Source organism: Comamonas faecalis (assembly GCF_039538025.1).
Lineage (GTDB): Bacteria > Pseudomonadota > Gammaproteobacteria > Burkholderiales > Burkholderiaceae_C > Comamonas_C > Comamonas_C faecalis.
The window spans coordinates 112,181-225,124 of the sequence record NZ_BAABBP010000001.1 but is presented as its reverse complement, the minus strand read 5'-3'; the positions used below and the strand labels follow the sequence as shown (position 1 = coordinate 225,124).

The window sequence follows — 112,944 nt, the reverse complement described above, 5'->3', positions numbered from 1 at the left end:
CCGCTACTTGCCCAGACCACGCCGGCAGCGCCTGCGCCTGCGCAGGCTGCCACCGTCCCCGCCGCCGCTGCCGACGAGGCGCAGCAAGGCCGGCGCAACCAGCGCATCGAACGCATCGTCGTCGAGGACGCGGGCAGCCGCATCGACGAGTTGCGCGTGGGCGGGCAGACCGAGCAAATCACCGTCCAGCCCAAGCAGCAAGGCATGCCCGCCTACGAGGTGCGCAGCCAGGAAGGCGCACGCGCACGCCCGGCCAACCAGAGCGCACCTGGCACCATGACGGCGCCGCGCGTGTGGAACCTGGGCCATTTCTGACACCTGCCAGGGCCGCCCGCGTGCGTGGGCGGCCCTGTTTTTCCTGCGACCGACCGTCCCGCAGCCGAGCACCTGATGGCCGTCTACACCGAAGTCTCCCCCGCCGCAGCCCGCGCGCTGCTCAAGCGCCTGCGCCTGGGCGCGCTGCTCGAACTGCGCGGCATCCAGGGCGGCATCGAGAACACCAACTACTTCGTCACCTGCGAGGGCGGCGAGTTCGTGCTCACGCTGTTCGAGCGGCTCACCGCCGAGCAGTTGCCGTTCTACCTGCACCTGATGAAGCACCTGGCGCATGCCGGCATCCCGGTGCCCGACCCGCAGGCCGACCCGCAGGGCGAGATCCTGCACCAGGTCGCCGGCAAGCCCGCGTCGCTGGCCACGCGCCTGGCGGGCAGCAGCCAGCTGGCGCCCGCGCCGGCGCACTGCGCGGCCGTCGGCCAGATGCTGGCGCGCATGCACCTGGCGGCGCGCAATTTCGAGCGCGTACAGCCCAACCTGCGCGCCCTGCCGTGGTGGAACGAGACCGCGCCCACCGTGCTGCCCCACCTGCCGCCGGCGCAGGCCGCGCTGCTGCGCGCAGAACTCGCCTACCAGAACCACGTTGCCGCTGGCAGCGCCTACGGCGCGCTGCCGCGCGGGCCGGTGCACGCCGACCTGTTTCGCGACAACGTGCTGTTCACCGGCGAGCAGCTGACCGGCATCTTCGACTTCTACTTCGCCGGCGTGGACACCTGGCTGTTCGACCTGGCAGTCACGCTCAACGACTGGTGCGTGCACCTGCCCACCGGCGCGCACGACGAGGAGCGTGCCCAGGCACTGCTCGCCGCCTACGAAGCCGTGCGCCCCTTGAGCGCCGCCGAGCGCGAACTGCTGCCTACGATGGCTCGCGCCGGCGCGCTGCGCTTCTGGCTCTCGCGGCTGTGGGACTGGCATCTGCCGCGCCAGGCCAGCCTGCTCACGCCCCACGACCCCACGCACTTCGAGCGCGTGCTGCGCCAGCGCATCGACCACCCGCTCACGTCGGCTCTGCTGGCGTGACGACACCGCCGACCCGGTCAAGGGCATCGCCCGCGGCAGGAAAGCCGTCGGTTACATTCACAGCCAGGCATTCCTGCCTGTCAGCCGCTCCCTTTTCCAACGCATGAAACTGCGCATCGTCCCCGCCAGCACCGGCCCCCAATGGGTACGCCAGGGCATTACCGTCTTCTGGCGCCAGCCCATGGCACTGGCCGCCCTGTTCTTCGCCTCGATGGCCGCCATGTCGCTGGCCGCCGCCATTCCGCTGGTCGGCCCGGTAGTGGCGCTGGCTCTGCTGCCCTCGGCCACGCTGGCCATGATGGTGGCCGCCGCCCAGGCCGAGCAGGGGCGCACGCCGCTGCCCACGGTGCTGCTGGTGGCGTTTCGCACCGGCCGCCAGCGGCTGGACGCCATGCTGGTGCTCGGTGGCCTGTACGCAGCCGGGTTCCTGGGCATCATGGGCCTGTCGGCGCTGGTCGACGGCGGCCAGTTCGCCCGCGTCTACCTGGGCGACATTCCCCTGACGCCGGAGCTGGCGCAGTCCGGCGCCTTCATGGTCGCGATGTGGCTGGCCATCGTGCTGTACCTGCCGCTGTCCATGCTGTTCTGGCACGCGCCCGGCCTGGTGCACTGGCACGGCGTGCCGCCGGTCAAGGCGCTGTTCTTCAGCGCCGTCGCCTGTGTGCGCAACCTAGGGGCGTTCTTTCTATACGGCCTGGCGTGGATGGGCGTCTTCCTCATCGCCAGCCTGCTGCTGAGCCTGGTCGTCACCGTGCTGGCGCTGGCCGGCCTGGGCGCGAGCATCGGCGTGGGGCTGATGGTGGCGCTGGCCATGACGCTGGCCACCATGTTCTTCACCTCCATCGTCTTCACCTTCCGCGACTGCTTCGAGGCGCCCGAGCCGGCCACGCCCCCCGCGGCGCGGGACGGCGGCGCAGCGCCACAGCCTTGAGCGCCACGCCCTAACCGCCGCCCGGCGGCCGGCCCTGCTTGCGCGCTTCATGCCAGCGCCTGAAGCGGCGCAGGTTGTCGCCCCACCAGCGCAGCATGCCGTAGGACAGCTGCACCTTCTCCTGGCCCACCGGCAGGTCGGGCCTGGCGACGATCCAGGCTGACTTGGCGTAAGCCAGGTGCTGCGCCGGGTAGACGCTGCGGTGGCCAATCATCAGAAACGCCGCGACGCACGCGCCCGACACGTACCAGATCGAGCCCGCGCCAAACAGCTCCACGCCCATCAGCACCGCGGCAATCGGCGTGTTGGACGCCGCCGCGACGACCGCCACCAGCCCGACGGCCGCGCCCTGCGCGGGCTCCAGTCCCAGCAGCGGCGCACAGGCGCTGCCGGTGACCGCGCCGATGACGAACTGCGGCGTGACGATGCCGCCATAGAAGCCGCTGCCCAGCGTCACCGCCACCAGCAGCGCCTTCCAGAGAAAGCCCAGCGCCGGCATGCTCTCGCCCTGCAGCGCGCGATCCATCATCGGCAGCGACAGGCCCAGATAGTCGGTCGGCACCCACACCAGCAGCAGCACCAGCAGCACGCCGCCTATCACCGGCAGCAGCGGCGGCCACAGCGCCAGGCGCTGCTGCAGATGCGTGAAGACCGCGCGCACGCCGTTGCGCAGCTCGACGAAGCACAGCGCCGCCAGGCCGCACAGCACACCGACGAGCACGGTCTTGAGAAACAGCACCTGGGTGAAACGCGCATCGAAGCTGATCTCAAACTCGGGATAAGGCACGCCCCACCAGCGGCTGACGACGAAGGCGGTGACGCCGGCGACGATGCCTGGAAACAGAAAGTCGTGGCGAATCCGCCCGATCGCCAGCATCTCGACGCCGTAGATCGCGCCGGCAATCGGCGTGCCGAACACGCTGGCAAAACCGGCGCTGACGCCGCAGGCCACCAGGCGCTTGCGCAACTCGCCGTTGAGCCTGAGTGCCTGGCCCACGCCCGCGGCAATGCCGGCGCCGACGTGCGAGCAAGGCCCCTCCTTGCCGGCCGAGCCACCGCAGCCGAGCGTGACCAGCGCCGCCACCGGCTTGACCCACAGCGTCTTGAACGGCATGCGCCCGGCCTGCTCGTTGACTGCGGCGATCGGCTCGTCCTTCAGGTTGCTGGCGCCGATGCGGTAGCCGTAGTGCAGCAGCAGGCCGTTGGCCAGCCCGCCCAGCGGCAGCACCAGTGCCAGCAGCCACAGCGGCGCGCCGTACAGCCGCCCCTCGCTCAGAAACAACAGACCCAGAAACAGGCTGCACGCGGTGCCCACCAGCGCCCCGACGGCCGTAGCCAGCACCAGCCACTGGACGATGGTGGCCAGCATGACCAATGGCTCGGTCGGATGGAAACGCAGTTTGCGCAAAAAAACTCCTGCTGATTTGGCCCACGCGCGCAGCGGTTCAATCGACCACCGTCAACTTGGCCACCGCCAGCGCCAGCCACTTGGTGCCGTGGCGCGGAAAGTGCACCTGGGCGCGCGCGTCGTCGCCGCTGCCCTCGATGGCCAGCACCTTGCCCTCGCCGAACTTGGTGTGAAACACCGCCAGCCCCACGCGCAGGCCGTGCGCCGGCTGCGCCTTTTGCGGCGGCACCGGGGGAGAGGCAAACACCTCGCCCTTGGAGCCAAAGCGGCTGGGCGCCGCGTCGCTCCAGGCCGAAAACCCACCGCCCGCACCGCCACGCGCCTGGGCAGCTCCGGCGCGCTGCGGCGTCAGCCACTTGAGCGCCTCCTGCGGCAACTCGTCCAGGAAACGGCTGCGCACGTTGTAGCGCGTCTGCCCGTGCAGCATGCGCGTCTGCGCGTGGCTCAGGTACAGGCGCTGGCGCGCGCGGGTGATCGCCACGTACATCAGGCGGCGCTCTTCCTCCAGCCCCGCCTGGTCGCTCATCGCGTTGTCGTGCGGAAACAGGCCTTCCTCCAGGCCGCCGATGAACACCGCGTCGAACTCCAGCCCCTTGCTGGCGTGCACCGTCATCAGCTGCACCGCGTCCTGGCCGGCCTGGGCCTGGTTGTCGCCCGCCTCCAGCGCCGCGTGCGTCAAGAATGCCACCAGCGGCGACAGCGTCTCGCCCGTGTCCTGGTCGATAAAGCCGCCCGCGGCCGGCTGGCTCGGATCCAGCCCCTGGCTGACCGGGCTTTGCGTCAGCCCGCTGCCCCGCTGCTCGTCGAGCGGCAGCGCCACCGCGTCGCGGCCAAAGCCTTCCTGCACGACAAAGCTCTCGGCGGCGTTGACCAGCTCGTGCAGGTTCTCGATACGATCCTCGCCCTCCTTGTCGCTGCGGTAATGCTCGACCAGGCCGCTGGCGTCCAGCATCCGCTCGATGATGGCGCGCAGGCTCTGGCCCTGCGTCTGCTCGCGCAGCACCTCGATCAGCGCGACGAAGCCGCCCAGCTTGGCGCCGGCCGCGCCCTTGATCTGCGCCGCCGCATCGTGCAGCGAGCAGCCCGCGCTGCGCGCTGCATCCTGCAGCTGCTCCAGCGTGCGCGCGCCAATGCCGCGTGGCGGAAAGTTCACCACGCGCACAAAACTGGTGTCGTCGTGCACGTTCTCCAGCAGGCGCAGATAGGCCAGCGCGTGCTTGATCTCGGCGCGCTCGAAAAAGCGCAGCCCGCCATAGACACGGTAGGACACGCCGGCATTGAACAGCGCCGACTCGATCACCCGGCTTTGCGCGTTGCTGCGGTACAGCACCGCGATCTGCTGGCGCGCCATGCCGGCGCTGGTGAGCGCGCGGATCTCGTCGACCATCCACTGCGCCTCGGCAAAGTCGCTGGCCGCCTCGAAGATGCGCACCGGCTCGCCCGGCCCCTGCGCGGTGCGCAGGTTCTTGCCCAGACGGCGCGCGTTGTGCGCAATCAAGGCGTTGGCGCAGTCCAGTATGTTGCTGTAGGAGCGGTAGTTTTCTTCCAGCTTGATCGTCTGGCGCACGTCGAACTCGCGCACGAAGTCCTGCATATTGCCCACGCGCGCGCCGCGAAAGGCGTAAATGCTCTGGTCGTCGTCGCCCACGGCCATCACGCTGCCCATGGTGCGCAGCTGCCCATTTTGCTCGTCGCCGGCCAGCTGCTTGAGCCAGCGGTACTGCAGCCGGTTGGTGTCCTGAAACTCGTCGACCAGGATGTGCGCAAAGCGCCGCTGGTAATGCATGCGGATCGGGTCGTTGTCGCGCAGCAGCTCGAAGCTGCGCAGCATCAGCTCGCCAAAGTCAGCCACGCCCTCGCGCTGGCACTGCTCCTCGTACAGCTGGTAGATCTCGGCCTGGCGGCGCATGGCCGGGTTGTGCTGCGGCACGTCGCGCGGGCGCATGCCCTCCTCCTTGCAGCTGCCGATGAACTGCTGCAGCTGCTTGGGCGGAAAGCGCTGATCGTCCACCTGGTGCTGCTTGCACAGGCGCTTGATGGCCGACAGCTGGTCCTGCTGGTCCAGGATCTGGAAGGCCTGCGGCAGCCCCGCCAGCTTATGGTGCGCCCGCAGCATGCGGTTGCACAGCCCATGAAACGTCCCAATCCACATGCCGCGCACATTGATCGGCAGCATGCCCGACAGGCGGGTGAGCATCTCGCGTGCGGCCTTGTTGGTAAACGTCACGGCCAGAATGCCGCCGGGCGTGGCCCGCCCGGTCTGCAGCAGCCAGGCAATGCGCGTGGTCAGCACCCGTGTCTTGCCCGAGCCGGCACCCGCCAGAATCAACGCATGGCCCTCAGGCAGGGTCACGGCGGCGCGTTGTTCGGGGTTCAGGCCTGCCAGCAGCGGCTCGTGGGTGCCGGCGCCCAATTCATCAGAAAACATGGCCCGCATTGTAGAAAGGGCCAGGCACCGGCGCCGCCAGCCGGGTTCACGTGGCGGGTTGATGCACGACTGCCATACAATCAACCACCGGGCCCAAGTTTCTTGTCGCCCGGTTTTTTTGCGCCCGCGTGGCGCGAAACCGGAGCCAAGCCAAGCGCCCAGCGCCGGCGAAATCCCTCGCCGGTGCACGCCACCGATGGAGCTTGGAACCATGGAAATCTTCGACTACGACAACATCCTGCTGCTGCCACGCAAATGCCGCGTGCAAAGCCGCTCGCAGTGCGACGCCAGCGTGCAGCTGGGCGGGCGGCGCTTCAAGCTGCCGGTCGTGCCAGCCAACATGAAGACCGTCGTCGACGAGAAAATCTGCATCTGGCTGGCCCAGAACGACTACTTCTACGTAATGCACCGCTTCGACCTGGACAACGTCCAGTTCGTGCAGGGCATGCACGCCCAGGGCTGCTTCGCCTCGATCTCGCTGGGCATCAAGCCGGCCGACTACGCCACCGTCGACCGCCTCAAGGCCGAAGGCCTGGCGCCCGAATACATCACCATCGACATCGCCCACGGCCACTCCGACAGCGTGCGCGACATGATCGCCTACCTCAAGCAGCACCTGCCCGACTCCTTCGTGATCGCCGGCAACGTCGCCACGCCCGAGGCGGTGATCGACCTGGAGAACTGGGGCGCCGACGCGACCAAGGTGGGCGTGGGCCCGGGCAAAGTCTGCATCACCAAGCTCAAGACCGGCTTTGGCACCGGCGGCTGGCAGCTGTCGGCGCTCAAGTGGTGCGCACGCGTGGCAACCAAGCCCATCATCGCCGACGGCGGCATCAGAAGCCACGGCGACATCGCCAAGAGCGTGCGCTTTGGCGCGACCATGGTCATGATCGGCTCACTGTTCGCCGGCCACGAGGAATCGCCCGGCCAGACGGTGGAAGTCGACGGCAAGCTGTTCAAGGAGTACTACGGCTCGGCCAGCGACTTCAACAAGGGCGAATACCGCCACGTCGAAGGCAAGCGCATCCTGGAGCCCATCAAGGGCAAGCTGGCCGAAACACTCATCGAAATGGAGCAAGACGTGCAAAGCTCGATCAGCTACTCCGGCGGCACCCAGCTGATGGACATCCGCAAGGTGAACTACGTCATCCTGGGCGGCACCAACGCGGCCGAGCACCTGCTGATGTAAGGCAAGCTGGTTTTTTGCATCAATTTCCCGGACGTCCCGAAAAATTGATGCATAATCCAGGGCTTCGCGGCAATCTCCGCGACGGGCTCTTAGCTCAGTTGGTAGAGCAGCGGACTCTTAATCCGTTGGTCGAAGGTTCGAATCCTTCAGGGCCCACCAAGCTGCACAAAAAAAGCGCACTATCAAAACGATAGTGCGCTTTTTTATCTTCACATTCAGGCAACCCAAAAGAGCGTATTCACGATCTATTCATGGTGCCTGCTGCCCCGCAAAAGCAGTCTCCTCAAAGCAGCGCGCCGTGACGATTCCCCGTCATACCGGCGAAAGCCGGTATCCAGCCCTCGCTGCGAAGATGCGTCGTCGCAGGATTGCGGCTTTCACCGGAATGACGGGGCACGCGGAAAGTCTTGCAAATAGCCAAAACGGTTTTGAGATCGTAAACACGCTCTGAAGCCTTGACCTGCTGTGCCGCCAGACGCGCCCGTGGGTGCACGCCATCTCAATCAAATCCTCGTTCGTAAGCCTGACCTTTTTCTACGCCTTCGACCAGGACTCGCCGAATGGCTTGCCCCTTTGAGCAATGACATAGTGCGTATTCGTCAAGCCTGCTTCAGGCGTACCACGGCACGCGCGCCGGCGCGCACCCTGGTGCATGGTGACCTTCACCATTGGCGCCATACCCGCGGTGGCTGCCATGTCGATCATGGGTGTCCAGTGGAAACAGGTTTACCTTGCCACGCATCAGGCCGGAGACACGCGGCTGCGTGACGTCGAACAACTCGGCAGCTTGCGCCTGGGTCGGGCTCTGCGCGCGGATGGCCTCGGCAAGATGCATCATCAACTCAGATCGCGCGCGCATGCTGGCCGCCTCCTCCGGAGGTGTTTTCGATGGCATTCCACACGCTGGCGAATCGCTGAGTGGTCATGGTGCAATCTCCTCCATAAAGGCTTTGCATTGGACTCGGGCCAGGGCCTGTTAACGCTATTTTTGACGGATGCGTTGTGATCAAAAGGGCCACTCGCCAAGGCGCCAGCCGCAGCCAAGGTGCCACCCTTGGCAAGGCTGGCAACGCCGGTGATGGCTCTTTTGATCGCAACCCGAAGGGAACATACTCAGAACGGCGCCACTCTTCGTTGCGCTCCTTGTCCAGACACCCGGTCTAGCTGCGTCGCACGTCTCGATTGACGCCGTTCTGAGTATGTTCGCACCGCCAAAAATAGCGTTACAGGCCCTAGGTCAATATCGCGTTTAACCGTCTGCCGGGTTTTCTTTTGGAAGCAGTACAACACGTAGATGGCAGCGGACGGCTTGACGACATACACCACGCGGAACGCCCCGGCTGCGTCCCATATGCGCAGTTCCACAATCCCTGCTCCAATCGTTGCCATAGGCTCTTGGCATCGTCCGGCTGCAGGCCGCGCTGCACTCGGTCAAGCCGCACCGCGCGCCGTTTGCCCGGCTCGGCCTGAATGCCAAACCGCCCGCCTGTCGCGCACCGAACAACCCGGCACTCAACTGCGCCCATAGGCATCGCTGTAGCGCACGATATCGTCCTCGCCCAGGTAGCTGCCGGATTGCACCTCGATGATCTCCAGCGGCAGCTTGCCCGGGTTCTCCAGCCGGTGGCGCGTGCCCAGGGGTATGTAGACCGACTCGTTCTCGGTCACCAGCAGGTTGTCGTCGCCGCGCACCACCTGCGCCGTGCCGCGCACCACGACCCAGTGCTCCGCGCGGTGATGGTGCATCTGCAGCGACAGCGACGCGCCGGGCTTGACGCAGATGCGCTTGACCTGGAAGCGCTCGCCCACGTCCACGCCCTCGTACCAGCCCCAGGGGCGCTGCACCCGGGTATGGAACACATGCTCGCTGCGCCCGGCCTGCTTGAGCGCATCGACCACCTGCTTGACGTCCTGCGCGCGATTGCGGTCGACGACCAGCACCGCGTCCGCCGTCTCGACGATGACCAGGTCGCGCACGCCGATGGCCGCCACCATGCGCGACTCGGCGCGCACCAGGCTGGTGTCCACGTCCTGCAACCACACGTCGCCACGCACCACGTTGGCACGCGCGTCCTTTGCGCCCACCGACCACAGCGCCGACCAGGCGCCAATGTCGTTCCAGCCAATGTCGGCCGGCAGCACGGCGGCGCGGTCGGTGCGCTCCATCACCGCATAGTCGATCGAGTCGGACGGGCAGGCGGCAAACGCGGCCTCGTCCAGGCGGCAGAAATCCAGGTCGGCACGCTCGCCGGCCAGCGCCGCCTCGCACGCCTGCACGATGTCCGGGCGAAAGCGGCGCATTTCCTGCAGCCACCGCTGGCAGGAGCACAGAAACATGCCGCTGTTCCAGAAATACCCGCCCTGCTCCAGCATCGCGGCAGCGGCCTCGGCGCCGGGCTTTTCGACAAAGCGGGCAATGCGCCGCGCTGGCGTGCCGCCCAACGCCTCACCCTGCTGGATATAGCCATAGCCCGTCTCGGGCTGGTGGGGCACCACGCCAAAAGTCACCAGATAGCCCTGGCGCACCACCCCAAGCCCCTGCGCCACCAGGCTGCGAAACGCCGCTACGTCGGCAATCAAATGGTCTGCGGGCAGCAGCAGCATCACGGCGTCGGCGTCCTGCGCCGTCAGGCGCAGCGCGGCAATCGTGGCCGCGGGCGCGGTGTTGCGCCCCACGGGTTCGAGCACGATGGCCTCGGGCTGCACCTGCAACTGGCGCAACTGCTCGGCAATCAAGAAGCGGTGCTCCTGATTGCACACCACCAGCGGCGCGCCAAAGCCCTCCTGTCCGGCAAAACGCTGCACCGTCTCCTGCAGCAGCGACAGCTCGGACGCCAGCGGCAGCAACTGCTTGGGCACAGCCGCGCGCGACAAAGGCCACAGGCGGGTGCCACTGCCCCCGGAGAGAATGACGGGATGAATCATGGTCTGAAACAATTTGAAATGTAAAAAAGGGCCACCAAGGCCAGCAGCCTTGCGTGTGCACCCACAGGCCGCTCATGCGCTGAATGGTATAACGAGCGAAAACGGATCATCGTGTTGTGAATACGACAAAGTACGATGTTGGTTGTTGCTTTTGTTGCAAATTTATACATACAGCCGTCACTGGGCTTATGCTTGTCATCCTCACACTCACAGTTACTTGCAATTCCGACAAAATGAAAGCACAAAGATTTCTGCCGCTTTCGACATGTTGGGGATGGCCCACCGAGGTCTTGTACGGAACGACGGACAACATGGAAGCCCCGCTTCACCTGCGCACACCACGGCAAGACCGGCTGCAGAAACCAGCAAGACGTCCCGGAAGCCCAACACGCTTTTCACCGTCCGCAAACACAACAATGAAACAAGAAACGCAACGCAGCTGGGCGCTGGCGACATTGCAAGGCGCCCCATGGATTGCGCCCGCCCCCAGGGAGAGAAACAACTATGTCTCTGTTGTCGCATTTGACGATCGATGAACTCACGCCGCTGCTGCAGTCGGTGCAGCGCTCGCTGACCGTGCACAGCCACTATGAGCTGTTCCATTGGCTGCAAGAGGACGTACAAAGCTTTTTGCCGCACGACGTGATGATTGCCGTGTGGGGAGATTTCACCCAGGGCGAGGTCTGCCACGACGTCGTCTCCTCACTCAAGGGCGTGCGCACCGACACGTTTGACGACAAACGCGTGCAGCCGCTGGCCAGCATGCTGTTTGCCCAGTGGGTCGGCTGCGGGCACACGCCGTTTTGCATCGACCGCAGCGACAACGTCGGCCTGGACGCGCTGGACGATGAAACCACCGCCCACGCGCTGGGCAAGATGCAGACCGGACTGGTGCACGGCTTCAAGGATCAGCGCGGCCGCCATGACTGCCTTTACCTGCTGCTGGGCCCGGACAAGCTGGGAACGGCCAAGGCGCGCGACGCACTGCGCTTTCTGCTGCCCTACATCGACACCGCGTTTCGCCAGGTCGCCCACTTGCCCGAGCAGTATTACGACCGCTCCCGTGCAGGCGGTGGTGCCGTGCTTGACGACACCTTCGACACTACGGTCCCGCTGTGCGGGCTGAGCGAGCGCGAGATGGAAATCATGGAATGGGTGCGCCTGGGCAAGACCAATCTGGAGATTGGCTCCATCCTGGAAATCAGCGCCTTTACCGTCAAAAACCACATGCAGCGCATCTTCAAGAAGCTGGACGTGCTCAACCGCGCCCAGGCGGTTGCCAAGGTAGAGCTGCACCGCCACCAGATCGCGCGCTGACGCAGCGCACCCTCCTGATACAGCATGAAAAAGGCCGGTCGAAACCGGCCTCTTTGCGCATCAAACCACAACCATCAGGCTGCCAGGGCCAGCTCCGGCTTGGCGGCGCGCTTGCGGCGTGCCAGGCCGCCGACGCCCAGGGCCGACAGGAACATCAGCGCGGCGCCGGGTAGCGGCACTTCGCTGATCTGAACCACCGTCACCAAGTCTTGCGCTTTACCGTTGGTCAGGTGCACCACGTCCCACTTGCGCGCCACGTCGCCGTCGTTCAACTCATCGAGCCATTTCTGCGCCAGCGTGTAGGCCTTGTTCGAATCCGTATTGTTCTTCGGGTCGCTGTCATACGAAGTCTTCGCCTGGAAGTTGCCGTCGCTGAGCTTCAGGTTGGCGTCACCGCCGACGATTTCCCAGATGGCCAACTGCATGGCGGCCGAGGTAATGCTGTTCTTGACCTGGTCGTAGTACTTGTCGAACAGGCGGGTGATCGACTTAGTCCAGCTCTGGCCCGTGGTGGCAATGTTGTAGACGATGCCCTCGCTCACCGACTGGGTCACCTCGACGCACCAGGCCAGCACGGTCTGGCCGGATTTGAAGATGCCACCAGCATCGGGAGTCTGCACGGACATGTTGAACATGCCCGTGTCGGCACGCACGAAGTTCGTACCCGCACCCGGATCGGTGTCGACCCGGGTCTGAATTACCTTGTAATTCAGGCCGTGGTAGCCCAGCTTGACGGTATCAGCCGAGGCGGAGGATGCCGCGAACGACAAGGCCACGGCGCCGAGGGTGAGCGACAGGGTCTTGCAGGAATATTGCATGGTGAATGCCTTCTGAAAAAGAAAACGAAAATCGACTATTTGTTGGTTGATGTTACGATATGTTCCATCCGCATCACAATGATCCGAATGGACTAACACTGCACCGCATGCATTCAAAAAGGCATTAACTACCTAATGCATCAACCACATCAACCGGGCCGCCGCAGGATAAGGTCAAACCCAGATGGCTATTGGCTGCGCCCGTTGGTTTTGCAAATGTTTTCAATCCACGCCCAAAATCAAAAACCGGCCGATGCCAATAGCACCGGCCGGTTTTTCATGTGCGACCCGTCGTCCCGTGCCGCAGCGCTTCAGCCAATCAAGCCAGCGCCTTTGCCGGCTGGGCTGCAGCGCGCTTGCGGCGTGCCAGGCCGCCAACGCCCAGGGCCGACAGGAACATCAGCGCGGCACCGGGCAGCGGCACTTCGCTGATCGCGATGTAGGGGGTGACGCCCACCAGGTCTTGCGCGCCGGCGCTGGTCAGGTGCACCACTTCCCACTTGCGCTCCACCTCGCCACCGTTGTACAGGTCGTTGAGCCAGGCTTGCGCTTGATTGATGGCCTTGTAGGAATTGCTGTTTGTCCATGCATCCCAACCGCCGTTGGGCGTTTGTGCCTGGAAGTTGCCGGCGCCGAGATTCAGCTTCGTGTCGCCGCCAACGATTTCCCAGATGGCCAGTTGCATGGCAGCCGAGGTGACGCTGTTGGTGATCTTGTCCAGGTATTTGTCGAACAGGCGGGTCAGCGCGCTCGTCCAGCTCTGAGTGGCGGTTTCGATGGTGTAAAGGGTGCTGCTCTTCACGCTTTGCGTGACTTCAACGCACCATGCCAGGATGGATTGGCCCTGCGTGAACGTGGTGCTGTCGCCGCCTTTCTGCACGGTCATCTTGAACTGGCCGACGTCGGTGGTCTTGAAGTTGGTTCCTGCGCCGGGTTTTACGTCGATCTTTTCACTGACGAACGGCTTGTGGTTGGCGCCGTCGTAGCGCAGTTGGACGGTGTCTGCCGACGCGGACGTTGCAGCGAAGGACAAGGCCACGGCGCCGAGGGTGAGCGTCAGGGTCTTGCTGAAATATTTCATGATGGATGCTTTCAAGAAGGAAAAAAGAAATCGAACAACTGTGTGTGGATGTTACGTAAAAATGGGCAAATGTAACAATGGGCCGATCGGACTAAAAATAGTCTTTTGCCAACGCTTATGCCTCCAGATCCACATGTTCGCCCTGTCTCTTTCCCTCTCAAAGCACGAATGTGCAACCTCTGCACGGAACGCGTCCGCGATCTTGCCGCGGCTCGCTTTGTGCCCAAAGACCGGAACTCCCCTCCTCCATCATTGCGGCGAAGGCCGCAATCCAGCGGCGACGCTTTCTTCACAACGCGGCGCCCATGGAAAAGCCGGCCGGTGTTTGCACACCGGCCGGCTTTGAGGTTCCGCCCACGCAGCTAACGCGTCAGCGATTGGTCAAGTCAAGCTACTGGTCAGGCTGCCAGCGCCTCGGCAGGCTGGGCCGCTGCGCTCTTGCGGCGTGCCAGGCCGCCAATACCCAGGGCCGACAGGAACATCAGCGCTGCGCCGGGCAGCGGGACTTCGCTGATGGTGATCAAGTCTTGTGTACCTGGTGCACCTTCATGGGTCAAGGAAACCACACGGTATTTACCGGTAGCGCCAAGGTCTGAGTCGTTCTTCAAATCAGTCAACCACGCATCGGCTTGGGTTTTAGCCGCATTGACGCCGGTGCCAGTCGAAGAAACGTGAAAGCCAACGCCGTCTACGTTGCTGACATTCCAATTATTACCAGGCGTCACCAACTCCCAAATAGCGTATTGCATCGCGGCGGACATCACGTTAGTACCGGCAGCCACAACATCGTTATAAAACGCGTTGAACAGTCGTGTAACGTCAGCCGCCCACGCCTGCGTTGCATAACTCACGTCGTACGTCACCGTACTACTGGTATTCAGGAATTCTGTCAGTTCAACGCACCAAGCAATGATGGAAGATCCACTCAAAATACCCGGAGATGGAACTGGATTGTCGATTGCCATATTGAAAGCACCGGCGTTGGTATTGATTGAATACGGCGATTGATTATGGTCATGGATTGTGCTCGCTACCGAACCCCACTGTGCACTGTTGTATTTCACATCCACCGTATCTGCCGACGCCGTGGTTGCGGCACAAGCCAGAGCAACAGCTCCAAGCGATACCGTCAGCGATTTGTACGAAATGTTCATGATTGCTGCCCTCCAGGTTATGCCGATACGGCAAAGTTGAATTTCACGGAATTCAATGTACGAGGGGGGAGCGCTTGTAACAATAAGTCCATTGGACTAGGCCGGCCGCTACAGCGGCGCCAGCGCCCGGTTTCCCAGGGTGTTCCTGGGGGTTCCAATGGGCTAATGGGCTAATGACGGGTTCGAGGCAGCCACGAACTGCGCATCGTTCTTGCCTGAGCCTGCCGCGCGCGGGGCAGGCCCGGAGGGTGCTTCACTCCAGCGGCAGGTCGACTTCGAGCACGCCGAAGTTGCGGCGGTCTGCCAGCACTTCAAGCACCAGCGGCGAGTCGATGGTGGCCATGTCGGCGCCAAAGCCGTAGACCAGCGCCATGTCACACAGGATGTTGACCGAGCGCGGTATGCCGCCGGTAGCCTGGGCGATCAGGGTGAGCGCCTCGTCGGTGAACAGCGGCTCTTCGCGCCCGGCCACGTGCAGGCGGTGGCGCACGTATTTGGCCACTTCTTCGGGCGTGAGCGGGGGCAGAAAAAAGTCGACGCCCACGCGCTGGGCGAACTGGCGCAACTCGGGCTGCTGCAGCTTGGCGCGCAGCTCGGGCTGGCCGACCAGGATGACCTGCAGCAGCTGATCCTTGTCGGCGTTGATGTTGGAGAGCATGCGCAGCGACTCCAGCGCGCCGCTGCTCAGGTTTTGCGCCTCGTCGACGATGAGCACCACGCGCCGCCCGGCGGCGAATTCCTGGATCAGGAAGCGTTGGAAGGCGTCGTAGCGCGCCACGGGCGTCATGCCGTCGTAGGGCAGGCCAAAGGCCAGCAGCACCCATTCCTGCAGGTCGGCGATGTCCTGGTGGGTGTTGGACACCAGCCCGACGGTAAGCCCTTGCCCCAGGGTGTTGAGCAGGTGGCGCACCAGCGTGGTTTTGCCGCAGCCGACCTCGCCGCAGATGACGGTGAAGCCGACGCGGTTTTCCACGCCGTACTGCAGCATGGTGAAGGCCAGCGAGTGGCGCTTGCCGAAGTACAGAAAGTCGGGGTCGGGCTGGATGGTGAAGGGTTTTTCACGCAGTCCGTAGAACGCTTCGTACATGCTTGCTTACAGCCCTTCCAAGGCCTTGCGGGCGTCGTCCAGCCAGGGGGCGGGGCTGTCGCTCTTGGCAGCCAGATCCAGCGCCTGCTGCAGCGTCTTGCGGGCTCCGGGTTTGTTGTTCTGCGCCAGTTGGTTCATGCCCAGGTGGTAGTGTGCGTTGGCCGACTGCGGCATGGCGGCGACGGCGTCGCGCAGCGGCGCGTGGGCTTCTTCGAAGCGGCCCACACGGTAGCTGGCCCAGCCCAGCGTGTCCAGAAACTGGGGCACGCTGCTGCCGCGCAGGCGCCGCGCCAGTTCGTAGGCGCGGTCGTAGCGGGCCTGGTCGGCACCGGGCGCGTCGCTCAGCAGGCTGGCCAGGTTGTTGGCGATCAGGTCGGCGTTGGGGCGCTCTTTGAGCAGTTGCTCGTACAGCGCGATGGCGTCTTCATTCTTGTCCATCTGCTGCAGCAGGCCGGCGCGCATGGTGCGCAGCTCGAACTGGCCGGGCAGTTGTTGCAGCGCCTGCTCGATGACCTGGTCGGCCTGCTCGGGCTGCTTGTTGCCGTCCATCAGGCTGGCCAGGCCCAGGTAGGCGCCGGTGTTCTTGGGGTCGCGAGCGATGACGTCCTCAAAACCCTTACGCGCGGCTGCCGCGTCGCCCGTCTGCTGCGCCAGCTGGGCCTGCATCAGGCGCAGCGGCAGTGCGTCGGGCGCGGCCGCCACGGCCGACTGCATGAAGGCGCGCGCCTGCGGGGCCATGCCGGCGCGCTGGTAGGTGCCCAGCAGGCTGGCGACGGACTGCAGGTCGGCGGGCGCCAGCTCATGCGCCTTTTTGTAGGCGGTAATGGCGGCGTCCCAGTTGCCGTGGGCGGCGGCCAGCGCGCCGGTGAGCTGCAGCGTGGCCAGCTCCTGGCCCGGCAGGCGCGCCACGGCCTGCACCACCTGCGCTGCACCTTCCAGGTTGCCCAGGTTCAGGTAGGTTTGCGCCAGCATCTGGTAGGCGGGCAGGTATTGGGGGGATGCCTGCAGCACTTCGCGCAGCACGCCCTCGACCAGGCGCTCCTTGCCGCTGCTGGCCAGAAACTGGGCGTAGGGCATGGCAATGATGGGCGCGTATTTGCTGTTTTGCGCGGCGCGGGCGTATTGCTCCTGCGCCAGTTCGGGCGCGCCCTGCAGCTCGTAGGTGCGGGCCAGCAGCGCGGCGGCCTGGGCCGATGCGGGGGTGTCGCGCAAGACGGTGCGCAGGTCGCCCACTGCGTCGTCCAGGCGGCGCTCGTCCATCGCAATGCTGGCACGCAGCACCAGCGCCTGCTCGTTGCGCGCGTCCTTGGCCAGGATGTCGGAGAGCTGGCGCGCGGCGCTGGCCTTGTCGCCCTGCGCCAGCGCGTCGGTGGCCAGCGCGGCGCGCGCCGACAGGCCGGCCGCCTCGTCGCCAGCCTGGTCGGCCACCTCGCTCCACAGCGCGCGGGCGGCGTCCAGCTGGCCCTCCTGTTTGCGCAGGCTGGCCAACGCAAGCTTCAGCTCCAGCTGTTTGGGTTGGGCGACGATGAGCTGCTGCAGTTCGTCGGCAGCGGCCTGCGGGCCTTTGGTGCCGCCGATGAAGCGCACCACGTCCAGCTTGGCCTGCAGGTCGTCCGGGTGCTCTTTGGCGGCGGCGCGGTACTGCTCCTCGGCCTGCGCCGGCTTGCCGTGTGCCATGTAGAACTGCGCCAGCAGGTGGCGCATCTCCTTGCTGCCGGGGTTGAAGCCCAATAGTTTCTGGTAGGTGGCCTCGGCGTCGTCCAGGCGGCCGGCCTTCTCCAGCGTGCGCGCCTTGATGAGCTGCAGCGCCAGGTCGCGCTCGTTGGTCTTGAGCGCCTCGTCCAGCCGCGCCAGCCCGCCGTCGATGTCGCCGTCGGCAATGCGCGCCGTGGCCAGCACGACGAGCGCGTCGGTCTGGTCAGCGCGCTGCTCCAGCGCCTGCTTGGCCAGCTCGACCGCCTGCGCGCGGTCGCCCTGCTGGAACACGATGGCCGCGCGCAGCGCAATCACGTCTGCGTCGGTCGGGGCCAGCGCCATGGCGGCGTCGCTGTACTCCTTGGCCGCCTCGGCGCGGCCGGCGGCCAGCAGCAGCTTGCCCAGCTTGATGTGCGCCTGCAGGTGCTGGGAGTCGAGCTCGATCACGCGGCGCAGCAGCGCGTTGGTCTGATCCCAGTTGCTGTTGTGCTCGGCAATCAACGCCAAGCCGTACATGGCGGGCACGTTGTTGGGGTTGATCTGCAGCGCGTTCTTGAACTCCAGGCTGGCCTTGACGTAGTCTGCCGACTGCATGTAGCCCTGGCCCTTTTTGTAGAACGAGGCCACTTTGTCCTCGGGCGAGGAACAAGCCGCCAGCCCCAGGCTGACCGCCACCAGAGCGGCCACGCCCAGGCGGCGCTGCCAGCCCCTGGCCGCCGCCCTGCCCGCCGCCCCACCCGTCGCCTTGGCGCCCACGCTTGTGCGTTGCTGATCCATGGTGCTTCCCTTTCTTTCTCTATCTATCCGTCTGTCTGGCTATCTATGTCTTAGAGCGTGTTCACGATCTTTCCGCAGCTCGCTGTCCACACAAAGGCAGGAATTTCCTTGCTCCATCATTGCAGCAAAAGCCGCAATGACGGGGAAAAGGATCTTCCGTCTTTGGATAGTAAGTCAGCCGCGGCAAGAGCGTGAGCACGTTCTATTGCGGCACGAACGGCCCCAGCATCGGCACCGCCAGGCGCATGAAGGCGGTCAGGCGCTCGTCGCCGGCGCTTTGGGGCTCGTTCTGGCGCAGTGGCGTAACCACGCGCACCAGCGCGCCGTCGGTGCGGTTGCGCACAATCGCGTCTTGCAGCAAATACCACTTCATCAGGTATTCATTGGCAATGTGGCGCCCGCGCTGCTCGAACCAGTAATACACCAGCTGGCGCTGCCCGTCCTTGTCGATCAGTACGCGCACCACGTCCAGCGGCGTGCCGTCGTTGAGCCGCACCGCCGTGGTGGACAACCCCGAAATCACCCAGCCCCCGCCCGGAATGCACACCTGCGGCGAGTGCGGCGACACGCCCTTGCGCTGCGAGCCGTAGTACGCCACGTAGAAGTTGAGCAAATCGCCCTGGTCGTCGCGGTAGTCGGCCAGCACGTAGTCGTCAAAGCCCAGCGCCTGCTCCACCTCGATGGACAGCGACGACTCCACCGCCCGCCAGTTGCCCAGCGCCAGCGGAAAGGTGCGCAGGCTGGTGCGAATGGGCTTGACCTCCTCGCGCCCGCCCACCGTCAGCGCCGTGGCCCAGCCCAGGGCCAGCACCACCACGGCCGTCAGCAGCGGGCGCGACATGCGCACCGTGAAGCCCTTGCCGCTGGGCTGCACCACCGAGGGCATCGGAAACTGCTGCACCTCAAACATGCTGCGCCTGTGCGTGAAGCGCTCGATCAGCCACACCTCACCCATCAGAATGAGCTGGCAGACGATGAAGATCACCCAGCCCTCGAAGTAGTGCAAAAACCCGTCGGCCATGCCGCTGCCCCAGCGGTTGACCAGCACGCCCACCATGGCAATGCGGGCACTGTTGGTGAGCACCGTGATCGGAATGGTCGACAGAAACACCAGCGCGCGCCAGACGAACTTCGCCGGGTAGGTGTAGGCCATCAAAAAACCCAGGCTGAGCAGCGGGTACAGGTAGCGCAGGCCGCTGCAGGCCTCGACCACCTGCAGCTTGTACGCACCCAGGTCGATGACGTTGCCCTCCAGGTACACCGAATAACCCAGGAAACGCAAAATGCCCACGCCTATGCCCGAAGACGCCAGCTGCAGCCGCCACGACAGCTGCGAGTCGATGAAATACGGCAGCGGAATGGCGAACAGCAGAAACGCAATGGGCAACAGCGTGACACGCAGCAGCGACACCCCGCCGTAGCACAGGATCAGCCCCACCAGCGCCAGCAGAAACGCCAGCTGAATGGCCAGAAAAATCGCAGTGACCTCGCCCAGCACCAGCATGAGCGCCGCAATAACCAGCGCCACCACGCCCCAGCCCGACGGCTGGCCCCGGCTTTGCACCAGCACCTTGCGCCGGTGCCACAGCAAAAACAGCGTGATCAGCGGCAGGAAAAAGCCGTGGCTGTACTCCTCTTGCTTGTACCAGCGCCCCACCAGTTCGATAAGGCCGCCGGCAAACGCGACGAAAGCCAGCAAAACGCCCAGAACAAGCAACTGTTCGTTACGAGCAAAACGAGGGGATGGGCTTTGCGTCACAAATGCTTCCAAAAGTGTTATCCGAGAATCGGGGGATGCTAGCAGCTTGCTTTGGTGACTCGATTGGTTACAAGTTCACCACGCTAGTCCGATCAGCTCATTCGTGACTCAGGTGCGACAAGATGCCAAACCAAGCCCGGTGCCGCTTGGCTCCTTCCCCCTTTGGGGGAAGGTTGGGATGGGGGCCAGCACGCCATGATGACAACGGTTGAAACAACCTACGGCGCCGGTCCCCACCCTGGCTCTCCCCCAAAGGAGGAAGGAACAAACGCCCTCGGCCCGCCCTACTGCTTGCCAATCAACCCCTTGACTCCCTGCTTGAGCCCGCGCACCCCGCCCTGGATGCTGCGCAGCGCCGACTCCATCGGCATGGCCACGTTGCCCTTCATCCACTCGTCCGGGCGCGCCTTGAAGATGGTGGAATGCCGCTGGCCATCCCAACCCGCTGGCGGCTCCGTGGTGTAGTAGTACACGGCAAACGACTTGCGCATCTCGCCCGGCGGGCACTGCACCGGCGTCACGCCATGCCAGCTGTGCCGGCCCGTGGCAAACCCTGCCATGCGGTTGAACCGCGGTGCAATATAGCCACAGCGGTTCTTCACCTCCTTGTCCCACAAGTCCAGGTAGCCGCCGTACTCTTCCTTCCAGTTCTTGTTGAAGTAGAAGAGCAGGTTCACGCGGCGGTGCCACTGCTTGTCCTCAATCAGATTGAAGTCGATGTGCACGTCCAGATGTCCACCGGCATTGGTCTCGTGAATACCGCCGCCGTTCAGATCGGGATCGGCCAGCAGGTTGTCAATCTCGAACAACCTGCCAACCAGCGCCACCATCTCGGACGACGCAAGCAGGTCGTGCAACTCACGAATCGGCGCGGGAAACTTGCGAAAGTCGGTAATCTGGATTTTTTTCTTCTCGTTCACCGTCGCAAACTCGCGGCCCACCTGCTGCGCCTCGGTGTACGACGGGAAGGCGTGCCAGATTTCCTCAGCAAACGCAGGATCAAGGATATCGTCCACGCACAAATGTGAAAATGGCTCGCGCTGCACCACGTCGGGGGACAATTTAGCCAGTTGAATGCGGTTATTCATATTGATTCATCCTTGGTAAAGACAATTCCTCGGTACGGTAACACTCTACCGTGCAGCAACAGGTATAGGCACGGCTGCCGCCGCTGCTACACAACCCCACACAACCATCATCCAGTTCCTTTCCTGCGCGCGACCGCCTGCCCCACCAAGCGCAACAACGCCCAGCCATCGCTCCAATAACGCTTGAAAAGCTGTGGCTCCTGGCGGATGCGCCACAGCCACTCCAGCCCCAGGCGCTGCCAGGCCAGCGGCGCGCGCTGCACCGTGCCGGCGACGAAGTTGACGACGGCGCCCAAATGGCTGACCACCGGTATGGTGAGGCGGCCGCGGTTATGCATGATCCACGCTTGGCCTTTCTTGGCTCCCAGCGCCACCACCAAAAAGTCGGCGCCGCTGGCGTTGATGGCATCAATCACCGCCGAGTCCGACATCTCCTCTACCGATCCAAAACCCGGACTTTGCGCGCCCACGCCCAGCATGTGCCCACGCCCCTGCGCATGTTCAGCATTGAGCACATCGCACGCCTTTTGCGCCACGCCGGGCGGCCCGCCAAAAAAATACACCTTGATGGGGCGGCCCAGCACAGCCCGCCCCGCTCCACAGCGCAGTTCGTCAAACAAGGTGGAGCCGGCCACGCGCTCGGGCAGCGGCGTGCCCTGCAGGCGGGCCAGCCACAGCACCGGCATGCCGTCGGCCACGCTCAGGTCGCTCGCATGCACAGACTCGGCAAATGCCGCATCGGCCTGCGCCGCCACCAGAAAGTTGAGATTGGGTGTGGAGAGAAACAGCCGCTGCCCATCGCGGACGGCCCTGCTCAACGCAGCCGCCGCGGCAGCGGTATCCACCACGTCAAAAGGCAATCCAGCTACGGTCACGCAGCGTCTTGCGTGCGGCGCTTCAAAGAGGGGGGAAGGGATGAATGTCAATCGATTTGCCATCATTGCGTCAAAAGATCTATATAAGCCCGGTAGCTGTAACTGCGGTTTTTCTTCTGCCCTGTGACTTCCAGCACGATACCCAGCCGCTCCAGCACCTGCACCGCCGCATTGGCGGTCGGAAACGTAGTGTGCAACTGCTGGCGCGCACGCTCCACGGTCAAGCGCGGCAACATCGGCAGCAACTCGAATGGACTCTTGCCAGCCCCTCCCCATCGAACAAGAAAGCAATAACAAACCACGTCGGATTTTTGTCAAAACTGCGCGCGCCGAGTTGGTCTCGGCCAGGGCAAAGCATCGTCAGGTCATCGCCGGCTCGGGCGCGCCCACCAGCGCCTGGGCCGGGATGCCCAGGGAGAGCAGGCGCCGGATCATCGGCATGGTCAGCGGGCGCTTGCCGCCAAGCACGTCATACACCCGGTTGCGCGGCCCGATGTAGGGCACCATGTCGGCCACCGTGAGGCCCGTTTGCTCCATGTAAAACTTGATCGCTTCGATGGGGTCTGGCGCGTTGATGGGCCAGCGCCGTGCTTCGTAGGCTTGCACCAACGTGCCCAGCACCTCCAACGCCTCGCCTTCAGGCGTATCTGGCGCCGGATCCAGGTCAATCAGTTTGGATACGCGCGCCAGCATGGCACGGTAGTCTGCTTCACTGCGAATGGCATGAACTTGCATATCTGCGTCACTCCTTGGATTGATCGACGGTGGCGGCATCCACCCGATCGTATTGGGCATGCGTACCGACGAACTTGATGAATGCCCATTGCATGCGATAGGCAAAGGCCACGATCAGCCGGTAGTCGTTGCCCTTGATGTTGAACAGGGGGCCAAATTGTCACCAAATTGAACACCAGCCCGATGCCCCAGTGCCTGTTACGCCGTACCCCACTGGGAGCTTTCAGATCATTTTTTTGATACCCCCAGCAAAGCTACCGACAACACCGGACGTTGCGCAATCAGCACGTGCAAAAGCACAGGCCCCAGCAATCCCCCCGCCGCGCTGACTGCAAATACAACAAACAGGTTTTCAACCCCCATCGCCACGGCCGTAATGCGCGCCGCAGCCAAGCCCATGGCATGCCATAGATATATGGTGTACGAATAATGCCCAAGTCGATGAAAAAAATTTATTTTTGGGAAAAATATCAATAAAGCAATGCAGGTCATGACGCCTGCCACAGTCCCCAAAAGGCTGTTTCTCTCTATGGGCGACCAGTACCCCCATACCCCAAGTGCATGGGCCACCCAAAGCAGCACCGCCGCCACTACAAACAAACCCGCCCACCTCTCACGCTGAAAAACGATTTTTGACTCGTGGATCCATATTCCCGCAATGAAAAAAGGCAAAAGATAAACCGCTTGCCCGACACTGAAAGGCCCATGCACGGGGACAAAGGCCGAAACAATAGCGGCCGCGATGACCCACAGCGCAATCCCCATCACCCCCGGCAGCAAAAAAACATCGACGAACGACACGATGACAAAAACAATCAGCAATGCCTGTAAAAACCAAAAATGCTCATACGACCCAAAAAAAGCCCCGCTCCAATCTGGTGTTATCCCATACACCCAATTACGCAACACCAACGTCAACCCCGTCAATCCGATCAACGGAATTCCCAATCGTTTCAATTTCTTTCCAGCAAAGGCGAAAAATTCAGCCGCGGAAACCCTTCGCATGCCATACAAATAACCAGACAAAATGGTAAATACTGGCATACGTATCAGCTCCATAGAATCCATCCATAGATGCCACCATGAATCCATGGGCAAATGCAAACCCCGCGTGGGACTATTGCCCACCACATGATAAAAAACCAATAGCAGAATGGCCAGCCCACGAACACTGTCAAAATTCGGGGGAGGTGGCGTTTGAATTTGCCAGTGCGGTTTCATTGGATTCCCTCAAACCCGACCAAACTTTAATTTGATCTGGCCGCATGCACATTTTCCTTGATCACCCCCCATTTACTTCCGATCCGTCCGCACCCACTCTTTTTGCCTCTTGAACAGATAGCCCACATACAGCGGCAGCTTGCCCAGTACGTACAGCGGCACAAAAAGCAGGTCACGCGCCGACACCACGGCGCGGCCCCAGCCCCACCATGCCATGCTCACCGCCATGGTGAACAAGCCCAGGCAGGCCAGCGCTGCCCACAGCGGCCCCCAGCCCAGGCCGAGCAGCGCCGCCAGCGCGCACAGTGCCAGCACGGCGCATTGCAGCAGCGCCAGCAACGCCAGCGGCGGCACGGCCAGATCCAGCGCCAGCGCCAGCAGGCGGGCGTCGCGGCGGCGCAGCGCCTGCGCGAACAGCCGCGGCGCCTGCGCGGCGATCATGCCCAGGTGGCCGTGCTCCCAGCGCGTGCGCTGGCTCTGCACCGCCTGCGCGCCCGTGGGAAAGACGCTGGTCACCAGCACGGCGGGGCAGAACTGCGGCGGCGTGCCCGCCAGCGCCAGCTCTATGCCCAGCTGCATGTCCTCCACCAACTCGCCGCTGGCCAGCTGCATTTGCTGCGCCATGGCCCACGGAAAGGCCATGCCCGTGCCCATCAGCTGGCAAGGCGCGCCCACTGACCGCCAGCCCAGCGGGCGCACCCAGTTCTTCAGGCGCCAGGCAAAGGCAGCAACGCGGGTCTTGAGGCCGGTTTCGGCCGGAGCGTCCATCAAGTACAGCGCCTGCACCGGGGCATTCGCGTGCAAAGCCTTTTGTGCCAAGGCGTGCAGGCCGCCCCCCGAGAGCACGCAATCCGCATCCACGATGATCAGCACCTCGGGCATCGGGCCGGTTTGCGCCGCCAGATGCCGCACCCCATGGTCTAGCGCATAGCCCTTGCCGCGCCGCGTCGCATCCTGGCGCTCCACCACGGTGGCTCCCGCTTCGCGCGCCAGTTTGGCCGTCGCATCGGTGCAGTTGTCCGCCACGACCAGCAAGGTGTCGCCTTCGGCCAGCTGCAGGCGCAGCTGGCGCACCGTCGCGCCAATCCCTTGCGCCTCGTTGTGCGCCGGCACCAGCACGGCGCAGCGCGGTGCACCGCCCTCCTCTCGCGCCTGCGCCGTCGGAAGGCCGGCGCCGCGCCACGGCCAGGCCAGCAACACTTGCAGCCACAACACCACGACAGGCAGCGCCGCCAGGGCCAGCAACGCCCACAGCAGGCCGGCCATCACCGCGCGCCCTCCAGCGGCTGGGCGCGAAACAGCGCCAGCAGCTTGCCCGCCTCGGTATCCACATCGTGGCGCTGCAGCACCCGCTCACGCCCGGCGGCGCCCATCGCGTCGAGCTGCGCCGCCGGCGCGGCCAGGCACTCGGCCATTGCATCGGCCAGCGCCTGCACGTCGCCCGCCGGGAACAGCCAGCCCGTGCGCCCCGGCTGCACCAGCTCGGGAATACCGGCCACATAGGTGCTGAGCACCGGACGGCGCAGCGCCATGGCCTCCATGATCACCACCGGCAGCCCCTCGGCAAAGCTGGGCAGCACCAGTGCGCGGGCATCGAGCAACTCATCGCGCACCTGGTCTGACGCAATCCAGCCGGTAATGCGCACCTGCGCCTGCAGGCCGTGGCGCGCCATCTCGGCCTCCACCTGCGGGCGCATTTCGCCGTCGCCCGCCAGCACCAGCTCGCACCCCACGCCGCGTTGTTTCAGCAGCGCCAGCGCCTGCACCAGCAACAACTGGCCTTTTTGCTCGCACAACCTGCCGACGCACACCAGGCGCGGCGCCTGCGGCACGGGCTGCGCAGGCACGCTGTGAAACGCCTGATCCAGCCCGCAATGCACCACCTGCACCTTGCCCCATTGATCGACCGGCAGCCAACGATAGAGCTGGCTGCGCCCATACGAGCTAATGGCCACGACGAAGCGCGCCGCCTGCATCTTTGCGGCCAGGTGCAGCGCCTGGGGCTTGTCGAACTCCTCCGGCCCATGCACGGTAAAGCTGTAACCCGGCCCGCCCAGCGCATGCGCCAGCATCACCACCTCGGTGGAGTTGCTGCCAAAGTGCGCATGCACATGCTGCGCGCCGCAATCGCGCAGCCACAGCAGCAGCTGGCAGGCCTCGGCCAGGTACACCAGGTGCAGCGGCCAGGGCCGGTCTGCCCCGCGCGACAGCCGCAACGCCTGCACCAGCGCGCGCAGCCAGGCCAGCGGCTGCGCGGCAAACACCCGCGCCATCGGTGCCAACAACCCGGCCAGTCCGCGCTGCAGCACAAAGCGCGTGCGGCTGCGCTCCTGCTCATCGAGCGGATCGGCCACCGCATCGGCCCAGCCGCGCAGGGCAAACCGGTGTACCCGCGCGCCCTGCGCCTCTAACGCGAGGATTTCACGGCGGATGAAGCTGTGGCTGACCTTGGGGTACTGGTTGATGAAGTACGCCAACACGGCGGGCCCTGCGGAGGGCGCCAAAGAGGCAGGAGAAACGTCAGATGGCATGAAACTCAGCAAAGGACAGATTGATCGATAAAGGCGTCGAGATAGTCAGCCCAGTGGCGCTGCACGCGCAGTGCGGCAATGCGCGGCTCCACACGCCCGGCGGGCAGGCCGCTCAGGCGAACCCAGCAGAGCGGGTGGCGCGTTGCCAGCGCCGTGAAGTCGTCGCTTGCGGGGCTGACGTCGGATACGTTGATGGCCGTCAGCATGGTCAGCACGATGAGAGCGGGCGGCCCAGCGCCGCCTCCAGCCGCGCACAACAGCGGCTGGCCAACACCGCGAATTGCTGCGCCGGAAACTCGCCCAGATGGCGCGCGTAATACCCCAGCGCCGCCAGCAGGTGCAGTTGCGCGCCCTGCTGCGCATCACCCAGCGCCCGCGCGTGCCAGTCCAGCTCGCGCGCCAGGCGGCGGCGGGACAAGCCCAGCGAATCAGCGGCGCGAATCAGGTCATACACACCGTAGCCGCGCACCACGCTGCCGCCCCAGTCAATGATGGCCAGGCGCCCGTCCGGGCGGTGCATCACGTTGCCTGTCCACAAATCGCCATGCATGGGCATGTGGCGCGCCTGCACCTGCCCCGCTTGCAGCCGCTCCATCTGCTGCTGCGCCGCATGCCGAAGGGCGTCGGGCAGCAGCGCCATGGCGCTGAGCGCCGCCAGCGATGCAAGAAACTCCTGCTGCGTTGCGGCATCGGGCGCCTGCGCCAGCGCCGTCAGCTCACGCAGCCACTGCAGCAGGTCACCCCGCACCCGCCAAGACGCCACACGCCGCGCAATACGTCCCTGTGCCAGCGGCTTGCAGCGCGGCACGATCAGAAACGAGCGCCCCTGCGCCCGGCCATGGCCCTGCACGTCGAGCACAACGCGCCCCGCCGGCGCGCCAAGACAGGCCCGCATGTCGGCCATCTTCTGCACCTCGATAGCGCTCGCGTCCGGAAACTGCGCGGCCGAGACAAGCAGCACCAGCGCCTGCCCGAGCAGATAAGCCGTCTGCCCATCGGCCACGGAGCGGTTGTGGCTCAGCAGCGTCAGCGGCAGGTCGCCGAGCGATTGCGGCACGGCGGCCTGCGGCGCGGCGTCGCGCAAAGCCCGCACGGCTTGCTCGCGCAGCGTTTCTTCCCAATCGGGCGTGTTAACAAGGTTCATGAATCAACGGTTGTAAGAACGTGTTCTAAGAGTGGTCTGACACATCTCGGATGCCTTCTTTTGCTCCCTCCCCCTCTGGGGGAGGGTTGGGGTGGGGGCCGCGCACCTATGCAAGCAGGTTGCCGGCACATTAGTACAGCGACCTGGAAATATCGAAACATGAAAGCGCGTCTTCGCACCCATGGCGGCGTTGCAAATCCTCACGATAGCTACGGCTATCGCTGCGGTTTACGCCTTGCCCTGGGCGTGAATCCATCGCTTTCATTGTGTTCCTCTATTTCTAGGTTGCTGTACTAGCCCCCATCCCCGCCTTCCCCCAGAGGGGGAAGGAGTCTGAGACAGCTTGCCAATCAAGGTCACAAAAGGCAGGAAGTGGATTTCATCTCCGCTCATTTGTATTCAATCAATTCTCGCCTGCGCCCGCGCAACTGCCCTGCATAAAACTGCAGCGCCCCCCAGGCCTCGGCCCATTTACCCGCCACCAGAAAAAAGGCGCGCGGCACGTCGCGCAGCTTGCGCGCCAGGCGCAGCACTTGCAGCGGATAAACCAGCAGCAGCGCCAGCCCCCAGGGCCCCAACACGGCGGCGCCAACCAATGCCGCCAGCGGCAATGCAGCACCCCACAAAAGCGCGCGCCGCGTCTCGGCCACCCAGTGGTGCTCGGGCGCTTGACCGTGCAGCCACGCCCCTTGTGCAAAGGCAAAGCCACCGCGCACGGTACGCCGCCACCACTGGCGCCAATGCAGCATGGCCGCGTCGTGCAGCGCCATGTCGGCGCCCAGCCGGTGCACCTTCCACCCGGCAGCGCGCAGACGCACGCACAGCTCGGGCTCTTCGCCGGCAATGAGGTCTTCGCGAAACCCTCCCACCGCCTGCAACGGCGCCAGGCGCATCATGGCAATGCCGCCGCAGGCCTTGGCGTCGCCCACCGGCGTGTTCCATTCGATGTCGCACAAACGGTTGAATACCGAGCGCTCGGGATGGCGCTCGCGCAAGCGGCCGGCGACGACGGCATGGCCGGAGTGATCGCGCAAAAACGCCTGCGCCGCATTCAGCCAGCCGGGCAGCAGCTCGCAGTCACCATCGACGAACTGCACCCACTGCACCGCCGGGTCGTGCCCGCGCAGCGCCTCAAGCCCCGCATTGCGCGCCCGCGCCGCCGTGAAAGGCTGGGCCATGTCCAGTGCCACCACCCGCGCGCCCAAGCTGCGCGCCAGCGCCACCGAACCGTCGGTCGAGCCCGAGTCCACATACACCACCGTGCGCCCGGCGCTCGCAGCCTGACAGCCGCCCAGCGCCGACTGTAGGCACACGCGCAGACGCTCGCCCTCATTACGGCCAATGACGACCAGGCCAAGAGATCCCTTCACCTCATCCGCCATTAATTCAATTCTCTACTTTCAACGAAATGACGATCAAAGCGATTAGTAAAAAACAAAATTAGCCTTTCACTTGATCCAAAGCAGCCTCTATTGATTCTGGAGAGATATAAAAATCATCAAACGCACGTGACTTCAACTCACCCCCAAAATCTAAATCCATCACAACCTCTTTGGTTATCTGGCCACGGCACCCTGCCCACGCACCACCTAGCGCCGCCATATACTTTCTATATGGATTAACAACAAAGCCAGCGGGGAACAATTCAATTAAATTAGCTTTGATTCCATCTGGCCGCCGACAAGAAAACGCCAGCCACCCCAAAGCCGCACCATGAATAGCCACAATATTTCGCGCATTTTTCATCGCTGACCATTGTTCGGCAATAGACAGGTCTTCAAAAAACAACTCGACATACCCTCTTTCACGCATTAAAGATGAAACATCGTCAGAATTTTTAATTTTTCTTGTGGATTTTCTTGGTATATATATATTCTCCGGCATATTTCCAACAACGCCGCAAAATTTCAAATTCTCAATATACTCCAATATATTAAAAAACTCCCCGCCAGAAAAAACCACAATATTTCCAGCAACTTTTCGATCCGTCCTTACAACCTCGTACCCGAAATTATTAAAAATATTTTCAGCCAATGAATTTTTTTCTGCATTCAATATCACCTTTATATCGCCAGCATCAATCCCAATGGTTTTCTTAAAAAAACCAAGTCTAGTCAAATGATGATGAATCAAATGCGCAATATTTTTATTAAATTTCCATCTAGCATCGTAAATATATTGCTCCCCGAGATCAAAAGTCGAACCATGGCGATATACTTCCACCATCTCCCGAATTTTGGCTCTTCTTCCAGAAATATTATGGATCGAATTCGAAACAGTAACTCCATGCTGTACAATCGCCCGAGCCTCATAGCCAGGGATAGCAAAGGGCGGCTGAAATATTTTCTCAACAAACGGCTCGTACAAATTACTGATCTTAGAAAGATTAGAATACAGCCAAGCAGGCTGGACATTTATATCAGGCAGAATTTTATAAATCACGATTCAACCAAAATCAATAAATATTCGATTCCAGCCCAACAGCCATCTTCGCCATATTTTTTATCTTATCCGTCACAACAACTCGGTCGGCAAACATATAGCTACCAAATTTACTCAACGCATTCAACCTTCGCTCCAACAACATCAATGACAACGGCCCGATAATTTTTTTAGCACTATTCTTCAATCCGGTGGAATGCGTAAAATCGAAAAAAGTCGTGCGATATGGCAAATCCACGGGCTTGTAATTCAAATTAACTGATTCACAATAATCAAACCACTTGAAATCGAATATACCTCGACGAGCAACAGGTAGCCACGGAACCCCGAAAGCATCAGAAACAATAGCGCCATGCAATGCTTCTGAGATCACCTTCTTTGACGCTCTAATATCATTAATTATTTTATGCCTATCATCTGTAATATTAATTAAATTCACTCCAATACGATCGCAAATTTTCATTAAATGTGGCCACACAAATGAGTTAACTGCGCTTTTATGCGGTATAAAAGATGTTTCATGAATTTTCGCAACGCCACCTTGAAACATATCAGCAAGCAACAAGGCGCCATCCGAGATAAAAGACACATCTCTATCTGATAGCTGTTTTATTAAATTCGCTGTCCTAGGCCCCCGAACCCAGACAAATTTAAATGTTTTGTCAACATTCGGAACATCACCATGACCGAATCCGGTTCCCAAAAAATATTTATCAACACCCACGGGGAGCCTGTGATTCAACAATGAACCTATACCAAACAGATATGCATCTTTATGAATATTATTGATATTCTTAATATAATTCGGCCACACTAGGTCATTCAAACAATCACCAAAATTATCCGTTTCCCATTGCGAAATAATCATAAGTACTCCTAATTTTTGATCCCTCTTTGATAAGCCATCGAATTATAAAACGCCAGCAGGAACACCCACAGCTACCGCACCGGCTGGCACATCCACCATCACCACGGCGTTGGCGCCGATCACCGCATCTGCCCCCACCGTGATGCCCCCCAGCAGCTTGGCGCCCGCGCCTACGTCGACACGGTCTCCCAGCACCGGCGCTCGCCCATCGCCGCGCGTGCCCAGCGTAACTTGCTGAAAAATCAGGCAATTAACACCCACGTGGGCCGCCGGATGAATGACCACACCATTGGGGTGTGGCAGCAGCAAGCCGCCGCCAATGTGTGAGTTCAATGGAATGTCCGCACCGCTGACCGCGCTCCAAAAACGATGCCGCAGTACAGCCAGACGCCGCAAGACCTGCCGCGACCACCAACTGCCAGATACCGTATGCCGCTGATAATCGCGCAAGCTGGCCAGCAAGCGCTTGCCAGGATTCCATTCGCCTGCGCGCAAGGCTTCGCGCGACCAGTCGGGCGCGATCGCGCCGAGGGCTTGGTTCATTGTTTTATCCACGCAACCGCCACCGCTACGCCTTGACGGTGCGCTCAAGGTGGTGGGCCAGCCTCAGCGCAAGCTGAATCAGCGGCATGGTCGGGTTGCCGCCACCGCCGGTGGCAAACACGCTGCTGCCAGCCATGAACAAATTGTCCACACCAAACACCTTGCAATTGCCGTCCACCACGCCGTCGGCACTGCTGGCCGCCATGCGCGTGCCGCCCATGTGGTGGGCATGCGGGCTGACCGGCATAAAGACGTCGTCGCGCAGGATGTAGTCGTGCAGTTTGACAAAACCCAGCCCTGAATCGGCAAACGCCTTGGCTGCCTCCATGGCAATCACTTTGATGGTTTTGACGTCACGCTCGGACAGCTGCCAATTGAGCTTGACGCGCCGCAGGCCAAAAGAATCCACTTCATTGGAGAGTTCGATTCTGTTGACATTGCGCTCGGGGAATTGCTCCAGCAACGTCGTAATAAAACCTTCACCAGGGCAATTGATTTTGGTGATGAAATCAATTTTGTCCGCCAGCGCCAGGTCGCAGGTCAGCCCTTTGAGAAAAGTTTTGATTTTGGCCGTTCTTCCATAAGATCTTATTTGCCGGACGATTCCAAACGTCACGTTCCCGCGCCCCACGCCTGCATCCGAAACAAATTTTGGCGACGTGAAGCCGCCAAGATTTTCTTGATCGTCAGACGTCTCTTTCAAAAAGAACTGCCCCATTTCAACGTTGAGATGCTCCATGAAGCCAACGCCGGCCATCTTCTTGAGATGCTCCAAACCCATCAACGATGGGCTATTGAGCAGCATGCGTGAATTTTCAATTCCGCCCAACGCCAAAACATAGTATTTTGCCTTGACGCGACTGGTTTTTTTATCGTACCCGGCAACATCAAGGCCAGTGATGGCGCCACGACCGTCGTACTCAACATTGATCAGATTGCAATGGAGAAACAGTTGGATGTTCTTGGATTCTTCCAATTGTTTTTTGTATTTTTCCGCAAACCGCGTCGGGGGGCTCAGTGCATCTTTTTCCGCCTCGAAATACCCGTTTTCCACCGGTATGCTGCGCGTGGCAAAACCTTGCGCCGGAAGATCCAGGATGCGCATTGCTTCAGGCAAATATGCGTTGAAATCGTCGAACGAGATAGGCCACCCTGGCAGGCTGCCAACGGCCACATGCTCAAAATCCTCACGCACAAAAGGCCGGCATCGCCCAGACCAGTGGTTGGACGTTCCTCCAAAATAACGCAGCCGCGTCGTCGCTGCGTACAAATCGCGCCCGACCGATTCAATTTTGTAAACATCTTGCGATTGCTGTTCATACTCTAGCCCGCCAGCCTCCAGCAAGCCGATTTTCAAGCCCGCCTCAGCCAGCTTGAGTGCCACCGTTATTCCAGCGGGGCCGGCGCCAACGACACATACATCGAAGGCCGGCAGGTCGGTAGTTTGTGAGAAATCGGAAATCATCGTCGCGTCACTTGAAGTAAGCGGATGGCAACACCCATCCGTCAACAACCAAAAAATCGTCGCCTGCTTTCACGTAATTTGAATCCATCGAATGCCTGCTCTCTTTAAACGACACCGCACCTATGACAACAGGTAGTGCGCCCGCCAACCAGCCGATAAAAGAGCGGCGTTGAATCGTCGGTTTCTGTTGATCAGCTTGCATTGCGTTTCCTTGATAAAAATTTTCAAAACTATGATCTCGCCTGTACAAAGGCCCATGACATGCGCTTACCTTGTTGACACCCTACCCCAGCGCGTCAACCCGCACATACGACGCAGCGCCGCACCGCGCTCAAACTGCGCCCGTGCTATTTCCCAGCCTCGGCGCTTGAGTAGATCCTTGGTCGCCGTGATTGCATCAGCCAAATGCGTCAGTGCCAAATGCTGCCAAAGCCCAACCAAACCATGGTGTTTGCGCACATAGAGCAATTCACTTTCCACCTGCAGCTCAGAAATTTGCCTACCCGATTGGGTGATTTTCGCCACGGTCTTGGCGCTCTCCCCGCCCAGGTGCACGGCTGAAGTTGCACCTGTGTAGAGCACCTTCCAGCCTGCGGCCTGTATGCGCTTGCACAAGTCCACTTCCTCAAAGTAAAGAAAATAACGTGGATCAAACAAGCCAATCTGGTCGATCACCTTCTTGCGGATCAACAAAAAACAGCCTGGAACCCAATCGCACTCGCGCTCTCCCTGGTGATCCCAGCTGTAATCGTCAACCATCTGCACTCCGAAAAACCAGCGCGACAGGCCTGTGCGCTGCAGAAACATATTCCACGGCGTGGGAAAGTAACGGCAGCTGGGCTGCAACTGCCCGTCCTCGGTCGTCAGCCGCACGCCGACGGCCCCCACGTTCGGCCGGCGCTGCAGGCAGTCAATGGCAACCTGGAGTGCAGTGGGAGCCACAAAAGCATCGGTGTTGAGCAGCAAGGCATATTCGCCCGTCAAGTGCTCGACCATCTGGTTGTTGGCACGGCCAAAACCAACGTTTTTTTCGTTGACCTGCACAAAGGCGTTTGGGTGATCGCGGCGCAGCACTTGCACCGAATCGTCACGCGAAGCGTTGTCAACCACCCAATAGCGCAACGGCATGTCTTGCGCCGCTGCATCGCAGGCATCAAACATGCGCTGCAGCAAATGGGCCGTGTTGTAGTTGACGACGATGACATCAAGCATGCGACGCCTCCGCTGCAACATTGATATGAGGGGCCGAGTCGTCACCCGTTGGCGCTTCCTCAAACGCCAGGCCATCGCGCAAACGGTAAATCTTGTTGCAACGCGCCAATGTCGACACTCGGTGGGCAATCATCAAAATAATCAATTGGGGGTTGAGCCGGTAAATGGCATCCATCACCTTGGTTTCGGTCTCACCGTCAAGCGCGCTGGTCGCCTCATCGAGCACCAGCACGTCCGCTTTTTTGTATAGCGCGCGTGCAATGCCAATGCGCTGGCGCTGGCCGCCCGACAACTGCACGCCGCGCTCGCCCACGCGAGTTTGCACGCCTTGCGGCTGTTGCCTGATGAAGTCGCCCAGCTGCGCCGCCTCCAGCGCCTGCGCCAGCCGCTCCTGGTCGATGGCGCCCATGCGCTCGCCCAGGGCGACGTTTTCGGCAATGGATTTGTCGCACAAAAAAATGGCCTGCGGCACGTGCGCAATGCGCCGGTGCCATTCAGGCAGATTGGTCTCGGTCAAGGGCTCGCCATTGACCACCGTGGCGCCACTGGTGGGCGTGAGCAGGCCCATGCAGATGTCAACCAACGTGCTTTTCCCCCCTCCCGTTACGCCGACGAAGCCCACACGCTCGCCGGCACGGATGGACAGATTCACGCCGCGCAGCACCTCCTTGAGCCCTGGCCCATAGGCAAAGCGCACGTCGCGCAACGCAATGCCGAGCAGCGGCCGTTCGTCAACCGTTGCCGGCGCCCGCCGTGTATTAGAAGGCGGCACGGGCATATTGATGAGTTGCAGCGTTTCTTGCACTGCGATTGACGTGCCGCGGAAGCTGGCATAGCCGTTGTAGATGGTTTGCACGTGCGGCAGCAGGCGCTGCCCGCCCAGGGCCAGTGCGCCAAGCACGGGCAAGGCATCGGCCATGCCGCCCGGCCCGCGCACCATCCAGTTGGCCAGCGCAATGACCAAAATGATGGCCAGGCTTTCGATCAGGTATTTAGGCGCCGTGGCCAGCGTAAGGTTGGCGGCGCGCGCGCGCAGCGCCGCGCGATCGGCCCAGGAGAACTGGGCCACGTACACGTCCTGGTTGTGCTCCAGCGCAATGTCGCGAATGGCGCCCACGCCCTCTTGCAGGTATTGCAGGCGCAGCGTGCTCTTTTCGGCAATCGTGCGGCTATGGGCCTGCAGCCGGCTTTTGGCCCACAGGCTGATGACCACGTACAGCCCGCCAATCAACCCGCCCGCCACCAGCGCTACGTGCACGTCAATCCAGAGCATGGCGGCCAAAATGGAGGTAGCCATCATTGCCGCCACCGCCAGCAGCATCAGCGGTGCCAGCGCGCCCATTGTCAAATGCCCCACTTTTTCAATGGCGGAAAGCGTCTGGCTGCTGTTGCGGGCCAGATGGTAGGCATAGGGCTGGCGCAGCACTTTGTCAAAAACCAGCGCGCTCAGGTCGGCGCCAATGGCAAAAATCAACCGGTTGCTGCTCCAGGTCAGCACCAGGCGCAGCACGGCGGCCGCAATGGCCACCACGGCAAACAGCGCCGACGCCGCCAGCAGGCGCGTGCCGCCCAGAACGGCGGCAATGCCGTCAAGCAAATTGGCCAACCAGGGCGCCTTGTCGACGAATTCGGGGCTTGCCAGCAGCCCCAGAAAGGGCACGATTGCGCCCAAGGTAAACACCTCGGCCAATGCACCCGCAAGCATCAGCACCACGACCAGCGCCAACGACCACCTTCGCGCACGGCTTAATTGGCGCCAGACTGTAGAAATCAAATAAATCATGGGCGGGTAATATTCTCGAACCAAAGAAATGCACGGAGTGCGGAACAGGTGGCGCAAAGCCAATCAAATACATGGCCATCAGCCATCGACAAAACAATCAGCCACCGATCGGTAGAATTTTTTTTGCGCGCGCGCCAGCACTTCGTGTGAATACTTTTCACGCACTGTCGTCAAGGCATTCGCCGAAAGTTGCACACTCAGCTCAGGCGACGCCAGTATTTTTCTGGCGCAAGCCAGCAAACCATCCACATCTTCGCTGTCGAACAACAAACCGTTGTGGCCGTCATCAATCATCTCGGGTATTCCACCAACCTGGCTGGCTACCGTTGGCACCCCTTGGGCCAACGCCTCGGCGACGGTATAGGGAAACATTTCAATCCTGGACGACACCACGCATACGGCAGCCTGCTTGCGCAATTGGGTAATTTCTTCTGGACTCTTGCGCCCCATGAATTCGATCGGACTGGGCCGCTGGTATTTTTCTTCGCACCATGCGACGAACGCTTGCCTGTCCAGCACACGCCCATCCTCCACAGCAATTTTTTTATCATCCGGCCCAACAAAAACCGCTCTTAACCCGTCAACCTTTTCAGCCAGCTTAAACATGGCTTCAATAAAGATATCAGCGCCTTTAACCTTATCGAAACGACCAACAAAAAGTACCAATGAAGTCGCCTCGGGCAACTTCCAATGGTCTTCCGGGAAGCATTCGGGAAACGGGTTGGCGATCACTATTTTTCGGGGAAGTTCTTTTTTATAAAATTCCTCTACCGCCCGAAGAACAAATTCTGAAGGAGCCGAAACGGCGTCTGCAGCGTAGATGGCCTCTCCTTCTGCGCGCACCCTCTCCTGGTAGTTCAAGTCGTGAGGAAACCCTTGCGCATCCCCCACCAAAAACCACGGCCCGTGCAGCCGGACGACGACAGGAACTGCTCCCGCATAACGCTGAACGCGCTTACTTTGCCCGAAAACCTCCTCCATTTCAATCAGGCAAGGCGATTGGCGCGACGCCTTTTGAACAAACTTTCCAAATTTCCACGCCATCATGGCTTCGTATTTTGGCCGCCCAAAAATTCTCACCAACAATCTGCGTGCCATGGAGTTTTGATTCAGGTAATACGCATGTGCACCGGCTGCCGCGCAATCTTCTTGCGTGCTGGCCTTGGCAACCAGCCTGACTCTAAAGCTACCGTCGTCAGAAAGAAGACAAATCAAATTTTTAGCGTAAGTACATACCCCATTGGGAGTTTTATCTAGAGGCACGCTCGGGATAAACATGAAAATATCAATACCCTTCGACACCATGACCAACTCCGACCCAAAACATAATTAATGGAAAGAATACGCTTCCCACATTAAAAGAGCTTACGGTAAATATAGAAATAGCAATGCAAAGCATGAAGCAAAAATAAGCCCTGGCAATTTTTTGCCTTTGCAGATCCTTGCTTCGAGCCGCTTTACGATAAATTGATATTGGCCAAACAATCAACGCATAAACAAAAAACCCTAAAGCGATAACGCCGTAAGCCAAGGCGATCTGCAGATAGGTATTAACAATATCAACAATGCCTTCGCCCTGAATGAGCGTCTTAAATGCAGCCGCATCTCTGAAATCCAGTCTTCCAAAAAATGGGTATTTCATGATTTCAGATATACCCACCTCAAGCAAATGCTGGCGGTAATCGACATTCCCGGAGTCCCGCAATGACAAGCCGTCCATCACGGAACCCAAAACGCCGCTCACCGAAAGCAGCATTGCAAATGCCGCCAACCCTATGACGAGATAAATCAAACCCTTCGATCCGCGATCCATTGCAAAATACAATGCCAGGACGCCCAACCCGATCAACCACGGTCCGCGAGAAAAAGTCAATACAATCGTCAAGAAAAACAAAAAAAATGCCGCCTTTTTATACAATGACGACCGAGTGCCATACGAAAGATAGCTATAAAGAATTACAGCACCAAAACTGGCAATTGCAAGATGAATTGCACCGAGCGTCGTTGAAGCCCGAAGAAAGCCACCTCTATATTTATACCCCGTAATCCCTCTTTCGTTCAGCGCCAACGCGCTATCCAGAGATTGATAGACATTCCAATGTTTAAGCGAAGCGAACACAGCCGCTCCGGCCAAAATTAACATAATAAAAACATAGCCAATAAAAATCAAACGCACACTCGCCGCATTTTTTGAAATTTTCTTGGCAATAAAATAAGGAACACAAATTAAATTAAAATAAATAAATACGTAACGCAATCCATCTGTAAAAGAAGATTTCCGAAGCAACAATATACCAACAATTGCAAAAAACAAAAAAACAGCCCAATCCACTTTTTCAGTGAATTTAAAAATTCTTCCCTGCCTCTCTGCCAAGACAAATGCCACCCCTAAAATCAATGGCCACGACGACTGAAAAAGCTGCTGCAACCCCAAGAATCCAGGTATTGTTTTACTAAGAGAGGGCAACCCAAGAAGTAAAACCAGATACAATCCACCTTGCGCCTCAATAGGTATTTTTTTCCTCAAAAAATAAATCAATGAAAATGACAACAATGCAAAAATATAATAATTAGAAGTCAAAAACGCGCAGGATGTCAGCACAACCCACGCAACAAAATACTGACGCCCTACCTTGGCAACATATCCCGCACCATAATTAGCGATCTCAATTTTTTTGGCAGCGCCCACCCAAAGCACATAGCACATGCACCCAATTGCCAACAGGACGATATACGCTTTTATATGATTTGGCATTTTATAAACAATCTTGATTTACTAATTTTCCCGCATCAAATTTAAAAACCACGTACTGCATTCAGCGCCATTTCATAACACTGACAACTCATGTGTTACAAAGCACATTTTTTCGGTTAAAAATTTGTTTATATTCCGTCAGGAACCGTCGTCGACGACAAGCGTCTAGCGCCATGCTCCTCCATGGAGTGCACACCGGCAGGGTGTCCGACCAAGGATGCGGCGGGCCATTGTAAGAGCGGCGTCCGGCGTGACAGACGCAACACAGCCGACGCAATGAGTCACAAATGCAGCAAATCGCAGCAAATGCGGTACTTTTTAGCCAAAGGAATAGATATGCGCTTTCTTTCATCAGCACTTAGCGCGCTGGGATTGACGTTGGTTTGCACTCTGGCAAGCGCTGCGGCCGCACCAGCGTGGCAGGTTCAGGTGAATGAGTCTCGTGGCTTGCCCACGGTCAGCGCTGGCGGTCAGCCGGGGTTTACCTCGAATTGGGCGTTTTGGGGCAAGCAGTGGAAGTGGGCGAGTGCGCACGCAAAGATGACAGGCGGCGGCGCACAGGGCTACCAAGTGGTGGGCGAGGTGAGTGACCTGGGAGTGCGCTGGAGCGGCAGTGCAAAGCGCACCGACACGCATACGCTGACCTACGATTTGCGCATGCTGGCCGACCGCGCGCAATCCGACGTGGTGGGCGGCGGCGCTACATTCAAGTTCGACCTGAAAACCTTCGGCGATGTCATGGGCAAGCCCACGCTGCTGCCAGACAACACGGGCTGGCAGTGGGGGCAGGCTGGGGGCGCACAGGTCACCATGCGGTTTTCACCAGCGCTGCCCGCCATCTTTTTCGAGCGCGACAACCCGGCCGAGGTGCGTGCGTATTTTTTCGACAAAACCATTGAGGCGGGGGAGCAGCGCTATACCGTAACGCTGAGCTGGTCGGGCGACGTGCAATGGCAGGCGCCGCCCGGCGAGCGCCTGAATGGCCCGCCCGCCAGCACCTGGCCCAAGGACACCATCGACGCGCGCACCACACCGCACAACCTGCTGGGTGGCAGCCTCAAAAATGAGGGCTTTGCCAGCCTGCGCGCCAACGCCAGCCCCGCCGCACGCTACTGGGGCACCAACGTCACGGCATACGCGTTGTTCAAAACGCCGCGTGAAGTGGTGCAGCAGCAGGCCAAGCGCATGGCGCAGCTGGGCTACAACCTGGTGCGTCTGCACCACCATGATTCGCCCTGGGTGAACCCCAACATCTTTGGCGACCGCAAGACAGTGACCGATACGGGCTCCCTCGACGCCGAGGCGCTCGACAAGCTCGACTGGTGGATCAAATGCCTGAAAGACGAAGGCATTGCCGTGTGGCTGGATTTGCATGTGGGCCGCCCCTTTTTCCCTGATGACGGCATCTACGGCTTTGACGAATTGGCGAATGGCAAAGGGCAGGGCCGGCTCAAGGGTTTCAACTACGTCAACATCACGATGCAGCAGGCCATGCGCCGCTTCAACGAGCAGTATGTGAGCCACCGCAATGCATACACGGGCGTGGCGTACAAGGACGAGCCAGCCATCGTGGCGATGCTGATCACCAATGAAAACGACGTGACGCACCACTTTGGCAATTCCATGCTGCCCAATAAAAAGGTACCGCTGCACAACAAGCTGTACATGAATGCCGCGCGCACATTCGCCCAAACAACGGGATTGCCAGAAAAGCAGACCTGGATCAGCTGGAAGCCCGGCCCCGGCAAGCTTTTTCTCAACGACCTGGAGCACCGCTTTGACGTGGACATGATCGCCCAGCTGCGCGAGCTAGGCGTCAAGCAGCCGCTGGCGACGACCAATACCTGGGGTAACAACCCATTGTTCTCACTACCGGCGCTGACCACGGGTGACTTGATCGACGCTCACGCTTACGGCGCTGCGAATCAGTTGGAGAAAGACCCGGCCTGGTCTGCCAATCTGGGGCATTGGTTGGCCGCGGCCCAGGTGGTGGGCATGCCGTTGACGGTAAGTGAGTGGAACGCTGAACCATTTCCGTCCTACGACCGACATACGCTGCCCTTGATGATTGCGGCGATGGCGTCGCACCAGGGTTGGCGCGCGTTGATGCATTACGCATACAGCCAGCAGAGTCCGCGCGATCAGGGTAGCCCTTCCAACTGGCACTCGTACAACGACCCGTCGCTGCTGCCCATGCTCAGCGCGGCGGCGCTGATGTACCGCCGCGGCGACGTGCGCGAGGCAACGACCACCTACGTCTACGACCCCGGTGCCGAGGCCTTTTTTGGCCAGGCGACATCGGCGGGAAACTCCCCCGCGCTGCGCACGGCGGCCGAGCAAGGCAAGCTGCTCATCGCCATGCCGGCCACGCCGCAACTGCCCTGGCTCAAGCGGCGTGAGCCACCTGCGGGTGCCATCATCATCAAAGACCCCACGCGGTCGCTACTGCCCGAAGGCGCGCAAGAGGCGACGAGCGACACGGGCGAGCTGACGCACAACTGGGCCAAGGGCACTTACACCATCAACACCGCCCGCACCCAGGCCGCCATGGGCTGGATTGGCGTCAGCACGGTGGCATTGCCCGCGCTGCGGCTGGACTTGCAGACACGCAACGCGGCAGTGGCGCTGCAAAGCCTGGATGACGCGGTGCTGGGCAACTCTAAGGATCTGATGATTTCCATTGGCACGCGGTCACAGCCCCAGCCAAACAGCCGCAAAGCGCCCTTCATCGTCGAGCCGCTGACCGGTCACATTGAAGTCAAGGCGCCTGCTGGCCTGAAGCTGTACCGCAATGGACCGTTCAACCAGTGGATTGAACACCCGGTGGGTTACCAGAGCGGCCGCTATCAGATTGAGCTGGATGGATCGCTGCCCATCCAGTGGCTGGCCTTGCGCCAAGGCAAGCCGGGGTAAGGCTGCGCCATCGCTTCGAGGACGTAGCTTCTACAGTTCTTCTTCGATTCGTAGGAGGCCAGCCCCCTGGCCGATACGACGATTGCGGCGGGGAGCACCGATCTAAACCACCGTCTGCCTGTGCACGCCATCGCGGCGAGGGCGCCGCTCCCACAAAAACCGGCCGGGCTGCTGGCGGTTCGTAGGAGGCCAGCCCCCTGGCCGATGCCGATGCTGCCGCGGCTCTCAGTAATACCCGCGCCGCACTGCCGCCTCGGCCTTGTTGAGCACTACGCCCAGCAGCCGGTCGGCGGGGATGTGGCGCATGCTTTCTTCGATCTCGGACTTGGTGCTGTTACCGTTACCGATGACCATCAACACGGCGTCGATGCGCGGCAGCACGGACATGACGTCGTCGCCGGCCATCATGGGCGGCAGGTCGAAGATGACGGTGCGGTCGTCGTAGCGGTCGCGCAGATCCTCGATCAGCACGCCGACGCTTTGCGACGACAACACCTCGGCCGCCTTGGGCACGGGGCGGTTGGTGGGCACGACGACCAGGCGCGGCAGGCCGGGATTCACCATGGCTTCATGCAGTTGCGCCTGGCCTGCCAGCACTTCGTTGAGCGACGGGTTGCGGCTCAGCCCCAGGTAGCTGGCAACGCGCGGGCGGCGCAGGTCGAAGTCGACCAGCATGGCGGTGCGCTGCGAGTGGTGGGCAATGCTCATCGCCAGGTTGATCGAGACGACGGTCTTGCCCGATTCGAGCGTGGGCGAGGTGATGGCCAGCGTGCGCCAGCCTTTTTCGTCCATTTTTTGCAGCACCTGGGTGCGCAGCACGTCAAACGCCCAGTTGTGCTGGCTGGCCTTGTTGTAGGCGACGATGCGGTGCTCTTCCAGGTGCGCCGGATCCAGCGGCACGACTTCGGTGTGCACGTAGCTCACGTCCATGGCCTGGACGTGAGGGCGCGGCGGCGGCGGCGCAGTGTGGGGGGTGCCGCGCGCTGCGGGCTCTGCGAAGGGTGCAGAGGCAGGCGCCTGGGCGCGGGCTTTGTCGATGGCTTGTTTGATGCGTTCCATGGAGCGACCCGGGTATTCAGGACAGGCGCAGCAGCAGCTTGAACACCAGGGTGTCCAAGGGCATGAAGAAGAAGTGAATGGCCAGCAGGGCCGCGACCAGCGCCACGACGGCGCCGATGATCAGGCGCTTCCAGTGGCGGCGCTGGCGCTGGTTTTCCTCGGCGATGGTGATGTAGGGGATGAGCACCAGGGGGCGTTTGCCGGTGATGGCGGTGACGGCCTCGGCGCCGCGCACGGTGCCGTGCAGCATTTCCAGCAACATGGTCAGGCCGCCCGCGGCGACGCCGGCGAGCACCAGGCCCAGGGCAATCATTTTCTTGCGGTTGGGCTTGATGGGGCGATCGGGTGCCAGCGGAGGCTCCAGCAGCGAGAAGCGCTCGGCGCGCTGCTCGTCTTCCAGGTTCTCGGACAGTTGGGCGCTCATCTGCTTGGCGCGGATTTCCTCGTACTTGCGCTGTGCGCCTTCGCGGTCGCGCAGCAGCGCGGCCAGGCCGCGCTCGACCTGGGGCGCCTTGACGAGTTGCGCCTCGGCGTCGGCCAGGCGGGCCCGCAACTCGCCTTGCTGGGCGCGCATCAGTTGCATGCGCGACTGGGCCGACACGCGGCGCGCCTCGATCTTGGAGACGACCATTTGCGCAGCGGCCACGGTGGGTGACGCCGACAGCGGCGAGCCGTCTGCCAGCACGCTGGGGCGGGGCAGTTTGGCGGTCTCGGCAATCGATTTTTCCAGCGCTTCGATGCGGCGCTTGGTGGCACGCACGTCGGGGTGGCTGTCGGTGTAGGTGTTGGCCATGCGCGCCAGCTCCGAGCGGGCCTTTTGCAGTTCGGCCTCGTCGGCGTTCAGGCCGGCAATGGGCGATCCCGAGGCGTTGGCCGCGGCGTTGGCCACGGCGGCCTTGGCACCGGCCAGCTCGATGTCCAGACTGCGCACCTCTTCCTCGGCCGAGCGGTATTCGCGCTCGGCGTCGCGCATTTCGGTCTCCATGCGCTGGATGGCGTTCATGCTCAGCGCGATGTTCTCGGGCAGCACCGTGTTGTTCTGCTGCTTGTAGGTGGCGATCTGGCCCTCCAACTGGTCAAGCTGGGTCTTCAGGCGGTTGGCCTCCTGCGTCAGGAACTCGGTGGTCTGCGTGGCGCGCTCGGTGCGCACCTTGACGTTCTCGTTCAAAAACAGCGTGACCAGTTCATTGGCCACGCGCTGGGCGATCTGCGGCTGGCGATCCTCGAACGACACCTTGAACGCGATGGTGGCCGAGCCTTTGCCCTGGCGCACGTTGGCGTTGATCAGTTGCACGGTGATGAGCTGGCGCATCTCGTCGACCTGCTCGGACGGCGTGAACGTGATGCTGCGATCCTTGAACAGGTCGTATTTGCTGATGATGCGCAGCAGGTTGTCACGCGTCATCACACGTTGCTTGATGACCTCGATGCGCTCGTCGGCATAGCTGGTCACGCTGGCCTGCACCAGATCGGTAGGGATCTGCTGCGACTCGATCATGATGGTGCCGGTGGACTGGTAGACCGGCGGCATCAGCATGGCCACGGCAATCGCCACCGCTGCCACACCGATGAAGGTGACGGCGATCAGGAGCGCGCGGCGCTTGAGGATGGAGAGATAGTCACGCAGCGTGAGCTGGTAGTCTTCGTCTTGGGACATGCGTTGACGGCAGGAAGTGAGATCCGGTGTGTCGGATGGCGCGGCGGCGCACAGGGACGTCGCCGCAAAATCTAAGGCGTCCCGGCGCTGCCGGGAACCTGTGAGTATGCCCGCAGTGCCAGGCCGGTTTTGCCTAACGGTGCTGGCGAGGCTGTGAACAAATCATTCATGCGTGCACTGGGCGGCTGCGGCACTGGTTTTCTCCCCTTTGCTCCGCATGGCACGCGAGTGACGCCGCACGGTACAGACGACACAAAGCGGATGTTCATCAGAGTGTGTTCACGATCTGTGTTTGACCATTCTTCCCGGTCATACCGGCGAAAGCCGGTATCCAGCCCTCGTCGTGAAGGAAGCGTCGCCGCTGGATTCCGGCTTTCGCCGGAATGACGGAGAAAGGGAGTTCCCGCTTTGGATGGAAAGAGTGACGCCGCACGGTACAGACGACATAAAGCGGATGTTCATCAGAGTGTGCACGATCTGTGTTTGAGCATTCTTCCCCGTCATACCGGCGAAAGCCGGTATCCAGCCCTCGCCGTGAAGGAAGCGTCGCCGCTGGATTCCGGCTTTCGCCGGAATGACGGAGAAAGGGAGTTCCCGCCTTTGCCTTTGGATAGAAAGCGAGCCGCGGCAAGATCGTGAACACGTTTTCAGAAATCGGGATGGGTGTACGTGAGGTACACGTAGGCACTGCTGCCGCTGGCTTCGTTGGAAGACCAGGCAAGCCCCTCGTTCTTGCGGTTCACCTGCCTGTGGCTGAGCTGCAACGTGGCACGCCATAGCGGGCTGAGCTCGCGGCTGAGGCTCATGCCCACGCCACGGGTGGTGTTGCGCTGCGTGCTCATGGTGCGGGTGTAGTAGGTGTTCATGCCGATGCGGGTGAGCTCGTCCCAGGCGTAGTCGGCGTTCAGGCGCAGCTGCTGGCTTTGCGAGAACGTGCCGCGCAGGCTGTCGGTGACCGGCTGGCGAGACCAGGCGCCGGTGACGTTCCAGCGCTGGCCGCTATAGCCCAGCTGCACCTGGCCCTTGAAGGCTCTGTCGCTGATCGGGCCGGTGTACTTGCTCATGCCGGCGCTGACGTTCCAGTGCCAAACCTCGTCGATCTGGTTGCGGTAGCCCACATCCATGCTGCGCATGATGCTGCGGTTGGATGGCCCCAGCAAGATGAAGCCAGGGATCAGCTCCCACTCCACGCGATCGGGCTCGAACGAGGTCCACTGCCCCGCCACATAGACTTCGCTGGTGGCGTCCAACGAACGGCTCAGCTCTGCATTGGCGCTGTTCTGGCGGCTGTCGGGGTTGCCCGAGGTGCCGGTGTCGCGCGTCCACTGGGCCTGCAGCCCGCCGCTGGTGCGGTACAGGGGCGAGAGCTGGTGCGACAGCGTGGCGCCCAGGTTCTTGACCGTGCGCGTGCCGTCGCTGGTCAGCTGCCCGGTGTCTTCAAGCAATGCCTCGCGCAAGGAGCTGCGTGCATAACCTGCATTCAGACCCAAGACGGTGTTCACCCAGGCGTGTTGCCATTGCACCCGGGCATTAGGATCCTGGCGGTTGCGGCTGACAGCCTCGTCACTGCTTTTCTCAATGGTTGCGCCCAGGCTCAGGCTCAGGGTGTCCACGTCGCCCTGGCGCAGCAGCGTATAGCGCGGATTGAGTCGCAGGCGCGAGGCGCTGCGGGCGTTTTCTGCCCTGAGCCCCGGGTTGGTGTCGTGGTCCACACCCATCGTTACCGACACCTGCTGCTGGTAGCGCGACTGCGCCCATGCGGGCAGCGCCGCGCATGACGCCGCCAGTACGCACAGGGCAAGAAGCTGGGAGCCGCGCGCCATCGTCACGGCACCAGCACGGTGTCGCCAGCCTGCAGCTGGATGTTGGTCTGCAGGCTATCGCCCTTGATCAGGTCGTTGTAGCGCACGGGCAGCAGCACCTGCTTGCCGCCGTCGCTGCGCAGCACGCGGATGGCGTTGCCGTCGGCAAAGCGATCCAGTCCGCCCACCAGACTCAAGGCCTGCAGCGCCGTGGTGTTGTCCGTCAGCAGCGGCACCAGGCCGGGCTTGAGCACCTTGCCGATCACGTAGACGGAGTTGCCGTCGGTACCGGCCACGGTGACGGTGACGATGGGGTCGGGCATATAGGGCTTGAGGCGCTCGACCATCTGCTCCTGCACTGCTTCCGTGCCCAGGCCGGCAACCACCAGGCGGCCGATCAGCGGCATGGTGATGCTGCCGTCGGGCAGCACGCGCACCTCGCGCTGCAGCGCGTCCTCGCGCCAGACGGAGACCTGCAGGCGATCAGCCGGGCGCAACTGGTAGGCCTGGCCGTCTTGTGCGTCGGCCGCCAGGGTAGCGGTGCTGGCGCCCACGAGGAGCAGCGCGGACAGGGTGTGCAAAAACAGTTTTTTCATGAGGGCAGTCCCGCGAGGAAATTGAGAAACCAGCAGAGTTTAAGGGGCCCGGCCGTGCAATGAAAAGGGGGCCGAAGCCCCCCTTGTGTTTCAAACCGCCCGGTATATGGGCAAGTCGCTCAGACCTTGCGGCGGCTGGAGAAGCCCAGGAAGCCGGCCAGCGCCGAACCGAACAGCCACAGCGCGCCGGGCAGCGGTGTGGGGCTGGGGGCGATCATCGGCGAGATCGTGGGGCGGCCAAAATCGGCAGATCCGTGCTCGCCTGCCATCGCCAGCTGGGCCAGTTGCGCAACGTTGGCCCCAGGTGCACTCTGTGCTGCTGGCGTGCTGTCAGCGAACACGACGTTTTGAACCGAAGCCGCCGGAGCGGGAGCATCGTATTGCGCAGCCGACACTGCCTCTGCAGAAGCGGCACCACCCAGAGTCAGCAGTGCTGCAGCGACGGCGATGTGGAAAATTTTCATGATGACCTTCTTGCGTTTGATATCCCTGAGCGGCCGGATTGACCGCTAATCGAACAGAACGATACATTTGCGCTTGCGATGGATCAATAAGCCATTCGTACTAGCGCACGCCAAATTGACAGTTGGACAAGATGTCAATACGCGTTTTTCCCGGTAAACGCGGTCACGGTGCGCGCCAGGATGGCCAGATCCAGCCAGACCGACCAGTTGTTGATGTACTCGATGTCGGACTGCACGCGCTGGATCATCTGGTCGATGTCGCGCGTCTCGCCCCGGTAGCCACGCACCTGCGCAAGACCCGTGATGCCTGGCTTGATGTTGTGCCGGGCGAAGTACTGCTGGATGCGCAGCGAATACTCCTGGTCGTGCTGCACCGCGTGCGGGCGGGGGCCGACGAGGGACATGTCGCCGGCCAGCACGTTGAAGATCTGCGGCAGCTCGTCCAGGCTGGTGCGGCGCAAAAAGGCGCCCACGCGGGTAATGCGCGGGTCGCCCCGCGTGGCCTGCACCACCCTGTCCTTCTCTTCTTCGTGCACATACATGCTGCGGAATTTCCAGATGCGAAACGCCCTGCCGTTCCAGCCCATGCGCGACTGGCGAAAGAACACCGGCCCCGGGCTGTCGAGCTTGACCGCCAGCGCCACGGCCAGCAGCACCGGCGCGATCGAGAGCAGGATGAGCGAAGCGAGCACACGGTCTTCCACCGTCTTCCACATCAGGCGCGTGCCGGTCAGCGGGGTCTCGGACAGCGTGAGCACCGGCACGCCGGCGATCTCGCGCACGCTGTGGTTGATCAGGCGCAGCGAGAAAATGTCGGGCACCCAATGCACGGCCACGTGCAGATCCAGCAGTTGGAAGTACAGCGCCTCGATGACGTCCGAGGCGTTGAGCGGGATCGCAAAGTAGACGGTACGGATCTGGTGCTGCTCGATCAGTGCGGGCAGGTCGTGCAGCGAGCCCAGAACCGGTGGCAGGCCCTTGCCGCCCTCCTCGTCCGACGGCTGCGGATGGTCTGCGGGCAGCGTGACGCAGCCGACGACGCGCTCGGCCAGCCAGGGGTTGTTGTTGATTTTCTGGTTCAGGTAGGACGCCAGGCGCCCGGTGCCGACGATGATGACGCTGTCGGACTGCACCGCGTGGCTGACGAAGTACTGCTGCGCCAGGCGCACGACCAGGTGCAGCAACAGCTGCGCCGCATAGCCCAACACGTACAGCTGCGCGATCAGCACGCGCGAGAACACGTCGCTTTGCTTGGTGAGAAACCCCAGCGTGATCAGCAGTGCAAAAGCCACGGTCCAGGCCTGCAGCAGCCTGAGCGCCTTGCGCGTGAAGTTGGCGTTGCTGCGGTAGATGGCCAGTTGGTCATACACCAGGCCGAGGATGGTCATCAACAGCACGACCATGGCGGTGTAGGGGCCGGTGAGCACGCCGATGTGAAACTGGATCAGTCCATAGGCAATGCCCAGGATGGCCACGCCGTCCAGCATGGGCTGCAGCACGTTGCTGATGTTGCTGCGCCGTTGCAGCAGCGCCCGGTGCGAGCGCCGTGAGCGGTGGTCGCCGACGCTGTTCATGGCAGGCGGCGCCCGCATCCGCGGCAAGGCGGCCACGGTTCATCGAACATATTGGTCTGGTGCATGCGGCTGGACGGCATGGTGCGCAACTGGCAAAACGCGCCAGCACACCAGCCCCTCCCTTTTTGTGTTATGGAAAACCCCGAAAGACAGGCAGGTATTTCCCCGTCCGTGAACCGCGGATTCTAGCCACGCCGGCTTGCGACGGCCATACGGCGCAAACGTCAAACAACGTAATTGCCTGATACGCCTGCAGCCCGGGCTTTGCCCGGCAAACGGTGCGCGTTAGGGCCTGTTAACGCTATTTTTGGCGGTGCGAACATACTCAAAACGGCGTCAATCGAGACGTGCGACGCAGCCCAGACTGGGTGTCTGGGCAAGGAGCGCAACGAAGAGTGGCGCCGTTTTGAGTATGTTCCCTTCGGGTTGCGATCAAAAATAGCGTTAACAGGCCCTAATCGGCGCAACCCGTCTTGCCGTCGGTGCGCGGGCGCCACAGGCCCGGGCCCACGCGCCACAGCAGCACGGCGTAGGCGGCGCACCACAGCACGCCGGCAAACGCCACTTGGTGCATGTCCGCGCCCAGCAGCGCCGCGCCCGCGCGCCAGAACGTGGCCAACAGCAGCAGGGCCGCGCCCAGGCCCAGCCAGGGGCCGGTGTCGCTTGCCAGGCCGACGTGGGCGCGCCCGGCAATCGAGCAGACGACGAAGATGGCCAGCCCCATTGCGCCCATGGCCAGCAGGTGGTGGCCGGCAATGCTGCCGCCGGGCAGCAAGTCCAGCTGCGACAGGCCCAGCGCCACATAGCCCAGCGCCATGCACCAATACATGGCATAGAGCATCAGCGGAAAGCGCCTGCGCCACAGCGGCGCGCCCACATGCCAGTCGCCCAGCAGGTTGAGCACCGCGGCGCCAGCGGCCAGCGCCAGCCAGCCACACAGGTGCGTGCCCTGCTGCGCCCACTCGGCCGCGGTGTACAGGCCAATGGCGAACGACGCCAGATGGCGCCGCGGCGGACGCGCCAGGTAGGCGTCGGCACCGGGGGCGAGGTCTTCGATGGCGCGGTTGACCACGCGCATCGAAATGCGGCTGGCGGCGACGACGATGAGCAGCATCAGCACGCCCAGCGTGGCGTAGAGCCAGCGCAGTCCGGCCTGCCCGCGCAGCGCATCGACGTAAAAGCCCGCAGCCGTGCCCGCCAGCGCCAGGACGAGCCAGCCAAACGCCGCGTGGCGCCGCCCGTCGGGTGAGCGCAGCGCGGGCAGCAGTTCGCCGAGCAGCAGCAGCGCAAAACCGACCTGCCCGATGGCGGCCAGCCACAGCGCCGGCAGGCCCAGCAGGCCCGACAGCCAGAACCCCAGGCGCGCGGCCAGCCACAACAGCGCCAGCTGGCGCAGCCGCGCGCGCGAGGCGCTGGGCAGGCCGGTGAACTCGGGCAGCGCGGTGAGCGCAAAACCGGCCACCGCCGCCATGGCAAAGCCAAAGACCAGCTCGTGCACATGCCAGACCAGCGCGCCGCCGGCCACCAGCGGCGCAGGCATGCCGGCGGCCAGCACCAGGCTCCACCAGGCCAGCAGCCCGATGGCCGAGCCCATGGCCAGCAGCAGAAACGGGCGCAGGCCGCACATCCACAGCGGGTGGCTGCTGCGCAGGAAGTTCCAGGAGGCGGTCGTCCCGCCAGTCATCTCGCTCGTCATGGCTCGCCGATCTGCATCACGGGGTGGCTGCCGGCCTGCGCTTCGTCGGGCACGGTGATGCGCCAGCGGCCCAGGGCCGGGGCATCCGCTGCCGCCAGCGCCGGCAGGTCGAAGGCCGCGCGCACGTCGGGGTGCTGCTGCAGCTCGGCGGCGCACTGGTGCACCAGCGTGTCGCCGCGCCCAAGCGCCGCGCCGGGCGGCTGGTAGTGCGCGACGATGCGCCCGGGCGCGGGGCGCATGACCAGCACGTCGTCGGCCAGGCGCACCGCCTCCATCAGGTCGTGCGTGATGAGCAGCACCGCCATGCCGGTGCGCGCCTGCTGCTCCAGCAGCAGCTGGTGCAGCTGGTAGCGCAGGCCCACGTCCAGCGCCGAGAAAGGCTCGTCCATCAGCAGCAGCGCGGGCGAGAGCACCAGCGCACGCGCCAGTGCGGCGCGGCTTTGCATGCCGCCCGACAGCTCGGCCGGAAACTGCAAGAGCGACGCCTCGGTCAGGCCCAGCGCCAGCGCCATGTCCTGGGCAGCGCGGTGGCGCTGCGCGCGCAGCATGCCGCGGGCCTTCAGGCCCAGCGCGATGTTGTCGCGCGTGTTCATCCACGGCAGCAGGCGCGGCTGCTGGAACATGACGGCCGTGGGGGCGAACGGCTGGGCTATGCGCCCGTGCTGCACGTCCAGCAAACCAGCGCACAGGTGCAGCAGCGTGGTCTTGCCGCAGCCCGACGGCCCGACCAGCGCGACGGTGCGCCCGGCGGGTACGGCAAGCGTGATGCCTTCGAGCACCGTGGTGGCGCCATAGGCGTGGTCGAGCTGGTGCACCAGCAGCTGTCGTGCCGTCATGCGCCCGCCTCGCGCCAGCGCTCGAGCTCGCGCTTGATCGGCTCCATCAGCCCGTATTCGAGCAGCAGCAGGCTGGCGACGACCAGGCCGATCCAGGCCAGCGACGCGCCCATGTCCAGGTGCGAGCGCGCCACCGCCAGCGCCGCGCCCACGCCATCGCTGGTGGCCAGCAGCTCGGCCATCACGGCCACTTTCCAGGACGAGCCCAGCGCGGTGATCCAGGCCGGAAACAGGTAGGCCGCGACGTGCGGCAGATACAGGTCGAACACGCGCATGCGCCACGGCAGGTGATAGGCACGCGCCATGTCCTTGAGGTGCAGATCCAGCGTTCGCGTGCCCTGCAGCGCGCCGATGAAGACGATGGGCAGGCAGGCGACGAAGACGGTGAACACGGGCGTGCCGTCGCCCATGCCGAACCACAGCATGGCCAGCACCAGCCAGGCGATCGGCGGCATGCCCAGCAGCAGCGTGACCCAGGGGCGCGACACCATGGCCGCCGTCATCGACAGCCCCGCCAGCATGCCGGCGCTGCTGCCCACGGCCACGGCCAGCAGCAGGCCCAGCAGCGCGCGGCGGGCGGTGGTGAGCAGCTCGGGCCAGGCCGCGCCCGAAGCCACGAGGCTTTTGAGCGTGGCAAAGGTGGAGAGCGGGTCGGGCAGGATCAGCGGCCCGTAGTAGCCCGCGCCCAGCTCCCACAACGCAACGAACAGCAGCAGGCTGGCGGCCGCGCCCCAGCCGCTCCACAGATAGGCCGGCAGGCCGCGCAGCAATTGCCAGACGACGCCCATCGGTCAGGCGCCGAAGAAACCGTCGTCCGGCAGCTTGCCGCCGAGCAGCGACGGGTCGCGCGCCAGCAACTGCTCGAAGAAAAAGCCGATCTCGGCGCGCGCGTCGCGGGCGCTGACCGCATCGAGCTGGCTGGTGGCGATCGCGTCGGCCACCGCCTCGGGCATCAGCAGGTCTATGTGCTTGGCCACCAGCTTGCCGCATTCCAGCGGATTGGCCTTGCACCAGTCGACCGACGCGGCATAGGCCTGGGCAAACGCTGCCAGCACCTCGGGCTGCTGGCGCACGCTGCCCACGGCCGCCATGCCGGCCTGCGGAATGCGCGGCTTGCGCTCGAACAGCCGGCCCCATTCCTGCTGGAAGTCCAGGCCGCGGTGCAGTTCGGGGGCAATCACGCTGATCGGAAACGACTGGGTCTTGCGCAGCGCCATGGACACCGCGGGCTCTGCCAGCAGCGCGTGGTGCACGCGCCGCGTGATGAGCAGCTGCATTGCCTCCATGGCCGAGGGCATGTAGCGGATCTTGAAGTCGCGCCGCAGGTCCAGCCCCTGCTTGGCCGCCAGCAGCTGCAGCATGATGTCGGGCATGTCGCCGCGAAACGGTACGGCGATCTCCTCGCCGCGGTAGTCGGCCAGCGTCTTGCGCTCGCCGTCGCGCGTGACGATCCACAGCGCGCCCCAGGTGGAGATATTGATCAGCGTGACCGGCGCGCCACGGTTGTACAGATTGGCAGCGACGTTGCTGGGCGTGGCGAGGAACTGCGCCTTGCCGCCAATGACCATGGCGCGCAGCTGGTCGGGGTCGCGCCAGCTGATGAACTCGGTCTTGCCCGCCACGGCCTTGAGCGCGCCGGTCTCGGCCATGTGGATCAGCGGCGCCGAAACAATGGCCGGCGGCCCAGCCAGCGTGATGGCTGGCAGCGCCGCGGCGCGCACGCGCGGCAGCTGCACGCCCAGCGCCAGCGCGCCGGCGGCCTGCAGCCAGTGGCGGCGGCCGCGCGCAAGAGCGCTCGAAACAGGGGTCGTCAAGGTGCGCATGGGCTCATCCTTCCGGCCCCGGTGCGCGCCGTGCGCGCGCCGGGGCGTAAACATGCATTTGAAATGCCAATTATCACGCGCCTGGAACCTGTTCAAGTCTTTCGTGGGGACGAATTGCAGGTCGGCGGTGCATCGATCGCGGCGGGGCGCCACTCCCACGGACACAGGCGCGCCTGCAATGGCGATTGAATAAACACCCGTGGGAGCGGCGCCTTCGCCGCGATACCAGCCCGAGACGGAGCTACGCAAAACCTGCCGCGCTCCGCGCTCAGAAACGGTAGTCCACCCCCACCGACGCACTGCGCCCCAACCCCGGCAGATAGCCCGGCTGCGCCGCGGTGGCCTGGTTGCGGATGGCAAAGGTGCTGGCGTAGCGGCGATCGGTCAGGTTGTCGGCCTGCAGCCAGGCGCGCCACTGGCCCTGGCTCCACTGCAGCGCAAAGCCCAGCAGTGCGTAGCCGTTCTGCGTCGCGCCGGGCGTATTGGCGTGGTCGATGGGGTTGGAGCCCGGCTGGTAGCGCACATTGGGGCCCACGCGCCACACGCCCGAGGGCGTGGCCACGCGCCACAGCAGCTCGGCGTTGATCAGGTTGCGCGGCACGCCGGCAATGCGGTTGCCGGCGTAGACGCCGCGCTTGAAGCGAAAGTCGCTGTACGTCCAGGAGCCGCGCCAGTCCAGCGCGCCCAGCGGCAGCGCAAACGTGCCCGACAACCCGGCCTCGATGCCCTGGTGGCGCGTGCCGCCGGCGTAGTTGGTCGTGCCCAGCGCCAGGCCGCTGGCGTCGGTCACGCTCATCAGCTCGTCGGCCAGATGGCTGCGGTAGACCGCGACCTGCCAGGCGGTCGCGCGCTCGCCCTCGCCCAGCCGGCCCTGGCCGCCGACCTCCAGCGTGGTGGCGCGCTGCAGCTTCAGGCGCGCCAGCGCGCTTTGCGTCGCGTTCGGGTTGTTGGGCGCGGCCGCGGCGGTGACGATCTCCCAGTAGCTGGGCGCCTCCTGGCTGCGGCTGAGATTGGCCCACAGGCGGGTGCGCGGCGTCACGTCCCAGTTCAGCCCCACGCGGGGCGTGGCACAAGTCCAGCGCTGATCCAGCCGGCCCGCATCCAGCCGGCTGGCGGCATTGCGCTCCTGGCGGCTCCAGCCCAGCTGGCCAACAAGACTCAGGCCCTGGGCCAGCCGCCAGTCGGCGCCCAGCTGGCCCTGCAGGTTCTCGGCGCGCAGGTCGTAGGCGGCAAAGCGCTGCAGCTCGGCGCCGTTGGCCGAACTGATGGCGTTGAAGCGCCTGTCCATGTTGCTGCGCGACCAGGCCAGCGCGCCGTGCCAGCGCAGCTGCTCGCTGCTGCGCCCGTCGACACGCCACTGCGCGCCCAGCGTGCGGCTGTCGGTGCGCGTGCCGACCGTCGGATCCTTGAACCAGTCGTCGGTGTTCTGCCAGTACAGGCCCAGCTCCTGACGCAGGTCGTCCGCGCCCCAGCGGGTGCGGTTGGCCAGGCGCAGCTGGCTCGCCTCGCGCCGCGGGTCGCGCCGGTAGACGTTGAGCAGGCTGTCCTGCGGGCTGCTGCCGTCGCCCATCACGCTCTGTGGGTCGCTGCCCACGCGGTTCTTGGGCACGACGTGCGGGATCTCGAACTCCAGGTCGGTCCACGACAGATAGCTGCGGTTCTCCACCCCGCCCAGGCCCTGGAAGCCCACGTTGGCGTGCAGCGCGTCGCGCCTGGAGGCGCTGTGGTGGCGCCAGCCGTCGAAGCGGTCGCTGCTGACGCTGATGCGCCCGTCCCACTGCGTTCCCTCCAGCCCCAGCGCGCCCTGCAGCGCACGCCGGCCAAAGCTGCCCGCCTCGGCGCGCACCATGCCGCGGCCATCGGCACCGGTGAGCGACTGGAAGTCCAGCTCGCCGCCCAGCGTGATGGCGCTGGGCGTGAGCGTGTTGGCGCCGCGGCGCACGCTGATGAGCGCGGCATTGCGTGGCTCCAGCGTGCCGATGATGAAGGAGCCGTCGGCCTCGTTGAGCGGCAGGCCGTCCTGCAGCAGCACGACGCCGCGGTTGACCGGGTTGCTCTGGATGCCCGAGCCGCGTATCGACAGCCGGGGCTGGTCGGTCGCGCCAAAAAAGTCCTGCAGCACGATGCCGGGCTGGTAGTCCAGCGCGTCGCGCAGCGTGGCCAGGCGCGCCTGCTGCTGCGGCTGTACCAGGTTGGAGGCGCCGGGCACGGCGTCCAGCCGCAGCTGCTCGGCAGCGACTGACGGGCGCAGCGGCGCGGCCTCCTGCCCGGCCGCCGCGGCCTCGGTGGCGCGCACCGTCATGGCCGGCAGCTGGCCCTGGGCCGCGCGGCTGCCCTCTTCAGCCTGTGCCTGGGCAGCAGCCGCTGCGGCGGCAAGCAGGCCGGCGGCCACGGTGCGCGAGAGGCGCGGACACCGCGCGGGTGCCAGCGCCGACGGGGAAAGCCCGGCCAGGGCGGATCGGGAATCGGGGAGAGAATTCATTTCAAAGTAAATGATAATGATTTGCATCCATATTATTGCATTTGCTTGCCACTGCTTTTGATGCAGCGCAAGCCATACTGAGAACAGGTCTTCGCGATAATCGATCCCGACCATGCGCCGCCTTCTGCACTATCCCCGCCATGTCGCCCGCCTGCTGCTGGCGTGCTTTGTGCTGGCGCTGGGCGTGGCGACGGCCGCGCCAATGCTGCGCATGCCACAGTTGCAGCGGCTGTGCAGCGCGTCCAGCGAGGCGCTTTGGGTCGTCGTCGACGACGGCAGCAGCAGCACCGCCGCGGGCCACACGCTGGAATGCCCGTTGTGCCTGCCCACGCTGCTGGCGCCGCCCTCTGCGCGGCACTGGAGCCCGCCCGCGCTGCCGGCGCTGGCCGTGGTGCGGGCGCCGCAGGCGCAGCACCACCGCGCGCCCGTGAGCCGCGCGCCGTTTCCCCCGCGCGCACCGCCGGCACTGGGCGTCACGTAGTCGGACGCGCTACTGGGAGCCTGTCCCGGACCGCAGTCCGGGGTGACGTTCTTTCGCCGGGATGACGGTGGACTCTTTCTGCCGAATGACCACCCGTTCTTCATGGCCGGGTGGCCGCGCCGCAGATCCGGCCCCCTTCTTTCTCTTTATTGCGGCCTGCCGGCACGCATGCCCAGGCAGGCCACTCCCCTGTTTCAAGGATGACCCTATGACCAAGATTTCCCTGCCCCTCGCCCTCGCTGCGGCCCTGTTCACCGGCGCGGGCGCATTTGCCCAGGCGCAGGCGCCCGTCCAGGTACACGACGCCTGGGTGCGCGCCTCCGTGCCCCAGCAAAAGGCCACCGGTGCCTTCATGGAGCTGACGGCCAGCCAGGACACGCGCCTGGTGGGCGCCAGCAGCCCGATTGCCGGCGTGACCGAGGTGCACGAGATGAAGATGGAGGGCGACGTGATGAAGATGCGCGCCGTCCCCGGCATCGACCTGCCCGCGGGCCAGAGCGTCGCGCTCAAGCCCGGCGGCTATCACCTGATGATGATGGACCTGCGCGAGGCCGCAGTCGCCGGCACCAGCGTGCCGCTGACGCTGGTGTTCGAGGGACGGGACGGCCAGCGCCAGACGCTGGAGATCCAGGCCGGCGTGCGCGCGCTGGGCGGCGCCGCTGCAGCTGCGGGCCACGGCCACGGCATGAAGCACTGACCGCGCCTTGGCAGCGCCCGCACCCTGGCGCGGACGCTGCCCAAGGCGCGGCGCGCGGTTTCCGGCACGCTGCCCGATAATCCACGGTTTCGCCCTGGAATACCGCATGCCCACCGAAACCACCCACCAATGGCGCGGCCCGCTGTGGGCCATCGCCATCCTGCTCGCACTGCTGGGCATGGTGGGGCCGTTCTCGATCGACACCTATCTGCCTGCGTTCCCGGCGATTGCCGGCGCGCTGCAGGCCACGCCGCTGCAGATGCAGCAGACGCTGTCGGCCTATCTGTTCGCATTCGCGTTCATGACGCTGTTCCACGGCTCGCTGTCCGACAGCCTGGGGCGGCGCCCCGTCGTGCTGTGGGGGCTGGCGCTGTTTGCGCTATCGTCGGCCGGCTGCGCGCTGTCGCAAAGCATTGGCCAGCTGGTGTTCTTTCGTGCGCTGCAGGGGTTGACCGCGGGCGCGGGCATCGTGGTCTCGCGCGCGGTGATCCGCGACCTGTTTCCACCCACGCAGGCGCAGCGCGTGATGGCCCAGGTGACGATCTTCTTCGGCATCGCGCCGGCGGTGGCGCCCATCGTCGGCGGCTGGCTGTCGGTGCACCTGAACTGGCACAGCGTGTTCTGGTTTCTCACGCTGGTGGGCGCGCTGCTGTGGCTGGCCATCTGGCGCCTGTTGCCCGAGACGCTGCCAGCCGCCAGCCGCCAGCCGATTGCGCTGGTGCCGCTGATGCGCGGCTACGGCCAGCTCCTGACCAGCCCGCGCTTCGTGCTGCTGGCGCTGGCCAGCGGCGTGCCGTTCAACGGCATGTTTCTGTACGTGCTGGCCGCGCCCGCCTTTCTGGGCGAGCACCTGGGCCTGGGGCCGACGCAGTTCTACTGGTTCTTCATGCTCAACATCTCGGGCATCATGGCCGGCGCCTGGGTCAGCGGGCGGCTGGCCGGGCGCCTGCCGCCCAAGCGCCAGATTCGCCACGGCTTCGTCATCATGCTGGCCGTGGGGCTGGTCAACCTGGCGGCCAACCTGCTGTTCACGGCCCACGCGTCCTGGGCCATGCTGCCGATCGCGGTCTTCTCGTTCGGCTGGGCGTTGATGGTGCCGGTGGTCACGCTGCTGGTACTGGATCTGTACCCGGCGCGCCGCGGCATGGCGTCGTCGCTGCAGGCCTTCGTCGGCTCCAGCGCCAACGGCCTGGTCGCGGGCGTCGTGGCGCCGCTGGTCATGCACTCGACCGTGCTGCTGGCGCTGGCGTCGCTCTTGATGATGTGCGTGGGCCTGGCGTCCTGGATCTACCTGCACCACCATTGGCCCGAGATCGGGCGCAAGACCATGTGACGAAGGCTTTGCGCGCCGGACGAGGGCTCATTCCATTTTTCAATCAATCGGGTACGCGAAGGCGCAGCGCAGACAGTGCTGTAGCACGGCAAGCGAAGCCGACAAAGTAACCGTTTGATTTGGAAATGGAATCAGCGCTCGGAGCGCCGCTCGTGCCCCAGTGCGGCGTAGTAGCGGGTTTTTTGCGCATACATGGACTGGTCGGCGCGGTGCACCACGGCCTCAAGCGCGTCACCCTCGCGCGCCACGGCCATGCCCATCGACACGCTCAGCGCCTGGCCTGGGTAGAACTGGTTGTTCATCTCCTGCAGCGCGGTGATGCGCTCGACCATGATCCACGCGCCCTGCTCGTCGGTGGCCGGCAGCAGCATGCAGAACTCGTCACCGCCGATGCGCGCCACGCAGGAAGTGCTGTCGGCCGCCTTGGCCAGCACCTCGGCGCAGCGGCGCAGCATGGCGTCGCCGGCGCCGTGGCCGCGCTCGTCGTTGGTGGCCTTCAGGCCGTTCAGGTCGATCACCACCACCCCCACGGGCCAGGGGCCTTTGCGCGCCAGGCGGCTGAGCTCCTCCATGTAGTAGGCGCGGTTGCGCAGGCCGGTCAGCACGTCGTGCTTGCCCAGGTATTCCAGGTAGGCCTCGGCCTTTTTGCGCGCGCTGATGTCGACCAGCGACACCAGCACCATGGCCCAGTCGTCCAGGCAGGCCTGCATGACCGAGAACTGCATGTGGATGTGCAGCGGCTCGCCGGCCAGGTTGTAGTTGATCACCTCGCGCTGCTGGTTCAGGCGTCCTTCCCACAGGTCGATCAGCTGCTCGGCAAAGGTGTCGAGCATCTCGGCGCGAAAAATCTGGTCGACGCCGGCCAGCAGCTGCGCCTTGTCGCTTGCGCCAAACAGTGCCAGCGTCGCCTGGTTGACGTCGATCACGCGGATCTCGCGCGCACAGCGCCCGACGAACTCGGGGTGTACCTTCAGAAAGGTCTTGAAGTCGACGATGCCCTGCGCGCGGATGTCGTCCAGCAGCGGCTTGACGGCGCTGAAGTCCTCGACCCACAGCGACACCGGCGAGTGCGCGAAGATGTCGCGCGCATAACGCTCGCTGGTCTGCAGCTGGCGCTGCGCTGATTCCAGCGCGGTGATGTCCTGCAGCGACACGAGCACGCGGCTCCAGCTGTCCTCATGGCCGGGCAGGATGCGCGCGCTGATCTGCACGTCCAGGCGCCGGCCATCGAGCGTGTAGTTGACGCTGCGGCTGGCGTAGCCGCCCACGCCCTCCCACAGCTGCAGCATTTCCTGCTGCGCATGGTTGTGCATGTCGTCGCGCAGCACGCGGTTGAGCGAGGCGATCAGCGTGGCCTGGTCGGGCGCTGCAAACAGCGTCAGCGTGCGCTGGTTGACCTCGATGATGCGAATGCTGGCGCCGTACTGCACGACGCACTCGGGGTGTGCGCAGGTGCGCCGCCAGGTCGGTGACGCCCTGCTCGCGCCAGCGCTCGAACAGCTGGCGCACCGCGCTGTAGTCTTCCAGCCACAGCGACACCGGCGCCAGGTCGAACATGTGGGCGTAGTCAGCCTGGGCGGCCCGTGTTTCGCTGCGCTCCATCGTTTGTCCTCAACCCTAAAAGCAGTTGGATCGCAGTGTAGCGGCGCCGATACGAAAAAAAACCAGCCCGGCGCTGGCGCGGGCTGGTTGGTTTTTTCATGCGCCGCAGCGCGCATGTATCAACGCGGCTGGCGCGGTGCGCGCGCGCGCGCTTCGTAGGGGCGGCGGTCGCTCTCGCCGCGCCGTGCACCGGCGGGTGCCGGGCGCCCGGCACCGCCGGCCCAGGCGGAGCGCGGTGCGTCGCCGCCAAAACGGCGCTCACCACTGTCGCCGCGCGGGCCGCGGGCGTCGCGTGGGTGGTCGTGGCGGTACTCCTGGCGCGTTTCCTGGCGCGTTTCCTGGCGCTGGACACCGGCCCAGCCGCCGTGCTCGGGGCGCTGCGCCGCGTAGCCGGCGCCGGCCGGACGGTCAAAGCGGCGCTCAGGGCGAGCTCCGGCAAAGCGCTCGTCGCGGCGCTCGCCATAGGGCGCGCCGTGCGACGGCGCACGTTCGCCGCCGCGGCCGCCGCCTTGCGGGCCAAAGCCGGCACTGCGGTCGCTACGCCAGCCGCGCTGCTCGCGCGGCTCACCCTGGTCGAAGCGGCGGCGCTCGCCACCAAAGCGCTCGCCCGGGCCGCCGCGTCCGCCAAAGGAGTCGCGCCCGCCGCGGCCGCGCCCGTCAAAGCCCTGTCGGCGCGGGGAGCGCTGCTCGAAGCGCTGCGTGGGCTCCAGCCCTTCGACGACGGCTGCGGCCAGTGCCTGGTGCGTATAGCCTTCGATGTCGAAGATCTTGCGGCGGTCGCGGAACTCGGCAAAGGTGATGGCCAGGCCGTCGCGCCCGGCTCGGCCGGTGCGGCCGATGCGGTGGGTGTAGTCCTCGGCCTTCATCGGCAGGCCGTAGTTGAAGACGTGGGTGATGGTGGGCACGTCGATGCCGCGCGCCGCCACGTCGGTGGCCACGAGAAACTTCACCTGGCCCTTGCGCAGCGCCATCAGGCGGCGGTTGCGCAGGCCCTGGCTGAGCGCGCCGTGCAACGCGACCGCGGCAAAACCGGCCTGCTGCAGATCCTGCGCCAGGCCGTCGCACTCGATCTGGGTGCTGGCAAAGACGATGGCCTGGTCGATGCTGGAGTCGCGCAGCCAATGATCCAGCAGCTTCCTCTTGTGGTCGGCGTTGTCGGCCCAGTACAGGCTCTGGCGGATGTTGGCGTGCTTTTCCTGCGGGCTGTCGACCTGCACCTTCTTGACGTTGGCGCCGCCCTCATTCATCACGCGCATGGCCAGCTGCTGGATGCGCGGCGCGAACGTGGCCGAGAACATCATGGTCTGGCGGCGCTGCGCGGTCAGCTGGTTGACTTCGGCCAGGTCGTCGGCAAAGCCCAGGTCGAGCATGCGGTCGGCCTCGTCGACGACGAGGAACTGCACCTCGTCGAGCTTGATCTGCAGCGAGCGCTGCAGATCAAGCAGGCGCCCGGGCGTGGCGACGACCAGGTCGGCGTTCTGCAGCTTGGCGATCTGCATTTGGTAGGGCATGCCGCCCACCACGTTGGCGATGCGCAGGCCCTTGCAGTGCTTGACCAGGTCGATGGCGTCGTGCGCCACCTGCTGCGCCAGTTCGCGCGTGGGGCACAGCACCAGCGCGCCGGGCACGGCAGCCTTGAAGTTGCGCGGGTGCAGCGGGTTCTTGCGCTTGGAGCGCTTCGGGGGCGCCTCGCCGCGCTCGGCGGCCTGGGCTGCGGCCGCCTCGTATTCGGCGCGCTCGCGCTCGGCCTGGGCCGCGCGCTGCTGCAGGATGGTGTGCAGCACCGGCAGCAGAAAGGCCGCGGTCTTGCCGCTGCCGGTCTGGCTGGAGACCATCAGGTCGCTGCCGCGGCCCTGCGCGTCGTCGGTGCCCAGCGCCAGCCCGATGGCGCGCTGTTGCACCTCGGTCGGCTGGGTGAAGCCCAGGTCGGCCACGGCCTGCAGCAGCTCGGGCGCCAGGCCCAGTGCGGCAAAACCGTTGGGGGTTGCAGCCTCGACGGCCATGGGGGAAGAAGCAGGCACGCTGTCGCCCTGCTCGTATGCAATTTCTGTCGTCATGGAAAAATTCACCCGCCGGGAAGGTGGGTGTCTCACATCAGTGGTTCATGAAATACATCAACCATCTGACGGAAGCAGGCGCCAGCGCGAAAAGCTGGGCCGGAGGGTTTTTTTGCAGCAAGGCGAATCGATGATTCGCCACTTGCACCCGGCGTAAGAAGGGAGATGTAACAAACTTGCGCAGTGTTGTTTTGCGCAAGCCGGCGATTATCGCACGTTAAGGGTTTTCACGCAACAAGTGCTGTGTTCAGCAGCTGCGGTCAGGGCAGCTCGCGCGCGACGACGTCGGTCACGTCGGCGTGCGTGCGCGCGCCCTGCCCGGGTGGCTTGGGCGCAGTCCAGCGCGCGGTGCTGCGGTAGACCGTGCTCCAGCCATCGCGCGGATTCATGCGCATGACCCAGGGCGTGACGGGCTTGCCCGTCATACGCGCCCACAGTGCGCGCAGCCCCCAGACGGCGGCAAGAATTGCCACCGCCGCCAGCAGGCTGAAGAAAAAGACCAAGCCCATCGCGAACGCGACGATGCGCAGTGTCCAGCGAATGGTGCTTGCCAGGATGTCGTTCAAACCGTTCTCCTCGGGGTCGTCGGCACGGGGCGCTGAAAGTGGGGCCCCGTGCATGGTTTGCATGGTAAATCAGTCGATGGTGCGGGCATCGCCAAAGAGGAATACCCCCGGCTGCTGTACCGGATCGACGTCAAGCGGAATGACGCTCTTGGGCGGGTAGCGCCCCTGCAGCAGCAGCTTGGACAGCGGGTTCTCGATGCGCTGCTGGATGGCGCGCTTGAGTGGCCGCGCGCCGAACACCGGGTCGAACCCGACCTTGGCCAGCTCCGCCATCGCCGCGGGCGAGACGTCCAGGTGCAGCTCCAGCTTGTCCAGGCGCGACTGCAGCTGGCGCAGCTGGATGCGGGCGATCGCCTCGATGTGGCGCGCGTCCAGGCCGTGGAATACCACGGTCTCGTCGATGCGGTTGAGAAACTCCGGGCGGAAGCTTTGCTTGAGCTCGCCCCAGACCGCGTCCTTGATGTCCTGCGCGTCCTGGCCGACCATGCTCTGGATGAGCATGGAGCCGATGTTGCTGGTCATCACGATCACGGTGTTCTTGAAGTCCACGGTGCGGCCCTGGCCGTCGGTCAGGCGGCCGTCGTCGAGCACCTGCAGCAGCACGTTGAACACGTCGGGGTGGGCTTTTTCCACCTCGTCGAGCAGCAGCACGCTGTAGGGCTTGCGCCGCACCGCCTCGGTCAGGTAGCCGCCCTCCTCGTAGCCCACGTAGCCCGGCGGCGCGCCGATCAGGCGTGCAACGCTGTGCTTTTCCATGAACTCGCTCATGTCGATGCGCACCAGGTGGTCTTCGCTGTCGAACAGAAACCCCGCCAGCGCCTTGCACAGCTCGGTCTTGCCCACGCCGGTGGGGCCAAGGAACAGGAAGGAGCCCAGTGGCCGGTTGGGGTCGGACAGGCCCGAGCGCGAGCGGCGAATCGCATCGGCCACCGCGTTCACCGCCTCGTCCTGGCCGACGACGCGCTCGTGCAGCTTGTCCTCCATCTGCAGCAGCTTGTCTTTTTCGCCCTGCATCATCTTGGCGACCGGGATGCCGGTGGCGCGGCTGACCACCTCGGCGATCTCCTCGGCGCCCACGTGGGTGCGCAGCAACTGGTGCTTGGGCGCGCCGCCGCCGGCCTCGCTGTCCTGCGCCTCTTTCAGGCGCTTCTCCAGCTCGGGCAGCTTGCCGTACTGCAGCTCGGCGACCTTGTTGTAGTCGCCCTTGCGCTTCAGGTCGTCCATCTGGATGCGGATCGCGTCGATGTCCTTCCTGATCTGCTCGCTGCCCTGGGCGCTGGCCTTCTCGGCCTTCCATATCTCTTCCAGGTCGGCGTACTCGCGCTCGGCGGCCGTCAGCTCTTCCTCGATCAGCTGCAGGCGTTTCTGCGAGGCCTCGTCGGTCTCCTTCTTCATCGCCTCGCGCTCGATCTTGAGCTGGATCATGCGGCGTTCGAGCTTGTCCAACGCCTCGGGCTTGGAGTCGATCTCGATCTTGATCTTGGCCGCCGCCTCGTCGATCAGGTCGATGGCCTTGTCGGGCAGGAAACGGTCGGTGATGTAGCGGTGGCTCAGCTCGGCCGCGGCAACGATGGCCGGGTCGGTGATGTCCACACCGTGGTGTGCCTCGTAGCGCACCTGCAGGCCGCGCAGGATGGCGATGGTGTCCTCAACCGTCGGCTCGTCGACCAGCACCTTCTGGAAGCGCCGCTCCAGCGCCGCGTCCTTCTCGATGTACTTGCGGTATTCATCCAGCGTGGTCGCGCCAATGCAGTGCAGTTCGCCGCGCGCAAGGGCCGGTTTGAGCATATTGCCCGCGTCGATCGCACCCTCGGCCTTGCCCGCGCCAACCATGGTGTGCAGCTCGTCGATGAACAAAATGATGCGGCCCTCATCCTGCGCCACTTCCTTGAGCACGGACTTCAGCCGCTCCTCGAACTCGCCGCGGTACTTGGCGCCGGCAAGCAGCCCCGCCATGTCCAGCACCAGCACGCGCTTACCCTTGAGGCTCTCGGGCACCTCGCCTGCAATGATGCGTTGGGCCAGCCCTTCGACGATGGCCGTCTTGCCCACGCCGGGCTCGCCAATCAGCACCGGATTGTTCTTGGAACGCCGCTGCAGCACCTGGATGGTGCGGCGAATCTCGTCGTCGCGGCCGATCACCGGGTCGAGCTTGCCGATGCGGGCGCGCTCGGTCAGATCCATCGTGTATTTCTTGAGCGCCTCGCGCTGGCCCTCGGCCTCGGCGTTGTCCACGCTCTGACCGCCGCGCACCGCCTCGATGGCCGCCTCCAGGCTCTTGCGCGACAGGCCGTTGTCCCTGGCGATCTGCGCAGCCTCGCCCTTGCTGTCGACCAGCGCCAGCAAAAACAGCTCGCTGGCGATGAACTGGTCGCCGCGCTGAATGGCTTCCTTCTCGGTGGCCTGCAGCACGCGGCCCAGCTCGGGGCTGGCCTGCACCTGCTCCTGGCCCTGCACCTGGGGCAGGCGCTTGATCGCCGCCTCGGCCGCCTTCGCCAGGCCGGCCGCGCTGGCGCCGGTGCGCTCGACGAGCGCGCGCGGGCCGTCGTCCTGGCGCAGCATGGCCGCCAGCAGGTGCACTGGTTCGATGTAGGCGTTGTCATGGCCCAGCGCGAGCGACTGCGCGTCGGCCAGGGCTTCCTGAAATTTGGTGGTGAGTTTGTCCAGGCGCATGGAGCGTTTCCTTTTTCAACAAACGAAAAACAATTGCTCCCCACATGGCGCCAGCGCGCCGGTTTTCAAGCGCCCCCGATGGGCTTGGCGCCCGGCTGCGCCACTGGCGGGGCGCGATTCTCCAGACGGGGCGCGGCCTGCTCGCCCCGTGCGAGCCACAGCACGGCGCCCCAGCTGGCCAGCGCCATTGCGCCCAGCCAGGCCAGCGGCCAGGCCGCCGCCTGCAGCGGCGCGCCCATCTGGTTGAGCTGCAGCGAGGCCTGGATGCCGGCGGTGCTGGGCGACAGCCAGCGCAGCCACTGCAGCGCCTCGGGGAGCGCCTGTACCGGCCAGGTGAAGCCGCCCAGAAAGGCCAGGGGCAGCGAGGTGAACAGCACCACCTGCATCGCGCGCTCGCGCTCGGCCAGCCACCAACCCAGGAGCGCCGCGCAGCCGGCCACCGCCGGCACGAAGGCCGACAGCAGCACCAGCGCGCCCAGCGGGTTGCCGCCGCGCGGGTAGTCCTGCCAGACGAAGATCCAGCCGAAGTACAGCAGCCCGGCCAGCCAGCCCGGCGCGCACAGCGCCATCAGCCGCGCCAGCCAGGCGCGCGCGCCGTCGCCCGCGCGCCCGTTCTCGCGCAGCGTGCCGACGTGCAGCGCACCGCCCATCAGCAGCGTCTGCTGCAGGATCAGCACCGCCACGGCGGCGACGACGAAGCTGCCGTAGCCTTCGGTCGGGTTGAACAGCGCCACCAACTGCAGCGACAGCGGCGCGCGGCTGGCCCGGGCCTGCAGCGCGCTCTGGCCGCCGGCCTGCAGGCGGCGCAGCTCGATGCCGGCCGACAGCGTGCCCACGGCCTCGGCAAAGCCGTACTGCACCTGCTTGGCGGCGATCGGATAGGCGCCGTTGGCGTACACCGGCACCACCACGTCGGCCGCGCGCAGCACGTCGCGCTTGAAGTCGCGCGGCACGAGGGCGTAGCCCATCACCTCGCCGGCCAAGAGCGCGGCGCGCGCCTGGCCCTCATCGGCGGTGACGAGCTGCACTGCGATGCGCGGGCTGGCGCCGGCAAAGCGCAGCAGTTGGCGCGACAGTGCCGAATCGTCCTGCACCACCACGGCCACCGGCACGCGCTGCGCGACCTCGGTGGCGTAGAACCAGGGGTAGAAGAAGCCGTAGAGCAGCGGCGCGCCAAAGACCAGCAGCGCCACGCCCTTGTCGCGCAAGAGCGCGCGCAGCTCCAGCCGCAGCAGCGTGATGAAAACCATCACCCGCCTCCCATCACCGCGCGCCCCAGCGTTCGGGCCGGCGCAGGCCGCGCGCCAGCCCGGCGCTGGCCAGCCCCAGCAGCGCCAGCGTGGCCAGCAGCAGGCCGGCGACGACGGGCAGCGTCTGCGCCGCCGGCGCGCCCATCTGCCACTGCTGCAGCTGCAACCGCGCGTAGTGGGTGTAGGGCATGGCCAGCGCCCAGCCGCGCGCGCTGCTGTCCATGGCCAGCAGCGGGTAGGCCACGCCGCTGAAGGCGAACGCCGGCGCCGACAGCAGCCCGGCCCCAGACAATGCCATGCGCAGCGACAAGGTGATGCCCGCCAGCGCCGCTCCCGCCGCCAGGCTGACCAGCACCAGCGCCGCCAGCGCCAGCGCCACCCATGCCATGCTTCCGGCCACCGCCCAGCCGCGCAGCTGCGCCAGGTAGAGCTGCGCGGCCACCGCGCCCAGCCACAGCGTGCACGCCGGCAGCGCCAGCTTGCCCACCAACGCGGCAAACACCTGCGGCCCACACGCCCGGGCGCCCAGCCAGTCGCCCAGCGTGCGGTCGCGCAGCTCGCGGCCCACGCCCCAGGCGCCGGCGGTCATCGCCAGGATGTGCACCAACGCCGGCACCAGCGCTGCGGCCAGGAACTGCTCGTAGTTGGTCGAGACATTGAACAGCGACACCAGCTGCGTCTTGACCGGCTCGATGCGCGTGCGCAGTGCCTGCCCGGGCGTGCCGCGCTTGGCCAACGCCTGCATCCGGGCGCCGGCCGACAGCGTGCCGACCACCTGGCGCAGGTCGCGCTGCAGCAGGCTGGACGCGGTGGCCAGTTGGGCGTTGTGCAAAAGCGTGACGTCTGCCGCGCCGCCGCGCTTGAGCGCGCGCGCCATGCCGGCCGGTATGTGCACCACGCCGTACACCGCCATGCGTTCCAGCGCGTCCTGCGCCTGGGCGCGGTTGAGCAGGCTCTGCTGCACCTGCAGGCCGGGCGCGGCGCCGAGCATGCGCACCAGCTGGCGCGACAGCGCCGAATGGTCCTCGTCCCACACCGCGATCGGCAGCCGGTAAGGCTGGCCTGCAGCAAAAATCCAGCACAGCAGCGCCATGGCCAGCCACGGCACCCAGGTCAGCATGGCCAGGTCGAAGGGCCGCGCGCGCAGCAGGCGCCACTCGCGGCGCAGGCTGGCGATGAAGCCCATCACTGCGCCTCGACCAGCACGCTCATTCCCGGGCGCGCGCCTTCGATCGGCACCAAGGGCCGAGCGTGCACCTCGAAGGTGCGCGCATCAAAGCCCTGGCTGCCGCGCGTGGCGCGCCAGGTGGCGAAGTCGGGCAGCACGGCGACGTAATTCACCTCGAAGTCGGCCCGCAGATCGCCCAGCGCCGGCAGGCGCGCGGCAAAGCGGCTGCCCATGGCAAAGCGCTGCAGTTGCTCCTCACGCACGTTGAGCACCACCCACTGGTCCTTTAGATCGACCACCGTGACCACCGCCACGCCCTGAGGCGAGAGCTCGCCCACCTTGGCCAGCACCTTGGCCACCTCGCCGGCCACCGGGCTGCGCAGTGCGGTTTCGGCCTGCGCGGCCTGCACCTCGGCCACCACGCCGGCCACCTGGCGCGCCTGCGCGGCGGCGGCGGCCTGGTCCTCGGCGCGTGCGCCGCTGGCGGCCATGTCGTACTGCGCGCGGGCGGCGTCGGCCTGGGCACTGCTGGCGCGCCAGTTGGTGTGCGCCTCGTCGCGCTTTTGCGCCGCCACCAGCCCTTGATCGAACAGGCTTTGCACGCGCTGGTACGAGGTCTGCGCCAGCTCGGCCGCGGCCTGTGCGCGCTGCCAGGCCAGGCGCGCCATCTGCACCTCCTGCGGGCGCGCGCCGTGGCGGGCCTTGTCGGCCACGGCCTGCGCCGCCGCCTGGGCCGATTCGGCCTGCGCCAGCTTGGCGCGCACCTCGGGGCTATCCATCTCGACGAGCAGGTCGCCGGCCTGGATCTGCTGGCCCTCGGTCACCGCCACGCGTGCGATGCGCGCGCTGATCTTGGGCGCAATGTCGGTCTCGCGCGCCTCCATCTGACCCTGGAAATAGGGCGCCGGCGGCTGCGCCGCGCGCCAGAAGCCCCAGGCAACGAAGGCAAGCGCCACCAGGCCGGCCAGCAACAGAGGCCAGGACAGACGAGGGGAAGCGGCGGGCGTGGTGCTCATGGCGCGGTGATGGTGGTATCGGTGGGAATCAGGATGTCGGCCTGCGCCTGGTAGCGCGCGAAGTCTTCGCTGAGCCCGCAGGCCTGCAGCAGCGCGGCCAGCGCCTGCACGTACTGGTTGGCGGTCTGCGCGCGCTCGGTGCCGATCCTGGCCAGGTTGACCTCGGCCTCGATCAGCTCCAGCGTGGTGGACGTACCCTCGCGCAGGCCCGCCTGGCGCAGCTTGAGCAGCGCCTGCGCCAGGTCTTGCTGCGCCTGCTGGGCCAGGTACTGGCGGCGCGCCTGCTCTACCGCCAGCCAGTGCTTTTCAACCAGCAGCGCAATGTCGCTGCGCGCCTGCTGCTCGGCCAGCTGTGCCTGCTCGACGCTGCGCTGGCTGGCGGCGGCCAGCTGGTCGCGGTCGACGCTGTCCCACAGCGTCCAGCGCGCGGCCACGCCGGCAACCCAGCTGGGCTTGCCCTGGGTGTTGACCTCGCGCAGGCCAAAGCCCAGTAACTGGGGCTTGCGCAGCGCCTCCTGCGCGTCGTGCAAGGCGCCGGCCTGGCTGCGCTTGGCCTGCACCTTGGCCAGGCCCGGGTGGTGTTGCTGCGCCGCATCCTGGAACCGTTGCAACGGCTGCAGCGGCTGGCTGAGCACGAACAGCGGGCTGCTGGCCTGCAGCGGCGCAGTCGCCTTGACCGTGCGCGCCAGCGCGGTGGCCGCCAGTTGTGCCTGGTCCAACGCCTGGCGGGCCTGCTGCTCGGCGTCGGCCAGCGCGGCGCGCGCCTGCAGGCGGTCGAGCTGCGAGGCCACGCCCGCCTCCAGCATCTGCTGCGCGGCGGCGTCATGCTCGCGCACCAGCGCCAGTGCATGCTGGCGCAACTGGGCGGCGCGCCGCGCCAGCTGGGCGCCGAAGTAGCGCTCGACCAGCAGGCTGTGCAAGGCCAGTGCGTCGCTCCGTGCGTCGGCCAGCGCCTCGTCGGTACGCGCCTGCAGGCCGGAGCGCACTGCGTCGGCCGCGCCGCCGACGTACAGCGGCCACAGCAGCGACACGCTGGCCGAGGCGCGGTTGTCGCTGCGCTGCAGGTTGTAGTTGCTGGGCAGCTGCGGTGCACCGCCCAGGCCGCCGCCCAGCGCCGGCGGCAGCAGGCCGATGACTCCATCGAGCGAGTGGCGCGCCGGATCCAGGTCGATGTCGACCTGCGCCTTGTAGCGATAGGCCATGCCGGTCAGCGCCACCGTGGGGCCACCCAGCCCCTGCATGCCCTCGCGGCGCAGGCGCGCGCCCTCGACGGCCCGCTCGCTGGCGGCGAGTTGGTCGGAGCCCTGCTGCAACTGCAGCCAGGCCTGCGAGAAACTCAAGGGCGCGGGGGCGGGTGCGTTGCCCGCCTGCGCCACCGCGGCAAGCAGCCATGCGCCGGCCGCAAACCATGTGGTTCGCCAGAAGCTGCGGCGTGGGCTGGGAGTCGCTGCGTCGTGCATGGTGCGAGGAAGGTGCTGGGGTGCTGGGATGGTGTCGTGGCAGGCGGCGCCGTTTGGGTACGGGCAGGTGCTGCATGTCCGCAGCGCCCAGGCAGCGCTATGGCGCCATCGGATCCAGGCTCAGCCCCCAGCGCGCCAGCGCCGCGTCGTCGCTGACACGGGCATCGACCCAGCGCGCGCCCTCGGGGGTTTGCTCTTTTTTCCAGAACGGCGCCTGGGTCTTGAGGTAGTCCATCAGGAATTCGCAGGCCTGGAAGGCCTCGCCACGGTGCGCGCCGGTGACGGCGACCAGCACGATCTGGTCGAGCGGCTGCAAGGGCCCGACACGGTGGATGACGCGCGCCGCATAAATGCCAAAGCGCCGGTGCGCGTCGGCAACCATGGCCTCGATGGACTTCTCGGTCATGCCGGGGTAGTGCTCTAGCTCCATCGCCGCCACCGCGTCGCCCTCATTGCGGTCACGCACCGTGCCGACAAAGCAGCACACCGCGCCCACGCGCGCGTCGCCGGCGCGCAGCCGCGCAAGCTCGGCGGAGACATCGAAATCCTCGGTCTGGATGGAAACGCTGGACATGGCAGGCGATTGGGTGGATTTGCTACATTGCCCGCCTACTGTAACGCGCATAACGCGCATCCCTGCCATGGCAACCCAAGCCTTCACCGCCCACGGCTACACGCTGTACCCATCGCCACGCAACGAACACCGCATCATGTTCGAACACCATGTGTTCGTGCCCCACCCCTACGCGCTGATCGACCTGCCCAGCTTTGCGCTCGCCGGGCGCTCCAGCCTGTTTGCCGCCTGCCGCCTGTCGGACGGCAAGATGGGGCAGTTGGTCAGCTTCGAGCTGGAGGTCGACCTGGCGCACTTTGAGACGCACTTCACGCCCGATTGACGCCCGAAGCGGCGGCCTGCGCCGGCGCAACATTGACGCACATCAACAACAGGACGCGGGTTCGCCCTGATGGCCAGGGGCTCTGCCACAATAACACTACTCGCTGCATGGGTAGCAATTCCTGCAAAACCCGCAGCATACGAAAGAGCCGTCATGCGTTTGCTTCACGACCTGTTCACGACCGACGTCGGCCTGTTCAGCGCCATTGGCATTGCCTTCATGCTGGGCATGGGCGGTTTCTTCTTCTGGCTGTTCACGCGCACCGACACCATGCCCAAGAAGGAAGAGGACACGTCGCAATAAGTTGCGGCAGCGCCTTTCGCAGGACAATGGCGCGGCCATGCAAGACGACAGCCAGATTCACATACCACCGTCTTTTATTGCGCTGTACACGCGCGCCAGCGGGCGGCTTGGCATTGCGCGCGAGGCGCTGCTGCAGCGCTACGAGTTGTGTGAAGACCTGGCCTGCCAGCTTGTGGAGCAGGCGCAGCAGCTCTACCAAACCCACACGCCTTCGGAAGAACGGGTGCTGCGCCAGATCCATGCCGGGCTGGCGAGCGCCGAGTCGGGGCTGGACGCGTCCGAGGCACGCTGGGTGATGCTGCGCCTGGCCGAACTGCTGCAGTGGCGCAGCCCCGATCTGGGCGGTGACGGCGACGGCCAGGACTGACCCGGACGCCGCCCTGCCGTCAACCGCCGGTGACCGGCGGGAAAAACGCCACCTCGGCGCCGCCGTCCGGCAGCGGCTGGCTCTCGCGCGCCATGGCCTGGTTCAGCGCCATGCGCACCGGCTTGCCGCGCGCCAGCACCTGGGCGTGGGCGCCGCCGCGGGCAATCAGCGCGTCGCGCAGCGCACCCAGCGTGGCGGCGTCGGTCGTCAGGGTTTCGCTCTCGCCCAGCGTCTCGCGGATCGAGGCGAAGTAGCGCAGGGTCACGGTCTTGGTGGTCATGTCAGCAATGCGGCAAAAGGCAAAAACCGTACCGTATCACCACGGGCAATGGCCTGGCCCGGCGGGTTGTCGACCAGGCCGTCGCCCCAGACCGTCGAGGTGAGCACGCCCGAGCCCTGGTTGGCGAACAGCTCCAAAGCGCCCTGGGCGTTCAGGCGCGCGCGCAGGAACTCACGCCGCCGGTCGCCGCGCGGCCAGTCGAAGTCCGCGCGCACCGCCACGGCCTGCGGCGCCACGTCCTGCACGCCCTGCAGCCGCAGCACGAAGGGGCGTACCAGCAGCGCGAAGGTGACGAAACTGGAGACCGGGTTGCCCGGCAACCCCATGAAATGCGCGCCGCCTGCCCCGTTCTCCACCCGGCCGTAGGCAAAGGGCTTGCCCGGCTTGATGGCCAGCTGCCATAGATCCAGATGGCCCAGCGCCTGCACCGCGGGCTTGACATGGTCTTCCTCGCCGACGCTGACGCCGCCGCTGGTCAGGATCAGGTCGTTGCCCTGCGCCGCCATCTGCAACGCGGCCACCGTGGCCTCGCGCTGGTCGGGCACGACGCCCAGGTCGGTCACGGCGCAGCCCAGGCGCTCCAGCATCGCGCGCAGAAAGAAGCGGTTGCTGTTGTAGATGGCGCCCGGCCGCATGTCCTGCGGCGCAACCTCGCCCGGCATCACCAGCTCGTCGCCGGTGGAAAACAGCGCCACGCGCGGGCGCGCAGCCACGGTGAGCTGCGCCCTCCCCATGCTGGCAGCCATGCCCAAGGCAGCCGGGCCCAGGCGCGTGCCGGCGGCAAGCACCGTGGCGCCCAGCGCAATGTCCTCGCCCGCGCGGCGGATGTTCTGGCCCATCCTGGGCGCGGTGTTGATGCGGGCGCTGCCCTCGCCCTCCGGAACGCATTCTTCCTGCATGACCACGGCATCGGCGCCGGGCGGCACCGGCGCGCCGGTGAAGATGCGCGCGCAGCTGCCCGGTTGCAGCGGCTGGCCGACGCTGCCGGCCGGGATGCGCTGCGAGATGGGCAGCACCGCGCCGGGCTCGGCAACGTCGGCGCAGCGCAGCGCGTAGCCGTCCATCGCCGAGTTGTCCTGCGGCGGCACCTGCAGCGCCGAGACGATGTCCTCGGTCAGCACGCGGCCATCGGCGCTAAAGGTGGAGACGCTCTCGCGCCCGGCCAGCGGCATGGCCTGCGCCAGCAGCACGGCCAGCGCGTCGTCAAGCGATTGGAGGGCGGGACGGTTCATGGCATGTCTCCTCTTGGGTTGCGGCCGGCGAGCCCACGCCAAACCAGGCGGGATGGGCCAGCAGCCAATCGACTATCTGCGCGGGGCGGTTCAAATCCAGCACCGGCTGGCGCGGCGCAGGCTGCAGCAGCTGCGGTGCGTCGGTGGCCACCGCGCGCACCCAGGCGTCGTGCGGGTAGCGCAACGGCCGCGCGCCGCGTTCGTCGTCGATCTGGCGCCAGACCTCGATCTTGGGCAGTTGCGCCTCGCGAAAGCCCTCGACCAGCACCCAGTCGACCGCAGGGTCGAGCTCGCGCAGCAGCGCATGCACGTCAGGCTCGTGCGGCGTTTCATATTCGCGCTGCAGCGCCAGGCGCTGGCTGGAGGCGACCAGCACCTCGTAGGCGCCGGCCTGGCGGTGGCGCCAGCTGTCCTTGCCCGGATGATCGATGTCGAAATGGTGGTGCGCATGCTTGAGCACCGACACGCGCAGCCCGCGCGCACGCAGCAACGCCACCAGCTGCTCGATCAGCGTGGTCTTGCCGCTGCGCGAGTAACCGGCAAAGCCGACGACCTTCATGCCTCAGGCGCCGCAGTGGCGCACGATCAGCGCCTTGACCTGGTCGACGTCGGCGGGCAGTACGGTCACGCGCTTGGGCAGGCTCTCGATGCCGTCAAAGCGCGCCGGGCGCTCGGGTGGACGGCCCAGCGCTTCCTCGATGGTCGCGGCGAACTTGATCGGCAGCGCGGTCTCCAGCACGATCATGGGCTCGGCGCCCAGGTGCTCGCGCGCGACCTTGATGCCGTCGGCGGTGTGCGTGTCGACCATCTGGCCCAGGCGCTGCGCGCAGTCGCGGATGGTGGCCAGGCGGTCGGCGTGGGTGCTCTTGCCGCTGGCAAAGCCGAATCTGGCCGCAGCATCGGCAAACGCTGCGTCCTGGCTCAGGTCGAAGCGCCCCTGGCGCGCCACGCCGTCGGTGAACAGCGCGCGGGTGCGCGCGCCGTCGCGCCCGACCAGGTCGAAGACGAAGCGCTCGAAATTGCTCGCCTTGCTGATGTCCATCGACGGGCTGGAGGTCTCGTAGGTCGCCGCCGCGCCGCGAACCTGGTAGACGCCGGTGCGGAAGAACTCGTCGAGCACGTCGTTCTCGTTGGTCGCCACGACCAGGCGAGCGATCGGCAGGCCCATCTGGCGCGCCACATGGCCGGCGCAGATGTTGCCGAAGTTGCCGCTGGGCACGGTGAAGCTGACTTTTTCGGTGTCGGCCTGCGTTGCCTGGAAGTAGCCGGCGAAGTAGTACACCACCTGGGCCAGCAGGCGTGCCCAATTGATCGAATTGACGGTGCCGATCTTGTATTGGCGCTTGAACTCCAGGTCGTTGCTGACCGCCTTGACGATGTCCTGACAGTCGTCGAACACACCCTCGATAGCGATGTTGTGGATGTTCTCGTCCTGCAGCGAGAACATCTGCGCCTGCTGGAACGGGCTCATGCGCCCGTGCGGGCTGGTCATGAAGACGCGCACGCCCTTTTTGCCGCGCATCGCATATTCAGCGGCGCTGCCGGTGTCGCCGCTGGTCGCGCCCAGGATGTTCAGCTCTTCGCCGCGGCGGGCCAGTTCGTACTCGAACAGGTTGCCCAGCAGCTGCATGGCCATGTCCTTGAAGGCCAGCGTCGGGCCGTTGGACAGGGCTTCGATGAACAACTGGCCCTCGAGCCGGCGCAGCGGCGTGATCTGCGGCGTACCGAAGACCTCGGCGGTGTAGGTCTTGGCGCAGATTGCGCGCAAATCCTGCGCCGGGATGTCGTCGATGTACAGCGACAGGATCTCGAACGCCAGCGCGGCATAGCCCTGGTCGGCATAGGTCTGGCGCAGCTGCGCCAGCCGGCCGCCCACCTGGGGATAGGCCTCGGGAAGGTAGAGGCCGCCGTCGGGCGCCAGGCCTTCGAGCAGGATGTCGCAGAACTGGCGCGGCGTGGCGTCGCCCCGGGTGGAGAGGTAGCGCATCAGTTGAGCTCCTCCTTGCGGATGCGCGTGATCGGCGCCAGCACCGTGGGCAGTTGCTGGATCTGCGCCAACGCTGCGTCCATGTCGCCCTCGCGCGTCTCGTGCGTGAGGATGATCAGGTCGGTCTGCGTGCTGCCCTCGCCGCCCACCTCGTCGGCCTCGCGCTGCAACACCGCGTCGATGCTGATGCCCGCGCCGGCCAGCAGCCCGGTGATGCGCGCCAGCACGCCGGCCTCGTCGGCCACGCGAATGCGCAAGTAGTAGCTGGTCACCACGTCGGCCATCGGCAGCACCGGCAGCTCGCCGCCGGCGGCCGCCAGCGTGTGGCTCTGGAAGGCCAGCGGCGGCACGCGGTGCGCCGGGTCGGCGTCTATCAGGCGGGCGATGTCGATCAGGTCGGCGATCACCGCGCTGGCCGTCGGCTCGCTGCCCGCGCCCTTGCCGTAGTACAGCGTCGCGCCCACCGCGTCACCCTGAACCAGCACGGCGTTCATCGCGCCCTCCACGTTGGCGATCAGGCGCTTGGCCGGCACCAGGCAGGGGTGCACGCGCAGCTCCACACCACGGACGGCCGTGCCGTCGGCCTGCAGCCTCTCGGTGCGCTTGGTGATGCCCAGCAGCTTGATGCGGTAGCCCAGCTGCTCGGCATATTTGATGTCGGCCGCGGCGAGTTTGGTGATGCCTTCCACGTAGGCCTTGTCGAACTGCACCGGGATGCCGAAGGCGATAGCGCTGATGATGGTTGCCTTGTGCGCTGCGTCCACGCCTTCGATGTCGAAGGTCGGGTCGGCCTCGGCGTAGCCCAGGCGCTGCGCCTCCTTGAGCACCACGTCGAAATCGAGCCCCTTGTCGCGCATTTCCGACAGGATGAAATTGGTCGTGCCGTTGATGATGCCGGCCACCCACTGGATCTGGTTGGCCGTCAGCCCCTCGCGAAGCGCCTTGATGATGGGGATGCCGCCGGCCACCGCGGCCTCGAAGGCGACGACCACGCCCTGCTCGTGCGCGGCCTTGAAGATCTCCTGGCCGTGCACCGCCAGCAGCGCCTTGTTGGCGGTCACCACATGCTTTCCGGCGGCAATCGCCTCCAGGACCAGCGCCTTGGCGATGCCGTAGCCGCCGATCAGCTCGACGACAACGTCGATGTCCGGGTTGGCAATCACTTCGCGCGCATCGCCCACCACGCGCACGCCGTCGCCCACGATGGAGCGCGCGCGCGCGGTGTCCAGATCGGCCACCATCGTGATCTCGATGCCGCGGCCCGCGCGGCGGCGGATTTCTTCCTGGTTGCGCGCCAGCACCTGGAAGGTGCCGCTACCGACGGTGCCAATGCCCAGCAGGCCGACTTGGATGGGTTTCATGGGTCTCAATCAATCAAAAAAACGGCGGCCCGGCTCGGCCAGGCGCCTTGAACGGTCAAAAACTCAGAGGTTGACAATAAATTGGCCGTGCCCGAAAGGCGCGCCAAAACGCACCCAATCGAGGCTGAGTGCTGCAGTTCCAGCAGTGCCTGCGCCCTGCAAGGGCAAAACGCAGCCACGACTCGGGCCGTGGCAAGTATTTGCAACGATGAGCGGGAGTGTTTTGGCGTGCAAAGCGGGCATGGGGAATTTTTTCTCAATCTCTCAGGCGACCAGCACCGCCTTGGCACGGCGCTGACGATACAGCGCCAGGAAGTCGGCCAGTCGGCCGATGGCCTCGCGCAGGTCATCCTCGTGCGGCAGAAAGACGATGCGAAAGTGCTGGTGATCCGGGTAGTTGAAGCCCGAGCCCTGCACCAGCATCACGCGCGTGGCGCGCAGCACCTCCATGAAGAACTGGCGGTCGTCCTCGATCGGGTACACCTGCGGATCCAGGCGCGGGAACATGTACAGCGCCGCTTGCGGCTTGACGCAGGTGACGCCCGGGATCTGCGTGACCAGCTCGTAGGCCAGGTCGCGCTGGCGGCTCAGCCGCCCGCCCTCCCTGACCAGGTCGTTGATGCTCTGATAGCCGCCCAAAGCGGTCTGGATGGCCCACTGGCCCGGCACGTTGGAGCCGAGCTTGATGTTGGCCAGCATGTTCAGGCCTTCGATGTAGTCGCGCGCCGCGCTCTTGTCACCCGACACCACCATCCAGCCGGCGCGGTAGCCGCAGCTGCGGTAGGCCTTGGACAGTGAATTGAAGGTCAGCGTCAGCACGTCGGTCGACAGGCTGGCCAGCGCGGTGTGCCTGGCACCGTCGTACAACACCTTGTCGTAGACCTCGTCGGCAAAGATCACCAGTTCGTTCTCGCGTGCGATCTGCACGATGGCGCGCAGCAGCTCGTCCGAGTACAGCGCCCCCGTCGGATTGTTCGGATTGATCACGACGATGCCGCGCGTGCGCGGCGTGATCTTGCTTCGGATGTCGTCCAGGCTGGGCATCCAGCCGTCGTCCTCGTCGCACTGGTAGTGCACCGGCCTGCCACCGGCCAGGCTGGCCGAGGCGGTCCACAGCGGGTAGTCGGGCGCCGGAACCAACAGCTCGTCGCCATCGTCGAGCAGCGCCGTCGTGGCCATCACGATCAGGTCGCTGGCGCCGTTGCCCAGGTAGATGTCGTCCAGCGTCACGCCGGCCACGCCCTGCTGTTGGCTGTAGTGCATCACCGCCTTGCGCGCGGCGAAGATGCCCTTGCTGTCCGAATAGCCTGCCGAGTTGGGCAGGTTGCGGATCATGTCCTGCTGGATTTCCTCTGGCGCATCAAAGCCGAACGACGCCAGGTTGCCGATGTTGAGCTTGATGATCTTCTGGCCCTCGTCCTCCATCTGCCGCGCGGCATCGACGATGGGACCACGAACGTCGTACAGGACATGATTGAGCTTGGCAGATTTGTGGATGGGCTTCATGCGCACGGGCACCAATACGGGACGAAACCTATAATTTGACCATAATTCACCGCCGCGCCTGAGCGCGCAAGCCGCCTGCCATGAAATTCCAGCACGATCGTCCCGACACCCAATCCGTCACAGCCTATGGGCCGGGCTGGATCAACGTCGACGCCGATCGCATCACGACCAGCGTGGTCGTGGGTTCGCGTGGCGAGCGCCAGGGCTGGCACTGCGCGCGCTTTGAAGACCTCACGCCCGCGCACTTCGAGCAGTTGGCGCTCTTGCAGCCCGAGGTGGCGATCTTCGGCAGCGGCAACCGCCTGCGCTTCGTACCGCCGGCCTGGCTCAAACCATTGGTCGATCGGCAAATCGGCATGGAGACCATGGACACGCAAGCTGCCTGCCGCACCTACAACATCCTGGCCGGCGAGGGCCGGCATGTAGTGGCTGCTCTACTGCTGGAAAACTAAATTTAGTGGGTATCTCGCCGCAGGACGCTGGCGCCAGCTGGATGCGCAGCTAGCCAAAAACCGGGTTTTGCGTTAAAATCCGGTTTTGGCGGCCCGGGGCCAGCTTTGCTTGATACGGCGGCGTCGCACCGCGGCACGATCTGGCGGCATCACGACACATCCCCCAGGCCTTTCATCGACTTTACGCGGGAGAGATCTAAGCGCCATGGCGATCGTTGTCAATAAACCCCTTCCTGAATTCGAAGCCGTCGCGACTGGCGACATCAAGGTTTCCAATACGTCACACATGGGCCAGGTGGTGGTGCTGTATTTCTACCCCAAGGACAACACGCCCGGTTGTACCACGGAGGCCATGCAGTTCCGCGACAAATACAAGGATTTTGTCAAGGCCGGCGCCGAGGTGTTCGGCGTCTCGCGCGACAACATGAAGTCGCACGACGATTTCAAGGCCAAGCTTGAACTGCCCTTCGAGCTGGTCGCCGACACCGAGGAAAAGCTGTGCCACATGTTTGGCGTGGTCAAGAACAAGATCATGTACGGCAAGAAGGTCAAGGGCATCGAGCGCTCGACCTTCCTGGTCGGCCCCGACGGCATCCTGGTGCAGGAATGGCGAGGCCTGAAGGTACCGGGTCATGTCGACGAGGTGCTCAAGGCCGTCAAGGCGCTCAAGCACCAGGTCAAGAAAGTGGCCTGAGGCAGCCCTGCTGTTTTCTGTCGCAACCCCGTCCGGGAGCGCAGGCATAATGATTCAATGCCGCTGAAAGTCACTGGATCTGCCATCCTCTCCCGCACAAGCCGCCAGGGCAACCTCGGCGGCTTTTGTTTTTTCTGAAATCGCTGCGCGCCATTTTTTCGCTTTCCATCACCATGCCCCTGCCTCCCGCCCCCACCCAACCCGCAACCCTGCTGGCCAAGGACGCCTATGACAAGCCTGCGGCCCGGCAGGCCAGCGCCAGCAAACCCGTGGCCGCAGTCAAACCCGCGCCTGCGGCCAGTAGTGGGCGCAAGCCTGCCGCCAGCGCCAAGGTGGCCGCCATCCTGGTCGCACCGCCGGATGCGGTCGCCAGCCCTGCAGCCACCGCGGCGGTGCCAGACGCCACGCCGGTCGCCAAGCCAGCCCGGCGCGCACGCACGGCAGCGCCCACTCCGTCCGCACCGCCTGCCGCCGCTACGCCGGCATCGCTCGACTCTTCCATCTCCGTCCCTGCCGCCGCTCACCACCGCCACCACCACAGTCCAAGCACAGGCAAGAACAGCGCGAAAAACAATGCCAAGACGGCTGCCAAGATGTTCGTACTCGACACCAACGTCCTGCTGCACGACCCGACCAGCCTGTTTCGCTTCGAGGAGCACGACGTCTTCCTGCCGATGATCGTGCTCGAAGAGCTGGACGCTCACAAACGCGGCATGACCGAGGTGGCACGCAACGGCCGCCAGGCCAGCCGCATGCTCGATGCGCTGGCCGAAAGCCAGAGCGCCGACATTGCCAGCGGCCTGCGCCTGGACGCCACCGGCCAGCGTGCGGCGACCGGCAAGCTGTATTTCCAGACTGCACCGCTGTCCTACCAGCTGCCGGCCAGTCTGCCCCAGGGCAAGGCCGACAACCAGATCCTGGGCGTGGTCGAGGCGCTGCGCAAACTGCACGCGCCGCGCGAGGTGGTATTGGTGTCCAAGGACATCAACATGCGCGTGAAGGCGCGCGCGCTCGGTCTGCCCGCCGAGGACTACCAGAACGACAAGGTGCTGGACGACGGCGACCTGCTGTACTCGGGCGCACTGGCACTGCCCGCCGACTTCTGGAACAAGGCCGGCAAGAACGTGGAGAGCTGGCAGAACGGCGCGCACACCTACTACCGCATCGGTGGTCCGCTGGTGGCCACGCTGATGGTCAACCAGTTCGTCTATTTCGAGGCGCCGGGAGAACCCAGCCTGTACGCACGCGTGACCGAGATCCAGGGCAAGAGCGCAGTGCTGCGCACGCTCAAGGACTACGGCCATGTGAAAAACGCCATCTGGGGCGTGACCACGCGCAACCGCGAGCAGACCTTCGCGATGAACCTGCTGATGGATCCAGAGGTGGATTTCGTCACGCTGACCGGCACCGCCGGTACCGGCAAGACGCTGCTGACGCTGGCCGCCGGCCTGTCGCAGGTGCTCGACGAGCGACGCTACACCGAGATCATCATGACGCGCGCCACAGTGAGCGTGGGCGAGGACATCGGCTTTTTGCCCGGCACCGAGGAAGAGAAGATGGGCCCGTGGATGGGCGCGCTGGACGACAACCTCGAATTCCTCGCCAAGGGCGACGGCGGCAACGCCGGCGAATGGGGGCGCGCCGCAACCAACGACCTGATCAGGAGCCGCATCAAGATCAAGAGCATGAACTTCATGCGCGGCCGCACTTTCCTGAACAAATACGTGATCATCGACGAGGCGCAGAACCTGACGCCCAAGCAGATGAAGACGCTGATCACCCGCGCCGGCCCCGGCACCAAGATCATCTGCATGGGCAACCTGGCGCAGATCGACACGCCCTACCTGACCGAAGGCAGCTCGGGCCTGACCTATGCGGTCGACCGCTTCAAGGGCTGGACGCACAGCGGCCACATTCTGCTGGCGCGCGGCGAGCGCTCGCGCCTGGCGGACTTTGCCAGCGAGGTGCTTTGATGGCCGGCTGGATGACCGCGTTGCGCCTGGTGCCCTGGGGCAAGGTGATCGAAGCCACGCCCCAGATCACCCAGGCCGCGCGCCAGCTGCTGCGCGAGCGCCGCGGCGGCGCCGGGCAACCCGACCCACACCTGCCACCCGCTGCGGCCGACGCATCTCCCCATGCCGAACAACTGGCCGCATTGCGCCAACAGGTACTGGCGCTGCAGCAAGGCCAGCGCGCCGATGCGGCGCTGCTGCAGTCGCTGGCCGAGCAGAATGCCCAGCTCGTGACCACGGTGGGCGCGCTGCGCACCGGCGTGCGGCGCATGGCCTGGGCCTGCATCGCGCTGGCGCTGGTGCTGGCCGGCCTGCTGGCCTGGTTGCTGCTGCGCTGAACTTCAGGGCGCAGGTACGTACGCGCTGCCGACGTCAGTAATCGTCGCCGTAGCCCATCGCCAGGTTTTCAAAGCGCGTCTGGTTCTTCTGGAAGAACAGCTTGACGGTGCCCGTCGGGCCATTGCGCTGCTTGCCAATGATGATCTCGGCGACGTTGGGCTCTTTGCTCTCCTTGTTGTAGTAGTCGTCGCGGTAGATGAACATGATGATGTCCGCGTCCTGCTCGATGGCGCCGGACTCGCGCAGGTCGCTCATCATCGGACGCTTGTCCTGGCGCTGCTCGACCGAGCGGTTGAGCTGCGACAGCGCAATCACCGGGCACTGCAGCTCCTTGGCCAGCATCTTCAGGCCCCGCGAGATCTCGCCCAGCTCGGTCGCGCGGTTGTCCGAGCTGCTCGAGCCCGAGCCGCTCATCAGCTGCAGATAGTCGACCACGATCAGACCGAGCTTGCCGCACTGGCGCGCCAGGCGCCGGGCGTTGGCGCGCAGCTCCGACGGCGTGAGGCCCGGCGTCTCGTCGATGTGCATCGAGACCGTGCGCAGCCGCTCGATCGCCTCGGTCAGACGCGGCCATTCCTCGTCGGAGAGCTTGCCGGTGCGCAGATTGCCCTGGTTGACGCGCCCGATCGAGCCGACGATACGCAGCGCCAGCTGCGCCGCGCCCATTTCCATCGAGAACACCGCCACCGGCAGGCCCTCGTTGAGCGCCACATGCTCGGCGATATTGACCGCAAACGAGGTCTTTCCCATCGACGGGCGCGCCGCCAGCACGACCAGGTCGCCCGCCTGCAGGCCGCTGGTCATGCGATCGAGGTCGGAGAACCCGGTGGGCACGCCGGTCACGTCCATCGGGTTGTCGGCCATCTCCTGCACGCGGTCGAGCAGGTCGACCACCAGTGTGTCCAGCGACTGGAAGCCCTGCTTCATGCGCGAACCCTCTTCGCCGATCGCGAAGATCTTCTGCTCGGCCTCGTCCAGGATGCGGTCGATCGCCTTGCCCTGGGGGTTGAAGGCGTTGGTCGCGATCTCGTCGCTGGCGGTGACGAGTTTCCTCAGAATGGCGCGCTCGCGCACGATCTCGGCGTAGCGGCGGATGTTGCTGGCGCTGGGAACGTACTGGGCCAGGTTGTTCAGATAGACCAGCCCGCCCACCTCCTGCGCCTTGCCCAGGCCCTGCAGGTGCTCGTGCACCGTGATCACGTCGGCCGGCTTGCTCGCGTTGATCAGCGCGTTGACCGCACCGTAGATCTGCTGGTGCTCGTGGCGGTAGAAGTCGCCCTCGGTCAGCAGGTCGCTGACGCGCTCCCAGGCCATGTTGTCCAGCAGCAGGCCGCCGAGCACGCTGGACTCGGCCTCGATCGAGTGCGGCGGCACCCGCAACTGCTCCACCGCATAGTCCATCTCGGACATCGGGGGAACATCATCAAACGGCGTGGATACGACAGCGGACATGATTGAAGCGAACGAGAGCCCTGGAAGGACAGGAGGAACAGGAAATGGTAGCGACCGACGGCGCAGCCGTCACCGCACAACCCTGTGGACAAGCGGTGTGCAACCGGTGGGCAAGACGTGCATCGCGCGCGACAAAAGCAAAAGCCGCCTGCAGGCGGCTTTTGCTGGCGGCTGGCACCGGATGGGTGCACTGCCGATTCGAGCGCTATGCGATCAGGCTGTTTCGCCGTAGACCGAGACGGTCACGTCGATCGTGACGTCGGTGTGCAGCGACACCTCGACCGTGCTGTCGCTGACGGTCTTGATCGGACCGTTGGGCATGCGGATCTGCGACTTGACCAGCTTGGCAAAGCCCTGCTTGTGCAGTTCGTCGGCGATGTCCTGGTTGGTGACCGAGCCGAACAGACGACCGTCGACGCCAGCCTTCTGGGTCAGCTTGATGGTCGTGCCGGACAGCTTCTCGCCTTCGGCCTGGGCCGCGATCAGCTTTTCGGCGGCAGCCTTCTCCAGTTCGGCGCGCTTGGCCTCGAACTCGGCCTTGGCCGCTGCCGTGGCGCGGCGGGCGCGGCCCGTGGGGATCAGGAAGTTGCGTGCGTAGCCGTCCTTGACCTTGACGATTTCACCCAGGTTGCCCAGGTTGACGACCTTGTCGAGCAAGATGATTTCCATGGCAGTGCTCTCCTCAGATCTTGTGCTGGTCGGTGTAGGGCACCAGGGCCAGGAAGCGCGCGCGCTTGATGGCGGTATTGAGCTGGCGCTGGTAGATGGCGCGCGTGCCAGTCAGGCGCGCAGGCACGATCTTGCCGTTCTCGGCGATGAAGTCGCGCAGCGTATCGACATCCTTGTAGTCGATCTCTTCGACACCGGCGACGGTGAAGCGGCAGAAGCGCTTGCGCTTGAACAGCAGCGACTGGGTGTTGCGCTTGGGGCGCCTGTCCTTGTTGAATTTTTTGAACGTGGCCATAGGGGACCTCTTGAAAATTACGTGTTTTGCATGTCCTGGATGTGAAACACCAAACCCTTGCCGCCGCGCCCGGCGGCCAGAAAGCCCCGGAAGTTCCAGCAGCTCCCGAGCGCCTGGCGGGCCAGCCGCTCGGCCAGCGGGCCAAAGGCAACCGCCTTGATGCTGGCACGGGCGAGCCGCTCGCCACCGCCCTCATGCTGCTGGGACTCATGTTCGAGCACCATGTCCAGCGCGGGCAGTCCCGCGGGTGTATAGCGCATGGCCTGCACTTGCGCGAGGCAGGCAGTCACGAGCCAGCGGTTGGCAGACGGGTTGTCGGGTGGGTTCACTCCTTATTGGACGGGCGGGAGAAAAAGCGGATCAACGCTCGGCAGCGGCCTCGGCCTGGCTGGCCTTGCGGGCTTCTTCGCGCTCGACGGTCTTCATCATCACGGAAGGAGTAGTCTCGGCCTTCTTCTTCTGCACCGTCAGGTGGCGCAGCACGGCGTCGTTGAACTTGAAGGCATGCTCCAGCTCGGCCATCACGGCCTGGTCGGCCTCGATGTTCAGGCACAGGTAATGCGCCTTGGCCAGCTTGTTGATCATGTAGGCCAGTTGACGGCGGCCCCAGTCTTCCTCGCGGTGCACCGCACCGCCGCCAGCGGTGATCATGCCCTTGTAGCGCTCGAGCATGGCGGGAACCTGCTCGCTCTGATCCGGATGGATCAGCAAAATGATTTCGTAGTGACGCATGCACACTCCTTTTGGATGAAAGCCACCCGCCGCGTCTAGGTCTCTCACCCGAGAGACCTGGCAGTGTGGCAAGGCAAAGCCGGGCATTATAGCGCGCGCCCGGCATTGCAGCGAGTCTGTACACTGCGCGCCTGCCTGCCATGGCTGCGGCGCTTGAAATCGGGCGCGGTGCGCCCATATGGCGTGCATTCATTGTTTTACCGCTGCACATTCCCCAAGCCAACATGACCGAGAACCACTCACCCGACCAAGCCCCCGAAGAAATCGAAACCGCGATGGCCGCCAGCGCCGCCGACGAGCTGGCCCGGCTGCAAGGTGAGCTCGAAGAGCTCAAGGCCAAGAGCGCCGATCTGGCCGACCAATTCCTGCGCGCCAAGGCCGAGGCGGAGAACGCACGCCGGCGTGCCGAGGAGGAAGTGAGCAAGGCGCGCAAGTTCGGCATCGAGAGCTTTGCCGAAAGCCTGCTGCCCGTGTGCGACAGCCTGGACGCGGCGCTGGCCATCGAAAGCGCCACCTCCGAGCAACTGCGCGAAGGCTCGGACGCGACGCTGCGCCAGCTGCTCAGCGCCTTCGAGCGCAACAAGGTCGTCATGATCGCGCCGGCCGCAGGCGAAAAATTCGACCCGCACCGCCACCAGGCAATCAGCATGGTCGCCGCCGACCAAGAGGCCAACACCGTCGTCACGCTGCTGCAAAAAGGCTATCTGATCGCCGACCGCGTGCTGCGCCCGGCACTGGTGACGGTGGCCGCGCCCAAGTGACGCCGGGGCGCCACGCACCCCTTTTGCACACGCAATCTTGAATTTCATAACGTAATCCACACGTAGCAAACATCCAACTTACAGACCGGACGGAGAAAAACATGGGAAAAATCATTGGCATCGACCTGGGCACGACCAACAGCTGCGTGGCCATCATGGAAGGCAACACCACGCGCGTGATCGAAAACAGCGAGGGTGCGCGCACCACGCCGTCCATCGTCGCCTACCAGGATGACGGCGAGATCCTCGTTGGCGCCAGCGCCAAGCGCCAGGCAGTCACCAACCCCAAGAACACCATCTTTGCCGCCAAGCGCCTGATTGGGCGCAAGTTCGACGAGAAGGAAGTGCAAAAAGACATCGACCTGATGCCCTTCCAGATCATCAAGGCCGACAACGGCGACGCCTGGGTGCAGGTGCGCGACCAGAAACTCGCCGCGCCGCAGATCAGCGCCGAAGTGCTGCGCAAGATGAAGAAGACCGCCGAGGACTACCTGGGCGAGCCCGTGACCGAGGCCGTCATCACCGTGCCCGCCTACTTCAACGACAGCCAGCGCCAGGCGACCAAGGACGCCGGCCGCATCGCCGGCCTCGAAGTCAAGCGCATCATCAACGAGCCCACCGCTGCAGCCCTGGCCTTTGGCCTCGATAAGCAGGACAAGGGCGACCGCAAGATTGCCGTCTACGACCTGGGCGGCGGCACCTTCGACGTGTCGATCATCGAGATCGCCGACGTCGATGGCGAAAAGCAATTCGAGGTGCTGGCCACCAACGGCGACACCTTCCTGGGCGGCGAGGACTTCGACCAGCGCATCATCGACTACATCATTGGCGAATTCAAAAAAGAGCAAGGCGTCGATCTGAAGGCCGATGTGCTCGCGCTGCAGCGCCTGAAGGAAGCCGCCGAGAAGGCCAAGATCGAGCTGTCCAACAGCGCGCAGACCGACATCAACCTGCCCTACATCACGGCGGACGCCTCGGGCCCCAAGCACCTGAACATCAAGCTCACGCGCGCCAAGCTGGAGAGCCTGGTCGACGACCTGATCGAACGCACCATTGCGCCCTGCCGCACCGCCATCAAGGACGCCGGCATCAGCGTCTCGGACATCAACGACGTGATCCTGGTCGGCGGCATGAGCCGCATGCCCAAGGTGCAGGACAAGGTCAAGGAATTCTTCGGCAAGGACCCGCGCAAGGATGTCAACCCCGACGAGGCCGTGGCCGTCGGCGCCGCCATCCAGGGCCAGGTGCTGTCGGGCGACCGCAAGGACGTGCTGCTGCTGGACGTCTCGCCGCTGTCGCTGGGCATCGAGACCCTGGGCGGCGTGATGACCAAGATGATCGCCAAGAACACCACGATCCCGACGAAGTTCGCGCAGACCTTCTCCACGGCCGAGGACAACCAGCCGGCGGTGACGATCAAGGTATTCCAGGGCGAGCGCGAGATTGCCAGCGCCAACAAGCTGCTGGGCGAGTTCAACCTGGAAGGCATTCCGCCGGCCGGCCGCGGCACGCCGCAGATCGAGGTGACCTTCGACATCGACGCCAACGGCATCCTGCACGTGAGCGCCAAGGACAAGGGCACGGGCAAGGAAAACAAGATCACCATCAAGGCGTCGTCGGGCCTGAGCGAGGAAGAGATCCAGAAGATGGTCAAGGACGCCGAGCTCAACGCCGCCGAGGATCACAAAAAGCTGGAACTGGTGCAGGCGCGCAACCAGGGCGAGGCGGCGGTGCACAGCGTGCACAAGAGCCTGGCCGAGCATGGCGACAAGCTGGACGCCGGCGAGAAAGAGGCGATCGAGGCTGCGGCCAAGGCACTGGAGGACGCGCTCAAGGGCGAGGACAAGGCCGCGATCGAGGACAAGACCAACGCACTGATGACCGCCAGCCAGAAGCTGGGCGAGAAGATGTATGCCGACGCCCAGGCTGCGCAGGCGGCTGCCGGGGGTGCCGCAGGCGGCGCCCAGCAGGCCGAGGGCGCGACCAGGCCCGCCGATGACGACAACGTCGTCGACGCCGAGGTCAAGGAAGTCAAGAAGTAATGCCACAGCGCTTGCGCTGACCCGCTCACGCCGCGCCGGCCCCCGTCCAGGGAGCCGGCGCGGCGCTGCACTTGCACGCAGGCCACACCACCATGTCGAAAAAAGATTTTTACGAAGTCCTGGGCGTTCCCAAGAACGCCAACGACGACGACATCAAGAAGGCCTACCGCAAGCTGGCCATGAAGTACCACCCTGACCGCAACCAGGGAGATGCGGCCAAGGGCGCCGAGGAGAAGTTCAAGGAGGCCAAGGAGGCCTACGAGATTCTCTCGGACGGGCAAAAGCGTGCCGCCTACGACCAGTACGGCCACGCCGGCGTCGACCCCAACATGCGCGGCCCGGGCGGCGCCGAGGGTTTTGGAGGCTTTGCCGAGGCCTTTGGCGACATTTTCGGCGACATGTTCGGCGGCCAGCGCGCAGGCGCACGCGGCGGGCGCCAGGTCTACCGCGGCAGCGACCTGTCGTACGCGATGGACATCACGCTCGAAGAAGCGGCCAACGGCAAGGACGCGCAGATCCGCATCCCCAGCTGGGACGCCTGCGACACCTGCCACGGCAGCGGCGCCAAGCCCGGCACCCAGGCCAAGACCTGCGGCACCTGCGGCGGCAGCGGCGCGGTGCAGATGCGCCAGGGATTTTTCAGTGTGCAGCAGACCTGCCCGCACTGCCGCGGCAGCGGCAAGATCATTCCCGAGCCCTGCACCACCTGCCACGGCCAGGGCAAGGTCAAGCGCCAGAAGACGCTGGAGATCAAGATCCCGGCCGGCATCGACGACGGCATGCGCATCCGCTCGACCGGCAACGGCGAGCCCGGCACCAACGGCGGCCCGCCCGGCGACCTGTACATCGAGATCCGCATCAGAAAGCACGACATCTTCGAGCGCGACGACGACGACCTGCACTGCCAGGTGCCGGTCAGCTTCATCACCGCGGCGCTGGGCGGCGAGATCGAGGTGCCGACGCTGTCGGGCAAGGCGCTGATCGACATCCCCGAAGGCACGCAGGCGGGCAAGCAGTTCCGCCTGCGCGGCAAGGGCATCAAAGGCGTGCGCGCCAGCTACCCGGGCGACCTGTACTGCCACATCGTCGTCGAGACGCCGGTCAAGCTCACCGAGTACCAGAGAAAGCTGCTCAAGGAGCTCGACGAATCGCTGAAAAAAGGCGGCGCCAAGCACTCACCCAGCACCGAGAGCTGGACCGACAAGCTCAAGAGCTTTTTCAGCTGACCCGCCCCGAGGCACGCAACAAAACGGTACGCTGGATGCGTGCCGTTTTTCATTGCGGGCCGCAGCAGATCAAACCCAGTCGAACTCGGCCGTGAAGTGGCGCAAAAACTTCGGCTGCTTGGTGATCTTCACGCCGCGAATGCTGGCGGCTTGTTCCTTCACCTCGGCGATCACCTCGGCCGCGTAGTCGAAGTGGCTTTGCGTGTACATGCGACGCGGAAACGCCAGGCGCACCAGTTCCATGCTGTGGTAGGTCTCGGTTCCATCCTGCAACCGCTTGCCGAACATCACCGAGCCGATCTCCACGCCGCGTATGCCGCCCTCCAGGTACAGCGCGTTGCACAGCGCCCAGGCGGGGTAGTGCGCGACTGGCATATCGGGCAGCACGGTCTTGGCGTCGATGTAGACCGCATGGCCACCGGTGGGGCGCACAAAGCCCACGCCCGCCTCGTCCAGCTTCTCGCCCAGATATTCGGCGGTGCGCAGGCGGTAGCGCAGGTAGTCCTCGTCCATGCCCTCCTGCAGGCCGACGGCCAGCGCCTCCAGGTCGCGCCCGGCCATGCCGCCATAGGTGGGAAAGCCTTCCATCATGATCAGGTCGCTGCGCACCTCGTCGAGCCACTCGTCGCTCCTCAGCACGATGAAGCCGCCGATGTTGACCATGCCGTCCTTCTTGGCGCTCATCGTCGCGCCGTCGGCGTAGCTGAACATCTCGCGCACGATGTCGGGAATCGGCGTGTTCTCGTAGCCGCTCTCGCGCATCTTGATGAACATGGCGTTCTCGGCAAAACGGCACACGTCCATGATGAAGGGCTTGCCGTATTTCTTCAGCAAGGCAGCGTAGGCACGGATGTTGGCCATCGACACCGGCTGGCCGCCGCCGGTGTTGTTGGTGACGGTGAGCATGCCGAACGGGATGCGCGCGCCCTCTTTTTGCAGCACTTCCTCGACGCGGGCGAGGTCGATGTTGCCCTTGAACGGCGCAATGGTCGCCGGCTGCAGGCCGACGGCCTCGACGCAGTCGAGCGCCTCCACGCCCATGTATTCGAGGTTGCCGCGCGTGGTGTCGAAGTGGCAGTTGTTGGGCACCAGGTCGCCTTTTTTGCACACCGCGGTAAACAACACCTTCTCGGCCGCGCGGCCCTGGTGCGTGGGTATGAAGTGCGCCATGCCGGTGATGTCCTGGATCACCTTCTCAAGCCGGTAGTAGCTGCGCGCGCCGGCGTAGCTCTCGTCGCCCTCCATGATGGCGCCCCACTGGCGGCTGGACATGGCGCCGGTGCCCGAGTCGGTCAGCCAGTCGATCAGCACGTCGTCGGCGCGCAGTTTGAAGACGTTCAGGTGCGCCGCCTGCAGCAGCTGCTCGCGCTCGGCGCGCGTGGTCATGCGGATGGGTTCGACGCTCTTGATGCGAAACGGCTCGATCAGGGTCTTGGGCATGGTGGTACTCCTTGGCTGTCTGTATGCACATGGGGCGCCCTTGCCGGCGGCCCAACTGAAGCGGCCAAAGGTAGCGCCGTGGCGCGGCCGTGGTGTCGGTCTTTTCCAACACAGGGGCAAAAAGGGCTGATCCACTGCAAACGCAGGCTGCCTGCACCGATCGCTGCGCCCGGGTGTTGATGCAAATCAGGTCATGGTTATTGCCCGCTGCCTAAGGTGTGTAGCTTGTTTGCCGCCGCCGCGGCAAGGCTTGCAAGAGATTGAACGTGACCACGACCAACCCCACCCCCGCCAGCACGCCGCTCGCCGCGCCCGAGCTGGTCTGCCCCGCCGGCAGCCTGCCAGCCCTGAAGAACGCCGTCGACGGCGGCGCCGACTGCGTCTACCTGGGCCTGCGCGACGCGACCAACGCGCGCAACTTCGCCGGGCTGAACTTCGACGAGAACGCCATCCAGACCGGTATCGCCTACGCCCACGGACGCGGCGCCAAGGTGTTGATGGCGCTCAACACCTACCCCCAGGCCAGCAACCCCGGCCCCTGGCGCGCCGCGCTGGACAAGGCGGCGCTGTGGGGCATAGACGCAGTGATCCTGGCCGACCCCGGCCTGATGCGCTACGCCTGCGAGCGCCACCCCGGCCTGCGCCTGCACCTGTCGGTGCAGGGCTCGGCCACCAACCACGAGGCAATCAACCTCTACCACCGCCAGTTCGGCATCCAGCGCGCGGTGCTGCCGCGCGTACTGTCGCTGGAGCAGGTGCGCCAGGTGATTGACCGCACACCAGTGGAGATCGAGGTGTTCGGCTTCGGCAGCCTGTGCGTGATGGTCGAGGGCCGCTGCGCGCTGTCGTCCTACGCGACGGGCGAGTCGCCCAACACCCATGGCGTGTGCTCGCCGGCCAAGTACGTGCGCTGGAAGGAGTCGCCCACGGGCGTCGAGTCGCGCCTGAACGGCGTGCTGATCGATAAATACGGCCAGGGCGAAAACGCCGGCTACCCCACACTGTGCAAGGGCCGCTTCGACGTGGAGGGCGAGAGCAACTACTACGCGCTGGAAGAGCCCACCAGCCTGAACACCCTGGAGCTGCTGCCCCAGCTCGTCAAGATGGGCGTGCGCGCCTTCAAGATCGAGGGCCGCCAGAGAAGCCCGGCCTACGTCGCCCAGGTCACCAAGGTGTGGCGCGAGGCCATCGACCACTGCATGGCGCAAGGCCACCTCTACGCCCCCAAGACGGCCTGGATGGCCAGCCTGGATCAAGTCGCCGAGGGCCAGCAGCACACGCTGGGGGCCTACCACCGGCCCTGGAAATGAGCCTGGATTTTCCCTTCCCCTTCCGAGGGAGCTGCCCTCTTGACCCCCTCCCCCTCTGGGGGAGGGCTGGGGTGGGGGCCAGCGCCACCGGCCACACCGCAGCGCCCGCACCAGCCGCCCCCATCCCTGCCTTCCCCCAACGGGGGAAGGAGTAAACACCCGATACAGACGCCCCCATGATGAAACTAGCCCTCGGCCCCCTGCAGTACTACTGGCACCGCGACACCGTCTTCGAGTTCTACCAACAGATGGCCGAGACGCCCATCGACATCGTCTATCTGGGCGAGGCCGTGTGCTCGCGCCGCCACGAACTGCGCCAGGGCGACTGGATGGACATTGCCCGCATGCTGCGTGACGCCGGCAAGCAGCCGGTGCTCTCGACCATGGTGCTGCTGGAGTCGACCTCGGACGTGGTCGCGATGCAGAAGATCGCGCGCGACGAGGAGTTCCTGATCGAGGCCAACGACATGGGTGCGGTCAACGCCCTGGCCGGCAAGCGCCCGTTTGTCGCCGGGCCGCAGCTCAACCTGTTCAACGCCGACGCGCTGGCCTGGATGGCCAGCCTGGGCGCCTCGCGCTGGGTCATGCCGCTGGAGATGCGCCAGTCCGACCTGGCCATCCTGCAGCAAAGCCGCCCGCCGGGGCTTGAGACCGAGGTCTTCGCCTACGGGCGCATGCCGCTGGCGTTCTCGGCGCGGTGCTTTACCGCGCGCCACTACAACCTACCCAAGGACGACTGCGGCTTCTCCTGCATCCACCACGCCGACGGCCAGCTGCTCAAGACGCGCGAGGGCGAGCCCTTTCTCGTGCTCAACGGCATCCAGACCCAGTCGGCCAAGGTGCACAACCTGCTGGACGACGTGCCGCAGCTGATCGCCACCGGAGTCGACATCCTGCGTCTGTCGCCGCAGTCGCAGCACATGGCCGAGGTGATTGCCGCCTTCGACCAGGCGCGCCGCGCCGGCGAAGCCGCCGAAGGCGCACTGGACGCGCTGCGCCCGCTGATGCCCGCCGAGCCCTGCAACGGCTACTGGCACGGCCGGCCTGGCATGGAGCTGGTCGAGCCGGCCACGGCGTAAGACCGCCGTAAACTGACAGAGCAAGGATGGACACGATGATTGCCACGCCCCCACCCCCAATCACATTGCCGCGCCCCGTCGGCGCGCTGCTTGCCCGCCTGCCGGCCTACCCCGGCTCGCTGCTGCTGGTCAAGGCCATCAACCTGGCGCTGGCGCGCCAGCTGCCCGACGACGTCAAGGCCCACCTGCTGGACAAGCGCATCAGCATCCGCGTGCGCGACGCCCGCCTGGCATTTGACTTCAGCTGGAACGGCACGCGCTTTGCCCCCGGCCGCCCCTGGCCCGAACCCGACCTGGCGATCAGCGCCAACGCGCAGGACTTTCTGCTGCTGGCCCAGCGCCGCCAGGATCCGGACACGCTGTTCTTCAACCGCCGCCTGGTGATGGAGGGCGACACCGAGCTGGGTCTTATCGTCAAGAACGCGCTGGACGCTCTGGAGCTGCCGGTGATGGACCCGATGCACTGGACGCCGCGCGCCGTGCTCGAACGCAGGGCGCCGCACCTGGCGCGCCAGCTGCCTCCGCTGCCTTCGCTGGGCAGGCTGCTGGGAGGCCGACCATGAGCGACGACAACCCCATCCAGCGCGAAGACCTGCCACTGGTGTATTCCTGCTCGGGCTGCTCCAGCGCCGCGCAACTGGCCAATCAGGTGGCTGTGCAGATGGATCGGCGTGGCGTGGCCGAGATGTCGTGCATTGCCGGCGTTGGCGGCGACGTGCCGCAGCTGGTGCGCGTGGCCACGTCGGGCCGGCCCATCATCGCGCTGGACGGCTGCCCGCTGGAATGCGTGCGCCATTCTCTGGCGCGCCACGGCGTCGCACCCGCGCGCCACTACCAGCTGCACAAATACGGCGTGAAAAAGCGCAAGCACCAGGACTTCGACCCGGCGCAGGCGGCGCAGGTGCTGGCCCAGGTCAGCCAGGATCTGCAAGAGCACCCGCTGACCGCCGCAGAACATGCCTGAGCCGCGTCGCATCATCGTCGGCATCTCGGGCGCCAGCGGCGCGGTCTACGGCGTGGCGCTGCTGCGCGCGCTGCGCACCATCGAAGAAGTCGAGTCGCACCTGGTCGTCTCTGCCGCCGGCTGGCTCAACATCGCACACGAGACCGGCATGGACGCCGCGGCGGTGCACGCGCTGGCCGACGTCGTCCATCCGATCGACGCAATTGGCGCCAGCATTGCCAGCGGGTCGTTTGCTGCTTCAGGCATGGTGGTCGCGCCCTGCTCGATGCGCACGCTGGCGGCCATCGCCCACGGCCTGGCCGACAACCTGCTGACGCGCGCCGCCGACGTGATCCTGAAGGAGCGCCGCCGCCTGGTGCTGCTGGCGCGCGAAACGCCGCTGCACCTGGTGCACCTGCGCAACATGACGACGGTGACCGAAATGGGCGCCATCGTCTGCCCGCCGGTGCCGGCCTTCTACCAGAAGCCGCAGACCGTGGACGACATCGTCCAACACAGCGTGGCGCGCGCTCTCGACCTGCTGGAGCTGGAGCATGATCTGGCGCCGCGCTGGCAGGGCCTGCCGAAGAACCCCTGATTTCATGGCTGCCAGCGCCTTAGAGCGCGTTTACGATCTTGCGTCATGGCACGATTCAGCCTGACCCTGTGCAAGCGCCGCCCCTCACCCCTCCCCGCCGCAGCGAGACGCTGCGCTCTTCAGGCTGTCCAGTTGCGCGCAGGCGCAGCTGGAGCCGCAGCCTTCAGCCCCAAAGGGGCGAGGGCGATCGGTCGCTCTGGCTGTCCCCTCTCCCTGTGGCGAGAGGACTGGGGTAATTCCATTTCTATATCAACCGATTACTTTGTCGGCTTCGCTTGTCGTGCTACAGCACTGTCTGCGCTTCACCTTCGCGTACTCGATCGATATAGAAATGGAATAAGGGCTCACGATCCACACTCAGGCGCGTAGCCGTTCAAGAAACCTGGCGTTGAAAATCATGCATTACCGCGACCTGCGCGACTTCGTCACCCAACTGGAGGCCGCCGGCGAGCTGCGCCGCGTCAAAGCACCCGTCTCGCCCCACCTGGAGATGACGGCGCTGGCCGACCGCGTGCTGCGCGCAGGCGGACCGGCGCTTTTGTTTGAAAACCCCACGGGCCACCGGATGCCGGTGCTGGCCAACCTGTTCGGCACGCCCGGCCGCGTGGCGCGGGCGCTGGGCGTGGCGGGCCTGCATGAAATCCGTGCGTTTGGCGAGGTGCTGGCGCAACTCAAGGAACCCGAGCCGCCGCGCGGCATGAAGGACCTGTGGGGCCGGCGCGACCTGCTCAAGACGCTGTGGAGCATGGCGCCCTCGGTAGTGCGCCGCCCGCCGTGCCAGCAGATCGTGTGGGAAGGAGGCGACGTCGATCTGGGCAAATTGCCCATCCAGCACTGCTGGCCCGGCGACGTCGCACCCCTCGTCACCTGGGGCCTGACCATCACGCGCGGGCCGCACAAGGCGCGGCAGAACCTGGGCATCTACCGCCAGCAGGTCATCGGCAAGAACCAGCTCATCATGCGCTGGCTCTCGCACCGCGGCGGCGCGCTGGACTTTGCCGAGCACTGCCGCCAAAACCCCGGCCAGCCCTACCCCGTGGCGGTGGCGATTGGCGCCGACCCGGCGACCATCTTGGGCGCGGTCACGCCCGTGCCCGATACGCTGTCGGAATACCAGTTCGCGGGCCTCTTGCGCGGCGCGCGCACCGAGGTGGCCGACGCACTGGGTGTGCCGCTGCAGGTGCCCGCAAGCGCGGAAATCGTGCTCGAAGGCCATATCCATCCCGACGCGAACCACAAAAGCGGTTGGCAGCACGCGCTCGAAGGCCCCTACGGCGACCACACCGGCTACTACAACGAATGCGCCGAGTTCCCTGTGTTCACGGTGGAGCGCATCACCCAGCGCGAGGGCGCGCTCTACCACAGCACCTACACCGGCAAGCCGCCCGACGAGCCGGCCATGCTGGGCCTGGCGCTCAACGAGCTGTTCGTGCCGCTCTTGCAGCGGGCGTTTCCCGAGATCATCGACTTCTACCTGCCGCCCGAGGCCTGCAGCTATCGCATGGCCGTGGTGCGCATCCGAAAAGCCTACGCCGGCCACGCACGGCGCGTGATGATGGGCGTGTGGAGCCACCTGCGCCAGTTCCTCTACACCAAGTTCGTCGTCGTCGTCGACGAGGACATCGACGTGCGCGATTGGAAGGAAGTCGTGTGGGCCATGACCACGCGCATGGACCCGGTGCGCGACACCATGCTGATCGAGAACACGCCCATCGACTACCTCGACTTCGCCTCTCCCGTCTCGGGCCTGGGCGGCAAGATGGGCATGGACGCGACCAACAAATGGCCGGGCGAGACCCAGCGCGAATGGGGCCGCACCATGGCGATGGATGCCGAGGTCACCCGGCGCATGAACGCGCTGGCAGACGAGTTGGGGCTGTAGCGGCGGCGCGCGCCCCGCTCACGCCCGCGGCAAGGCCGCGATCTGCCCGGCCGCTGCGCACGCCGCCGGAATCTGCCGGGTAGGCTCCTGCGCCGCCTCTCCTACCACGAAGACCGCGACCTCCTGCGCCAGGCGCTGCGCCTGCTCGCTCATGGCGGCGGCCGCCGCACTGGACTGCTCGACCAACGCGGCGTTTTGCTGCGTCATCCGATCCAGGTCTGCCACCGCCTGGTTGACCTGCGCGATGCCGCCCGCCTGCTCGGCCGAGGCTGCCGTGATCTCGCCGATCAGCGCGCTCACCCGCTGCACGCTTTGCACGATGTCGTGCATGCTGCGCCCCGCCTGCTCGACCTGCTCGGAGCCGGCATGCACGCTGTCCACGCTGGCGCCGATCAGCTGCCGGATCTGCCGCGCAGCGCCGGCCGAGCGCTGCGCCAGGCCGCGCACCTCGCCGGCCACCACGGCAAAGCCGCGCCCCTGCTCGCCGGCGCGGGCAGCCTCGACGGCGGCGTTCAGCGCCAGGATGTTGGTCTGAAACGCAATCGAGTCGATCACCTGGATGATGTCGGCGATCTGCTGGCTCGACTCGGTAATTTGCCGCATGCTGGCCACGGCCAGATCCACGCGTTCGCCGCCCTGCGCGGCCACTTGCGCGGCGCTGGAGGCGAGCTGATTGGCCTGGCGCGCGGTGTCGGCCGACTGGCTGACGGTGGCGGTGAGCTGCTCCATGCTGGCGGCCGTCTGCTGCAGGCTGGCAGCCGCCTGCTCGGTGCGCGCCGACAGGTCGTGGTTGCCGCTGGCAATCTCGCCAGCGGCGGCGGACACCGACTGCACACCGCCGCGCACCTGCCCGACCAGCACGCGCAACTGCCGCGCCATGCCCGACAGCGAACGCAGCAACTGCCCCAGCTCGTCGCGGCGCGTGTCGTGCACGTCGCGCGTCAGATCGCCCCGGGCGATGGCGTCGGCCAGCCCCACGGCGCGCGCCAGGGGCATGGTGATCGAGCGCACCAGCGCCAGCGCCAGCGCCGCGCCGGCCAGCACCAGGGCAGCCGTCAGCGCGGCCGCCAGAACGTAGGCGCGCCGGCGATTGTCCTGGCCCTGGACTGCGGCCTGGGCGCGCTCGCCCTCCTGCAGGCTGACCAACTCGCCGAGCAGCTGGACATAGGCGTCAGTGGCCGGGCGCAGCTGCTGCTGGGCCAGCTCGACGGAGGCAGCGACGTTGCCGGCCTCGCGCTGGCGGTACACGTCCATCGCGATCTGGCGAAACTGCTCACGGTTGCTCGCCAGCCGCGCCAGCAACGCCTGCTCGGGCCCACTGCTGGCGCTGGACTCGATCTGGTCCTGCAGGTCGGCGATCTCCTGGTTGTTCTTGCGGCTCAGGCGCGCCATCTCGCCGACCAGCTGCGGCTCGGACGAGACCGCGCTGACCACGAAGCGCTCGGTGCTCAGCTCGATCAGGGACTTCCACTGCATGGTGGTGGCAATGCGCGCATCGGCCGCCTGCATGCGTTGGCGCGACTGGCTCTCGGTGGCTTCGACATAGCCCACCACCGCCAGCCCCAGCGCCAGCATCAAGCCCATACCGCCCAGCACGGCGCCCCACAGCTTGTGCGCCACCGTCAAGTCCTTCAAATGCATTGCCCGTCTCCTTGGTCGCCGTGCATTTGCTCCTCGACCAGTGTTGTGAGTTTTGGAGACAGTTTTTTACCAAGAGGCAGGAGCGACTCCAAACAAACCGGGCAATGTCCCGGGCGCTCGCCTGATGGAGGTTGCGCAGTGCGTGCAAACCTGTCATGACGGCAGCGGCCGCACCGCGCTGGCGCCGCGTCATTCCGTTTTTATATCAATCGAGTACGCGAAGGTGAAGCGCAGACAGTGCTGTAGCACGGCAAGCGAAGTCGACAAAGTAATCGGTTGATATAGAAATGGAATCAGGCAGTGGTATCTGCCTCCTGCGCGCGCCGGCCCGCATAGTCCACGTACCACTGCAGCGATCCGGGGTTGGCCATGGCCTCCTTGTTCACCACCTTCTCCAGCGGCTGGCCCAGCAGCAGCTTCTTGATCGGCAGCTCCTGCTTCTTGCCCGACAGCGTGCGCGGGATCTCGGGCACCTGCTCGATCGCGTCTGGCACAAAGCGCGGGCTCAGGCTGGCGCGGATCGCGTCCGACAGGCGGTTCTTCAGCGCATCGTCCAGCGCGACGCCCGGGCGCGTCGCGCAGTTGTCTGCCGCACGAGCGGGTAGACGTATCCGTGGCGCAAACCGTGATTGCCCTGGCGCGCGGACTGGATCTGCAAGTGGTGGCCGAAGGCGTGGAAACACCCGAGCAACAGCAATGGCTGCTGCACCACGGCTGTCATCTGCTGCAAGGCTATTTGCTGGCCAGGCCCATGCCGCTCAACGAGTGCGAGATGTTTCTGGAAAGATTGGCCGCAGACGCCGTATCCTGAACCGCGGCAGCCTAGTGCAGTGTTCGATGCTTGATGTGACAAATAAAACCGATGGATTTTTGGTCTGGGCAAGGCGCAAACCGCAGCGATAGCCGTCGCTATCGCGAGGATTTGCAACGCCGCCCAGGCCGAAAAGACGCGGTTTTATGTCGCAGATAGCGTCGAACACTGCACTAGCTTACCGTGACCTTCGCGCAGCCTCGCGCCTGAAACCCACGATCCATGCAAGCGGTGGAAAATTCGCCCGAGCGTCTGTTACGGTGATGGGGAACCACCACCGCACGGAGTGCCCCATGCCCGTCACCCTCACCTTCCTCGGCGGCGCCGCCACCGTCACCGGCTCCAAATACCTGGTGCGCCACGGCGGGCAGAGCCTGCTGGTCGACTGTGGGCTGTTTCAGGGCTACAAGCTGCTGCGCGAGCGCAACTGGCAGCCGCTGCCGGTGGCGCCCGCCAGCATCGACGCGGTGCTGCTCACCCATGCCCACCTGGATCACAGCGGCTACCTGCCGCTCTTGGCGCGCGAGGGGTTTGCCGGGCCGGTGTTCGCTACCGCCGCCACGCGCGCGCTGTGCGCCATCTTGCTGCCCGACAGCGGCCATCTGCAGGAGGAAGAAGCGGCTTACCTGAACCGTCACCGCCTCACGCGCCACAGCCCGGCTCTGCCGCTGTACACCCGCCAGGACGCGCTGCACAGCCTGCGCCTGCTGCAGGAGCGCCCCTGGCACACGCCCTTCGAGCCGCTGCCCGGCTGGCGTGCCTCCTTCACGCGCGCCGGCCACATTCTGGGCGCAGCCAGCGTGCTGCTGGAGGTGAGCGGACGGCGCATCCTGTTCTCGGGCGACCTGGGCCGGCCGGACGACCTTTTGATGTGCGCGCCCGAGCCGCCACCCGCAGCCGACACGGTGCTGGTCGAGTCCACCTATGGCGAGCGCCAGCACCCGGCCACCGATGTGCTCGACGAGCTGGCCGCGCCGCTGGCGCGCCTGGCCGCGCGCGGCGGCGTGGCCGTGGTTCCGGTGTTTGCCGTAGGGCGGGCGCAGACGGTGCTGCACGCGATTGCCCGGCTCAAGCAGCAGGGACGCCTGCCTGCGGCGCTGCCCGTTTACCTGGACAGCCCGATGGCGGTGGACACCACCGTGCTGTTTGGCCAGTACGCGCGCGACCACTGCCTGACCCACGCCGATCTTGTCGCCATGGCGCACGGCACCACACTGGTGCGCGATGTGGAGGACTCCAAGGCGCTGGCGCGCCTGCACGGCCCGCGCGTGATTCTGTCGGCCAGCGGCATGGCCACCGGCGGGCGGGTATTGCACCATCTGGCGCTGTATGCGGGCGACCACCGCAACATGGTCATCCTGACCGGCCACCAGGCGGGTGGCACGCGCGGCGCGCGCATTGCGGCGGGCGAAAAATCCATCCGTATCCACGGCCGCGAGGTGGCGATCCACGCCGAGGTGGTGCAGCTGGCCAGTGCCTCGGCGCACGCCGACAGCGAGCAGCTGCTGGCCTGGCTGCGCCAGCTGCCCGCCGCGCCCCGGCATGTCTATGTGGTGCACGGCGAGCTGGCGGCGGCCGACGCGCTGCGCCAGCGCATCAACCACGGACTGCACTGGCCGGCGCGCGTGCCCGAGCACGGCGCCAGCGTGGTGCTGTAGCCGACCCCTATGCGCCGGCCTGCGCCGCGCGGCCCGCGGCGTAGTCCACATACCACTGCAGCGATCCGGGGTTGGCCATGGCCTCCTTGTTCACCACCTTCTCCAGCGGCTGGCCCAGCAGCAGCTTCTTGATCGGCAGCTCCTGCTTCTTGCCCGACAGCGTGCGCGGGATCTCGGGCACCTGCTCGATCGCGTCTGGCACAAAGCGCGGACTCAGGCTGGCGCGGATCGCGTCCGACAGGCGGTTCTTCAGCGCATCGTCCAGCGCGACGCCCGGGCGCAGCACGACGAACAGCGGCATGAAGCTCTCGCGCCCCAGGAATTCCAGGTCGACCACCATGCTGTCGAGCACCTCGGGCAGCGTCTCCACCGCGCTGTAGATCTCGCTGGTGCCCATGCGCAGGCCGTGGCGGTTGATGGTCGCGTCCGAGCGGCCGTAGATCACGCACCACTCGCCCTCTCCGCTCTCGTCGCCGATGCGCAGCCAGTCGCCGTGGCGCCAGACGCTGCCGGCCTCGGCACCCAGGTCGCCGCCGCCGGGCCTGCGGCCGTGGCCGGGCGGGTACATCTCGAAGTAGCTGGCCAGGTAGCGGGCGTTGCCCGGGTCGTTCCAGAACGACAGCGGCATCGACGGAATGGGCTGGGTGCACACCAGCTCGCCCACCTCGCCGACGACGGGCTCGCCGGCATCGTTCCAGGCCTCGACGGCCGCGCCCAGCATGCGGCACTGCATCATGCCGGCGCTCTGGGGCAGCTCGCGCGTGCCGCCGATGAAGCCGCCGGCAAAGTCGGTGCCGCCCGAGATGTTGAACCACCAGATGTCCTGCTGCGCCGGCGTTGCGGCAATGGCGCGAAATTGCTCCGTGCCCCACTGCTGCACCTGCGCGGGCAGGGGCGAACCGGTCGTGCCCAGCGCACGCAGGCGCGACAGGTCGCCGCAGCCGGACAGATCGACGCCCGCCTTCATGCAGCCGGCGTAGACCGCCGCGCCCGATCCCAGGAAGGTGACGCCGTGGCGCGCGGCAAAGCGCCACAGCGTGTGCCAGTCGGGCGCGTCGCGCGAGCCGGCGGGGCTGCCGTCCAGGATCACGCAGGTGGTGCCCGTCAGCAGCCCGGCCACCTGCATGTTCCACATGATCCAGCCCGTCGAGCTGTACCAGCAAAAACGCTCGCCCCAGCTGTTGGGCGCATAGCTGCAGCCCAGGTCGGTGTGCAGCCCGCCGGCCATTGCTTCGAGCAGGATGCCGCCATGCGAATGCACGATGGGCTTGGGCAGGCCCGTTGTGCCGCTGGAGTAGACGATCCACAGCGGATGGTCGAAAGGCAGCCACGCCGGTGCAAAGCCGCGGGTCTGGTCGTCGTCGCGCGCGCAGATGGCGCCGAAGTCGGCCGCGTCCTCCAGCGCCGGCGCCTGCGCCAGGTTGTGCACGCCGATGACGTGGCGCAGGCTGGGCAGCTGACTGCGCAGCTCGCGCACCACGTCGGCGCGGACTATGTCGCGCCCGGCCCAGGTCACGCCGTTGACCGCGATCAGCACCTTGGGCTCGATCTGGCGAAAGCGGTCGAGCACCGCGCCGGTGCCCATGTCGGGCGCGCACACGCTCCACACCGCGCCGATCGACGCGACGGCCAGGAAGGCGACCGCCGCCTGCGCGATGTTGGGCAGGTAGGCGGCCACGCGGTCACCCGGCTCAACGCCCTGCTTCCGAAGGTGCAGCGCCAGCGCCGCGACCTGGCGGCGCAGCTCGGGCCAGGACAGCTCGGTCACATCGCCGTGCTCGTTCTCACAAATGATGGCGGCCAGGCCCGCGGCGTGCGCCGCGTCCACATGGCGCAGCGCCTGCTGCGCGTAGTTGACCTGCGCGCCCGGGAACCACTCGGCGCCGGGCATCACGTTGCGCGCGAGTACCGCCCGGTGCGGCGTGGGCGAGCACAGTTCGAAATAGTCCCAGATGCTTTGCCAGAAGGCGTCCAGGTCGCTGACCGACCAGCGCCACAGCGCTGCGTAGTCGTCGAACTGCAGGCCGTGCCGCTCGCGCAGCCAGTCCTGGTACAGGCGGATCTGGGGAACGTAGGGGGGATTGTGGGAAGGGGTGGTGGCAGAGGTGTTCATGGCGCTGCATCTTTACCCCGACCCGCGCCAGCGGCAAGCGTGAAACCCAGCACGGGCGCGCCCTGCGGGCGCTATCGGGGGCCAAAAATGTCACCCAGGCGACGCCGCCGCGCCACCGATACACTGCCCGTCCATGAACGTCAACCTGCTGCTGCTGACCCTGGCCCAGGGCCTGTTTCTGGTCAACAACGTCACCTTCATCGCAATCAACGGCCTGGTCGGCCTGCAACTGGCGCCCTACGGCTGGATGGCCACGCTGCCGGTGATGGGCTACGTGGTCGGCGGCGCCATTTCCGCGCCGCTGGTGGCGCGCACGCAGACGCGCTTTGGCCGGCGCGGGTCGTTCCAGATCGGCCTTGCGATAGCGCTGGCGTCGGCGCTTCTTGCGGCCTACGCAGCCTGGTCGCGCCATTTCACGCTGCTGCTGGCGGCCACCGCGATTGCCGGCTACTACAACGCCAACGGCCAGCTCTACCGCTTTGCCGCGGCCGAGCTGGTCGCGCCCGGCTGGCGCGAAAAAGCCGTCTCGCTGGTGCTCGCGGGCGGGCTGCTCGGCGGCGTCATCGGCCCCAACCTGGCCGCGTGGACGCGCGCGCTGCTGCCCACGCCCTTCGTCGGCGCCTACCTGGCGCTGGCCGCCGTCGCGCTGCTGGCCATGGGCGTGGTGGCGCTGATCAAATTCCCCGCTGTGCACGCACACGCCGCCCACGCGGCCAAGGGGCGCAGCCTGGGCCAGATCATGCGCCACCCGGTGTTCATCGTCGCCACGCTGGGCGCTGCCATGGGCTATGGCGTGATGAACCTTTTGATGGCCGCCACACCGCTGGCCATGGACATGTGCGGCTTCGACTTCGGCGCCACCGCCCAGGTGCTGCAGTGGCACGTGATCGGCATGTATGCGCCGGGCTTTTTCACCGGCAGCCTGATCAAGCGCTGGGGCGTGCTGCCCGTGATGGGCCTGGGCGTGCTGCTCAACCTGGTGTGCGTGGGCGTGGCGCTGTCGGGCGTGGGCATGACGCACTTTCTGCTGTCGCTCACGCTGCTGGGCGTGGGCTGGAATTTTCTGTTCACCGGCAGCACCACGCTGGCGCTGACCGCCTACCGCCCCGAGGAAAAAGACCGCGCGCAGGCGGCGATCAACTTCTGCGTGTTCGCGACCATGGCGCTGACCTCGTTCGCCTCGGGCGCGCTGGTGACGACGCAGGGCTGGCTGTGGCTCAACCTCGGCTCCCTCGCGCCACTGGCCATCACCGCGGCCGCGCTGCTGTGGCTGGCGCTGCGCCGGCGCACGCTGGCAACGTCGATCTGAGAGCGTGTTTACGATCTTTTCATAGTGCCCGTTGCCCCGCAAAAGCGGTGGCTGCAAGGCGCAAAGCGCAGCCGGGCTGGTGGCCCGGCGAGTATTTGCAACGCCGCAGACGCTGCTTTTGCGGGGCAACCCTTCGGGCAATGCAGCAAAAAGCCGCACTCAGCGTTGCGCACCTTGTCCAGGCCACCAGCATGGCCTGCGGCGCGCGCCTCGATTGCGGCTTTTTGCTGCATTGCGGGCATCATGAAAAGATCGTAAACACGCTCCGAGGAAACAGACGATGCAACGCAATTGGTACGAGCTGCGCCTTCCGCCGCCGGTCATCGACGGCCTGTGCGCCCTCGTCATGTGGGCGCTGGCGCGCGCCCTGCCCCAGGCACAGCTGTGGCCCCAGGGTCAACTCTGGGCCACGGTGGCCGCGCTGGTGCTGGCGGCCCTCGGCGGCGCGCTGGCGCTGGCGGGCCTGGCGCACTTTGCCCGCGCACGCACCACCTTCAACCCGCTGGCGCCGCAGCACACGCGCGCGCTGGTCACCAGCGGGGTCTACCGCATCACGCGCAACCCCATGTACCTGGGCATGCTGCTGGTGCTGGCCGGCTGGGCGCTGTGGCTGGGCAACGCGGCCAGCTGGCTGGGCCTGCCGCTGTCGGTCGCGCTGCTCACCTGGCTGCAGATCCTGCCCGAGGAGCGCTTTCTGCGCGCACGCTTTGGCGCCGCGTTCGACGACTACCTGCGGCGTACGCGGCGCTGGCTGTGAAGCGGCGGACAATCGCGCCATGACGCTGCCTCACCGCCTTCGCACTCACGCCCGCATCCGCCAGCTGGCGTGCTCCGCATGCGCCGCGCTGGCGCTGGCCGCCCTGGCCTGGCCCGCCGCCGGCTGGGCCCAGGTGGTGCGCTGCACCGACCCGGCCACCGGCAGCGTGACCTATACCAACGGCCGCTGCGACGCAGGCGCGCGCGGCGTGGAGATTGCGCCGCCGCCAAGCGCCGAGGACATCGCCCGCGAGCGCCAGCAGGCCGCCGAGGCCGAGCAGCGCAAGCAGGCGCGCCGCGCGCAAGAACACGCAGCCGCCCAGGCCGCGGCCCAGGCACAGGCCGCGCCGGCGCCGGCCCAGCCGCCCGACCCCGCCCAGTCCAGCGCCTGCCGCCAGGCGCGCCAGGCACTGGCGCAGCAGCTGGCCACGCTCGACCCCAGCCTGTTCGATACCCGCGCGCGCCTGGACGCCGCCCAGCGCCAGGCCGACCTGGCCTGCCTGACGCCCTACGAGCAGGCGCGCATCGCCAGCGAACGCGCGGCCGATACGGCGAGCACGGCACCGGTCATCGTCGTGCCGCCCCCGCACCAGCGCCCGCCACACCACCAGCGCCCGCCGCGCCCACAGCCGCGCGAGATCACGCACTGCAACGTGTTTCGCTGCTACGACAGCCGCGGCAATACCTACCCGATTCCCTGAAATCAACCGCGCAGCCCCTCGGCCACCGTCGGGTAGCGCAGCACCAGGCGCAGCTCGCGCGCCAGGCGCACGGTGCGCAGGCGGCGCGACTCGCCCATGAAGCTCAGCAGCGTCGCGGGCAAGACCTCGGCTGCCTGCGCGCGCGCCACGCGCGGCGGGCGCGGCAGGCCGTACAGGTCGGCCGCCAGGTCAAAGTAGTCGCCCATCTTCAGGTCGCTGGCGTCGCTTGCGTGGTAGGTGCGCAGCGCCCGGCCGCGCCACAGCGCCGCCAGGCAGGCGCGCGCCAGGTCGTCGGCGTGGATGTGGTTGGTGTAGACGTCGTCCTCGGCACGCAGCACCGGCGTTGCGCGCAGCAGGCGCCCCTGCGGCGTGCCGCCCGCGCGATCGGCGGCGTAGATGCCTGGCGCGCGCAGCACGCTGGTGCGCACGCCCCCCGAGCGCCCGAGCAGGCGCAGCATGTCCTCGGCGTCGACGCGGCGCTGCGCGCGCGCCGTTGCCGGCGCCACCGGGCGCGACTCGTCGACCCACTGGCCGGCGCAGTCGCCATAGACGCCGGTGGTCGAGACATAGACCAGGGCCCGCGGCGCGCTGCGCCGGCGCAGCGCCTGCACCAGCGCGCGGGTGCGCGTGTCGTGCGCGCCCCGGGCCGGCGGCGGCGCCAGGTGCAGCAGCTGTGTGGCCAGGCCGGCAAAGCGGGCCAGCGTGGCCGGCGCGTCCAGGTCGCCCGCCAGCGGCACCGCGCCCGCGGCGCGCAGTTGTGCTGCGCGCGCCGGCTCGCGCAACAGCACCAGCACGCGCGGGCCGCGCCCGTGCTGCAGGGCGCGCGCCTGCTGGCGCAGCACGCGCTGGCCGACGTCGCCGCAGCCGACGATCAGCAGGCGCGGACGGCGAAAGCGCGCCGGCAGCGCCCCCAGGGGGTTTTGGTTCGAAGGCAAAATAGACTGTTTTTGACCGAAACAAACAAGGATAACCAGTCCATGACGACTTCCGAGTCCGGGCACAAGGTCACGGTCGCGCCCAGCGGGCGCAGCTTCAGCACGCACAACGGCGAGACCATTCTGGCTGCGGCGATCCGCGCGGGCATCGGCCTGCCCTACGGCTGCCGCGACGGCGCCTGCGGTTCGTGCAAGTGCAAGAAGCTCGAAGGCGCGGTGGTGCACGGCCCGCACCAGCCGCGCGCGCTCAGCGCCGAGGAGGAGCAGGCCGGCATGATCCTGACCTGCAGCGCCGTGGCGCTGGGCGACGTGGTGATCGAGTCGCGCCAGGTGACCGACGAGAGCGCCTTCCCGGTCAAGAAGCTGCCGGTGCGCATCGCACGGATGAGCCGCCTGGCACACGACGTGATGGAGCTGCGCCTGCAACTGCCCGCCGGCACGCCGCTGCGCTACCACGCGGGGCAGTACATCGAGTTCGTGCTCAAGGATGGCGCGCGCCGCTCATATTCGATGGCCAACGCGCCGCACACGCTGGCCACCGAGCCCATGGTGCAGCTGCACCTGCGCCACATGCCAGGCGGCCTGTTCACCGACCACGTGTTCGGCGCGATGAAGGAGAAAGACATCCTGCGCATCGAGGGGCCGTTCGGCAGCTTCTACCTGCGCGAGGACGGCAGCAAGCCCATCATCGCGCTGGCCTCGGGCACCGGCCTGGCGCCGATCAAGGCGCTGATCGAGCACCTGCAGCACCTGGGCAGCACACGCCCCATCACGCTGTACTGGGGCGCGCGCCGCCCGCGCGACCTGTACCTGGACGCCTGGGTGCGCGCGCAGCAGCAGGCCATGCCGCAGCTGACCTATGTGCCCGTCGCCTCCGACGCGCTGCCCGAGGACGGCTGGCAGGGACGCACCGGCTTTGTGCACCAGGCGGTGCTGCAGGACTTTGCCGACCTGTCGGGCCACGAGGTCTACGCCTGCGGCGCGCCCGTCGTCGTCGATGCGGCGCTGGCTGCCTACACCAAAGAACGCGGCCTGCCGCCCGAAGCCTTCTACGCCGACGCCTTTACCAGCGAGGCCGACAAGCACGACGCCCGGCCCGAAGCGGCAACCCTTTGAACCACCCCATCCCCAAGGAGTCCTGATGCAACGCAGACAACTGCTGCTGGCCGCCACCTTCGCGGCCGCCCTGGCCAGCCCGCTGACACACGCCCAGAACGGCCCGATCCGCCTGATCGTGCCCTACCCGCCGGGCGGGCCGCTGGACATCACCGCGCGCGTGCTGGCCGAAGGCGTCAAGGACACGCTGGGCACCGTGGTCGTCGAGAACAAGGCCGGCGCGGGCGGCAACATCGGCGCCGACGTGGTTGCCAAGGCCGCGCCCGACGGCACGACCATCGGCATCGCCGCCACGGCCACGCACGCGGTCAACCCCTGGCTGTTCAGCAAGATGCCCTACGACGCGGGCCGCGACTTTGCCGGCGTCACGCAAATGGTGCGCGTGCCCAACGTGCTCGTCGTCAACGCCGATCGCGCGGCCAGGCTCGGCATCAACTCGCTGGCCGACCTGGTCGCCTACGGCAAGGCCCACCCGGGCCAGCTCAACTACGGCAGCGGCGGCAACGGCAGCGCCGGCCACCTGGCCGGCGAGCTGTTCAAGCACCAGGCGGGCATTTTTGCGCTGCACATTCCCTACCGCGGCGCCAACCCGGCGCAGCTGGCGCTGCTGGCCGGCGAGGTGGACTTCAACTTCGACAACCTGGCCGCCGCCGCGCCCAACATCAAGTCGGGCAAGCTCAAGGCACTGGCGGTCACCTCGCTGAACCCCAGCCCGATGCTGCCCGGCGTGGCGCCGATGTCGGCCCGCTACCCGGGCTTTGCCATCGACACCTGGTGGGGCCTGGTCGCCCCCGCGGGCACGCCCGCGCCGGTGCTCGACAAGCTGAGCCAGGCCTTTGGCGCGGCGCTGGCGGCACCAGCCACGCGCGAGCGCTTCGAGAACCTGCTGGCCGAGCCCGTGGCCAGCACGCCCGCGCAGTTCGACCAGTTCATGGCCGCCGAGCGCGCCAAATACCAGCCGCTGGTGAAGGCCTCGGGCGCCAAGGTCGACTGACACAGCTGCCCTGCCTACGGCGCAGCCGCCTGGCGACGGGCGGCTGCGCTTTTTTGTGTCCGGCACCGGTGGTCCGTGGGCGCTGTCCCCTGCGGTACAGACCCGGTTTGTGCGTCGGCGCGCCGCCCCATCACAATGGCCGTTTCATTCCATTTCTATATCGATCGAGTACGCGAAGGTGAAGCGCAGACAGTGCTGCAGCACGACAAGCGAAGCCAACAAAGTAATCGGTTGATATAGAAATGGAATCAGCAAACAGAAACAGGAGACACACCAATGACCGCCCCCATCTCCCCGGCCGTGCGCCGCCAGACCATCGCCGACGTGCTCACGCGCACCGCGCTGCGCCTGCCCCACAAGACGGGCATCGCCTGCGGCGGCACTCGCTGGAGCTATGCCGAGTTCGACACGCTGGTCTCGCGCCTGGCCGCGGGCCTGGCGGCCATTGGCGTGGCCGAGGGCGACAAGGTGGCCGTGCTGGCGCGCAACTCGCACGGCTTTGCCGCGCTGCGCTTTGCGCTGGCGCGCCGCGGCGCGGTGCTGGTGCCGATCAACTTCATGCTCAAGGCCGACGAGGTAGCCTTCATCCTGCGCCACGCCGGCGCGCGCACGCTGGCCACCGACAGCGGCCTGGCCGAGCTGGCCCAGGCAGCGGCACGCCTGGACACGCAGGTGGCGCAGTTCATCTGGCTGCCCTCCGAGGAAGACAGCGCGCCGGTGGCCGGCATGCACGACTTCCACCAGCTGGCCGCCTGCACCGATGCCCTGCCCGAGCCGCAACTGGGCAGCACCGACGTGGCGCAAATCGTCTACACCAGCGGCACCGAGTCGTCGCCGAAGGGTGCGATGCTGACGCACGACGCGGTGCTGTGGCAGTACGTCAGCTGCGTGATCGACGCCGAGATCGCCGAGGCCGACGTGACTCTGCACGCGCTGCCGCTGTACCACTGCGCGCAGCTGGACGTGTTCTTCGGCCCGGCCGTCTACATGGGCAGCACCAACGTCATCACCGCAAAGCCGACGCCCGACAACCTGCTGGCGCTGCTGCAGCAGCACGCCATCACCAGCTTCTTCGCGCCGCCGACGGTGTGGATCGCGCTCCTGCGCTCGCCGCTGTTCGACCCGGCGCGCCTGACCCACCTGGCCAAGGGCTACTACGGCGCATCGATCATGCCGGTGCAGGTGCTCAGGGAGATGGCCGAGCGCCTGCCCGCGGTGCGGCTGTGGAACCTGTACGGCCAGACCGAGATTGCGCCGCTGGCCACGCTGCTGCTGCCGCAGGATCAGCTGCGCAAGGCCGGCTCTGCCGGGCGCGCGGCGCGCAACGTGCAGACGCGCATCGTCGACGACCGGATGCAGGACGTCGCGGTCGGCGAGGTGGGCGAGATCGTGCACCGCTCGCCCCACCTGATGCTGGGCTATCTGCACGACGACGAGCGCACGCTGGCGGCGTTCGAGGGCGGATGGTTTCACAGCGGCGACCTGGGCACCATCGACGACGAGGGCTTCATCACCGTCGTCGACCGCAAGAAGGACATGATCAAGAGCGGCGGCGAGAACGTCGCCAGCCGCGAGGTCGAGGAAATGATTTACCGCATGCCCCAGGTCAGCGAGGTGGCGGTGATCGGCCTGCCCGATCCCAAGTGGGTCGAGGCGGTGACCGCCATCGTCGTCGTCAAGGACGGCCACGCCCTGGACGAGGCCGCCGTCGTCGCGCACTGCAACCAGCACATGGCGGGCTTCAAGGCGCCCAAGCGGGTGGTCTTCGTCGACCAGCTGCCCAAGAACCCCAGCGGCAAGCTGCTCAAGCGCGCGCTGCGACAGCAGTACCTGTCAGAGGCCGGGTAATTCCATTTCTATATCGATCGAGTACGCGAAGGTGAAGCGCAGACAGTGCTGCAGCACGACAAGCGAAGCCGACAAAGTAATCGGTTGATATGGAAATGGAATAACCCGGCCGGGGCGCAAGTCACCACCAATCACCGTCCAGACGCGCCAGCCGCTGGCCGGCCACCGCCTGCAGCGCGGCAGCATCCACCTGCTCGGGTGATATTTCCGCCAGCGGCAGCAGCACGAAGGCGCGCTCCTGCATGCGCGGGTGCGGCAGCTGCAGCGCCGGCGTATCCAGCCGCTGGCCGGCGTAGAGCAGCAGGTCCAGGTCCAGCGTGCGCGGCGCGTTGCGGTAGGGGCGCTCGCGCCCGGCGGCGTTCTCGATGGCCTGCAGAGCGTGCAGCAGCGCCAGCGGCGCAAGCGTGGTGTCCAGCCGCGCCACGGCGTTGAGGTAATCCGGGCCAGCGGCGTCCACCGGTGCGCTGGTGTACAGCGACGAGACCTGCTGCAGCCGCGTGCCGGGCAGCTGCGCCAGCGCCCGCACCGCCGCGGCAAGCGCGGCGCGCGCATCGCCCAGATTGGCGCCCAGGCCGACCCAGGCCGCGCTCACGCGCCGTCGCCGGGCGGGTGCTGCGCCTCGCCCTGGCCGCTGCCGGCGGGCTTGCGCCGGCGCCGGCGGCGTTTCTTGGGCGCGTCATGCGGCACGCCGTCGCCGGCGTCCGGCGGGGCCATGTCTGCATCTTCATGCGCTGCCAGCGCCTTGGCCACGCCGCGCGCCGGGGCGGCACCGGCCTTGGCCGGCGCCTTGCGCTGGCGCTCGCGCTGCGACTGGCGCAGCTGCTCGCGCACCTGGGCGAGCATGTCCTCGCGGCGGCCGTCGTCGGCAATCGAGAACTCCTGCCACCAGCTGACCAGTTCCTCCTCGACCTCGCCCACGTCGGCGCGCAGACGCAGAAAGTCGAATCCGGCGCGAAAGCGGATGTGCGCCACCATGCCAAAGGGCTGATTGCCCGAGCGCTTCTCGAAGCGCGGCTGCATGGCCCAGATCTCGCGCATGTCGGCGGCCAGCTTGCCGCGGCCCGACACGTCGCCGATGCGCTGCTCGAACACCGAGTCGATCGCGCCCTGCAGTGCCGGAAACGCGTGTTCGCCGCGCGCCAGGTTGTGCTGCCAGCGCTCCTGCACGTCCTGCCACAGCACGCAGGCCAGCAGAAAGCTGGGCGCGACGGCCTTGCCCTCGCCCACGCGCCGGTCGGTGTCGGCCAGCACGGCCTTCACCATGGGCAGATCGGCGCGCGCGACGACGATGTCGAGCAGCGGGTAGATGCCGCGCGCCAGGCCCAGCTTCCTGAGCTGCTCGACCGAGGCCAGCGAATGCCCGGTCTGCAACAGCTTGAGCATTTCGTCGAACAGCCGGCTTTGCGGCACCTCCTGCAGCAGGTGCTCGCTGGCGACCAGCGGCTTGGCCGTCTTGGGCTCCAGCGCAAAGCCCAGGCGCGAGAGCTTGGCGGCAAAGCGCACCGCGCGAATGATGCGCACCGGATCCTCGCGGTAGCGCGCGGCGGCGTCGCCAATCATGCGCAGCACGCGTGCATTGGCGTCGGCAATGCCCTTGTGGTAGTCGACGACGATCTGCGTCTCGGGGTCGTAGTACATCGCGTTGACGGTGAAGTCGCGCCGCGCGGCGTCCTCATCCTGCGGGCCCCAGACGTTGTCGCGCAGCACACGGCCGCTGGAATCCACCGCGTGCTTCATGCCGGCCAGGGCCGCCTTGCTGGTCTTCTCGTTGCCGCTGACCTGCTCGGCGGCGGTGTTGTCCAGGTAGGCGCGGAAGGTGGAGACCTCGATCACCTCGTGCTCGCGCCCGCGCCCGTGCACCACGTGCACGATGCGAAAGCGCTTGCCGATGATGAAGGCGCGGCGGAACAGCCCTTTGACCTGCTCGGGCGTGGCGTTGGTGGCCACGTCGAAGTCCTTGGGTTTGAGGCCCAGCAGCAGGTCGCGCACCGCGCCGCCGACGATGTAGGCCTCGAAGCCAGCGTCCTTGAGCGTGCGCACCACGTCCACGGCGCGCCGGTCCACCAGCTGCGGGTCGATGCCATGCACACTGGCGGGCACTTCCTGGCGCTTGCCGAAGCGGCGCTTGCCGCCCTTGCCGCCGGCGCCGTGGCCCAGCAGCTTGTCGATGAATTGTTTGATCATGTTTTTTCGTTGAACAGTTCGAGCACGGGCCAGCCGCGCTCCGTGGCCAGCGCGCGCAGGCGCTCGTCGGGGTTGGTGGCCACGGGGTGTTGCACGCGTTCGAGCAGCGGCACGTCGTTGAACGAGTCGCTGTAGAAGGTGGCGTCCACGTCCTCCCAGCCCAGGCCGCGTGCGGACAGCCATTCCTGCATGCGCGCGACCTTGCCCTCGCGCATCGACGGCACGCCGTCGATCTCGCCGGTGATCCAGCCGTCGGCGCCGCGCGCCAGCTGCACCGCCACCAGCTCCCGCACGCCCAAGAGCTGGGCGATGGGGCCGGTGACGAACTCGTTGGTCGCGGTGATGATGACCACCTCGTCGCCCGCGTCGCGGTGGCGCGCCAGCAGCGCCAATGCCTCGGGGCGCACCGCCGGCACGATCACCTCGCGCATGAAGCGCGCATGCGCCTCGGCAGCGGCCTCGGGGCCGGCGCGGCGCACCGCGTCGGTGGCAAAGCGCACGTAGTCGTGCACGTCCAGGCGCCCGGCCAGGTAGTCGTCGAAGAAGGCCTGGTTGCGCCGCCCGAAGTCGCCCGGGTCGCACCAGCCGATGCGGATGGTGAACTCGCCCCACTCGTAGTCGGAGTCCAGCGGCAGCAGCGTATGGTCGAGGTCGAACAGCGCCAGCCGCGTTCGGGCGGGCGCTGGTGCGCAGGTTGGTGGGTCAGTGGTCATGCAACAGGAAAGAAGAAAACAACGGCACCCATGCTCATTCGCTCTCCAGCATGGTCTTGAGCAGCGCGATGGTGATCGCGCGCTGCGAGCGCAGCGCAAACGCGTCCAGGCGTTCGAGCAGCGCGCTCAGGCTGGCCAGGTCGCGCGAGAAGCGGCTTTGCATGTAGTCCAGCACCTCGTCGGACAGGAACACGCCGCGCGCGTCGGCCTGCTGGCGCAGTACCGCGCGCCGCCCGGCGTCGTCCGGCGGCTGCAGCCCGAACACGTGGCCCCAGCCCAGGCGGGTACGCAAGTCGTCGCGCAGCGGCAGGTCGGCCGGCGGCACGTCTCCCGCGGCCAGCACCCAGCGCGCCGCGCCCTGCATGGGGTTGATGGCGTTGACGAACCAGTTGAACGCCTGCGCCTGCTGCGCGCTGTCGTACAGGTGCACGCCGTCGAGCAGCACCGCGCTCCAGCGCTCGTCGAACGCAGCGGCATGCGCCACCGACGGATCCATCCAGCCGCAGACCGCGCCCTGC

At 65.5% G+C, this 112,944-nt stretch carries 101 protein-coding genes, 1 tRNA gene and 3 pseudogenes (2 of these 105 only partly in view); 34 read left to right on the top strand and 71 right to left on the bottom strand.

Translation table 11 applies throughout. The annotated features are described in order from the left end of the window. The 3 genes from ABD767_RS01030 to ABD767_RS01020 all read left to right on the top strand — a co-directional run. On the top strand, positions 1 to 315 hold the 3' portion of the coding sequence (locus ABD767_RS01030) for a hypothetical protein (RefSeq protein WP_103044786.1). It extends 45 nt beyond the left edge of the window; only the last 315 of its 360 coding nucleotides appear in the window; its start codon lies beyond the left edge, outside the window; it ends in the stop codon at positions 313 to 315. Between the two features lie 75 nt (positions 316 to 390). After that, positions 391 to 1,353 carry a homoserine kinase gene (locus ABD767_RS01025; protein ID WP_103044785.1) on the top strand — a complete coding sequence of 321 codons (963 nt, stop codon included), beginning with the start codon at positions 391 to 393 and terminating at the stop codon, positions 1,351 to 1,353. Positions 1,354 to 1,456: 103 nt separating this feature from the next. Next, positions 1,457 to 2,284, top strand: a complete 828-nt coding sequence (locus ABD767_RS01020) for a BPSS1780 family membrane protein (protein ID WP_103044784.1) — start codon at positions 1,457 to 1,459, stop codon at positions 2,282 to 2,284. Between the two features lie 10 nt (positions 2,285 to 2,294). Here the strand turns inward: ABD767_RS01020 and ABD767_RS01015 are convergent, their stop codons facing one another. Together ABD767_RS01015 and ABD767_RS01010 are read right to left on the bottom strand one after the other, a co-directional pair. Continuing rightward, positions 2,295 to 3,692 carry a chloride channel protein gene (locus ABD767_RS01015; protein WP_344867714.1) on the bottom strand — a complete coding sequence of 466 codons (1,398 nt, stop codon included), beginning with the start codon at positions 3,690 to 3,692 and terminating at the stop codon, positions 2,295 to 2,297. A 37-nt stretch (positions 3,693 to 3,729) separates the two neighbouring features. Further along, a complete protein-coding gene (locus ABD767_RS01010; RefSeq protein WP_344867712.1) occupies positions 3,730 to 6,120 on the bottom strand; it encodes a UvrD-helicase domain-containing protein in 2,391 nt (796 codons plus the stop codon). 211 nt (positions 6,121 to 6,331) lie between these two features. Between ABD767_RS01010 and ABD767_RS01005 the strand changes: the two genes are divergently transcribed. After that, a complete protein-coding gene (locus ABD767_RS01005; RefSeq protein ID WP_103044782.1) occupies positions 6,332 to 7,309 on the top strand; it encodes a GMP reductase in 978 nt (325 codons plus the stop codon). An 83-nt stretch (positions 7,310 to 7,392) separates the two neighbouring features. Further along, positions 7,393 to 7,468, top strand: a tRNA-Lys gene (locus ABD767_RS01000). A 451-nt stretch (positions 7,469 to 7,919) separates the two neighbouring features. On the opposite strand, the gene ABD767_RS00995 is transcribed toward ABD767_RS01000, so the two are convergent. The 3 genes from ABD767_RS00995 to ABD767_RS00985 form a co-directional block, all read right to left on the bottom strand. Continuing rightward, positions 7,920 to 8,168 carry a helix-turn-helix domain-containing protein gene (locus ABD767_RS00995; RefSeq protein ID WP_344867709.1) on the bottom strand — a complete coding sequence of 83 codons (249 nt, stop codon included), beginning with the start codon at positions 8,166 to 8,168 and terminating at the stop codon, positions 7,920 to 7,922. Positions 8,169 to 8,422: 254 nt separating this feature from the next. Continuing rightward, positions 8,423 to 8,698 carry a type II toxin-antitoxin system RelE/ParE family toxin gene (locus ABD767_RS00990; RefSeq protein WP_344867707.1) on the bottom strand — a complete coding sequence of 92 codons (276 nt, stop codon included), beginning with the start codon at positions 8,696 to 8,698 and terminating at the stop codon, positions 8,423 to 8,425. Between the two features lie 123 nt (positions 8,699 to 8,821). Beyond that, complete coding sequence (locus tag ABD767_RS00985) at positions 8,822 to 10,234, bottom strand: mannose-1-phosphate guanylyltransferase/mannose-6-phosphate isomerase (protein WP_344867705.1); 1,413 nt, start codon at positions 10,232 to 10,234, stop codon at positions 8,822 to 8,824. Between the two features lie 504 nt (positions 10,235 to 10,738). On the opposite strand from ABD767_RS00985, the gene epsA reads away from it, so the two are divergent. Then, positions 10,739 to 11,551: an XrtB/PEP-CTERM-associated transcriptional regulator EpsA gene (gene epsA, locus ABD767_RS00980; protein WP_103044827.1), complete on the top strand. Its 813-nt coding sequence runs from the start codon at positions 10,739 to 10,741 to the stop codon at positions 11,549 to 11,551. Between the two features lie 74 nt (positions 11,552 to 11,625). Here epsA and ABD767_RS00975 read toward each other — a convergent pair whose 3' ends face one another. The 26 genes and pseudogenes from ABD767_RS00975 to ABD767_RS00850 all read right to left on the bottom strand — a co-directional run bounded on the left by ABD767_RS00975 (position 11,626) and on the right by ABD767_RS00850 (position 38,518). Continuing rightward, the gene (locus ABD767_RS00975) at positions 11,626 to 12,369 is read right to left on the bottom strand and encodes a hypothetical protein (protein WP_344867702.1); all 744 of its coding nucleotides are present in this window, start codon (positions 12,367 to 12,369) and stop codon (positions 11,626 to 11,628) included. A gap of 319 nt (positions 12,370 to 12,688) precedes the next feature. Next, positions 12,689 to 13,450, bottom strand: coding sequence for a hypothetical protein (locus ABD767_RS00970; RefSeq protein ID WP_344867700.1), 762 nt, complete (start codon positions 13,448 to 13,450; stop codon positions 12,689 to 12,691). A gap of 398 nt (positions 13,451 to 13,848) precedes the next feature. After that, entirely contained in the window at positions 13,849 to 14,604 is a 756-nt protein-coding gene (locus ABD767_RS00965) for a hypothetical protein (protein WP_344867698.1), read from the bottom strand. A gap of 253 nt (positions 14,605 to 14,857) precedes the next feature. Further along, entirely contained in the window at positions 14,858 to 15,691 is an 834-nt protein-coding gene (locus ABD767_RS00960) for an ExeA family protein (RefSeq protein WP_344867696.1), read from the bottom strand. A 6-nt stretch (positions 15,692 to 15,697) separates the two neighbouring features. Next, positions 15,698 to 18,163, bottom strand: coding sequence for a tetratricopeptide repeat protein (locus tag ABD767_RS00955; RefSeq protein WP_344867694.1), 2,466 nt, complete (start codon positions 18,161 to 18,163; stop codon positions 15,698 to 15,700). Positions 18,164 to 18,365: 202 nt separating this feature from the next. Next, positions 18,366 to 19,880, bottom strand: a complete 1,515-nt coding sequence (gene xrtD, locus ABD767_RS00950; RefSeq protein ID WP_344867692.1) for a VPLPA-CTERM-specific exosortase XrtD — start codon at positions 19,878 to 19,880, stop codon at positions 18,366 to 18,368. A 326-nt stretch (positions 19,881 to 20,206) separates the two neighbouring features. Continuing rightward, complete coding sequence (locus ABD767_RS00945) at positions 20,207 to 20,938, bottom strand: 2OG-Fe(II) oxygenase (RefSeq protein WP_344867690.1); 732 nt, start codon at positions 20,936 to 20,938, stop codon at positions 20,207 to 20,209. 179 nt (positions 20,939 to 21,117) lie between these two features. Next, positions 21,118 to 21,828: a WecB/TagA/CpsF family glycosyltransferase gene (locus ABD767_RS00940; protein WP_344867688.1), complete on the bottom strand. Its 711-nt coding sequence runs from the start codon at positions 21,826 to 21,828 to the stop codon at positions 21,118 to 21,120. Between the two features lie 119 nt (positions 21,829 to 21,947). After that, on the bottom strand, positions 21,948 to 22,121 hold the full coding sequence (locus tag ABD767_RS00935; RefSeq protein WP_344867686.1) for a hypothetical protein: 174 nt from the start codon (positions 22,119 to 22,121) through the stop codon (positions 21,948 to 21,950). A 124-nt stretch (positions 22,122 to 22,245) separates the two neighbouring features. Then, positions 22,246 to 22,620, bottom strand: coding sequence for a helix-turn-helix domain-containing protein (locus ABD767_RS00930; protein WP_344867684.1), 375 nt, complete (start codon positions 22,618 to 22,620; stop codon positions 22,246 to 22,248). A 7-nt stretch (positions 22,621 to 22,627) separates the two neighbouring features. After that, positions 22,628 to 22,768, bottom strand: a pseudogene (locus ABD767_RS00925) (type II toxin-antitoxin system HigB family toxin); the annotation flags it as partial. An 80-nt stretch (positions 22,769 to 22,848) separates the two neighbouring features. Then, positions 22,849 to 23,841, bottom strand: coding sequence for an acyltransferase family protein (locus tag ABD767_RS00920; protein ID WP_344867682.1), 993 nt, complete (start codon positions 23,839 to 23,841; stop codon positions 22,849 to 22,851). A 72-nt stretch (positions 23,842 to 23,913) separates the two neighbouring features. After that, positions 23,914 to 25,107: a glycosyltransferase family 2 protein gene (locus ABD767_RS00915; RefSeq protein ID WP_344867680.1), complete on the bottom strand. Its 1,194-nt coding sequence runs from the start codon at positions 25,105 to 25,107 to the stop codon at positions 23,914 to 23,916. Beyond that, complete coding sequence (locus ABD767_RS00910; protein ID WP_425549878.1) at positions 25,107 to 26,372, bottom strand: glycosyltransferase family 4 protein; 1,266 nt, start codon at positions 26,370 to 26,372, stop codon at positions 25,107 to 25,109. The genes ABD767_RS00915 and ABD767_RS00910 overlap by 1 nt, the downstream gene beginning before the upstream one ends. A 5-nt stretch (positions 26,373 to 26,377) precedes the next feature. After that, positions 26,378 to 26,578 (bottom strand): hypothetical protein, encoded by a 201-nt coding sequence (locus ABD767_RS00905; protein ID WP_344867678.1) that lies wholly within the window; start codon positions 26,576 to 26,578, stop codon positions 26,378 to 26,380. A 2-nt stretch (positions 26,579 to 26,580) separates the two neighbouring features. Continuing rightward, the gene (locus ABD767_RS00900; RefSeq protein ID WP_344867676.1) at positions 26,581 to 27,516 is read right to left on the bottom strand and encodes a phosphotransferase; all 936 of its coding nucleotides are present in this window, start codon (positions 27,514 to 27,516) and stop codon (positions 26,581 to 26,583) included. 389 nt (positions 27,517 to 27,905) lie between these two features. After that, entirely contained in the window at positions 27,906 to 28,886 is a 981-nt protein-coding gene (locus ABD767_RS00895) for a glycosyltransferase family 2 protein (protein ID WP_344867674.1), read from the bottom strand. 70 nt (positions 28,887 to 28,956) lie between these two features. Then, on the bottom strand, positions 28,957 to 29,958 hold the full coding sequence (locus tag ABD767_RS00890; RefSeq protein ID WP_344867672.1) for a glycosyltransferase 61 family protein: 1,002 nt from the start codon (positions 29,956 to 29,958) through the stop codon (positions 28,957 to 28,959). A gap of 13 nt (positions 29,959 to 29,971) precedes the next feature. After that, positions 29,972 to 30,826, bottom strand: a complete 855-nt coding sequence (locus ABD767_RS00885; RefSeq protein WP_344867670.1) for a polysaccharide pyruvyl transferase family protein — start codon at positions 30,824 to 30,826, stop codon at positions 29,972 to 29,974. A 42-nt stretch (positions 30,827 to 30,868) separates the two neighbouring features. Continuing rightward, positions 30,869 to 31,369, bottom strand: coding sequence for a serine O-acetyltransferase (locus tag ABD767_RS00880; RefSeq protein ID WP_344867668.1), 501 nt, complete (start codon positions 31,367 to 31,369; stop codon positions 30,869 to 30,871). A 25-nt stretch (positions 31,370 to 31,394) separates the two neighbouring features. After that, positions 31,395 to 32,834, bottom strand: coding sequence for an FAD-dependent oxidoreductase (locus tag ABD767_RS00875; protein ID WP_344867666.1), 1,440 nt, complete (start codon positions 32,832 to 32,834; stop codon positions 31,395 to 31,397). Between the two features lie 7 nt (positions 32,835 to 32,841). After that, complete coding sequence (locus ABD767_RS00870) at positions 32,842 to 33,036, bottom strand: hypothetical protein (RefSeq protein WP_344867664.1); 195 nt, start codon at positions 33,034 to 33,036, stop codon at positions 32,842 to 32,844. Between the two features lie 65 nt (positions 33,037 to 33,101). Then, positions 33,102 to 34,046 carry a glycosyltransferase family 2 protein gene (locus ABD767_RS00865; protein ID WP_344867662.1) on the bottom strand — a complete coding sequence of 315 codons (945 nt, stop codon included), beginning with the start codon at positions 34,044 to 34,046 and terminating at the stop codon, positions 33,102 to 33,104. Further along, complete coding sequence (locus ABD767_RS00860; RefSeq protein ID WP_344867748.1) at positions 34,039 to 35,751, bottom strand: ABC transporter ATP-binding protein; 1,713 nt, start codon at positions 35,749 to 35,751, stop codon at positions 34,039 to 34,041. The genes ABD767_RS00865 and ABD767_RS00860 overlap by 8 nt, the downstream gene beginning before the upstream one ends. 156 nt (positions 35,752 to 35,907) lie before the next feature. Then, positions 35,908 to 37,134, bottom strand: coding sequence for a glycosyltransferase family 4 protein (locus tag ABD767_RS00855; RefSeq protein ID WP_344867660.1), 1,227 nt, complete (start codon positions 37,132 to 37,134; stop codon positions 35,908 to 35,910). Further along, complete coding sequence (locus ABD767_RS00850) at positions 37,115 to 38,518, bottom strand: O-antigen ligase family protein (RefSeq protein ID WP_344867658.1); 1,404 nt, start codon at positions 38,516 to 38,518, stop codon at positions 37,115 to 37,117. The genes ABD767_RS00855 and ABD767_RS00850 overlap by 20 nt, the downstream gene beginning before the upstream one ends. 648 nt (positions 38,519 to 39,166) lie before the next feature. Here ABD767_RS00850 and ABD767_RS00845 point away from each other — a divergent pair. Next, positions 39,167 to 41,497: a glycoside hydrolase 5 family protein gene (locus tag ABD767_RS00845; RefSeq protein ID WP_344867656.1), complete on the top strand. Its 2,331-nt coding sequence runs from the start codon at positions 39,167 to 39,169 to the stop codon at positions 41,495 to 41,497. 225 nt (positions 41,498 to 41,722) lie between these two features. Here ABD767_RS00845 and ABD767_RS00840 read toward each other — a convergent pair whose 3' ends face one another. From ABD767_RS00840 to ABD767_RS00790, 11 genes are all read right to left on the bottom strand, one after another. Then, the gene (locus ABD767_RS00840) at positions 41,723 to 42,556 is read right to left on the bottom strand and encodes a CpsD/CapB family tyrosine-protein kinase (protein WP_344867654.1); all 834 of its coding nucleotides are present in this window, start codon (positions 42,554 to 42,556) and stop codon (positions 41,723 to 41,725) included. 16 nt (positions 42,557 to 42,572) lie between these two features. Next, the gene (locus tag ABD767_RS00835; protein WP_344867652.1) at positions 42,573 to 44,213 is read right to left on the bottom strand and encodes a GumC family protein; all 1,641 of its coding nucleotides are present in this window, start codon (positions 44,211 to 44,213) and stop codon (positions 42,573 to 42,575) included. A gap of 647 nt (positions 44,214 to 44,860) precedes the next feature. Further along, the gene (locus ABD767_RS00830; RefSeq protein ID WP_344867650.1) at positions 44,861 to 46,036 is read right to left on the bottom strand and encodes a hypothetical protein; all 1,176 of its coding nucleotides are present in this window, start codon (positions 46,034 to 46,036) and stop codon (positions 44,861 to 44,863) included. A 2-nt stretch (positions 46,037 to 46,038) separates the two neighbouring features. Then, positions 46,039 to 46,611, bottom strand: coding sequence for a polysaccharide biosynthesis/export family protein (locus ABD767_RS00825; protein ID WP_344867648.1), 573 nt, complete (start codon positions 46,609 to 46,611; stop codon positions 46,039 to 46,041). Positions 46,612 to 46,730: 119 nt separating this feature from the next. Next, complete coding sequence (locus tag ABD767_RS00820) at positions 46,731 to 47,075, bottom strand: hypothetical protein (protein ID WP_344867646.1); 345 nt, start codon at positions 47,073 to 47,075, stop codon at positions 46,731 to 46,733. 134 nt (positions 47,076 to 47,209) lie between these two features. After that, positions 47,210 to 48,649: an undecaprenyl-phosphate glucose phosphotransferase gene (locus ABD767_RS00815; RefSeq protein ID WP_344867644.1), complete on the bottom strand. Its 1,440-nt coding sequence runs from the start codon at positions 48,647 to 48,649 to the stop codon at positions 47,210 to 47,212. Between the two features lie 454 nt (positions 48,650 to 49,103). Further along, positions 49,104 to 50,345 (bottom strand): NnrS family protein, encoded by a 1,242-nt coding sequence (locus ABD767_RS00810; protein WP_344867642.1) that lies wholly within the window; start codon positions 50,343 to 50,345, stop codon positions 49,104 to 49,106. After that, on the bottom strand, positions 50,342 to 51,181 hold the full coding sequence (locus ABD767_RS00805) for an ATP-binding cassette domain-containing protein (RefSeq protein ID WP_103046356.1): 840 nt from the start codon (positions 51,179 to 51,181) through the stop codon (positions 50,342 to 50,344). Before ABD767_RS00805 ends, ABD767_RS00810 begins: the two co-directional genes overlap by 4 nt. After that, the gene (locus ABD767_RS00800) at positions 51,178 to 51,969 is read right to left on the bottom strand and encodes an ABC transporter permease subunit (protein ID WP_103046357.1); all 792 of its coding nucleotides are present in this window, start codon (positions 51,967 to 51,969) and stop codon (positions 51,178 to 51,180) included. Before ABD767_RS00800 ends, ABD767_RS00805 begins: the two co-directional genes overlap by 4 nt. A gap of 3 nt (positions 51,970 to 51,972) precedes the next feature. Next, positions 51,973 to 53,004: a substrate-binding domain-containing protein gene (locus tag ABD767_RS00795; RefSeq protein WP_103046362.1), complete on the bottom strand. Its 1,032-nt coding sequence runs from the start codon at positions 53,002 to 53,004 to the stop codon at positions 51,973 to 51,975. 268 nt (positions 53,005 to 53,272) lie between these two features. Continuing rightward, the gene (locus tag ABD767_RS00790; RefSeq protein WP_146031516.1) at positions 53,273 to 55,486 is read right to left on the bottom strand and encodes a TonB-dependent receptor domain-containing protein; all 2,214 of its coding nucleotides are present in this window, start codon (positions 55,484 to 55,486) and stop codon (positions 53,273 to 53,275) included. A gap of 112 nt (positions 55,487 to 55,598) precedes the next feature. Here ABD767_RS00790 and ABD767_RS00785 point away from each other — a divergent pair, with 112 nt between their 5' ends. From ABD767_RS00785 to ABD767_RS00775, 3 genes are all read left to right on the top strand, one after another. Continuing rightward, positions 55,599 to 55,967 carry a DUF2946 family protein gene (locus ABD767_RS00785; RefSeq protein WP_103046358.1) on the top strand — a complete coding sequence of 123 codons (369 nt, stop codon included), beginning with the start codon at positions 55,599 to 55,601 and terminating at the stop codon, positions 55,965 to 55,967. A 208-nt stretch (positions 55,968 to 56,175) separates the two neighbouring features. Next, positions 56,176 to 56,664: a copper chaperone PCu(A)C domain-containing protein gene (locus ABD767_RS00780; RefSeq protein WP_103046359.1), complete on the top strand. Its 489-nt coding sequence runs from the start codon at positions 56,176 to 56,178 to the stop codon at positions 56,662 to 56,664. A 106-nt stretch (positions 56,665 to 56,770) separates the two neighbouring features. After that, positions 56,771 to 57,997, top strand: coding sequence for a Bcr/CflA family efflux MFS transporter (locus ABD767_RS00775; protein ID WP_103046360.1), 1,227 nt, complete (start codon positions 56,771 to 56,773; stop codon positions 57,995 to 57,997). Between the two features lie 131 nt (positions 57,998 to 58,128). On the opposite strand, the pseudogene ABD767_RS00770 reads toward ABD767_RS00775, so the two are convergent. From ABD767_RS00770 to moaE, 9 genes and pseudogenes are all read right to left on the bottom strand, one after another. Continuing rightward, positions 58,129 to 59,599 (bottom strand): annotated as a pseudogene (locus tag ABD767_RS00770) (sensor domain-containing diguanylate cyclase). A 119-nt stretch (positions 59,600 to 59,718) separates the two neighbouring features. Further along, positions 59,719 to 61,656: a DEAD/DEAH box helicase gene (locus ABD767_RS00765; RefSeq protein ID WP_103044619.1), complete on the bottom strand. Its 1,938-nt coding sequence runs from the start codon at positions 61,654 to 61,656 to the stop codon at positions 59,719 to 59,721. A gap of 260 nt (positions 61,657 to 61,916) precedes the next feature. Further along, entirely contained in the window at positions 61,917 to 62,222 is a 306-nt protein-coding gene (locus ABD767_RS00760; RefSeq protein WP_103044620.1) for a hypothetical protein, read from the bottom strand. 69 nt (positions 62,223 to 62,291) lie between these two features. Next, positions 62,292 to 64,895 (bottom strand): ATP-dependent chaperone ClpB, encoded by a 2,604-nt coding sequence (gene clpB / locus ABD767_RS00755; RefSeq protein ID WP_103044621.1) that lies wholly within the window; start codon positions 64,893 to 64,895, stop codon positions 62,292 to 62,294. 65 nt (positions 64,896 to 64,960) lie between these two features. Beyond that, positions 64,961 to 66,145 carry an ABC transporter permease gene (locus ABD767_RS00750; protein ID WP_103044622.1) on the bottom strand — a complete coding sequence of 395 codons (1,185 nt, stop codon included), beginning with the start codon at positions 66,143 to 66,145 and terminating at the stop codon, positions 64,961 to 64,963. A 13-nt stretch (positions 66,146 to 66,158) separates the two neighbouring features. Beyond that, positions 66,159 to 67,331 carry an ABC transporter permease gene (locus ABD767_RS00745; protein WP_344867620.1) on the bottom strand — a complete coding sequence of 391 codons (1,173 nt, stop codon included), beginning with the start codon at positions 67,329 to 67,331 and terminating at the stop codon, positions 66,159 to 66,161. Beyond that, a complete protein-coding gene (locus tag ABD767_RS00740) occupies positions 67,331 to 68,329 on the bottom strand; it encodes an HlyD family secretion protein (RefSeq protein WP_103044623.1) in 999 nt (332 codons plus the stop codon). Before ABD767_RS00740 ends, ABD767_RS00745 begins: the two co-directional genes overlap by 1 nt. After that, positions 68,326 to 69,789, bottom strand: a complete 1,464-nt coding sequence (locus ABD767_RS00735) for a TolC family protein (RefSeq protein ID WP_103044624.1) — start codon at positions 69,787 to 69,789, stop codon at positions 68,326 to 68,328. The genes ABD767_RS00740 and ABD767_RS00735 overlap by 4 nt, the downstream gene beginning before the upstream one ends. Positions 69,790 to 69,886: 97 nt before the next feature. Next, the gene (gene moaE, locus ABD767_RS00730) at positions 69,887 to 70,363 is read right to left on the bottom strand and encodes a molybdopterin synthase catalytic subunit MoaE (RefSeq protein WP_103044625.1); all 477 of its coding nucleotides are present in this window, start codon (positions 70,361 to 70,363) and stop codon (positions 69,887 to 69,889) included. Positions 70,364 to 70,430: 67 nt separating this feature from the next. On the opposite strand from moaE, the gene ABD767_RS00725 reads away from it, so the two are divergent. The 3 genes from ABD767_RS00725 to ABD767_RS00715 all read left to right on the top strand — a co-directional run bounded on the left by ABD767_RS00725 (position 70,431) and on the right by ABD767_RS00715 (position 71,355). Beyond that, complete coding sequence (locus ABD767_RS00725; protein WP_103044626.1) at positions 70,431 to 70,685, top strand: hypothetical protein; 255 nt, start codon at positions 70,431 to 70,433, stop codon at positions 70,683 to 70,685. A 153-nt stretch (positions 70,686 to 70,838) separates the two neighbouring features. Continuing rightward, the gene (locus ABD767_RS00720) at positions 70,839 to 70,988 is read left to right on the top strand and encodes a DUF3149 domain-containing protein (protein WP_103044627.1); all 150 of its coding nucleotides are present in this window, start codon (positions 70,839 to 70,841) and stop codon (positions 70,986 to 70,988) included. Positions 70,989 to 71,025: 37 nt separating this feature from the next. After that, the gene (locus ABD767_RS00715; RefSeq protein WP_103044649.1) at positions 71,026 to 71,355 is read left to right on the top strand and encodes a hypothetical protein; all 330 of its coding nucleotides are present in this window, start codon (positions 71,026 to 71,028) and stop codon (positions 71,353 to 71,355) included. 19 nt (positions 71,356 to 71,374) lie between these two features. Here ABD767_RS00715 and ABD767_RS00710 read toward each other — a convergent pair whose 3' ends face one another. The 6 genes from ABD767_RS00710 to ABD767_RS00685 form a co-directional block, all read right to left on the bottom strand. Then, complete coding sequence (locus ABD767_RS00710) at positions 71,375 to 71,635, bottom strand: MoaD/ThiS family protein (protein ID WP_103044628.1); 261 nt, start codon at positions 71,633 to 71,635, stop codon at positions 71,375 to 71,377. Next, positions 71,632 to 72,867, bottom strand: coding sequence for a molybdopterin-binding protein (locus ABD767_RS00705; protein ID WP_103044629.1), 1,236 nt, complete (start codon positions 72,865 to 72,867; stop codon positions 71,632 to 71,634). The genes ABD767_RS00710 and ABD767_RS00705 overlap by 4 nt, the downstream gene beginning before the upstream one ends. Further along, entirely contained in the window at positions 72,839 to 73,426 is a 588-nt protein-coding gene (mobB, locus tag ABD767_RS00700; protein ID WP_103044630.1) for a molybdopterin-guanine dinucleotide biosynthesis protein B, read from the bottom strand. The genes ABD767_RS00705 and mobB overlap by 29 nt, the downstream gene beginning before the upstream one ends. Before the next feature lie 3 nt (positions 73,427 to 73,429). After that, a complete protein-coding gene (gene thrC / locus ABD767_RS00695) occupies positions 73,430 to 74,854 on the bottom strand; it encodes a threonine synthase (RefSeq protein WP_103044631.1) in 1,425 nt (474 codons plus the stop codon). Beyond that, positions 74,854 to 76,215 (bottom strand): homoserine dehydrogenase, encoded by a 1,362-nt coding sequence (locus ABD767_RS00690; RefSeq protein ID WP_103044632.1) that lies wholly within the window; start codon positions 76,213 to 76,215, stop codon positions 74,854 to 74,856. The genes thrC and ABD767_RS00690 overlap by 1 nt, the downstream gene beginning before the upstream one ends. Before the next feature lie 264 nt (positions 76,216 to 76,479). Next, positions 76,480 to 77,721, bottom strand: a complete 1,242-nt coding sequence (locus tag ABD767_RS00685) for an aminotransferase class I/II-fold pyridoxal phosphate-dependent enzyme (RefSeq protein WP_103044650.1) — start codon at positions 77,719 to 77,721, stop codon at positions 76,480 to 76,482. A gap of 80 nt (positions 77,722 to 77,801) precedes the next feature. On the opposite strand from ABD767_RS00685, the gene ABD767_RS00680 reads away from it, so the two are divergent. From ABD767_RS00680 to ABD767_RS00665, 4 genes are all read left to right on the top strand, one after another. Continuing rightward, positions 77,802 to 78,173, top strand: a complete 372-nt coding sequence (locus ABD767_RS00680; RefSeq protein ID WP_103044633.1) for an MTH938/NDUFAF3 family protein — start codon at positions 77,802 to 77,804, stop codon at positions 78,171 to 78,173. Positions 78,174 to 78,378: 205 nt separating this feature from the next. Continuing rightward, positions 78,379 to 78,867 (top strand): redoxin domain-containing protein, encoded by a 489-nt coding sequence (locus tag ABD767_RS00675; RefSeq protein ID WP_103044634.1) that lies wholly within the window; start codon positions 78,379 to 78,381, stop codon positions 78,865 to 78,867. Positions 78,868 to 79,040: 173 nt separating this feature from the next. Continuing rightward, complete coding sequence (locus ABD767_RS00670; RefSeq protein ID WP_103044651.1) at positions 79,041 to 80,840, top strand: PhoH family protein; 1,800 nt, start codon at positions 79,041 to 79,043, stop codon at positions 80,838 to 80,840. Further along, on the top strand, positions 80,840 to 81,217 hold the full coding sequence (locus ABD767_RS00665) for a hypothetical protein (RefSeq protein ID WP_344867601.1): 378 nt from the start codon (positions 80,840 to 80,842) through the stop codon (positions 81,215 to 81,217). Before ABD767_RS00670 ends, ABD767_RS00665 begins: the two co-directional genes overlap by 1 nt. Positions 81,218 to 81,251: 34 nt before the next feature. Here ABD767_RS00665 and dnaB read toward each other — a convergent pair whose 3' ends face one another. From dnaB to rpsF, 5 genes are all read right to left on the bottom strand, one after another. Further along, positions 81,252 to 82,670 carry a replicative DNA helicase gene (gene dnaB / locus ABD767_RS00660; protein ID WP_103044636.1) on the bottom strand — a complete coding sequence of 473 codons (1,419 nt, stop codon included), beginning with the start codon at positions 82,668 to 82,670 and terminating at the stop codon, positions 81,252 to 81,254. Positions 82,671 to 82,883: 213 nt separating this feature from the next. Then, complete coding sequence (gene rplI / locus ABD767_RS00655; protein WP_103044637.1) at positions 82,884 to 83,339, bottom strand: 50S ribosomal protein L9; 456 nt, start codon at positions 83,337 to 83,339, stop codon at positions 82,884 to 82,886. 13 nt (positions 83,340 to 83,352) lie between these two features. Beyond that, positions 83,353 to 83,634, bottom strand: coding sequence for a 30S ribosomal protein S18 (gene rpsR, locus ABD767_RS00650; RefSeq protein WP_103044638.1), 282 nt, complete (start codon positions 83,632 to 83,634; stop codon positions 83,353 to 83,355). A 17-nt stretch (positions 83,635 to 83,651) separates the two neighbouring features. Further along, positions 83,652 to 83,963 carry a primosomal replication protein N gene (gene priB, locus ABD767_RS00645; protein WP_344867594.1) on the bottom strand — a complete coding sequence of 104 codons (312 nt, stop codon included), beginning with the start codon at positions 83,961 to 83,963 and terminating at the stop codon, positions 83,652 to 83,654. Between the two features lie 31 nt (positions 83,964 to 83,994). Continuing rightward, positions 83,995 to 84,366 carry a 30S ribosomal protein S6 gene (rpsF, locus tag ABD767_RS00640; RefSeq protein ID WP_103044639.1) on the bottom strand — a complete coding sequence of 124 codons (372 nt, stop codon included), beginning with the start codon at positions 84,364 to 84,366 and terminating at the stop codon, positions 83,995 to 83,997. Positions 84,367 to 84,590: 224 nt separating this feature from the next. Here rpsF and grpE point away from each other — a divergent pair, with 224 nt between their 5' ends. The 3 genes from grpE to dnaJ all read left to right on the top strand — a co-directional run bounded on the left by grpE (position 84,591) and on the right by dnaJ (position 88,395). After that, a complete protein-coding gene (grpE, locus tag ABD767_RS00635; RefSeq protein ID WP_103044640.1) occupies positions 84,591 to 85,127 on the top strand; it encodes a nucleotide exchange factor GrpE in 537 nt (178 codons plus the stop codon). Positions 85,128 to 85,228: 101 nt separating this feature from the next. Next, a complete protein-coding gene (dnaK, locus tag ABD767_RS00630) occupies positions 85,229 to 87,169 on the top strand; it encodes a molecular chaperone DnaK (RefSeq protein WP_103044641.1) in 1,941 nt (646 codons plus the stop codon). A 92-nt stretch (positions 87,170 to 87,261) separates the two neighbouring features. Further along, positions 87,262 to 88,395, top strand: coding sequence for a molecular chaperone DnaJ (gene dnaJ / locus ABD767_RS00625; RefSeq protein ID WP_103044642.1), 1,134 nt, complete (start codon positions 87,262 to 87,264; stop codon positions 88,393 to 88,395). Between the two features lie 69 nt (positions 88,396 to 88,464). Here dnaJ and ABD767_RS00620 read toward each other — a convergent pair whose 3' ends face one another. Further along, a complete protein-coding gene (locus tag ABD767_RS00620; protein ID WP_103044643.1) occupies positions 88,465 to 89,835 on the bottom strand; it encodes a tryptophanase in 1,371 nt (456 codons plus the stop codon). Between the two features lie 266 nt (positions 89,836 to 90,101). On the opposite strand from ABD767_RS00620, the gene ubiU reads away from it, so the two are divergent. From ubiU to ubiD, 6 genes are all read left to right on the top strand, one after another. Next, a complete protein-coding gene (gene ubiU / locus ABD767_RS00615; RefSeq protein ID WP_103044653.1) occupies positions 90,102 to 91,145 on the top strand; it encodes a ubiquinone anaerobic biosynthesis protein UbiU in 1,044 nt (347 codons plus the stop codon). A gap of 179 nt (positions 91,146 to 91,324) precedes the next feature. Next, positions 91,325 to 92,224, top strand: coding sequence for a U32 family peptidase (locus ABD767_RS00610; protein WP_103044644.1), 900 nt, complete (start codon positions 91,325 to 91,327; stop codon positions 92,222 to 92,224). A gap of 35 nt (positions 92,225 to 92,259) precedes the next feature. Continuing rightward, entirely contained in the window at positions 92,260 to 92,787 is a 528-nt protein-coding gene (gene ubiT, locus ABD767_RS00605; protein WP_103044645.1) for a ubiquinone anaerobic biosynthesis accessory factor UbiT, read from the top strand. After that, a complete protein-coding gene (locus tag ABD767_RS00600) occupies positions 92,784 to 93,188 on the top strand; it encodes a putative zinc-binding protein (protein WP_103044646.1) in 405 nt (134 codons plus the stop codon). The genes ubiT and ABD767_RS00600 overlap by 4 nt, the downstream gene beginning before the upstream one ends. After that, complete coding sequence (locus ABD767_RS00595; protein WP_103044647.1) at positions 93,181 to 93,765, top strand: UbiX family flavin prenyltransferase; 585 nt, start codon at positions 93,181 to 93,183, stop codon at positions 93,763 to 93,765. The genes ABD767_RS00600 and ABD767_RS00595 overlap by 8 nt, the downstream gene beginning before the upstream one ends. Positions 93,766 to 94,162: 397 nt before the next feature. Then, positions 94,163 to 95,647 carry a 4-hydroxy-3-polyprenylbenzoate decarboxylase gene (gene ubiD, locus ABD767_RS00590; RefSeq protein WP_344867581.1) on the top strand — a complete coding sequence of 495 codons (1,485 nt, stop codon included), beginning with the start codon at positions 94,163 to 94,165 and terminating at the stop codon, positions 95,645 to 95,647. 18 nt (positions 95,648 to 95,665) lie between these two features. On the opposite strand, the gene ABD767_RS00585 is transcribed toward ubiD, so the two are convergent. Then, positions 95,666 to 97,288: a methyl-accepting chemotaxis protein gene (locus ABD767_RS00585; protein WP_344867579.1), complete on the bottom strand. Its 1,623-nt coding sequence runs from the start codon at positions 97,286 to 97,288 to the stop codon at positions 95,666 to 95,668. A gap of 293 nt (positions 97,289 to 97,581) precedes the next feature. Beyond that, a pseudogene (locus ABD767_RS00580) lies at positions 97,582 to 97,860 on the bottom strand (acetoacetate--CoA ligase); the annotation flags it as partial. Here ABD767_RS00580 and ABD767_RS00575 point away from each other — a divergent pair. Both ABD767_RS00575 and ABD767_RS00570 read left to right on the top strand, forming a co-directional pair. Further along, complete coding sequence (locus ABD767_RS00575; protein ID WP_344867744.1) at positions 97,776 to 98,099, top strand: EAL domain-containing protein; 324 nt, start codon at positions 97,776 to 97,778, stop codon at positions 98,097 to 98,099. The pseudogene ABD767_RS00580 and the gene ABD767_RS00575 overlap by 85 nt on opposite strands. Before the next feature lie 293 nt (positions 98,100 to 98,392). Then, complete coding sequence (locus tag ABD767_RS00570) at positions 98,393 to 99,757, top strand: MBL fold metallo-hydrolase (protein ID WP_344867577.1); 1,365 nt, start codon at positions 98,393 to 98,395, stop codon at positions 99,755 to 99,757. Between the two features lie 7 nt (positions 99,758 to 99,764). Here the strand turns inward: ABD767_RS00570 and ABD767_RS00565 are convergent, their stop codons facing one another. Continuing rightward, on the bottom strand, positions 99,765 to 101,870 hold the full coding sequence (locus ABD767_RS00565; RefSeq protein WP_344867575.1) for an acetoacetate--CoA ligase: 2,106 nt from the start codon (positions 101,868 to 101,870) through the stop codon (positions 99,765 to 99,767). Positions 101,871 to 102,003: 133 nt separating this feature from the next. On the opposite strand from ABD767_RS00565, the gene ABD767_RS00560 reads away from it, so the two are divergent. The 3 genes from ABD767_RS00560 to ABD767_RS00550 all read left to right on the top strand — a co-directional run bounded on the left by ABD767_RS00560 (position 102,004) and on the right by ABD767_RS00550 (position 104,636). After that, positions 102,004 to 103,179, top strand: coding sequence for an MFS transporter (locus ABD767_RS00560; RefSeq protein ID WP_344867573.1), 1,176 nt, complete (start codon positions 102,004 to 102,006; stop codon positions 103,177 to 103,179). A gap of 280 nt (positions 103,180 to 103,459) precedes the next feature. After that, on the top strand, positions 103,460 to 103,936 hold the full coding sequence (locus tag ABD767_RS00555) for a methyltransferase (RefSeq protein ID WP_103046547.1): 477 nt from the start codon (positions 103,460 to 103,462) through the stop codon (positions 103,934 to 103,936). A 19-nt stretch (positions 103,937 to 103,955) separates the two neighbouring features. Continuing rightward, entirely contained in the window at positions 103,956 to 104,636 is a 681-nt protein-coding gene (locus ABD767_RS00550; RefSeq protein ID WP_344867569.1) for a DUF4124 domain-containing protein, read from the top strand. A 2-nt stretch (positions 104,637 to 104,638) separates the two neighbouring features. On the opposite strand, the gene ABD767_RS00545 is transcribed toward ABD767_RS00550, so the two are convergent. Continuing rightward, a complete protein-coding gene (locus ABD767_RS00545; RefSeq protein WP_344867567.1) occupies positions 104,639 to 105,571 on the bottom strand; it encodes an SDR family oxidoreductase in 933 nt (310 codons plus the stop codon). A 42-nt stretch (positions 105,572 to 105,613) separates the two neighbouring features. Between ABD767_RS00545 and ABD767_RS00540 the strand changes: the two genes are divergently transcribed. From ABD767_RS00540 to ABD767_RS00530, 3 genes are all read left to right on the top strand, one after another. Continuing rightward, entirely contained in the window at positions 105,614 to 106,687 is a 1,074-nt protein-coding gene (locus tag ABD767_RS00540) for a CDP-6-deoxy-delta-3,4-glucoseen reductase (RefSeq protein ID WP_344867565.1), read from the top strand. Positions 106,688 to 106,712: 25 nt separating this feature from the next. Beyond that, on the top strand, positions 106,713 to 107,681 hold the full coding sequence (locus ABD767_RS00535) for a Bug family tripartite tricarboxylate transporter substrate binding protein (protein WP_344867563.1): 969 nt from the start codon (positions 106,713 to 106,715) through the stop codon (positions 107,679 to 107,681). A 276-nt stretch (positions 107,682 to 107,957) separates the two neighbouring features. Continuing rightward, positions 107,958 to 109,529, top strand: a complete 1,572-nt coding sequence (locus tag ABD767_RS00530; protein ID WP_344867561.1) for an acyl-CoA synthetase — start codon at positions 107,958 to 107,960, stop codon at positions 109,527 to 109,529. A gap of 121 nt (positions 109,530 to 109,650) precedes the next feature. Here ABD767_RS00530 and folK read toward each other — a convergent pair whose 3' ends face one another. The 4 genes in view from folK to hda are tightly spaced (at most 34 nt apart) and all read right to left on the bottom strand, a layout consistent with a single transcriptional unit that may run on beyond the window. Next, a complete protein-coding gene (gene folK, locus ABD767_RS00525; RefSeq protein WP_103043553.1) occupies positions 109,651 to 110,121 on the bottom strand; it encodes a 2-amino-4-hydroxy-6-hydroxymethyldihydropteridine diphosphokinase in 471 nt (156 codons plus the stop codon). Further along, the gene (gene pcnB / locus ABD767_RS00520) at positions 110,118 to 111,713 is read right to left on the bottom strand and encodes a polynucleotide adenylyltransferase PcnB (protein ID WP_344867559.1); all 1,596 of its coding nucleotides are present in this window, start codon (positions 111,711 to 111,713) and stop codon (positions 110,118 to 110,120) included. Before pcnB ends, folK begins: the two co-directional genes overlap by 4 nt. Beyond that, complete coding sequence (locus ABD767_RS00515; protein WP_344867558.1) at positions 111,710 to 112,426, bottom strand: HAD family hydrolase; 717 nt, start codon at positions 112,424 to 112,426, stop codon at positions 111,710 to 111,712. The genes pcnB and ABD767_RS00515 overlap by 4 nt, the downstream gene beginning before the upstream one ends. A 34-nt stretch (positions 112,427 to 112,460) precedes the next feature. Continuing rightward, positions 112,461 to 112,944, bottom strand: partial view of a DnaA regulatory inactivator Hda gene (gene hda, locus ABD767_RS00510; RefSeq protein ID WP_344867556.1) — the 3' portion only. The gene runs 209 nt beyond the window's last position; the window shows 484 of its 693 coding nt (coding positions 210–693); the start codon falls outside the window, past its right edge; it ends in the stop codon at positions 112,461 to 112,463.

What these genes read in the sequence shown, in the direction of transcription:
- ABD767_RS00855 (WP_344867660.1), bottom strand. Translation starts at nt 37,134, where the DNA reads ATGGTGTCGAAGGGTATTGATATTTTCATGTTTATCCCGAGCGTGCCT.
- ABD767_RS00915 (WP_344867680.1), bottom strand. Translation starts at nt 25,107, where the DNA reads ATGGCCGGCCTGCTGTGGGCGTTGCTGGCCCTGGCGGCGCTGCCTGTC.
- ABD767_RS00955 (WP_344867694.1), bottom strand. Translation starts at nt 18,163, where the DNA reads ATGGATCAGCAACGCACAAGCGTGGGCGCCAAGGCGACGGGTGGGGCG.
- ABD767_RS00685 (WP_103044650.1), bottom strand. Translation starts at nt 77,721, where the DNA reads ATGAAGCCCATCCACAAATCTGCCAAGCTCAATCATGTCCTGTACGAC.
- ABD767_RS00705 (WP_103044629.1), bottom strand. Translation starts at nt 72,867, where the DNA reads ATGAACCGTCCCGCCCTCCAATCGCTTGACGACGCGCTGGCCGTGCTG.
- ABD767_RS00595 (WP_103044647.1), top strand. Translation starts at nt 93,181, where the DNA reads ATGCCTGAGCCGCGTCGCATCATCGTCGGCATCTCGGGCGCCAGCGGC.
- ABD767_RS00960 (WP_344867696.1), bottom strand. Translation starts at nt 15,691, where the DNA reads ATGTACGAAGCGTTCTACGGACTGCGTGAAAAACCCTTCACCATCCAG.
- ABD767_RS00785 (WP_103046358.1), top strand. Translation starts at nt 55,599, where the DNA reads ATGCGCCGCCTTCTGCACTATCCCCGCCATGTCGCCCGCCTGCTGCTG.
- ABD767_RS00765 (WP_103044619.1), bottom strand. Translation starts at nt 61,656, where the DNA reads ATGACGACAGAAATTGCATACGAGCAGGGCGACAGCGTGCCTGCTTCT.
- grpE (WP_103044640.1), top strand. Translation starts at nt 84,591, where the DNA reads ATGACCGAGAACCACTCACCCGACCAAGCCCCCGAAGAAATCGAAACC.
- ABD767_RS00610 (WP_103044644.1), top strand. Translation starts at nt 91,325, where the DNA reads ATGAAACTAGCCCTCGGCCCCCTGCAGTACTACTGGCACCGCGACACC.
- ABD767_RS00620 (WP_103044643.1), bottom strand. Translation starts at nt 89,835, where the DNA reads ATGCCCAAGACCCTGATCGAGCCGTTTCGCATCAAGAGCGTCGAACCC.
- ABD767_RS00750 (WP_103044622.1), bottom strand. Translation starts at nt 66,145, where the DNA reads ATGGTTTTCATCACGCTGCTGCGGCTGGAGCTGCGCGCGCTCTTGCGC.
- ABD767_RS00540 (WP_344867565.1), top strand. Translation starts at nt 105,614, where the DNA reads ATGACGACTTCCGAGTCCGGGCACAAGGTCACGGTCGCGCCCAGCGGG.
- ABD767_RS01025 (WP_103044785.1), top strand. Translation starts at nt 391, where the DNA reads ATGGCCGTCTACACCGAAGTCTCCCCCGCCGCAGCCCGCGCGCTGCTC.
- ABD767_RS00665 (WP_344867601.1), top strand. Translation starts at nt 80,840, where the DNA reads ATGGCCGGCTGGATGACCGCGTTGCGCCTGGTGCCCTGGGGCAAGGTG.
- dnaK (WP_103044641.1), top strand. Translation starts at nt 85,229, where the DNA reads ATGGGAAAAATCATTGGCATCGACCTGGGCACGACCAACAGCTGCGTG.
- ABD767_RS00820 (WP_344867646.1), bottom strand. Translation starts at nt 47,075, where the DNA reads ATGAAAATTTTCCACATCGCCGTCGCTGCAGCACTGCTGACTCTGGGT.
- ABD767_RS00800 (WP_103046357.1), bottom strand. Translation starts at nt 51,969, where the DNA reads ATGGGCGTCGTCTGGCAATTGCTGCGCGGCCTGCCGGCCTATCTGTGG.
- clpB (WP_103044621.1), bottom strand. Translation starts at nt 64,895, where the DNA reads ATGCGCCTGGACAAACTCACCACCAAATTTCAGGAAGCCCTGGCCGAC.
- ABD767_RS00530 (WP_344867561.1), top strand. Translation starts at nt 107,958, where the DNA reads ATGACCGCCCCCATCTCCCCGGCCGTGCGCCGCCAGACCATCGCCGAC.
- ABD767_RS00970 (WP_344867700.1), bottom strand. Translation starts at nt 13,450, where the DNA reads ATGAAATATTTCAGCAAGACCCTGACGCTCACCCTCGGCGCCGTGGCC.
- ABD767_RS00860 (WP_344867748.1), bottom strand. Translation starts at nt 35,751, where the DNA reads ATGCTTGCGGGTGCATTGGCCGAGGTGTTTACCTTGGGCGCAATCGTG.
- ABD767_RS00745 (WP_344867620.1), bottom strand. Translation starts at nt 67,331, where the DNA reads ATGGGCTTCATCGCCAGCCTGCGCCGCGAGTGGCGCCTGCTGCGCGCG.
- ABD767_RS00680 (WP_103044633.1), top strand. Translation starts at nt 77,802, where the DNA reads ATGAAATTCCAGCACGATCGTCCCGACACCCAATCCGTCACAGCCTAT.
- ubiT (WP_103044645.1), top strand. Translation starts at nt 92,260, where the DNA reads ATGATTGCCACGCCCCCACCCCCAATCACATTGCCGCGCCCCGTCGGC.
- ABD767_RS00885 (WP_344867670.1), bottom strand. Translation starts at nt 30,826, where the DNA reads ATGATTATTTCGCAATGGGAAACGGATAATTTTGGTGATTGTTTGAAT.
- dnaB (WP_103044636.1), bottom strand. Translation starts at nt 82,670, where the DNA reads ATGTCCGCTGTCGTATCCACGCCGTTTGATGATGTTCCCCCGATGTCC.
- rplI (WP_103044637.1), bottom strand. Translation starts at nt 83,339, where the DNA reads ATGGAAATCATCTTGCTCGACAAGGTCGTCAACCTGGGCAACCTGGGT.
- ABD767_RS00810 (WP_344867642.1), bottom strand. Translation starts at nt 50,345, where the DNA reads ATGACGAGCGAGATGACTGGCGGGACGACCGCCTCCTGGAACTTCCTG.
- ABD767_RS00690 (WP_103044632.1), bottom strand. Translation starts at nt 76,215, where the DNA reads ATGAAACCCATCCAAGTCGGCCTGCTGGGCATTGGCACCGTCGGTAGC.
- ABD767_RS00535 (WP_344867563.1), top strand. Translation starts at nt 106,713, where the DNA reads ATGCAACGCAGACAACTGCTGCTGGCCGCCACCTTCGCGGCCGCCCTG.
- ABD767_RS00600 (WP_103044646.1), top strand. Translation starts at nt 92,784, where the DNA reads ATGAGCGACGACAACCCCATCCAGCGCGAAGACCTGCCACTGGTGTAT.
- ABD767_RS01020 (WP_103044784.1), top strand. Translation starts at nt 1,457, where the DNA reads ATGAAACTGCGCATCGTCCCCGCCAGCACCGGCCCCCAATGGGTACGC.
- ABD767_RS00875 (WP_344867666.1), bottom strand. Translation starts at nt 32,834, where the DNA reads ATGATTTCCGATTTCTCACAAACTACCGACCTGCCGGCCTTCGATGTA.
- rpsR (WP_103044638.1), bottom strand. Translation starts at nt 83,634, where the DNA reads ATGGCCACGTTCAAAAAATTCAACAAGGACAGGCGCCCCAAGCGCAAC.
- rpsF (WP_103044639.1), bottom strand. Translation starts at nt 84,366, where the DNA reads ATGCGTCACTACGAAATCATTTTGCTGATCCATCCGGATCAGAGCGAG.
- ABD767_RS00865 (WP_344867662.1), bottom strand. Translation starts at nt 34,046, where the DNA reads ATGCTTGATGTCATCGTCGTCAACTACAACACGGCCCATTTGCTGCAG.
- ABD767_RS00900 (WP_344867676.1), bottom strand. Translation starts at nt 27,516, where the DNA reads ATGAACCTTGTTAACACGCCCGATTGGGAAGAAACGCTGCGCGAGCAA.
- ABD767_RS00675 (WP_103044634.1), top strand. Translation starts at nt 78,379, where the DNA reads ATGGCGATCGTTGTCAATAAACCCCTTCCTGAATTCGAAGCCGTCGCG.
- ABD767_RS00975 (WP_344867702.1), bottom strand. Translation starts at nt 12,369, where the DNA reads ATGCAATATTCCTGCAAGACCCTGTCGCTCACCCTCGGCGCCGTGGCC.
- ABD767_RS00910 (WP_425549878.1), bottom strand. Translation starts at nt 26,372, where the DNA reads ATGCCATCTGACGTTTCTCCTGCCTCTTTGGCGCCCTCCGCAGGGCCC.
- ABD767_RS00720 (WP_103044627.1), top strand. Translation starts at nt 70,839, where the DNA reads ATGCGTTTGCTTCACGACCTGTTCACGACCGACGTCGGCCTGTTCAGC.
- ABD767_RS00585 (WP_344867579.1), bottom strand. Translation starts at nt 97,288, where the DNA reads ATGCATTTGAAGGACTTGACGGTGGCGCACAAGCTGTGGGGCGCCGTG.
- ABD767_RS00735 (WP_103044624.1), bottom strand. Translation starts at nt 69,789, where the DNA reads ATGCACGACGCAGCGACTCCCAGCCCACGCCGCAGCTTCTGGCGAACC.
- moaE (WP_103044625.1), bottom strand. Translation starts at nt 70,363, where the DNA reads ATGTCCAGCGTTTCCATCCAGACCGAGGATTTCGATGTCTCCGCCGAG.
- ABD767_RS01005 (WP_103044782.1), top strand. Translation starts at nt 6,332, where the DNA reads ATGGAAATCTTCGACTACGACAACATCCTGCTGCTGCCACGCAAATGC.
- thrC (WP_103044631.1), bottom strand. Translation starts at nt 74,854, where the DNA reads ATGCGCTACCTCTCCACCCGGGGCGACGCCACGCCGCGCCAGTTCTGC.
- ABD767_RS00670 (WP_103044651.1), top strand. Translation starts at nt 79,041, where the DNA reads ATGCCCCTGCCTCCCGCCCCCACCCAACCCGCAACCCTGCTGGCCAAG.
- ABD767_RS00905 (WP_344867678.1), bottom strand. Translation starts at nt 26,578, where the DNA reads ATGCTGACGGCCATCAACGTATCCGACGTCAGCCCCGCAAGCGACGAC.
- ABD767_RS00990 (WP_344867707.1), bottom strand. Translation starts at nt 8,698, where the DNA reads ATGGCAACGATTGGAGCAGGGATTGTGGAACTGCGCATATGGGACGCA.
- mobB (WP_103044630.1), bottom strand. Translation starts at nt 73,426, where the DNA reads ATGAAGGTCGTCGGCTTTGCCGGTTACTCGCGCAGCGGCAAGACCACG.
- ABD767_RS00715 (WP_103044649.1), top strand. Translation starts at nt 71,026, where the DNA reads ATGCAAGACGACAGCCAGATTCACATACCACCGTCTTTTATTGCGCTG.
- epsA (WP_103044827.1), top strand. Translation starts at nt 10,739, where the DNA reads ATGTCTCTGTTGTCGCATTTGACGATCGATGAACTCACGCCGCTGCTG.
- ABD767_RS00830 (WP_344867650.1), bottom strand. Translation starts at nt 46,036, where the DNA reads ATGGCGCGCGGCTCCCAGCTTCTTGCCCTGTGCGTACTGGCGGCGTCA.
- ABD767_RS00555 (WP_103046547.1), top strand. Translation starts at nt 103,460, where the DNA reads ATGCAACGCAATTGGTACGAGCTGCGCCTTCCGCCGCCGGTCATCGAC.
- ABD767_RS00840 (WP_344867654.1), bottom strand. Translation starts at nt 42,556, where the DNA reads ATGGAACGCATCAAACAAGCCATCGACAAAGCCCGCGCCCAGGCGCCT.
- ABD767_RS00565 (WP_344867575.1), bottom strand. Translation starts at nt 101,870, where the DNA reads ATGAACACCTCTGCCACCACCCCTTCCCACAATCCCCCCTACGTTCCC.
- ABD767_RS00880 (WP_344867668.1), bottom strand. Translation starts at nt 31,369, where the DNA reads ATGAACCAAGCCCTCGGCGCGATCGCGCCCGACTGGTCGCGCGAAGCC.
- ABD767_RS00550 (WP_344867569.1), top strand. Translation starts at nt 103,956, where the DNA reads ATGACGCTGCCTCACCGCCTTCGCACTCACGCCCGCATCCGCCAGCTG.
- ABD767_RS00515 (WP_344867558.1), bottom strand. Translation starts at nt 112,426, where the DNA reads ATGACCACTGACCCACCAACCTGCGCACCAGCGCCCGCCCGAACGCGG.
- ubiD (WP_344867581.1), top strand. Translation starts at nt 94,163, where the DNA reads ATGCATTACCGCGACCTGCGCGACTTCGTCACCCAACTGGAGGCCGCC.
- ABD767_RS01010 (WP_344867712.1), bottom strand. Translation starts at nt 6,120, where the DNA reads ATGTTTTCTGATGAATTGGGCGCCGGCACCCACGAGCCGCTGCTGGCA.
- ABD767_RS00740 (WP_103044623.1), bottom strand. Translation starts at nt 68,329, where the DNA reads ATGAGCACCACGCCCGCCGCTTCCCCTCGTCTGTCCTGGCCTCTGTTG.
- ABD767_RS00825 (WP_344867648.1), bottom strand. Translation starts at nt 46,611, where the DNA reads ATGAAAAAACTGTTTTTGCACACCCTGTCCGCGCTGCTCCTCGTGGGC.
- ABD767_RS00935 (WP_344867686.1), bottom strand. Translation starts at nt 22,121, where the DNA reads ATGTTGCCGCGCTTGACCGTGGAGCGTGCGCGCCAGCAGTTGCACACT.
- ABD767_RS00920 (WP_344867682.1), bottom strand. Translation starts at nt 23,841, where the DNA reads ATGAAACCGCACTGGCAAATTCAAACGCCACCTCCCCCGAATTTTGAC.
- ABD767_RS00570 (WP_344867577.1), top strand. Translation starts at nt 98,393, where the DNA reads ATGCCCGTCACCCTCACCTTCCTCGGCGGCGCCGCCACCGTCACCGGC.
- ABD767_RS00965 (WP_344867698.1), bottom strand. Translation starts at nt 14,604, where the DNA reads ATGAACATTTCGTACAAATCGCTGACGGTATCGCTTGGAGCTGTTGCT.
- ABD767_RS00780 (WP_103046359.1), top strand. Translation starts at nt 56,176, where the DNA reads ATGACCAAGATTTCCCTGCCCCTCGCCCTCGCTGCGGCCCTGTTCACC.
- ABD767_RS00995 (WP_344867709.1), bottom strand. Translation starts at nt 8,168, where the DNA reads ATGCGCGCGCGATCTGAGTTGATGATGCATCTTGCCGAGGCCATCCGC.
- ABD767_RS00870 (WP_344867664.1), bottom strand. Translation starts at nt 33,036, where the DNA reads ATGCAAGCTGATCAACAGAAACCGACGATTCAACGCCGCTCTTTTATC.
- ABD767_RS00805 (WP_103046356.1), bottom strand. Translation starts at nt 51,181, where the DNA reads ATGACGGCACGACAGCTGCTGGTGCACCAGCTCGACCACGCCTATGGC.
- ABD767_RS00560 (WP_344867573.1), top strand. Translation starts at nt 102,004, where the DNA reads ATGAACGTCAACCTGCTGCTGCTGACCCTGGCCCAGGGCCTGTTTCTG.
- ABD767_RS00835 (WP_344867652.1), bottom strand. Translation starts at nt 44,213, where the DNA reads ATGTCCCAAGACGAAGACTACCAGCTCACGCTGCGTGACTATCTCTCC.
- ABD767_RS00775 (WP_103046360.1), top strand. Translation starts at nt 56,771, where the DNA reads ATGCCCACCGAAACCACCCACCAATGGCGCGGCCCGCTGTGGGCCATC.
- ABD767_RS00795 (WP_103046362.1), bottom strand. Translation starts at nt 53,004, where the DNA reads ATGCGCACCTTGACGACCCCTGTTTCGAGCGCTCTTGCGCGCGGCCGC.
- pcnB (WP_344867559.1), bottom strand. Translation starts at nt 111,713, where the DNA reads ATGATCAAACAATTCATCGACAAGCTGCTGGGCCACGGCGCCGGCGGC.
- ABD767_RS00815 (WP_344867644.1), bottom strand. Translation starts at nt 48,649, where the DNA reads ATGAACAGCGTCGGCGACCACCGCTCACGGCGCTCGCACCGGGCGCTG.
- ABD767_RS00710 (WP_103044628.1), bottom strand. Translation starts at nt 71,635, where the DNA reads ATGACCACCAAGACCGTGACCCTGCGCTACTTCGCCTCGATCCGCGAG.
- ABD767_RS00985 (WP_344867705.1), bottom strand. Translation starts at nt 10,234, where the DNA reads ATGATTCATCCCGTCATTCTCTCCGGGGGCAGTGGCACCCGCCTGTGG.
- ABD767_RS00790 (WP_146031516.1), bottom strand. Translation starts at nt 55,486, where the DNA reads ATGAATTCTCTCCCCGATTCCCGATCCGCCCTGGCCGGGCTTTCCCCG.
- ABD767_RS00930 (WP_344867684.1), bottom strand. Translation starts at nt 22,620, where the DNA reads ATGCAAGTTCATGCCATTCGCAGTGAAGCAGACTACCGTGCCATGCTG.
- ABD767_RS00725 (WP_103044626.1), top strand. Translation starts at nt 70,431, where the DNA reads ATGGCAACCCAAGCCTTCACCGCCCACGGCTACACGCTGTACCCATCG.
- dnaJ (WP_103044642.1), top strand. Translation starts at nt 87,262, where the DNA reads ATGTCGAAAAAAGATTTTTACGAAGTCCTGGGCGTTCCCAAGAACGCC.